Genomic DNA, 112,900 nt, shown 5'->3' on the forward strand with positions numbered 1-112,900 from the left:
GCACGAAGAAATGGTTTTCGATGCGCGCGAAGGCGAGCGCGTAATGCGCATCGGAATGATGGGTGGAGATCGCTTCGTTCGGCAGCAGGGTAATGGTCTCGCCTTCCCAGATGGTCCAGGCCTTGGCTGCCTCCAACTGCGCGACCGTATCTTCCCCGGTCAGTCGGCGACGATAGGCGGCGATGAGGTCTTCGCGCTCCGCCTCCGGAATGGGGGCGAGGAAGCGCTCCCATTTGTCGGGGAACATCTCGGAAACGCCGAACTGGTAGTACCAGGCCAGCTCCGCCTTCGTCACCGTATAGACCCCCCGCAGGATGAGTTCGCTCACGCGCTCGGGATGCGTCTCGCTATAGGCGAGAGCGAGGGTCGAACCCCATGATCCGCCGAAGACCAGCCATCTCTCGACACCGATCTTCGTGCGCAGCCGCTCGATGTCGGCGACCAGATCCCACGTCGTGTTGGCCGTGAGGTCGGCATAGGGCCGAGAACGGCCGGAGCCGCGCTGGTCGAACAGCAGGACATCGTAGCGGGCGGGGTCGAACAGGGAGCGGTGCGAAACCGAGCAGCCCGCGCCGGGCCCGCCATGCAGGAACACGGCTGGCTTGGCGCTCGGCGTACCGCAGCGCTCGTAATAGATGTGATGGCCGTCGCCGACATCGAGCCAACCGGATTCGTAAGGCTCGATGTCGGGATACAGGGTACGCAGCTCGGACATGAAAGGGGCTCGATGAGGGTTGGACTCAATGGAACGGACGGAGGAGCAAAGCAGAGCACCCCACCTTCCCGCCTGCAACGCCCGTGCCCGTTCGCACATCGGGGCAGGCTGGCCCGAACGACACACCCCGGGACAGAAGCGTCGCGGCGGCAAGGTTCTGATAACGTTCGCGTCATAACGGATGGACAGGACGCGCGCGATCACCCCCATTCCTGTGCGGCCGGAATCAAGTCATGGAGGCATACAGTTGATCGGGCGACGGACTTTCGTTTTAGGGGCTCCCTTCGTGCTGGCGGGCTGCGCGACCTCGGAGCGCTCCAGCCTCTTCGGCACCGACACCGGCTTCTCCACGCCTTACAGCGTCATGTACGGGGCCATCACCACCGAGCCCTTCCCGGTGCCGGCCGTGGATATCTCGCAGATCGACCCGCGCTTTCTGCGCCGGGAGGTCGATTATTCCAGTCCCTATCCGGCAGGAACGGTCGTGGTCGATATCGCTGATCGCCATGCCTATGTGATCCGCGGCGGCGGTCGGGCGATCCGTTACGGGGTCGGCGTCGGGCGTGAGGAGGCATTCAATTTCCAGGGCACGGCGACCATCGGGCGCAAGGCGCAATGGCCGCGCTGGACGCCCACCCCCGACATGATCCGCCGCGAGCCGGAGCGCTACGGACCCTATGCCGGCGGCATGGCTGGGGGCGCGAACAATCCGCTCGGCCCCCGCGCACTCTATCTCTATCGCGACGGACGCGACACCTTCTATCGCCTGCACGGCACCACCGAGCCGGAGACCATCGGAACCATGGTGTCGTCCGGCTGCGTCCGCTTCATCAACCAGGACATCATCGACCTCTATGGCCGCGTCCCGGTGGGTTCGAAGGTCGTGGTGCTCTCCTGACCCGGCCAAGCCCCTGCAAGGTTGCCCGTGACCGCATGGTTCCCTCCGGGTAACCAGCGCAGACCAATGTGCCGTCTTTCGGCGTGGCGATACGGTCTCTATTGTAGACCAGCATCACCGCAGAGACGAAAGAAGGAGAACATTCATGGCGAGCGAACCGAGGATCCTCGTGACGGGCGCGACCGGCCAGCTTGGCCGGCTCGTCGTCGCAAACTTGGCTCGGACGGTCGATCCGGCGCGCATCGTCGCCGGCCTGCGTCGTCCCGAAGCGGCGGGCGATCTCGGCGCGCAGGGCATCGAAGCCCGGGCGGTGGACTATGAGAAGCCGGAGACGCTGGCCGCCGCCTTTGACGGCATCGACCGCCTGCTGCTCATCTCGTCCAACGCCATTGGCGAACGGGCGACCCAGCACGCCAACGTCATCAATGCGGCGAAGGCGGCCGGCGTTGGCCTTGTCGCCTATACCAGCCTGCTCCATGCCGACACCTCGCCGCTGCCCTTGAGGGCCGAGCATGTCGAGACCGAGCGCATGCTCGCCGCCTCCGGTCTTCCGCACGTCCTGTTGCGCAATGGCTGGTATGCTGAGAACTATAACGGGTTCATCCCCTCCGCGCTGGAGCATGGGGCGATCGCCGGGGCCGCGGGCGAGGGACGTATCGCCGCCGCCGCCCGCGCCGACTATGCCGCTGCCGCCGCGACGGTGCTGGCAGGCGAGGGGCATGCTGGCAAGGTCTATGAACTTGCGGCGGACGAGGCCTTCACCATGGCCGGATGGGCGGCGGCATTGACGCAGGCATCCGGCAAGGCCGTGGCGTATCGCGACATGGACGAGGCGGATTACCGCGCCTTCCTTATCGGCGTCGGCCTGCCTGCATCCGTCGCTGAACTGCTCGCCACCTCGGATGCCGGCGCGGCGAAGGGTGGCCTGTTCGACGAGAGCCATACCCTGAGCCACCTCATCGGCCGGCCCACCACGCCGCTCGCCGACGTGCTGGCGGCGGCGCTGAAGGGCTGACCGCCTGAAACATCGGCAGTGCTGCGCAAAGGTCGTGCTGGCAGCGCCGGCGCGAAGCAGGTAAGCAGGCGCCATCGAGATGCCTGCCGAACCCGCCATCCCCGCCGCGGGTTTCCGGTGACTTGCGGAGCCTGGCCATGACGTCCGTCACCTCCGACAGCTATGACCTCGCCGTCGTCGGCGCCGGTGTCGTCGGCCTTGGTCATGCGCTGGCAGCCGTCCGGCGCGGGTTGAAAGTGGTCGTCATCGACCGCGACGCCCGCGCCAATGGCGCCTCGATCCGCAATTTCGGCTTCGTCACCGTTACCGGCCAGCAACGCGGCGAATGCTGGCGCCGGGCGATGCGCTCGCGCGACATCTGGGCCGAGATCGCACCCAAGGCCGGTATCGAGGTGGTCCATCGCGGCCTCTTGGTCGCGGTGCGCCGTCCCGAGGCCGTCCCGGTGCTGGATGCCTTCATGGCAACCGAAATGGGGGAGGGCTGCGCGCTTCTCACCCCGGACGAGGCCCGGACCCGGCTTCCCGCGCTCAATGGCGATCTGTCCGGTGCTCTGTGGAGCCCGCACGACTTGCGGGTCGAATCGCGCGACGCCATTCCCAAGCTGGCTGCGTGGCTCGCCGGGCAGGGGGTAGCGTTCCGTCGTCTCACAGCGGTCAACGGCGTCGAGCCCGGGAAGGTCGAGACCTCCGCCGGCCCGATCCGTGCGACGCGCATCGCGGTCTGCCCGGGCGATGATTTCCACAGTCTGCTGGAAGGGCGCTTCGAGCCCTACAGGCTGACGCGTTGCAAGCTGCACATGCTGCGCGTGACGGATCCGGGCATCGGTACGCTGCCGGGCTCGGTGATGACCGATCTCTCGCTCGGCCGCTATCTCGGTTATGCGGAACTGCCCGAAGCCGCCGCCCTCAAGGCGCGCCTTGCCGCGGAGCAGGCGGAGCATCTCGCCAATGGCGTTCATCTTATCGTCGTGCAGTCGGCCGATGGTTCGCTCGTGGTGGGCGACAGCCACCACTATGACGCGACGCCCGATCCCTTCGCGCCCGAGCACGTCGATGACCTCATCCTCGACGAATATCGGGCGCTGTTCGGTCGAACGCCTCGCGTCGTCGAGCGCTGGATCGGGACCTACGCCTCCGCCGACGATCGGCTCGCCTTCATCGACCGGCCCGACCCCGCGATCCGCCTCGTGGTCGTGACGAGCGGAACCGGCGCCTCCACCGGCTTCGCCATTGCCGAGGAGGCCGTGGCCGAATTGTTCGACTGATACCGTTCCACCTGCTGACCCCCGCCTCGCAAGGGAGCCGACTGCCATGGCCTTGAAAGCGCTGATCCTGGATTGGGCCGGTACCGCCGTCGATTTCGGCTCTCGTGCCCCGATGGGCGCCTTTGTCGAAGCGTTCTCGCGCGTCGGGGTGACGATCTCCATCGACGAGGCGAGGGGCCCCATGGGCCTGCCCAAGCGCGACCATGTGGCGGCTCTGCTCTATGCGCCGGCCATTTCCGCCCGCTGGCAGGACGCGCACGGCTCAGCGCCGACGGAGGCCGATGTCGACAAGGTTCTCGCCATCTTCGAGCCTCTGAACGTCGAGGTCATCGCCGAGCATGCCGACCTCGTTCCCGGCCTGCTCGACGTGGTCGGTGCCGCCCGCGCGCGGGGCATGAAGATCGGCTCCACCACCGGCTATACCCGCCCGATCATGGAACGGCTGATGCCGCTGGCCGCGGCCGCCGGCTATAGCCCGGACAATGTGGTGTGTGCGGGCGATCTCGCGGCGGGCCGACCCAGCCCGTTGATGATGTACCGCACCTTCGCCGATATCGGCGTGTGGCCGCCCGAGCATTGCGTGAAGCTGGACGATACCGAGCCGGGCATCGCCGAGGGGCTTGCCGCGGGGACGTGGACCGTCGGCCTCGCGCTCTCGGGCAACGCTGCCGGGCTTTCCAAGGCCGAACTCGACCGCCTGCCCGCCGATGAGCGCGCCGCCTTGCGTGCGCGGGCGAGCGACCGCCTGATGCGGGCGGGGGCGCATTTCGTCATCGACACCATTGCCGATCTCTCCCCGGTGCTGGAGGCGATCGAGGCGCGCCTTGCGGCCGGGATGAAGCCCTGAGCGGCGCAACGGAGCTTTCAACGGCCGGCTTCGGGCCGCCCATGGCGCCCGAAGCCATTGCCGCACCGTCGCCCATCCTCTAAACCGCGCGCAACGACTGACATTGCAGGAACGGCGCGCATCATGGCCAAGGACAAGATCAACCGACTGAAGGCCCGGCTGCCGCGCGGGCTCGCCGATCGCGGCGAGACGGAACTCGCCGCCACCCGCGAGATGCTGGAAACCATCCGCCGGGTCTATGAGCTCTATGGTTTCGAAGCGCTGGAAACGCCCTTCATCGAATACACCGACGCGCTCGGCAAGTTTCTTCCCGATCAGGACCGCCCGAATGAGGGCGTCTTCTCCTTTCAGGACGATGATGAGCAGTGGCTGTCGCTGCGCTATGACCTGACGGCTCCGCTCGCCCGCCATGTCGCGGAACATTTCGACGCGCTGGCCAAGCCTTTCCGTTCCTACCGGGCGGGATGGGTGTTCCGCAATGAGAAGCCGGGTCCGGGCCGCTTCCGCCAGTTCATGCAGTTCGACGCCGACACGGTGGGTGCCCCCACCGTCGCCGCCGATGCCGAGATCTGCATGATGATGGCCGACACGCTCGACGCGCTGGGCCTCAACGGCCAGTACGTCATCAAGGTGAACAACCGCAAGGTGCTGGACGGCGTGCTGGAGGCGATCGGCCTCGGCGGCGAGGAGAATGCTGGCCGTCGCCTCACCGTGCTGCGCGCCATCGACAAGTTCGACAAGGTCGGCATCGAGGGCGTGCGGGATCTGCTTGGCGAGGGTCGCTGGGAGAACCCGGCGGCCAAGAGCGGCGATTTCACCAAGGGTGCGGGACTGGACGGCGCGCAGAGCGAGATGGTGCTTGCCATGCTGCAACCCGGCGGGGCGAGCGGCATCGACAACGCCGCCTTCGCCGCGGGCAGCGCGGAGCTCGCCGAGATCGGTAGCCTCGTTGCCGCTGCCGGCTACGCCGACCGGGTAAAGATCGATCCGTCCGTCGTCCGCGGCCTCGAATATTACACCGGCCCGGTCTTCGAGGCCGAGCTCACCTTCGAGGTGAAGGACGAGAAGGGCCGCCCCGTGCGGTTCGGATCGGTGGGCGGCGGTGGGCGCTATGACGGGCTCGTGGGGCGGTTCCGCTCCGAGCCGGTGCCGGCGACCGGTTTTTCCATCGGCGTCTCGCGCCTTGCCGCGGCACTCACCACGCTGGGCAAGCTGGGCAGCAAAGCCATCGCCGGCCCGGTGGTCGTGCTAGTGATGGATCGCGACCGCGTCGCCGACTACATGACGATGGTAAGCCGGCTCCGCAGTGCCGGAATCCGTGCCGAGATGTATCTCGGCAACCCGAAGAACATCGGCAACCAGATGAAATATGCCGACAAGCGGGGCGCACCCTGCGTCGTCATCCAGGGCTCGAACGAGCGCGAGGCGGGGGAGGTCCAGATCAAGGACCTGATCGAAGGTGCGAAGGCGGCCGAGGCGATCACCGACAATGCGGAATGGCGCGAGGCCCGGCCGGCGCAGTTCTCCTGCCGGGAGAGCGAACTGGTCGAGAAGGTGCGCGAGGTTCTTGCCCGGCACGATTTCGGCTGAAGACATGCGGCGCGCCGGCAGGCCCGGCCTGCCGCAGGCCGTGTTATCCGCGCTTTATGGACCCGCACCGCCGGCTTCTGCTAGAAGGCGCCGTCCGCCCGACGCCCGGCTGATCGCGTGCCGGGCGGCAAAGAGAATAAGGAATTGAGCGTGACCGCCCCCCTCTCTTCCCCGGCCGCCGGCCTTTCGCGGCTCGACGAGTTGATGGCCCTTTATGCCCGCGCCGGCTTCGCGCGGGTGGAGCCTCCGGTGCTGCAACCGGCCGATGCCTTTCTCGACCTGTCGGGCGAGGAACTGCGCAGGCTCATGTTCCTCACCTCCGACGCCGAGGGCCATGAGCTGTGCCTGCGGCCGGACATCACGCTTCCGGTCTGCCGGCACTATCTGGAGAGTGGCGCGGCGGTGCCGGCGGATTTTGCCTATCTCGGTCCGGTATTCCGGTCCAACGCGCCGGGAGGGGAGTTTCTGCAGGGCGGGCTCGAATCCTTCGGTCGCACTGATCGCGAGGCGGCGGACGCTGAGGTGATGGCGCTCGGGCTTGAGACGGCGGCGCTGTGGGGCGTGGTGGATCCGGTCATCCGCCTCGGCGATGTCGGCCTTTTCGCCGCTCTGATGGAAGCTCTCGCTTTGCCGCCGGGCTGGCGCCGCCGCCTGACCAAGGATTTCGCGCGAGCCGGCGATCTCGGTGCGGACCTCGCAGCGCTGCGGCACAAGCCGGATGCGAACGGCGTCTCCGGCCATGCCGGCGTGCTCTCCGCACTGGCCGGCTCGGACCCGGAGGCGGCGCATGCCCTCGTGACCGACCTGCTCTCCATCGCTGGCATCTCGACCGTCGCCGGCCGCACCGTCTCCGAGATTGCCGAGCGCTTTCTGGAGCAGGCGGCCTCCGGGGCCGCCGAGGGCCTGCCGTCCGAGACCGTCGCGGTGCTGGAAGGCTGGCTTGCCATCGAGGGCGAACCCGATGGTGCCGCGGCCCGGCTGCGCGCGCTGGCCCGGGAGGCGGGGCTCGATCTCGGAGCGGCGCTCGACAGCTTCGAACAGCGCACCCATTTCCTCGCCGCGCAGGGCGTCGATGTCGGTCGCGTGCGCTTCGCCGCCGCCTTCGGCCGGCCGCTCGACTATTACACCGGCATGGTGTTCGAGCTGCACCCGATGAGCGGCACGAGCGCCGATGTCGAGCCGCCACTGGTCGCCGGCGGCCGCTATGACGGGTTGCTGGCCCGCCTCGGCGCCGCTTCCGCCATTCCCGCCGTTGGCTTCGCCGTGTGGCCCGCGCGGCTTGCGGCGCTGGAGGCCGCCCGATGAGTTCGTCTGCTTTGATCGTCGCTGTTCCCTCCAAGGGCCGGCTTCAGGAGAACGCCTCCGCCTTCTTTGCGCGCGCGGGCATGTCGCTCTCGCAGTCGCGTGGGGCGCGGGATTATCGGGGCACCATGTCCGGCGTCGCCGGCGTGGAGGTGGCCTATCTGTCCGCCTCCGAAATCGCGACCCAGCTTGCGGTGGGGCAGGTGCATCTCGGCGTCACCGGCGAGGATCTGGTGCGCGAGGGCATCCCCGACGCGGATTCCAAGGTGCTGCTGGTTGAAGGGCTGGGATTCGGCCACGCCAATGTCGTGGTCGCGGTGCCGCAAGCCTGGATCGACGTGCGCACCATGCGCGACCTCGACGATGTCGCCACCCATTTCCACGCCAGCCGCGGCCGGCGGATGCGGGTCGCGACCAAATATCTGAACCTCACCCAGCGCTTCTTCGCCCGCCACGGCATCACCGACTACCGGATCGTCGAGAGCCTGGGCGCCACGGAAGGCACGCCGGCGGCCGGCACCGCCGAGCTGATCGTCGACATCACCACCACCGGCTCGACGCTGGCGGCCAATGCCCTGAAGGTGGTGGAGGACGGTGTGATGCTGCGCTCCGAGGCAAATCTCGTCGCTTCGCTGAACGCGGACTGGAACCCCGATGCGCGTGCCGCGGTCCGGGCGCTGCTGGACCGGGTGACGGCCGCCAAGCGCGCCGCCACCATGCGGGAGGTGAAGACGCGGTTTTCGGCCTGCGATTCCGATGTGGTGGCGGAGGCCGCGAGCCGTTTCCGAGCGGTGGCGCCGTTCGGCGCGCCGACCTCGTCCGGCATGGTCACGCTGCATTGCCCGCCCGACACGCTCCATGAACTCGCCGTGTTTCTGCGCGGGAAGGGTGCTGCGACGGTTTCGGTCGGTCCGCTGGATTATGTGTTCGCCGCCGAGAACCCGCTCTATGAGCGCCTCGAGGCGCGACTGGCTGCGATCGGCTGAACGTTTCGGCTCGCAGGCCGGGCAGGCTCAGGCCGTCGCGGTCCGGTCCGCCAGCGTGACGCAGGCGAGGGCCTCGTCGGTGAGGGCGTCTTCGAGCGCCTGTTCGCGGGCGTCGGCTTCCCCCAGCGCATGGCCGAACAGGATGAGGCAGGGGCCCTCCGCCCCGGCCTTTACGGCGTCTTCCAGCGCCGGCGCGAGCGTGCCGACCGTCGCGAAGACCTGCCGCTCCTCCGGCCGGGTCGCGGAGAAGATCGCGATGGCCGGCGTGACGGGATCCAACCCCGCCGACATCGCCTTGTCCGCCAGCTCGGCCCAGGTGCGTTGGGGCATGTAGACCACCGTGGTCGCGGCGGGATCCGCCAGCGCCGCCCAGTGCAGGTCGCGCGGCAGCTTGCCGTCGCGGGCATGGGCGGTGATGAATTGCAGCCGGCGCGCATGATCGCGATGGGTCAGCGACACCGCCATCCGGCTGGCCGCGCCCTGTCCGGCCGAGATTCCGGGCACCACCTCGACGGCGAGGCTGGCGGCGCGGGCGGCGGCGATTTCCTCGCCGGCACGTCCGAAGATCATGGGATCGCCGCCCTTCAGCCGCACCACGCGCTTGCCCTGCCGGGCCAGCGAGATCATCAGCGCATTGATGTCGTCCTGCTTGCAGGAGGGGCGGTAGCCGGTCTTGCCGACCAGCATCTTCTTCGCCTCGCGACGGGCGACATCGAGAATGGCGGGGGCGATGAGATCGTCATAGAGCACGACATCGGCCGCCTGCAGCACGCGCACGGCCTTCAGCGTCAGCAGTTCGGGATCGCCGGGACCGGCACCGACCAGCGTGACGGAGCCTTTCTCGATGCCGGTGCGCTCGCTTTCCGCGCCGGCGAGCAGTGACTCGCGCAGCGCGAGCGCGGGCTCGATGTCGGGCGCGGCCAGCGCACGCGCGGTGAAGCGCTCCCAGAAGCGGCGGCGGCCGTGATAGGAGAGGCCGAGCGCGGCGACCGACGGGCGCCAGCTTCGCGCGGCGTCGGCCCAGGCGCGAAAGCCACGGGGAATCACCGCCTCGATCTTTGCGCGCACCGCCTGCCCGAAGACCGGAGCAGCGCCGTCGGTCGAGATGCCGATGACCAGCGGCGAGCGGTTGACGATGGCGCCGAACGCGAAGTCGCAGAAATCCGGCTTGTCGATCACATTCACCGGTACTCCGGCGGCGCGGGCGGCGGCGGCGAATCGGGCGGCATCGTCGTCATCGGGAAAGTCGCCAATGGCGAGCGCGGCACCACGCAGGTCATCCGGCGTCCAGTCGCGGGATATGTGGCGAATGGGGCCGCCCGGCGGGGTGGCGATCAGGGCCAGAAGGTCCGGGCAGGGATCGGCGGCATAAAGCGCCACCTCGGCGCCGGAGGCGGAGAGAAGCTCCGCCTTCCACGCAGCCGCATCCGATCCTCCGGCGAGCACGACGCGACGACCGGCCAGCGCAAAGAACACAGGAAGCCGCGCGAGCGGCTCCATGCGGGCGCCGTTCCGCTCGGAAGGATTCCGCTCCGCCGCATCCGTGCCGCGGGTCTGCTCGCTCGTCGTCATGTGGTGTCCGTGCGCGGCCGGCGGGGTTCACGGCCTGTCCTGCTCATCGACTAGACTACCATGAAATCTCGTGCAATGCGAAAATCCACGAGAAAATCCGTTCAATGTCCCTGCCCGCTCATTTTGTTATTGGCGTCGTCATTCGTCTCCTTCGGCGTGTCATGCCCCTTGTCGGCGATCCGGTCGGTCCAGGCGAGCACGATGCCGGAGACGACGAAGACGATGTGGATGACGACGAGCCAGAACAACTGCTTCTCGTCGACGCCCTTGTCGAGGTTCATGAACGCCTTGAGCAGCGCGATGGCCGAGATCGCGACGATCGAGGCGAGGAGCTTCTGCTTGAGCCCGGCGAAATCGACCTTCGTCATCCATTCCGGCCACTCGGAATGGCCGGCGGTGTCAATGCGCGAGACGAAATTCTCGTAGCCGGAGAAGATGACGATGATGACGAGGCTGCCGGTAAAGGTGAGATCGATCAGCGCCAGGATGCCGAGGATGATGTCCGTTTCCGACGACCCCATCGCGTGGGTGACGAAGTGGAACAGCTCCACGCCGAACTTGAACACCAGCACCACAAGGGCGATGACGAGACCCACATAGAAGGGGGCCATCAACCATCGGCTGATGAAGATGAAGCGCTCGATGAGCTTTTCCAAAGGCATGGCTCCCACTGATCGTCAGGGACCATGGGTGCCATGCTGCGCCGCACCGTTCAAGAGGCGCGACGTAGCGTAAGGCGAGGCAAGAGCTCACCATGCGGCCGCTCAGGCCGATACGCCGACCCCGCCGGGGCACGAGACTCCGGTGCCGCCAAGCCCGCAATAGCCGCTCGGGTTCTTCTGCAGATATTGCTGGTGGTAATCCTCGGCGAAATAGAAGGTCGGGGCCTCCACGATCTCGGTGGTGATCGGGGGGAAGCCCTCCGCCTTCAGGGCCGCTTCATAGGTGGCGCGGCTCGCCTCGGCCTCGGCACGCTGTCCGGGCGTAGTGACATAGATACCGGAGCGGTATTGCGTGCCGACATCATTGCCCTGTTGCATGCCCTGCGTCGGGTCGTGGTTCTCCCAGAACACCTTCAGCAATTCGGCAAAGCTGATCCTGGCCGGATCGAAAACCACCAGCACCGCTTCGGTATGGCCGGTGCGGCCGGTGCAGACCTCCTGGTAGGTCGGATTCGGGGTCGGCCCGTTGATGTAGCCGACCGCGGTAACCCACACGCCCGGCACCTTCCAGAACTTGCGCTCCGCACCCCAGAAGCAGCCGAGTGCAAAGATCGCGGTCTCGTAGCCGTCGGGGTAGGGCCCCTTGAGCGGATTGCCGTTCACGAAATGCCGCTCGGCCGTGGGCAGGGGCGTGGAGCGGCCGGGCAGCGCCTCGGCCGGGCTCGGGATGTCGAGGGACTTCTTGAAGAAGAACATTCGCAGCTCCTCGCGTTTCTGGCCGGTAATGTGGGCATCGCGCCGCTTTCGCGCCAGAGCCGGGGAGCCGGCGGCGTGATCCGGTCAGCGCAGGACCGTCACTTTTTCGCGCGGCGTGCGGCCGAGCAACAGAAGCAGGATGCCGAGCACGGCGAGGGAGGCAGCGAGCGGCGTCATCAGTACCGGCACGCCGACATAGTCCCAGATGCGCGGCGACAACCCGGTCTCGACCGCGTGCTGGATACGGGTAAGCGAAGAGGCGTTGAGGGCGAACCACGCTTCCCCAAGCCCGGTCATCACCAGTTCGGATGAGGCAATCGAGCGCGTGCCATCAACCACCAGCGCGACAAAGCCGCCGGCAAGCAGCCAGAGGCCGATGAAGCGCAGCAGGAATCGGATCATTCGGCGTCCCTTCAGCAGGATTGGCCTTCAGCAGATCGGCCCTCGGCAGGATTGGCAACGCATCCGTCCATGCCATCTAGGCCGGCCCGGCGGCCGGCGCAACCGCGGGGCGGCCGGAGCACCCGGCGGGTTTGACAGGCGGCGCGTTCGATTTTATGTGAGTGATCGTTCACTCATTTGAATTCGGGCGAGAAGACCCGGATGATGGAGGAAGCGCCATGTTCACCCGGCTTATGGTCGCGCGCCGTTTCGCACCTTTGTTCTGGTGCCAGTTCTTCAGCGCCTTCAACGACAATTTCGTGAAGAACGCGCTTGCCCTGCTGATCCTCTACAGGATCGGCCAGGAGAATGGCGGTGCGCTCGTCACCTTCGCCGGCGCGCTCTTCATCCTGCCCTTCTTCCTCTTCTCCAGCCTCGGCGGCCAGCTTTCCGACCGCTACGACAAGGCGCTGATCGCGCGGCGGCTGAAATTCGTCGAGATCTGGGTGGTGCTTCTCGCCTCGGTCGGCTTCGTGCTGCATTCCCTGCCGATGCTGTTCGCCGGCCTGTTCCTGATGGGCACGCTGAGCGCCCTGTTCGGGCCGCTGAAATACGGCATCCTGCCGGATCATCTGGCGCGCGAGGAGCTCGTGACCGGCAATGCGCTGATCGAGACCGCGACCTTCCTCGCCATCCTCGCCGGCACCGTGGCCGGCGGCGTGGCGGTGGCGGAGGGCAGCCGCTGGACGGTGGCGGCGATCACCTTCCTCTTCGGCGTGGTGAGTTGGCTCTCTGCCCGCCTCATTCCCCGCACCGGGGAGCGGGCCCCGGACCTCGTCATCGACCGCAACATCTTTCGCGGCACGGCCGAGCTGCTGCGCGACCTCAAGGCCAACCGTGCCGCCTGGATCGGCTCGCTCACGGTGAGCTGGTTCTGGCTGGTGGGGGGGGTCATCCTCTCGCTGCTGCCGACCCTGGTGAAAGAGGATATCGGCGGGGCGGAGAGCATCGTCACCCTGTTCCTGTTCCTCTTCACCGTCGGCGTCGCGCTGGGTTCCGGCCTTGCCGCCAAGCTGTCGGGCGATCGCATATTGCTTGCCATCGTGCCGGTGGCCGGCGTGCTGATCGGCGTTTTCGCCGTCTATACCGGCTGGGTGATGAGCACGGCGCAACCCGGCCCGGAGCCCATCGGCTGGTATGCCTTCCTCACCAGCCGGCTCGGAATCCATGCGCTGATCGGCCTTGTCGGCCTTGCCGCGGCGGGCGGCCTGTTCGTGGTGCCGACCTTCGCCTATGTGCAGGCCGAGGCGGACGAGGCGAGCCGCGCCCGGGTGATCGCCGGCAACAACGTGCTGAACGCCGCCTTCATGGTGGTAGGGGCCGTCATCATCGCGCTGTTCCAGCTCGCCGGGCTCGGCGCGCCGCTCCTGCTAGGCGCCATCGGCGTGGCGACGCTCGTCGTCGCGGTGCTGGTGGCGCGGGCCTTTGGCGGCCATGTGCTGCGTGACCTGGTGAAGCTGGTCTTCCGTCTCGCCTATCGCGTCGAGGTGACAGGCTCCGAGCATCTCAAGGGTGCCAGCGGGCGCACCGTCATAGCCATCAACCATGTGAGTTTCCTCGATGCGCCGCTCGTGATGGCGCTGCTCGACAACGATCCGATCTTCGCCATCGATTCCGCCATCGCCACCCGCTGGTGGGTGAAGCCGTTCCTGAAGCTGGTGCGCGCCTTCCCGCTCGACCCGACCCGGCCGCTGGCGACCCGCGACCTCATCAAGCTGGTGAAGGAGGGCGATCCGCTGGTGATCTTCCCCGAGGGGCGCATCACCGTCACCGGCTCCATCATGAAGATCTATGACGGCTCGGCGATGATCGCGGAGAAGGCCGGCGCGGAGGTGGTGCCGGTGCGCATCGAGGGGCTGGAGCAGACCCCGTTCTCGCGCCTCACGCCGGACCAGACGCGCAAGCGGATGTTTCCGAAGGTGCGCGTCACCATCCTTCCGCCGGTGAAGATCGAGGTCGATCCCGATCTCTTCGGCCGCAGGCGCCGGCAGGCGGCTGGCGCGGCGCTCTACGACATCATGTCGGACCTCGTCTTTCGCACCAGCCACACGAACCAGACGGTCTATGAGGCGGTGGAGGAGGTAGCGGAGCGGCTGGGCCGCGGGCGCGTGGTGGTGGAAGACCCGCTCGGCACCGTGCTCACCTATCGCAAGCTGCTGATGGGGGCCAAGGTACTCGGCGGCAAGCTGGCGGCGCAGACCGAGCGGGGCGAAACGGTCGGTGTGCTGCTGCCCAATGCGGCGGGCGTCGCGGTCATGATCCTCGGCCTGCACCGCGAGGGCCGCATCCCGGCGATGCTCAATTACACCGCCGGCCCCGCCAACCTCGTCCATGCCTGCCAGATGGCGAAAATCCGAACGGTCATCTCCTCGCGCGCCTTCGTCGAGAAGGGCAAGCTGGAAAAGGAACGGGCGGCGCTGGAGGCCCATGTCCGTATCCTCTGGGTGGAGGACATCCGCGCCAGCGTGAAGACGGCCGACAAGCTGAAGGCACTGCTGCCCTCGAAGGCGCATCCCGCGGGCGCGGACGATCCCGCGGTGGTGCTGTTCACCTCGGGCTCGGAGGGCGCGCCCAAAGGCGTGGTGCTGAGCCATCGCAACATCCTCACCAATGTCGCGCAGGTCTCGGCGAGGATCGACTTCTCCCCCGCCGACATCATGTTCAACGTGCTGCCGGTGTTCCACTCCTTCGGCCTGACGGGCGGGCTGGTGCTGCCGCTGGTGTCCGGCCTCAAGACCTATCTCTATCCCTCGCCGCTGCACTACCGGATCATCCCGGAACTGGTCTACGCCACCAATGCGACGGCCATCGTCGGAACCGACACGTTCCTCGCCGGCTATGCCCGGACGGCGAATCCGTATGATTTCCGCTCGCTGCGCTTTGTCGTCGCCGGCGCGGAGCCGGTGAAGGCCGAGACCCGCAAGGTGTGGATGGAGAAATTCGGGCACCGCATCCTGGAGGGCTACGGCGTCACCGAATGTTCGCCCGTGATCGCGGTGAACACCCCGATGTTCAACCGCGCCGGCACGGTCGGCCGGCTGCTGCCGGGGGTCGATCACCGGCTCGACCCGGTGCCGGGCATCGATGAGGGCGGCCGGCTCGTCGTGCACGGGCCGAACGTGATGCAGGGCTACATCTTCGTCGACAACCCTGGCCAGCTTCAGCCGCCCGAGGATGGCTGGCACGACACCGGCGACATCGTGGCGATCGACCGCGACGGTTTCGTCGCCATTCGCGGCCGGGCCAAGCGGTTCGCCAAGGTGGCGGGCGAGATGGTGTCGCTGGCGGCCATCGACGCGATGGTGTCGACCCTGCGCCCGGACGCCCAGCATGTCGCGGTGGCGGTACCCGATGCCCGCAAGGGCGAGCGCATCGTGCTGATGACGACGGCGGACGATCTTACTCGGGCCGAGCTGCAGGCCCATGGCCGCGACGTCGGCATGACGGAACTGATGATCCCCGCCGAGGTGCAGGTGCTGGACACCCTGCCCATGCTCGGCACGGGCAAGGTGGACTTCACCACCGCCCGCCGCCACGCCTTGGAGGCGATCGCCGCGCGCACCCGGCCCCAGGCGGAGGCGGGCACATGAGCCCGGCGAAGGAGGCCCGCCGATCGGTGGCGGATCGTCCGACGACCGCCCGCCTTGCGGGTCGGGGCCGCGACGGCGCCGCCACCCGCGCCCGGATAGAGGCCGAGGCGCTGCGTCTTTTCGCCGAGAAGGGTGTCGACCGCACCTCGGTGCGCGACATCGCGCAGGCCGTGGGGGTGGCAGAAGGCGCGCTCTACCGCCACTTCCCCTCGAAGGAGGCACTGGCGCGCAGCCTGTTCCTCTCTCGTTATGGCGAGCTTGCGGCCAGGATCGGGGAGATACGCGCGGCCTTTCCTGATCTGCGCAGCCGGCTTGCGGCGATCGTCACCCACGCCTGCCGGTTGTTCGACGAGCAGCCGGCGCTCTTCGCCTATCTGCTGCTGAATCAGCACGACCATCTTGGCGCTGTGCCGGAGGCGACCTCGGGCAATCTGGTGGAGGCGCTGGCTGTGCTGCTGGGCGATGCGGTGGAGCGGGGCGAGATCCCGCCGCAGAATGTCACCCTTGCGAGCGCTCTGGCGCTGGGCTGCCTGGTACAGCCGGCGGCGTTCGTGCTCTATGGCCGTCTTGCCGGGCCGCTGTCGCTCCATGCCGAAGCGATAGCGGCCGGCATCCGCCGGGTTCTGCGGGGCGAAGAGCCGGATTGAAGGCGATCAGTTCGGCCAGCAGCGCTGAAGGCCGCGACCGAGATGATAGCCGGGCGGGCATTCCAGCACGGGCGGCATCGGCTCGATCCGGGGCCCCGGCGGCACGAAGCCACGCGGCACCTCCTCGACCGGCGCCCAGCCATTCGGCCAGCAGCGCTGGCCGCCGCGTCCGAGATGATAGCCGGGTGGACAGGGGCCATACACCTTGACCACGGCGCTGCCGGCGAATGCCGGGCCGGACGCCAGCGGCGCCGTCGCGATGCCCGCCGAGGCGGAGATGGGCAGCAGCGCCGCCATGGCCGGCAGCGTCAGGGCAAGCGCACGTGTCAGGCTTCGCATCTGGTTCCTCCCGGGGCCACGCCGGCTCCGCGGCCAGCGGAGCGGGATGGTGCCGGAGTTCCCGAGGTTCCGGAAGGAAAAAACGTGAAAACGATCAGAAAGGCAGCTTCATTCCGGGCGGGATCGGAAGACCGGCGGTGAGAGCCTGCGTTTTTTCCTGCACCAGCCGGTCCGCCTTGGTGCGCGCATCGGCATGAGCGGCGACCACGAGGTCTTCCAGCATCTCGGCTTCCTGAGGATTGAGCAGGCTGGGGTCGATGCGGATGGCCTTCAGCGTGCCCTTTGCGGTGAGGGTGATGCCGACCATGCCGCCACCGGCGGCTCCCTCGACCTCGATCATCTCCAGTTCCTGCTGGAGCTGCTCCATCTTGGCCTGCATCTCCTTCACTTTGGACATCATGCCGAGCAGATCTTTCACAGGCGACTCCTTATCGTTTCAAAACTCGATTTCATCGTCCGGACCCGGCCCTTCCGCGAGCGCGGCGACCAAGCCTTCATATTCCTCGTTCGACAGCGCCGGAGCGGCGTCTTCCGGTTCGCGCGAGCGAATGTCGACGATCGAGGCGCCGGGAAACCTGGCCAGCACCGCAGCCACCAGCGGATCGGCCCGGATGCCGGTCTCGAAGGCGTTGCGCTCGGCCAGCACCGTTTCGGCAATCGTGGCTTCGCCGGTCTCGCCGGACACTGCGACCAGCCAGCGCCGGCCCGTCCAATCGGTGAGCCGGTTCTGAAGCTCCTGCACGAGGGCCGCCGAGGCACCGGGCATCAGTGCGATCTCGATGCGCCCTTCCTCGAACGACACCGGCCGGAGCTGGTTCTCGATGGCGAATTTCAGCCGCAGGTCGCGCCGCTCGGCTGCAAGGGTGGCGACATCGGCGAGGCTCGACAGACGCGGGCCGGAAACGGATTCCGGCTGCACAATCGGGGTTGGTCGTGGCGCCGGGTTGCGGCTCGCCATGGACAGGTGTCCGCCGCCGCCTATTGCGGCAGCACGCGGGCCCTCGGGCGGGCCGCCGGGGGAAGATGCCGGACCGCCGCCCGACGTTCCGCCGGATGCGGGTTCGTCGCGCAACTTGCGCAGCGCCTCGTCTGGCGTCGGCAGGTCGCTGGCATAGGCGAGGCGCACCAGCACCATCTCCGCTGCCTGCATGGGCTTTGCCGCCTGCTGGACCTCGGAAAGCCCGCGCGTCAGCATCTGCCAGGCACGCGAGAGCACGCGCATGGAAAGCCCCTGCGCGAAGGTCGCCCCGCGCACCCGCTCGGCCTCGATCAGCGAGGCGTCCTCGGCTGTGGCGGGCAGGATCTTGAGACGGGTCACGAAATGCGTGAACTCGGCGAGCTCGGCGATCACCACCGCCGGATCGGCCCCTGAATCATATTGCTCGCGCATCAGGGAAAGCGCGTCGGCGATCCGGCCGCGCATCAGCGCCTCGAACAGGTCGATCACGCGCGCCTTGTCGGCAAGGCCGAGCAGGCCGCGGACTTCGTCCGCCCGCACCCCGCCGCCCGCGATCCCTCCGGCGCCGGAATGGGCGATGGCCTGGTCGAGCAGCGACAGCGCATCGCGCACCGAGCCTTCCGCCGCGCGGGCGACGAGGCCGAGCGCCTCCGGCTCCACGCTCACGCCTTCGGCGTCGCAGATGGCGGAGAGGTGGGAGGCGAGGACCCCGCCCTCGACCCGGCGCAGGTCGAAGCGCTGGCAGCGCGACAGCACCGTGACCGGCACTTTGCGGATCTCGGTGGTGGCGAAGATGAACTTCACATGCTCCGGCGGCTCCTCAAGCGTCTTCAGCAGCCCGTTGAAGGCTGCCGTCGAGAGCATGTGCACCTCGTCGATGATGAAGACCTTGTAGCGCGCCAGCACGGGCTTGTAGCGCGCCGCCTCGATGATCTCGCGAATGTCGCCGATACCGGTGTTCGACGCCGCATCCATCTCCTGCACATCGACGTGGCGGCTCTCGATGATGTCGCGGCAATGCCTGCCCAGTGCCGGCATGTCGAGCGTCGGGCCGGTCGCAGGCGCGCCGTCGGCGGGCTCGTAGTTGAGCGCGCGGGCGAGGATGCGGGCGGTGGTGGTCTTTCCCACCCCGCGCACCCCGGTGAGGATATAGGCCTGCGCGATGCGGCCGGAGGCGAAGGCATTGCGCAACGTGCGCACCATCGCTTCCTGGCCGATCAGGTCGGCGAAGGTCTGCGGACGGTATTTGCGGGCGAGAACGCGATAGGGCGTGGCGGAGGCGGCGGGGGAAGTGTCGGGCAGGAGGCCACCGGGCGGAAGTCCGTCCTTGCCCGTCAGCGACGGGGCGACGTCATCGGGTGCGGCGCCCTCGTTCATCCGTCGTCCATGCTTGTGAAATGCACAGGTGGGAGGCTGGACAGAGACCCGAGACCGGGCTCGTTGGGGCTGCTTCCTTCCGGACCTGACCCGGTTGGCGAGTGGCTCGTCCACCGCCAACCTCCCGCGCCCTATATCGGACGGATGGCGGCCGGATGCAAGGGGCAGCGGCCGGCTGCGGCGCCGGTGCAGGCACCGCATCCTGTGGACAGTCGGCCGCTTCTTCTTCCGTAGCTGAGTGTCCAAATACCAATTGGAATGATAAGTTATTCTTGGTCGATCGTTCAGATATTCTGGTAATTGTTTGCGAAATTTCAAGGTAAGTCTGATTTTCAATCGCCTGATCACGGTTTCGGGAACTTTCCCTTCCTTGCGCACTTGTAACGGCACCCAACCCGATCATTCCCGTCTCTGTCGAAGGAGGCAGACATGCGCAATATCACTGCTGCGGCTGTATGCGCAGCTCTTATCGCCACCACGCCGCTGCTGGTGCCTGTGGTGCCTGCCCATGCCCAGGGCTTCAACATCGAGGTCGGTCCCAACGGCGTCCGCCCGGTGCCGCCGCCGGATTACGGCTATGACGACGACCGCGGTCCGCCGCCCGGTGCCCGCATGCGCGGGGGCTGCTCGGAGCGCCAGGCCCGTGCCGCGGCCCGCGATGAAGGATTGCGGAACGCCGAGGTGGTCAGCGTAACGCCGCGTTCCATCGTGGTGGAAGGCGACACCCGCCGCGGCCCCGAGCGCATCCGCTTCGCCAACCGGCCCGGCTGCCCGACCCTCGGCTGACGGCGTCGCCCGATTAAAAGCCCGTCATGACCATGGCGGGCTTTTTTACGTGCTGGGCTTCCTGCCGCATCGTCGAAGGTCGGATGCACAATGCGGTCCGCTCGATTAGGGTGGCGCCGCCCGCCGGCCTTTCGGCGCTTCTTCCGTGCAGGATACCCGCTTATGACCAGCCTTTCCTCCGAAGCGACCGGCTCTCTCGGCCTGTGGCCGCATCTCGGCTATGCCGGCTTCCGGCTCGACCGGGTAAGCGAGCGCCGCAGCGAAGCGCCGGCCTTCCTCGCGCGGTCCGACATGGCGGCCTGCCTCATCGCCGGGGAGACGGTGATCCTCGCCCGAAGCGGCGACAGGCTTGGCGCGCTGTTCGACCGGGTGCAGGCGGAGCGTCTTGGCGGGCGTCTCGACGAGGCCTGCCTGCTCGGCCTCGAGGGGGAGGCGCCGCGCTTTGCCCTGCCAGTCGCACCCGAGCGCGCAGCGGCGTTGGCGGACGACCCGGAGCTGCGGCTCAGCGACCTGCGCACCCTCATGGTGGAGAAGCTGCTGCCGCCCGACCAGCTTGGCCTTCTCGCCTGCGCCAAGGCGATGCTGAGCTGGCACGCCCGCCGCACCTTCTGTTCCAATTGCGCCGGCCGGCTGGTGATGGCCGAGGGCGGCTGGCGGCGCGACTGCCCCACCTGCGGCGCCCAGCATTTCCCGCGCACCGACCCGGTGGTCATCATGTCCATCGTCGATGGCGAGCGCTGCCTGCTCGGCCGCTCGCCCCGCTTCGCACCGACCATGTGGTCTTGCCTCGCCGGCTTCGTCGAGCCGGGCGAGACCTTCGAGGCGGCGGTGCGCCGCGAGGTGCGGGAGGAGGCGAATATTCGGGTCGGCGCGGTGCGCTACCTCGCGTCCCAGCCCTGGCCGTTCCCGATGTCGGTGATGATCGGGCTGGAAGGCGTCGCCGAGAGCTTCGACATCACCATCGACCCGGTGGAGCTGGAAGGCGCCCGCTGGTTCAGCCGGGCCGAGCTGCGCTCCATGTTCGAGCACAGCCATCCCGAGGGGCTCACCGTGCCGACGCCGGGCTCGATCGCCCACCACCTGCTGCGCGGCTTCGTCGAGAACCGGGACTTGCCTCCCCGCTGAAAAAGGCGGTCACCGCCAGGGCAGGAAGTGCTTGGAGAGCTTCAGCCCCTGCGCCTGGTAGTTCGAGCCGAGCCCTTCGCCGTAGAGCACCCTGGGCCGTTCCATCATCCGTTCATAGACGAGACGCCCCACGATCTGCCCGTCCTCCAGGATGAACGGCACCTCGCGCGAGCGCACCTCCAGCACCGCGCGGGCGCCGAGCCCGCCGGCGGCGGCGTGGCCGAAGCCGGGGTCGAAGAAGCCGGCGTAATGCACCCGGAACTCACCCACCAGCGGATCGAAGGGCACCATCTCCGCCGCATAGTCCGGCGGCACGTGCACGGCCTCCTTTGAGGCGAGGATATAGAAGGCGTCGGGATCGAGGATCAGTTCGCGCCGGCCGCGCGTCGCCAGCGGCTCCCAATAGTCCTCGACATCCAGCGCCGCCCGGCGATCCACGTCGATGACGCCCGTATGGCGCTTGGCGCGGAATCCGAGCAGGCCACCGAAACCCTCGCCCGACAGGTCGACGCTCACCGCGATGCCGCCCCCGGCCACGTCGGCGTCGGCGCCGTCGACGAGCCGCTCGGCGCGGTTCAGCGCGGCGATCTCCTCCTCGCCGAGCCGGGCATCCCCGGCGCGGAAACGGATCTGCGAGAGGCGCGAGCCCTCGCGCACGAGGATGGGGAAGGTGCGCGGCGAGATTTCGAGATAGAGCGGGCCGCTATAGCCGGCCGGAACGATGTCGAAGGCCCGCGCCCGATCCGTGATGACGCGGGTAAAAACGTCGAGCCGGCCGGTGGAGCTCTTCGGATTGGTGGACGCCGCCAGTTCCGGGGGCAGAGACAGGCTCTCCTGCAGTTCCACCAGATAGACGCAGCCGGTTTCCAGCACCTCGCCGCCGGTGAGGTCGAGCCGATGCAGCGCGAGCCGCTCCAGCCGCTCGGCGACGGTTGCGCCGGGGCCTGGCAGGAAACTCGCCCTTATCCGCCAGGCGGTGGGACCGAGGCGCAGGTCGAGGCTCGCCGGCTGGATCTGGTCGGGATCGGCCGGCCGCGCGAGGCCGATCGCCGCGCCTCCGACCAGCGCGTGGATGGCATGGGCCGGCACGATGCCGACCGCGCCATCCTGCCGTCCCTGCAGCCCGAGATTGGCCACCCGCGCCTCCTGCGACCCTTTGAAAAGCTCTGCTGCGGTGTAGCGGAGCCGCTCTCGGCCGCCAAGCCGTAAAGACGTCAGGCTGCAAAGCTGCTGGCCCATGCGCGGACGATGCCTTGACCCAGAATCGAGAGGGAGCGGCGAGCGTTCGTTTTTCCGAACGGTGCGGTTGACGCCATAGGTTGGCGGGAGTAAGCCGCTCGCATCCGTGGTCAATTTGAGCCCGACCGGCTTGCCGCCACGCTAAACAACGTCGCTAAAAGGTCGGGGCCGCGGCGCATCCTTGTGCGATGGGCGACCCCGTCCGTATCGGAGCCGCCAGATGACCTCGTCCACGCCGAAGCTCTCCCCCGCCGACATCGCCGCGCTGAAGGCCGACACCCGGCTCGTCCATGGCGGTATCCTGCGCTCGCCCTATGGCGAGACCGCCGAGGCGATGTATCTCACCCAGGGCTATGTCTACGACACTGCGGAGCAGGCCGAGGCACGCTTCAAGGGCGACGATCCGGGCTTCATCTACACCCGCTATTCCAACCCCACCGTCGCGATGTTCGAGACCCGCCTCGCCCTGCTGGAAGGCGCGGAGGTTGCGCGCGCCACCGCGTCCGGCATGGCGGCGGTCACTGCGGCGCTGCTCTGCCAGGTCAAGGCGGGCGACCATGTGGTGGCGGCGCGCGCGCTGTTCGGTTCCTGCCGCTATGTGATCGAGGAACTGCTGCCGCGCTTCGGGGTCAGCTCGACGCTGGTGGACGGCACCGATCTTGCGGCCTGGAAGGCGGCGGTGCGGCCCGAGACCAAGGTGTTCTTCCTCGAAAGCCCCACCAATCCGACGCTGGAGATCGTCGACATCGCCGGCGTCGCCGCCATCGCGAAGCAGGCGGGCGCGCTGCTGGTGGTGGACAATGTCTTCGCCACGCCGATGCTGCAGAGCCCGCTCGCGCTCGGTGCCGACATCGTCGTCTATTCCGCCACCAAGCACATAGACGGTCAGGGCCGCTGCCTGTGCGGGGTGGTGCTGTGCTCGGAGAAGTTCCTCGCCGATCACCTGCAGACCTTCCTTCGCCAGACCGGCCCCTCGGCCTCGCCCTTCAATGCCTGGGTGATGCTCAAGGGCCTCGAGACCCTGCCGCTGCGCATCGAGCGGATGCAGGCGAGCGCAGTGCGGATCGCCGACGAACTGGCCAGCATGGCGGGCGTAACCAAGGTGATCTACCCCTTCCGCGAAGACCACCCGCAGGCGGCGCTGGCGCGTCGGCAGATGAGCGGCGGCGGCACGCTCGTCACCTTCGAGGTCGAGGGCGGCAAGGCGGGCGCGTTCCGCTTCCTCAACGGGCTGCGCATCGCGCGGATCTCCAACAATCTGGGCGACGCCAAGAGCCTCGTCACCCACCCGGCGACCACCACTCACCAGCGCTTCACCCCGGAAGCCAGGACCGAGATGGGCATCAGCGACGGCATGGTGCGGCTGTCGGTCGGGCTGGAGCATGTGGACGACCTGCTGGCCGACCTTTCGGGCGCGCTGAAGGGTCTCTGATCGTCCCGTGTGGCGGCGGATGGTGCGCCGTCCGCCGCCACATGATCCACAGCCCCGCCGCACGCGGCCGGGCGCCGCCTTGCCGTCGACGGGCAAAAGCCGTTCACTCAAGGTGACCGCATGCGAAGGAGGCGTCGATGTACCGGGCGACGACACGAGGCGTTCAGGTGACCGTGACGCCGCATTTCTCGGCCGAGCGTTCCGACCCCGAACGCGGGCAGTTCTTCTGGGCCTACACCATCGAGATCCTCAATCTCGGCGCCGAAACCGTGCAGCTCAAGACCCGGCACTGGATCATCACCGACGGTCTCGGCCGGGTGCAGGAGGTGCGCGGGGCGGGCGTCGTCGGCGAGCAGCCGGTGCTGCCGCCGGGGGCCCATTTCGAATATACCAGCGGCGTGCCGCTGCCGACGCCGACCGGCATCATGGAAGGCAGCTACGAGCTGGTTACGCCTGCGGGCGACAGCTTCGCCGCCGAGGTGCCGGCCTTCTCGCTCGACCTGCCGGACGCGACCCGCGTGCTGAACTGAGCGCCGTCGGCTTCAGCCGGCAGCGCCTGCCCGCTTTCGGCGGCACGCCATTGCCGCTATCCTGCCCCCGTCAACCCCGCCGTGCGGTGTCGTAGCTCGTGATCGACCTTCGCCCGATCGCCGCCGTGCTCGGCGTTCTCCTCGCCATTCTCGGCACCACGATGATGATTCCGGCCCTCGTCGATCTCATTGCGGGGCGGGGAGATTACCTCGTCTATGTCGGGGCGGCGGCGGTGACGGTGTTCGTCGGCCTGTCGCTCTGGCTCGCCGGCCGCTCGGGCGAGGTGGAGAAGCTCGACCGCCGGCAGGCCTTCCTGCTGACCGCGGCGACCTGGGTGGTGGCGTCGGCCTTCGCCGCCATCCCGTTCATGTGGTCGGAGGCGCATCTCTCCTTCACCGACGCCTATTTCGAGGCGATGTCCGGCCTCACTACCACCGGCGCGACGGTGCTGGACCATCTCGACACCCGCCCGCCGGGCCTGCTCATCTGGCGCGCCTTCCTGCACTGGTATGGCGGCATCGGGATCATCGTGCTGGCCATTGCCTTCCTGCCCATGCTGCAGATCGGCGGGATGCAGCTCTTCCGGGCGGAGTCCTCCGACAAGTCGGAGAAGCTGCTGCCCCGCGCGGCGCAGATGGCGAAGGGCATTCTCGGCAGCTACCTCATCCTGACGCTCGCCTGCACCGTTGCCTACAAGCTCGCCGGCATGAGCGCCTTCGATGCGGTGGCGCACGCGATGTCCACCATCTCGACGGGCGGCTTTTCCACCCATGACGCCTCCATCGGCTATTTCCACAGTGCGGCCGTTGACTACGTCGCCATCGTCTTCATGATCGCCGGCTCGCTGCCCTTCGTGCTGTATGTGCGCGTGCTGGCGGGCGATTTCAGCCGGCTCGTGGCCAATGCCGAGGTGCGGATCTTCCTCGGCATCGTCGTGGTCTTCACCTTGCTGAGCATGGTCGAGCTGGTGCGCGCCGACATCGCCGGCGGCGAGACCGCGCTGCGCTATGCCTTGTTCAACGTGGTGTCGATCCTGTCCACCTGCGGCTTCGTTACGGTCGATTTCACCCGTTGGGGTCCGCCTACCGACACGCTCTATTTCCTGCTCCTCTTCATCGGCGGCTGCACCGGCTCCACCACCGGCGGCCTGAAGGTGTTCCGCCTCGCCATCGCCGGCTCCGCGCTGGTGCAGCACCTCAAGCGCATCGTTTATCCGCGTGGCGTCTTCCCGGTGCGCTATGGCGGGGCGCCGATACCGGACGAGGTGGTGTCCTCGGTCCTGTCCTTCATCTTCCTGTATCTCGCCTGCTTCGGCGCGATTGCCATCGCCATCAACATGGCCGGCTTCGATCTCACAACCGCGCTGTCGGCGTCGATCACCGCGGTGGCGAATGTCGGACCCGGCATCGGTGAGGTGGTGGGTCCGGCGGTGAACTTTGCCGCGCTGCCGGACGGCGTGGTGTGGCTGCTGTCCGGCGGCATGCTGCTCGGCCGCCTCGAGCTCTTCACCGTGCTGGTGCTGCTGTTGCCGCGCTTCTGGATAAAGTGATCGGCGTTGGACGCGTGTGCGCCGCACACTTATGCTCTGCGCGAGATTCTGAGGAGCGCTCATGCTGGCCGGCCGCACCACCACCGAGGAACTTCTGGCCCATCTGGTCGGGTTCGACACCACCAGCCGGAATTCGAATCTCGGGCTCATCGACTTCGTGAAGACCTACCTTGCCGCCTACGGCATCGAGAGCGTGCTGGTACCGGAGGAAACCGGGCAGAAGGCCAGCCTGTTCGCCACGATCGGCCCGGCCGGCGTCGGCGGCGTGTGCCTCTCCGGCCATTCCGACGTGGTGCCGGTGGATGGCCAGCCCTGGTCGACCGATCCCTTCGTGCTCACCGAGACCGACGGTCGGCTCTATGGCCGCGGTAGCTGCGACATGAAGGGCTTCCTCGCCACCTGCCTGGCGCTGGTGCCGGAGATGACGGCGCGCCCGCTCGCCATCCCGATCCACCTGCTCGTCTCCTATGACGAGGAGGTCGGCTGCACCGGCGTGGTGCCGGCGGTGCGCCGGCTGGGCGTTGACCTGCCGCTGCCGCGCGCCTGCATCGTCGGCGAACCCACCAACATGAAGGTGGTGGATGCCCACAAGTCCGGCGTCGCCTATGTCACCACCGTGACCGGGCGCGAGGCCCATTCCTCCATGCCGCAGCTCGGCGCCAACGCCATTTTCGCGGCGGCCGAACTGGTGGGCGAGCTCGACCGCGCCCGGGTGGAACTGATCGCGGCGGGCGATGCCAGCGGGCGGTTCGATCCGCCGAACACAACCGTCCAGGTCACGGTGATCGAGGGCGGCACCGCCGGCAACATCGTGCCGCGCACCTGCGCGTTGCGCTGGAACGTGCGCGGCCTGCCGGATTTCGACGAGGCGGCATTGCTCGCCCGCTTCGAGGGCTTCGTCAACGACACCGTGCTGCCCCGGCTGCGCGAGACCGCGCCCGAGGCAGCCGTCGACACCCGCTTCATTTACCGCGTGCCTCCGCTCGCCCCGCAGCCCGGCTCCTATGCCGAGACGCTGGCGCTGCGCCTTGCCGGCCAGAACGACACCCACACCGTCGCCTATGGCACGGAGGGCGGCCATTTCCAGGCGATGGGCATTCCGACCGTGGTGTGCGGGCCCGGGTCGATCGATCAGGCGCACAAGCCGGACGAGTTCATCGAGATTTCGGAGCTGCGGGCCTGCGAGCGCTTTCTGCGTGGGCTGGTGGAGGAATGCGCGGCCTGATCTCCTCATTTCGCGCGAAGGTCATTCAGGAAATCCGCCTCTCGTCAAAGTCTCCCGGATCTGCTCCCCTTCGAGCAACTACAAAAATGTAGAGGGAGAACGCCAATGGGGCCCAAGCCTTTTGCCCGCGGAGGCCCTGTCGCCCGCGGAGGCCCTGCCGCCGATGCAGGACGGGTGTCAGCCTGTCCCGAGGACGAAAATCTCGGCATCGCGGCCAACCTGCTCTATGGCCTGCAGCATGTGCTGACCATGTATGGCGGCATCGTCGCCGTGCCGCTCATCATCGGACAGGGTGCCGGCCTCTCGGCCGATGAAATCGGCATCCTGATCACCGCCTCGCTGTTCGCCGGAGGCCTCGCCACCATCCTGCAGACCATGGGCGTGCCCTTCTTCGGTTGCCGGCTTCCGCTCGTCCAGGGCGTGTCCTTCGCCGGCGTCGCCACCATGCTGGCCATCATCGGCAGCAATGGACGGGCTGGGCTGCCCGCGGTGATGGGCGGCGTGATGGGCGCCTCGCTGCTGGGACTCCTGATCACGCCGGTCTTCTCGCGGGTGATCCGCTTCTTTCCGCCGCTGGTGACCGGGATCGTCATCACCACGATCGGCTTCTCGCTGATCCCGGTGGCGGCGCGCTGGGCCATGGGCGGCAATCCCGCGGCGCCCGATTTCGGCAGCCTGTCCAATATCGGCCTTGCAGCCCTCACGCTCGCCATCGTGCTGCTGCTGAGCAAGCTGGGCAGTGCGGCGGTGTCGCGCCTGTCCATCCTGCTCGCGATGGTCATCGGCACGGCGGTCGCGTTCGCGCTCGGCATGGCCGATTTTTCCAAGGCCACGGCGGCGCCCGCCTTCGCACTGCCCAGCCTGTTTCATTTCGGCTGGCCGGTCTTCGACATCGCCGCCGTCCTGTCGATGTTCATCGTCATCCTCGTGACGCTGGTGGAAACCTCGGCGGACATCCTTGCCGTCGGCGAGATCATCGGCACGCGGATCGACGAGCGCCGTCTGGGGAACGGGCTGCGGGCGGACATGCTGTCCAGCATCGTCGCCCCGGTCTTCGGCTCGTTCACCCAGAGCGCCTTCGCCCAGAATGTCGGCCTGATCGCGGTGACGGGCATCAAGAGCCGCTATGTGGTGGCGATGGCGGGGGTCATTCTCGTGGCGCTGGGCCTGCTGCCGGTCATAGGCCGGGTGGTCGCCGCAGTGCCGCCGCCGGTGCTGGGCGGGGCCGGCCTCGTGCTGTTCGGGACGGTGGCGGCCAGCGGCATCCGCTCGCTCGCCAAGGTCGATTATGTGAACAACATGAATCTTGTGATCATGGCGACCTCATTGAGTGTCGGCATGATCCCGATCGTCGCGCCGCACTTCTACGAGCATTTCCCGAGCTGGTTCGTCACCATCTTCCATTCGGGCATCAGCTCGGCGGCGCTGACGGCGGTGAGCCTGAACCTGCTGTTCAACCATTTCACCGCCGGCAATTCCGACCAGCAATCGGTGTTCGTGGCGGGCACCGAGCGGATCCTGCGCTATCAGGATGTCTCGATGCTGCATGATGGCGATTATTTCCTCGGCGGCCGGCTGTACGACGCCGCCGGCAACGAGGTAAAGATCGCCGCCGACCACCATTGAGGAGCGTCGCGCGCGGGCGCCCCTGTTACGAGGCGTTCGCGACCTCGGACGCCTCGAAGGCGTAGCTGCGCCCGCAGAACTCGCAGGTCACCTTCACCTTGCCGTCTTCCACCAGGCCGGCGCGCTCGTCCGGGCCGAAGCTCATCAGCACGTTCATCACCCGCTCGCGCGAGCAGGAGCAGCGCGCCACGATCGTTTCGGCGTCGAACACCCGTACCCCGCGCTCGTGGAAGAGGCGGAACAGCAGGCGCTCGCTGGAGAGGTCGGCGTCGACGAGCTCGATGTCCTCCACCGTGCCGACCAGCGACTGCGCCTCGACCCAGGCGTCGTCCTCGTCGACGACCGGAACCGGCGTGCCTTCCGGCGCATCGCCGGGATCGAGGTCGGGGGTGGCGATGCGCCCGCCTTCGGTCGGCAGGAACTGCACCATCAGACCGCCGGCGCGCCAGGACGAGGCCTCTCCGCCGGGGCGCACATCCTCGGCGACGGTGAGGCGGATGCGGGTCGGGATCTGCTCGGACTGACGGAAATACTGGTGCGCCGCGTCTTCCAGCCCACCGCCTTCCAGCGCCACCACGCCCTGATAGGGACGCACGGTCAGGCCCTGGTCGATGGTGAGCGCGAGGTGGCCGTGACCCAGCAGCGCGCCGCTTCGGGCGGGGCCGCTCGTCGTCGCCTCCGCGAGGCCCGCCTCGTCGTAGCGGGCATAGGCGCGCACGCTGTCGGGCGCCATGAAATCGACGACCAGCAGGTCCACCGGCCCGTCGGTGCGGGTCTGGAGGATGAAGCGGCCTTCGATCTTCAGCGTCGAGCCGAGCAGTACCGTCAGCGCCACGGCCTCGCCGAGCAGGCGCTTCACCGGGGCCGGATATTGATGATGGGCCAGAACGGCGTCGAGGCTCGGGCCCAGCCGCACGATGCGGCCGCGCACGTCCAGCCCGTCGACATGGAAGGGGGTCACCCGGTCGTCGATCGCCTCGGCGCTGGGTGTGCGGGTGGGGGATGCGGGATGGGATGATGTCATGTGAACTCCGACCGCGCATATAGGAAGGCCGCGGCCCTCCCGCGAGAGGGTCGGGGCAATTGTCGTCCGGCTTGCGTCACCCGCCCCGGGGGCGGGACGCAGGCTTGGGCGCCGGCACTCAGGCGCCCGCATTCTCCAGGCACCAGGCCAGGATGCCCTTCTGGGCATGGAGGCGGTTCTCCGCCTCGTCGAACACGACGGATTGCGGGCCGTCCATCACCTCGTCGGTGACCTCCTCGCCGCGATGGGCCGGCAGGCAGTGCATGAACAGCGCGCCCGGATTGGCGCGCTTCATCAGCGCGCCGTTCACCTGGAAGGGGCGCAGCAGGTTGTGCCGGCGCTCGGCCTCGGCGTCGCCCATCGACACCCAGGTGTCGGTCACGATGCAGTCCGCGCCTTCCGCCGCCGCCTCGGCACTGTTGCCGAAGGTGACCCTGGCCCCGTTCTCGCGCACCCAGTCCAGCAGCGAAGGGCGCGGCGCCAGTTCCGGCGGGGTGGCGACGTTGAGCGCGAAGTCGAAGCGCTGCGCCGCATGCACCCAGGAGGCGAGCACATTGTTGGAATCGCCGGTCCAGGCCACGGTACGCCCTCCGATCGGCCCCTTGTGCTCCTCGAAGGTCATCACATCCGCCATGATCTGGCAGGGGTGGGACTCGCGGGTCAGTCCGTTGATCACCGGCACGTCGGCATGCTCGGCCAGCTCGGTCAGCGCGCGATGGTCGAGGATGCGGATCATAATGGCGTCGACATAGCGCGAAAGCACCCGCGCGGTGTCGGCGATGGTCTCGCCGCGGCCGAGCTGCATCTCGGTGCCGGTCAGCATGATGGTTTCGCCGCCGAGCTGGCGCATGGCGACGTCGAAGGAGATGCGGGTACGGGTCGAGGGCTGGTCGAACACCATGGCCAGCACCTTGCCGGCGAAGGGCTTGGCGCTCGCCACCGCTTTGCGGCGGCTCTTCAGGTCCTTGGACAGCTCGATCAGCTTGCGCAGCTCGCTCGCCGGCAGCCGGTCGAGGTCGAGGAAATGCTTCACCGGCGCATTCATGCGGCGGCTCCTTCGCTGGTCGCGGCCTTCAGCCGGGCCTCGATCTTCGTGCAGGCCGCGTCGATGCCCGCGAAGGCGGCGTCGATCTCCGCTTCGCCGATGATGAGCGGGGGCAGCAGGCGCACCACATTGTCCGACGCGCCGACCGAAAGCACGTGCTCCTCGCGCATCGCGGCGATGAGGTCGGTATTGGGAACGACCGTGCGCAGGCCGAGCAGCAGGCCCTCGCCGCGCACCTCGGCGATGACCGAGGGGTGGCGGTCCTGCAGTTCCGCGAGGCGCTGGCGCAGCCGGCCGGAGACCTGCTGCACGCGCGCGATGAAGCCCTCTTCGGTCACCACGTCCAGCACCGCATTGGCGACTGCCATGGCGAGCGGATTGCCGCCATAGGTCGAGCCGTGGGTGCCGACCGTCATGCCCTTCGCCGCCGCTTCGGTGGCGAGGCAGGCGCCGACCGGGAAGCCGCCGCCGATGCCCTTGGCGACCGCCATGATGTCCGGCGTGATGCCTGCCCATTCATGGGCGAACAGCTTGCCGGTGCGCCCGACGCCGCACTGCACCTCGTCGAGGATCAGCAGCAGCCCGTTCTCGTCGCACAGCGCGCGCAGTTCGCGCAGGAAGGCCGGGGAGGCCCCGCGCACGCCGCCTTCGCCCTGCACCGGCTCGATGAGGATGGCGCCGGTCTCCGGCCCGATGGCGGCCTTCACCGCGGCGATGTCGCCGAACGGCACATGGTCGAAGCCGGGCATGGAGGGGCCGAAGCCTTCCATGTATTTCGGGTTGCCGGCGGCGGCGATGGTCGCCAGCGTGCGGCCGTGGAAGGCGCCGTTGAAGGCGATGATGCGGGTGCGCTCCGGCGTGCCGGTCACGTAGTGGTAGCGGCGCGCCATCTTGATGGAGCATTCCAGCGCCTCGGCGCCGGAATTGGTGAAGAACACGGTGTCCGCGAAGGTGGCCGCGATCAGCCGCTCGGCGAGACGCTCGCCGCCCTCGATGCGAAAGACGTTGGACAGGTGCCACAGCTTGCCGGCCTGCTCGGTGAGAGCGGCGACGAGATGGGGATGGGCATGGCCGAGCACATTCACCGCGATGCCGGCGGTGAAGTCGAGATATCGGTCCCCGTCCTTCGTGATCAGCCATGCGCCTTCGCCGCGCTCGAAGACGAGATTCACGCGGTTGTAGGTCGGGAGGATGGGATCGATCACGCGCCCCTCCATTCTTTCTCGCAGGGTCTGCGGCATCTGCCCGGCCGGGGCCGGGGCGGGGGTCCAAAACAAAACATGCCGCCCTGCGGGGGCGGCAACGGATGGCGCGGATTTTAGCGAACCACGCCCGCGGGTCAACCATCCGCGAAGGCGCGCCGGTTTCCAAGGAACGGCGCGCGAGGACAAAAGGATCGCGCGCGCAAGATCATCAGGTGGTATTACCGTCCCCGGTGTTGCCGCACGGACTCTCAACTGGGGAAAACGATCGTTTCGGCTCCGGGAGCACTTCGCGGGAGTCGATGCATATTGTAGCCTCCCCGTCGTCAGATACGACATCTCGTGCGGCGGTAATATCCCCTAGTGGCGGCGTCAACCCGGCCAGCTTCTTGCTTTGGCCGGTCGGCGGGGGATTCTGTCGCTGCCGGTGACCGCGAAGGAGGCACAGCGATGAACTGGACGGACGAGCGGGTCGAGCTGCTGAAACGCCTTTGGGCCGAAGGCCTGTCCGCGAGCCAGATCGCGGCGGAGCTGGGCGGGGTCACCCGCAATGCCGTGATCGGCAAGGTTCATCGCCTTGGATTGTCCGGCCGCGCCAAGACCGTGGCCGCCCCGGCGCCGCGCCCGCGCAAGGCCCGGCCCACCGTATCCGCGCCGCTGCGGCCGCGTCCGATGGTGCAGGGCAATGTTGCCCTCGCAGTCGCGCCCGAGATGGACGAGGCCGAGCCCGAGGTGGCCGAGGAGCCGGTCGCCAATGTCGTGCCGATGGGGCAGGGCTGCACCATCCTCGACCTCACCGAATTTTCCTGCCGCTGGCCGGTGGGCGACCCCGGCAAGGCGGATTTCCATTATTGCGGCTCGCGCACCATGACCGGGCTGCCTTATTGCTCCTATCACGCCCGCATCGCCTACCAGCCGGTGCAGGATCGCCGCCGCGACCGTCGCGCGGTGCGCATCTGACGCGCCGTCCGTGCCGCATCGGACCGGTCGCGCGCGGCGCATTCCGGTGGCATGATCGGGCGCTCATGGGAGGGTGCCCGCCGCATGCTGTTCCGACCCGGCCGTCCTGCCGCGCGACCGAACCCTTCGCCTGACGTGCTGGCGCCCGTCGTCCTCAGCATTGGCGGGCGCGACGTGACCGTGACGCTGCGGCGCAATCCGCGGGCGCTGCGCTATACGCTGCGGGTGCGCGCGGTCGAGCGCGACGTGGTGCTGACCGTTCCCCCGCGCGGCTCGGTGATCGAGGCCCACGCCTTCGCCCATCGCTACCGGGACTGGATCGCGACACGGCTCGCCCGCCTGCCGGATCGCGTGCTGCTTCAGCCGGGCGCCCGCATCCCCCTGCGCGGGGTCGAGCATCACATCGTCCATCGCCCCCATCTGCGCGGCACGGTCTGGATCGAGGCCGGGGAGGATGGACCGCTGCTTTGCGTTGCGGGGGAGGCGCCGCATGTGGCGCGACGCGTAGGGGATTTCCTCAAGCGCGAGGCCAAGGCCGACCTCACCATAGCCTCGCGTCGCCACGCCGCGGCACTGGAGGTTGCGATCGGCCGCATCACTCTGCGCGACACCGCCAGCCGCTGGGGCTCCTGTTCGTCGAGCGGGGCGCTGTCCTATTCCTGGCGGCTGATCCTTGCCCCGCCGCATGTGCTGGACTACCTCGCCGCCCATGAGGTCGCTCATCGCCGCGAGATGAACCACGGTCCGCGCTTCTGGGCCACGGTGAAGAGGCTTTGTCCCGGCTATGAGCGGGCGGAGGCGTGGCTGCGCAGCCATGGCGCCAGTCTGCACCGTTATGGCGAACGTGCCGCGCGCTGAAGGTCGCACGCTCAGGATTTGCCGAACAGCTTGTCCATCAGCCAGTCGTCGAGGCCGGGGGAGGGCGCCGCCGCGGGTGTGCTGCGTCCCGCTCCCACCGTGCCGGGCGGCAGCGGGTAGCTTCCTTGTGCCGGCGCCGGGCCGCCGGTGAAGGCCGGCTCGTCGGGCGCCTCGCCCGGCGCGCGTTCGGCCACGGCGGTGCCATAGGCGGAGGTGCCGGGCAGCACCACGGGCGGCAGGCCTTCATGAGCGGTCTTCATCACCCGGCTCCAGATATCGACCGGCAGTGTCCCCCCGCTCGCCTTCTTCGTCGGTGAGGCGTCGTCATTGCCGAGCCAGACGCCGGCGATGTAGCGCCCGCTATAGCCGACAAACCAGGCGTCGCGCCAATCCTGGCTGGTGCCGGTCTTGCCGGCGATCGGCCAGCCCGGCAGGTCCGCCCGCTTGGCGGTGCCGCTGATGACGGTTTCCTGCAACATGTGGTTCATCATCGCCAGATGGGGCGGCGCGACCACCTGCTGGCTGCCGGCGGGGGCGGCATAGGCATAGAGCACCTTGCCTTTGCTATCCTTCACCTGCTGGATGACGTGGGGCGTGACCGAGGTGCCTCCATCGGCGAAAGGTGCGTAGGCCCCCACGAGCTCCAGCAGAGAAACCTCGGACGTGCCGAGCGCAATGGAAGGGTTGGGGTCGAGCTTGGAAGCGATGCCCAGCCGCTGCGCGGTCTTCACCACCTCCGCCGGCCCGACCTCCAGCGCCAGCCGCACCGCTACCGTGTTCAGCGAGAGCGAAAGCGCGGTGGTCAGCGAGACCGGCCCGCGATATTCGCGGGAATAATTCTCCGGCTTCCACCCCTTGAGGTTGACCGGGGCGTCCTCACGGATGCTGTCGGGCGTCAGGCCACGTTCCAGCGCGGCGAGATAGACGAACGCCTTGAAGGCAGAGCCGGGCTGGCGCTTCGCGGTGATCGCGCGGTTGAACTGGCTCTCCTCATAGGAGCGTCCGCCCACCAGCGCCCGCACCCCGCCTGTCATGTCCATCACCACCACGGCGCCCTGTTCGACGCCGTATTTGCCGCCGCTCTTCGCCAGCACGTCGGCAAGGCCTTTCTCGGCACTCGCCTGCACGGCGCGGTCGAGCGTGGTCTGCACCACGGCGTCGTGCTCGACCGGGCCGAGCAGCCGGCCGAGTTCGTCCATCACCCAGTCGGCGGCATAGCCGGCGAAGGTGGAGCTGGCGGTCTTGGCGACCGTGGCGGGCCTGGCGAGCGCGGTCTTCTGGGCCTCGGCGGTGATGAAGCCGGCCTCGCGCATCGCGGCCAGCACGATCTCGGCACGGTCCTGCGCGCCCTTGAGGTTGCGCGTCGGGGCAAGGGTGGAGGGCGACTTCACGAGGCCGGCCAGCATGGCGGCTTCCGCGAGCGTCACCTGTTTCGCCGGCTTGCCGAAATAGCGCTGCGCCGCAGCCTCGACGCCATAGGCGCCGGCGCCGAAATAGACCCGGTTGATGTAGAGTTCGAGAATCTCGTTCTTGCTGTATTTCCGTTCCAGCCAGATCGCGAGGATCGCCTCCTGGATCTTGCGGGAGAGGGTGCGTTCCTGCGTGAGGAACAGGTTCTTGGCAAGCTGCTGGGTCAGCGTCGAGCCGCCTTCGCGCAAGCGGCCGGAGGTGAGATTGGTCACCATCGCGCGGGCGAGGCCAAGCGGATCGACGCCGAAATGGCCGTAGAAGCGCCGGTCCTCGATGGCGACGAAGGCCTGCGGCAGATAGGCCGGCAACGCCTTGATCGGCACCGCCGCGCCGCGCATGTCGCCGCGCGTCGCGATGGTCGAGCCGTCGGCGGCGAGGATCGTGACGGTGGGCGGGCGCTCGGGAATGGCGAGGTTCTGGATCGGAGGAAGCTGCGTCACCTCATAGGCGACGAGCCCGGCGGCGCCGATGCCACCCCAGATCGCTAGCACGACGAGCCAGTAGAACAGCCGGCCGACGCCGAACCTGCGGCGCGCACGGGACGCACCGCGCCCCTGGCGTCGGTTCGGGCTTTTGCGGCGCGCGGGAATAAGGTCGTCCTCCGCCTCGTCGAAATGGTCGGAAAAGGCCTCCCCGCCGGCGTTCCGGGAGAAGCGCGATCCGCCTGAGGGCCCGGCAGCGCGGTCCTCCGGCGAGAGGCGGAGGCCGGACATCGGCGTCGTGTCGAGCACCGGCTCGCGCCGTTCTCTCCCCTGCCGTCTGCCTGCCATTCCACCATCCCATTCCACGCCGCGCGGGTAAACGAACCCTAAACCGCGCCGTTTAAAGCGCGGTTAAACGTGGGGAATGCGGCACCGCCGCGACGTCATCGGGTAAATCCCGCGGCATGGCGGACAGGGGAAGGTTCAGCCCGCCTTTGCGCTCTCCGCCTCGTCCTCGGCGTCGAGCACATGCAGCAGCGCCCGGCGGATCGCCGAATGGCGCGCGGCCCCGACGATCTTCGCCCCCATCAGGTCGGTGACGTAGAACACGTCGACCGCCCGCTCGCCGAAGGTCGCGACATGGGCGGAGGCAATGTTGAGGTTGAGGCGCGAGAGCGTCTGCGTGAGGCCGTAGAGCAGGCCGGGCCGGTCGAGGCCGGACACCTCGATCACCGTATGGCGGTTCGACCAGGCGTTGTTGAGCGTCACCTCCGGTTCCACCGTGAAGGCGCGCGGCCGCTTCGGCAGGCGGCGGGCGACCACCTCGGGCAGCTTGATCTCGCCGGAGAGCGATTTCTCGATCGAGGCGGAGATGCGCTCGGCACGCCGGATCTCGTCGGCGTCCTGATCGAAGGAGCGGGTCAGCGAGATGGTGTCGAGCGCGCGCCCGTCGGTGGTGGTGGTGATCTGGGCGTCCACGATGTTCGCCCCGGCCGCCGCACAGGCGCCGGCGATGACGGCGAGCAGCTTGGGATGATCGGGCGCGAGGACGGTCAATTCGGTCACACCACGCGCCTGATCGGTCTGACTGGTCGTCGCGAGGGCACGCCCTTCGGCCTCCGCTTCGAGGATGAAACGGGCGTGATCGAGCTTATGGTCGAGGTCGACGCGCAGCCAGTAGGACGGGTAGTGCAAGGCCATGTAGCGCTCGAGCGGCGCCTCGTCCCAACCGCTGATCGCGCCGCGGAATTCGCGTTGCGCCCGTGCCACCCGCTGGTTGCGGTTGCTCTCGGAGAACCCGCCGGTGATGACCGGTTCGGTCTCGTGGTAAAGCGTGCGCAGGAGCTGGGACTTCCAGTTGTTCCACACGCCCGGCCCGACGGCGCGGATATCCGCCGTTGTCAGGATCAGCAGAAGCTTCATCCGCTCCAGATTCTGCACCACGGCGGCGAAATTCTCGATGGTCTTGCGGTCGGACAAATCGCGCGACTGTGCGATGGTCGACATGGTGAGATGCTGCTCGATGAGCCACGCAACCGTGTCGGTATCGGCATGGGAAAGCCCGAAACGCGGGCACAGCCGCCGCGCCACCTTCGCGCCGGCGATGGAGTGATCCTCCGGCCGGCCTTTGGCGATGTCGTGCAGAAACACCGCGACATAGAGCAATTGCCGGTTCTTGATCTGCCCCATCAATTCAATGGCGAGCCCAAGCTCGGGCCGGTCGCCACGCTCGATCTCGGTGAGGGTGCCGATGGAGCGGATGAGATGCTCGTCCACCGTGTAGGAGTGATACATGTTGAACTGCATCATCGCGACGACCTTGCCGAACTCGGGCACGAAGCGCCCGAGCACGCCGGTCTCGTTCATCCGCCGCAGCACGATCTCCGGCGTCTTGCGCGAGCACAGGACCTCGAGGAAGAGCTTGTTGGCCTCGGCATCCTCCCGCACCTTCTGATCGATCAGCTTCAGCGAGCGTGTCGCTAGCCGGATCGCGTCGGGGTGGAAGGCGAGCTCGTGCCGGTCCGCCAGGTGGAACAAGCGGATGAGGTTGACCGGGTCGCGGTTATAGGCCTCGGGATCGGCGATGTTGATGCGGTCATGGTCGACGATGAAGTCGCGGCTCTCCTTCAGCGTGCGGCGCGGCGAAGAGCGCAGCCGCGCGATCATCCGGTTGAGCCGCGGCACCGGCTTGTCGTGCCGTTCTTCCAGCGCCGCTGAGACGATGGCGGTGAGATCGCCGACATCCTTCGCGACGAGGAAATAGTGCTTCATGAAGCGCTCGACGTCGCGCAGGCCGGGATGCGCGGTATAGCCGAGCCGCTCCGCCATGTCGCGCTGGACGTCGAAGGACAGGCGTTCCTCGGCCTTGCCGGCGAGAAAATGGAGATGACAGCGCACCGACCAGAGAAAATCCTCGCAGCGCCGGAAAATGACCGACTCTTCGGCGGTGAACACGCCCTTTGCCACGAGTTCGCGGGTCTCGCGCACGCGATAGACATATTTTGCAATCCAGAACAGCGTGTGCAGGTCGCGAAGGCCGCCCTTTCCATCCTTCACATTCGGCTCGACGACATAGCGCGACTGGCCGCCCCGCTTGAGCCGCTCCTCGCGCTCGGCGAGCTTGGCGGCGACGAATTCGACCGCCGTGCCCTCAACCACTTCCTTGTCGAAGCGGCGGGTCAGTTCATCGTAGAGCGAGCCCGTGCCGACCACACGGCGGGCCTCAAGCAGCGAGGTGCGGATCGTCATGTCCGCCCGGGCCTGGCGGATGCACTCATCCACGGAGCGCGTGGCGTGGCCGACCTTGAGACCCATGTCCCAGAGCACATAGAGCATGGCCTCGGCGACGCTCTCGCCCCACGCCGTCTGCTTGTAGGGCAGGAGGAACAGGATGTCGGTGTCGGAGCCGGGCGCCATGAGGCCGCGGCCATAGCCGCCGATGGCGATGATCTCCATGCGCTCGGCGGTGGAGGGATTATCGACCGGATAGAGCACGCTCACGACCATCTCATGGACAAGCGCGATGATCTCGTCATGAAGCCGGGACAGGCGCTCGGCGCAGCGGCGGCCGGAGCCGTCTTCCATGAGCCAGCGTTCCGCAACCTTCTGGCCATCCTGGTAGATGCCCTTCAAGTACTTTGCCGCCCGGGTGCGCAGGCTGATGCCGCCGCCCACCGGGTGAGCCAGATAGTCCTCGCCCATGATCCGCAACTGGGCCCTGACGGCGTCTATGTCGAACAGTTCGCGAAAGGGATGGTCGGAACGGCGGCGGCGGCGAATGTCGGTCATGAGCGGGTCCGGTCGCGGCAATCCTCCCGATGTATCCGATCCTGTCGCTTCCGTCATGTGGCGCCTCGATTCTTCCGCGGACACATGCCATGCAAAAATGCCCGGCCAAAGAGGCCGGGCATTTCTTCTTGGTGGTCGTCGGTGGCGTCTACTGGGTCTTGGTTTCGCCGCTCGCCGCGCGTGCCTGCGCGAGGTTCTTGAATTCCGGCGCCTGATTCAGCTCTTCCTTGGTGAGGGAGACCACAATCTTTTGGCCGCCATCGGTAGGGGCCATGGTCAGGGAATCGAAGGAGACGGCAACGGGTTTTGCACCAATGCCGAGGAACCCACCGACATCGATCACCGCAGCCACCGCCCGACCGTCTTTCTCCATCACGAGATCACTGATCGAGCCAAGCTTCTCGTCATTGGACGTGACGACGGCGGTGCCGATCAGTTCGCTGCCCAGCCATTGGTCCGGAGCCTGCTGGCTTACGAACCTGGCCGTGGTGGGAGCGACCGTGGCGCTGGTGCCCGGCGCAGGGGCCGTCGGCATGGCTTCGGGCGGAGCGGTGGTCGACGGGTTTTCGGGCGCCACCACGGTCGGCGGCGTGGCCGGGGCCGGAGCGGCACTATGGGCCAAGGCGACGGCCGGGCTGAGGGCCAGAGCCGCTACGGCGGTCATGGTCACGAGCTTATTGGTCATCAGTCATCTCCCAGTTTCATTGATCCGTTTCGTCGGCATGGCAGCCGATCATGAAAGACCAACGCCTCGGAGATGATGATGTTCCCTAACGTTATTTCATCGACATGCGTCAGAGAGAGGCAACACAGACGGTCAGTTCCTCCGTCGCACTGTTGGTACGCAGCGCACCGATGGAGGACAGGCAGCCGCGCGGTAGCGCATTGGTCCGCTCCCGCATTGGAGCGCTTCCCGTTGCTTTCTGGGCGACGACACTCTTCGACACGATGGATGTCTGGGCGCTGGCGATCTCCGAGACGAGGGAGGCCGAGGTGCCGGGGACATGCGGCAGCGCAAGACGATCCGTCTTTCCGGCGTGGTTCACTTCATTGATGGCCGGGCGCGTGACGACGATGCGTGGCATCTCCGCCGAACTGGTGGTCGCTGCAACCGCGCCGAGACCCGAAGCGACGAGGAGGAGGGGAACGGCTACGACAGCCATGCGCGCCGTACCCGAATGGCGGCGCAGAACGGCAGAACGGGGGGAAACGCGCAGCATGGAAGTCTCTCCCTTTCGGACCGCCGCACGTCACGTGGCTTCGCACGCGGCGCATTCATGATGCGCCGCCGGATAGCGGACGTTGGACCGGTTGAGATGTGGTGGGGCGCACGAGCTTCAGCGACCCGATCGCACCTTTAACCTTCAAGGAAAGGTTAAGTTCCACCGTCGAAAACGCAGCAATTTCCGGTACGATGAGAGGTGTGCCGTAAGCAGGTGTCAGCGCGACGGGGTGAGGTGCTGTTGCGGCACGACGACGTGGCAGGCGACGCCGTCGAGGGCGAAGTCAAGCGTTACCTCGCCGTCGAGAGCCCGCGAAAGATTCCGCTCGATGACAAGGGAGCCGAAGCCGCGACCTTCGGGAGCGCGAACGGGCGGCCCGCCCTTTTCGACCCAGCTGAGGTCGATGCCGCCTCCATCTGCGAGCGGCCGGTGCTCCCACCGGATCTCGACATGGCCGCCGGGGACGGACAGTGCTCCATATTTCGCGGCGTTTGTGGACAGTTCGTGCAGGGCAAGGCCAAGATTTTGAGCGGCTTCCGGCTTCAGCATGAGGTCCGGCCCCTCGATCGTCACCTGGCTGCCGTCCTTGTTGAGGTGATGGCCGAGCTGCGAGCGTACCATCTCGGTGAGTGAGGCACCGTGCCAGCTCTCCTGCACAAGCAGGTCGTGCGAGCGCGCCAGCGCCTGAAGTCGTGCGCTGAACTGCTCGACGAAATCATCCGTGGTGCCGGCGTGGCGTGCGGTCTGCCGGGCCATGGCCTGGATGACCGCGAGCAGGTTCTTCGAGCGATGGGTCAGCTCGCGCATCAGCAGGCGTAGATGCCGTTCATTTTCCTTGCGGTCGGTCACATCAACCGCAGCACCAGTGAGGCCGACCGTGGCACCGTTGAGATCGCGCAGGGGCTCGATATGGACGTCGTACCAGCGCTTGCCGTCGGCCTCGTCGACCTCCACCTCGCCTTTGCGGGTCTCGTTGGTGGTGAGAGCTTCGCGCTTGAGCTCGTCGAGCGGTTTTGCATAGGCGGCATCGAGGACGTCGATGTCGGTTGACCCCAAGACCTTTTCGATGGGAAGGCCGAAGATCGGTTTGCTCACCGAGGTGTAGTGCAGGTCCTTGTCCTGCGTGAAGATTGCGACATTGGAGCCTCGCAACGCCATCTCGTAACGTTGCAGAGCGCTCGCAAGTTCGAGGGTCAATCGCCGTTGTTCGCTCGCGACGGTGTCCGGCAGAGGCAGCTTTACGAGAGATTCGAAATGCGTCCACAGCACGATTGCGATGGACACCATGAGAACGGAGCCCACCAGCCGCACAGTGCTCTGCAGTCCCGCCACCACGCCGCTGTCGCCGAGCGATACCAGCACGGACAGGATTCCGAGGGTGAGGGCGAGGGCGGCAAACAACAGGGCCAGCCAGCGGGCGCGGGCCGGCAGGTTTCGGCGGATCCGGGTGAAGCGGAGAAGCCCGATGGAAATGGCAAGCGACGCGGCAGCGGTTATGAGCCGCGCCGCGTCATCTAGGTGGTTCAGTAGCCAGCCCATGCCCGGGACGCTCACGCGGTCGCGCGCTGCTCCCGGGGGCGTGCCTTGCGTTCGAAGAACAGCGCCTGGCTGATCACCGCCGCGACGGTGGAGGGCTGGAACGGCTTGGCAATGAGGAAGGCCGGCTCGGGGCGCACGCCTGTAAGGAAGCGCTCGGGATAGGCCGTGATGAAGATGACCGGCACTTCCACGCTCTCGATGAGTTCATTCACCGCATCCAGACCGGACGAGCCGTCGGCGAGCTGGATATCCGCCAGCACCAGGCCGGGCGTGCGCCGGCGGGCCAGAGCGACCGCTTCCGAATGTGTGCGGGCGATCCCGGTGACGCGATGGCCGAGGCTTTCCACCAGGCCTTCGAGGTCCAGTGCGATGAAAGGCTCGTCTTCGATGATGAGCACATCGGTCGCGATCTCGGCGGCAAGTTCGCGTCCGGCATCCTCGACCAGACCCCGCAGCCGCGGAACGTCGATATCCAGCACGGTGGCGGCGTCCTGCTCGTCGAAACCCTCGAGAGACACCAGAAGGAACGCCTGGCGCACCAGCGGCGTTATGTGACCGAGCCGCTGCTCACCCCTCACGGCGGGCGCGGCCGGATCGACTTCGTTATTGATGGCGACAGAATTCCAGAGCCGGGTCAGCAGTCGATACAGGGAAACCCGCGTATCGACATTGCGGTCGAGGGAGTCCGGTTCGGCAATAAGGGCTTCGAGCAGCGCAGTGACATAGGCGTCGCCGGCCGATTGGCTGCCGCATAAGGCACGGGCATAGCGACGAAGAAAAGGCAGGTATTGCGCGACCAGCTGCGATGTGCTCACAGACGTCTCCCCGATAGGTCGAAGGCTTAACGGGGAGCATAACGCCGCCTCGGGCGCTGTGTTCCATGGCATCGTGAAAAATCGTTCAAAAATGTTGCCGGCGCGGGAACCCGAAGGCGTGGAAGGGGTTGGAGTGGGACCTGGCGGCGGACATCCGGATCTCCGGGCGCTTGGGAGGCCTAATGTCGGGACGGAAGAGAATGGAAGACGAGCAGGCGGACGCCGGGGCCCTCGGGACCGGGGGGGCAACCATTTCCCAGTTGCGCAGAGGTGTCACGCCCGCGCCCGGAACTACACTCGGCCGCGATGTGCAGTCGAAAATCGGGCAGCATTTGCGGGCTATGTACGACGATGTCGTGAGGCAGGGGGTGCCCGACCGGTTCCTTGACCTTCTCGCACAGCTCGACGAGCCGGCGAACAGTGAAGGCAAGGATGGTAAGGCGTCGGGCGAGGGGAAGCAGCGGTGAGCACCTTCGATCCCGGCCTTCGAAAGGAAATCATCGAGGCTATTCCCAATCTGCGCGCCTTTGCCATTTCCTTGAGCGGCAGCGTCGACCGGGCGGATGACCTCGTGCAGGAAACGCTACTGCGGGCTTTCGCCAATATTTCGAGTTTCCGCCCGGGCACTAACCTCTCGGCGTGGCTCTTCACCATCCTGCGAAACCTCTTCCGCTCGGAATACCGCAAGCGGCGGCGCGAGGTTCCGGACAGCGACGGTGTGTTTGCCGCGACGCTCACCACCAATCCTGACCAGACCACGCATCTGGACTTCGAGGACTTCCGTTCCGCACTCGACCGCCTGCCGCCGGACCAGCGCGAGGCGCTTGTTCTGGTGGGAGCCTCCGGCTTTTCCTACGAAGAGGCTGCGGACATCTGCCAATGCGCGGTCGGTACCATCAAGAGCCGGGTGAACCGCGCGCGTCGTCGGCTTGGTGAGATGCTGTCGATCGATACCATCGAGGATTTCGGGCCGGATCAGCCGACCCGTGCAGCGGTTGCTGCCATTCATCGTCCCTGACGCCATTCATCACAATCTGACGCAGACTCATCCCGGAGCGCGTTGGCGTTCCGGGATGATCTTGCATGTCGGTTCCGGTAAATGAGGACTAAAAAAACCCCGGAGGTTGCTCCGGGGTTTTTCCATTTGCGTCCTTTTAAATTCCGCTCGACCGGCCTCGGACCATGCCGAAGACCGCCGAAATAAGGAAAAGGACAATTGCGACGAAGAAGATGATCTTCGCGATGCCGATCGCCGTTCCCGCAATGCCGCCGAAGCCGAGCACTGCGGCGATCAGCGCGATGACGAGGAAAGTAACAGCCCAACCCAGCATGGAAAAACCTCCGGTCTGTCTGCGGACCTTGCCGCTTCGATCAAGTAACGAACGAAACGTGCGGTAAGTTCCGCATCCGCAGCAGGAAGCCTCACGCCTGGTTGCGCGCCCGCAGGATGGGGCCGACGAGCCGGGCTTCGGCGACAAGCGCGGCGGTGATGGGCGTCATCGGGTCACGATCGAGCACGACCAGCCCGATCTCGTGCAGCACTTCCGGGTCGACGATGGGAATGGAGCGGACCTTGGTGCGGAACGCGAACACATCCGCCAGCGAGGTCGGCACCACGCTTGCCCATTGGCCGGTGCTCACATGGGCGAGGAGGGCGATGGTGGAATTGGACTCCAGCATCGGCGTGCCGGCATGGCCCGCCTGCTTGAGCTGGCGTTCCACGATGCGCCGGTTCTGCATGTCGGGGGTAAGCAGGCAGAGCGGCACCTGCCCGATTTCCTCCCACGTCACGCGCTCGCGATCGCCAAGCGAAGAATCGGCGGCGGTAAGGAAACGGTAGCCCTCCTGATAGAGTGGAACCGTTTTGACCCGGCCCAGCGGGTCGTTGTCCAGATAGGTGATGCCGGCGTCGGCTTCCAGATTCTCGATGAGCCGCAGCACTTCGTTGGAGGTAGCGGACATCAGGGTGAAACGCACATCCGCATGCTTCTGGTGGAAAGGGGTGGTGAGCTCGGAGAGCATCGGCATTGCGGTCGGGATCGCGGCAATGCGCAGATGGCCGGAGAGGCCGCGCCGAAGTGAGGCGATCTCCTGTCGCATGGCACGGGCATCGCCCACGATGCGCCGCGCCCATTCCAGGGCGCGCTCGCCCTCGGTGGTGAAGCCGATGAAGCGCGACCCCCGTTCGACGAGGCGTACGCCGAGAGCTTCCTCCAACTGCTTCAGGCCGGCGGAGAGGGTAGGCTGGGTTACGCCGCAGGCCTCCGCGGCCCGGCCGAAATGGCGCTCCTTGGCCAGCGCCAGCAGAAGTTCGAAACGATCGAGCACGCAAACGCTTCCCGGTGGATAAGCGCGCCTTTTAACAGATGCACGGCCAGTTGCGAATTGGACAGATGTCAGGTTCGGCGCCGCCCTGATTTTAGAGGCGTCAGGTCGTGCGGCGTGCCGTCGCGAGACCGGCGAGCGTGGCAAGATCATCCTCGACACCATTGACCGGCGGCGAGCGCTCGAATTCGAGCTGGTCGATGCGTGCGCCCCGTCGGGCGATCTTGTCGGCGGAGATCAGGGCCTGGGCGACATCGTCCCCGACCTGGCCGAAATGACGCTGCAGATTGCCGACTCGCTCGCGCAGCCGCACCACATCCGCCACCAGAGCTCCGCATTCCGCCCGGATGAGGTCGGCCTGCTCGCGCATACGGGCATCCTTGACGATGGCCTGGACCACCTGGATCGCCAGCATCAGCAGGGAGGGGGAGACGAGGATGACCCGCGCCCGGAAAGCACGCTGGATAACGTCGTCGAAATGTTCGTGCAGCTCGGCATAGACCGACTCGGACGGCAGGAACATCAGCGCGACGTCCTGCGTCTGGCCGCTCACCAGATAGCGTTCGGCAATATCGGTGATGTGCTTGCCGACATCCTGCTTCAGCCGGCTTTCCGCGTGTCGCCGCGTCTCAGCGCCGCTGGCCTCGCGAAAGGCTGTCACCGCTTCGAGCGGGAATTTGGAATCGATGAGCAGCGGGCGATGGTCGCCGGGCAGGAACACGGCGCAGTCCGCACGCCTTCCTCCCGGGAGGGTGAATTGGAAGGCGAAGCTGTCGCGCGGCAGTCCGTCCGCGACGATCGCCTGCAGCCGTCCCTCGCCGAAGGCCCCGCGCGCCTGCTTGTTGGAAAGTGTCTCGCGCAGGCTCATCACCTGCCCGGAGAGTTCGCCCAGACTCTGGCGGGCCTGGTCGACCAGCGCGAGGCGTTCGTTCAGACGGGCGAGATTCTCATGCGTTGCCTCGCTGGCGCGGGCGAGGCTTTCGCCCATGCGATGGCTCGTCGCGTCGAGCCGTTCCGCCACGGCGCGCGACAATTCGCTCTGGCGATGGGTGAGAAGCTCGGCCATCGACTGCACGCGGCCGACCGTCTCGGACTGGATACGCGCGAGGTCGGCGAGCCGATCCTCGAGATCGAGCGCGCGCTGGTGTTGCTCGTCCGCTTCCGCCGCCCGCAGGCCTGCCTGCCGCCGGGTCGACAGCAGGAGCGTAAGGAGCAAAAGCAGGGCGCCGCCCGCGAGTGCCAGCAGAAGCTGGCTCGTGCGGACCAGATGCGTGCCGATCGAGAACAGGGGCTCGTCCATGGGCCTGCTCTAGCGCGTTTTCCGGCGTCTGGCGAACAAAAAGCGAACAATATCGCGCCTGTGCCCTCATCTTCCTCGTTGACCCTCACCGGGCTCTCGCTTATCTGCCTGTCATGCCGCAACGCCCGCTCGTCATTCTTCCCGATAGCCGTCTTCGTCTCACCTCGGACCCGGTCGTCCGCGTGGACGCAAAGGTGCGTTCGCTGGTCGAGGACATGTTCGAAACCATGTATGAGGCGCCGGGCATCGGCCTCGCCGCCATTCAGGTCGGCGTGCCGGAACGCGTCATTACCATCGACGTGTCGCGCGAGGGCGAGGACAAGAAGCCGCTCCTCCTGATCAACCCCGAAGTGGTTGCCGAGTCGGACGAACGGTCCGTCTACCAGGAAGGCTGCCTGTCGATCCCCGAATATTACGAGGATGTCGAACGACCGGCGCGGGTCACGGTCCGCTACATGGATATCGACGGGGAGACCCGCGAGATCGAGGCCGACGGATTGCTCGCGACCTGCGTGCAGCACGAGATAGACCATCTCAATGGCGTGCTCTTCATCGATCATATTTCCAAACTGAAGCGCGATCGCGTGGTGAAGAAGTTCACCAAGCTGGCGCGCGAGCGCGAGCGGGACGAGCGCTAAGCGGTTTCCCCGTTCACCCGAGTCCTGAACAAAGCCACAGGGGTAGCATGCGCGTCGTCTTCATGGGAACGCCGGGTTTCTCGGTTCCGACACTGGCGGAGATCGTCGGCCGCGGGCATGAGGTCGTGGCCGTCTATACCCGCGCACCGGCGCCGGGAGGGCGGCGGGGCCTCGATCGGGTGCCCTCTCCCGTTCAGGCCGCGGCCGAGCGCTTCGGACTCCCGGTCTTCCATCCCGCTTCGCTGCGAACGCCCGAGGCTGCTGCTGCGTTTGCCGCTCATGAGGCAGACGTCGCCGTCGTCGTCGCCTATGGCCTCATCCTCCCGCCGGCCATCCTTGCCGCGCCGCGGCTCGGCTGCCTCAATCTCCACGCGTCCTTGCTGCCGCGCTGGCGCGGCGCGGCCCCGATCCAGCGTGCCATCATGGCGGGCGACCGGGAGACCGGCGTCGCGGTGATGCAGATGGAAGCCGGTCTCGACACGGGCCCGGTCGGTCTCATCGAACGGGTGGGGATCGAGCCCGACATGACGGCCGGCGAGCTGCACGACCGGCTGATGATCATCGGCGCGGACCTCATGGCGCGGGCGCTGTCGGCGCTCGATCGCGGGGGCCTCGTCTTCACGCCCCAGCCCGAGGTCGGCGTTGCCTATGCCGCCAAGCTCGACAAGGCCGAAACGCGGATCGACTGGAGCCGTCCGGCACAGGAAGTGCACGATCACATTCGCGGCCTGTCGCCCTTTCCCGGCGCGTGGTTCGACCTCGACGGGGCGCGCGTGAAGGTGTTGCGATCGGCGCAGGCGCAGGCGCACGGCGAGCCCGGCATGTTGATCGATGACGGATTGACGGTCGCCTGCGGCGCGGGTGCCGTGCGTCTCGTCGAGGTGCAGAAGGCCGGAGCGCGTGCCATGCCGGCAGGGGAGTTCCTGCGCGGAACGGCGCTTCTCAAGGGGATGCGACTGGGATGACCATGGCTGCGAATCAGAGTGTTACGGTGCGCCTTCTCGCCGCGCAGGATCGCGCCGCATGGGAGCCACTCTGGATCGGCTACCAGCGGTTCTACAAGGTCGCGCTGCCCCAGGCGACGACCGACACGACCTTCGCCCGGCTGCTCGATCCCGCTGAGCCGATGTGGTGCGGCCTCGGACTGGTGGATGGACGCCCCCTCGGCATCGTCCACTATATCCGCCATCGCACGACGTGGAATCCCGGCGACTACTGTTATCTCAACGATCTCTTCGTGAGCGAGGAGGCGCGGGGCCATGGGCTGGGGCGGGCGCTCATCGAGCATGTCTATGCCGAGGCGCAGGCCATGGGTTGCTCGCGGGTCTACTGGCTCACCCATGAGACCAACGAGACGGCGCAGCGGCTTTATGATGCCGTTGCGGATCGTCCCGGCTTCATCCAGTTCCGCAAGAACCTGATGTGAAGGCGAAGACGGGGCCGGTGGTGCCGGCGCCCGTCTCCTCGCATGTCGGACCGGTCAGTTGCCCGGCTGGGGAACGACGCGCAGATACGGCTTCAGCGTTTTCCAGCCATCCGGATACTTCGCCTTCGCCGCTTCGTCACTGACGGCGGGAACGATGATGACGTCACCGCCCTGCTGCCAGTTGGCCGGCGTCGCGACCTGATGTTCGGCGGTCAGCTGCAGGGAATCGATGACCCGCAGGATCTCGTCGAAGTTGCGCCCGGTGCTGGCCGGGTAGGTGAGGGTGAGCTTCAGCTTCTTGTCCGGCCCGATGATGAAGACGGAACGGACGGTCACGGTATCCGACGCATTCGGGTGGATCATGTCGTAGAGACCGGACACAGTTTTCTCGGTATCGGCGATCAGCGGGAAGTTCGGGGCATAGCCCTGCGTCTCGGCGATGTCGGCGGCCCATGTCTCATGGGCGTCCAACGGATCCACGGAAAGCCCGATCACCTTCACGTTGCGACGGTCGAATTCCGGCTTCAGCCGCGCGACCTGGCCGAGTTCCGTGGTGCAAACGGGCGTGAAGTTCCGCGGATGCGAGAACAGCACGCCCCAGGACGAGCCCAGCCAGTCGTGAAACCGGATCGGCCCCTCGGTCGTCTGCGCGTCGAAATCGGGAACGACATCGCCCAGTCGGATCGTCATCGTGCACTCCTTGTGCGTGTCCAAATAGTCTATTCAGATTGTATTATAATCGGGTATCAGGTCTTTGGAAGAGCCTTTCAAACTCACCACCTGGAACTCCGTACCGTGCTCGGCGTTAATGGCCGAGCGGCCCGAAAGCGGGCGCCGCGATTCTGTCAGTCGGAGAGCACCCATGTTGAGGATCATTGCCGTTTCCGCCCTTGCGCTCAGCGCTGCGGCCTGCACCACCACTGAGCAGCGCACCGCGGGCGGGGCGCTCATTGGCGGCGGCACCGGCGCTGTAATCGGCGGCATCGCGGGCGGCGGCACGGGCGCGGCGATCGGTGCGGGCGTGGGCGCCGCTACCGGCGCTGTCATCGGCAATGCCACGTCTCCGCGTGAGTGCTATGCCCGCGACTCGTATGGCCGCACGGTGATGGTCCGCTGCTGAACGTCGCCCATGCGAGTATGAACGGCCCCTCCGGGGGCCGTTTTCGTATGTACCGGAGATCACTGGCTGGCCCACAGGATGCGGGCCAGCCAGGCGATTTCGTTGAGCTGCAGTAACCGGTCGGGGTGATCGGGATTGAGCGAGCGCAATTCGACGGTGCGCGCGGTACGTCGCTTCAGTTCCTTTGCCATCACCTCGCCGCCCCGGGTCTTCACGACGACCCGATCGCCGCGCCGCACGGCGGCGGTGGGCGAAACGACGACGATGTCACCATCCCGGTAGAGCGGCATCATCGAGTCGCCGGAAATCTCCAACGCATAGCTGTTCTCGTCGCCCATTCCGGGAAAGGCGATCTCGTCCCAGGAACCGCCGGCGGGAAAGCCGGAATCATCGAAGAAGCCACCAGCCCCCGCCTGCGCCAAGCCGAGCAGAGGGATCGAGCGGCCGGCCGGCTTGCGCTCGCTGATGGTGTTCATGAAATCGTCAAGACTTTCCCCCGTCGCGGCGAGAATCTTGGCGATGCTCTCGGTCGAGGGCCAGCGTGCCCGCCCGTCCGGGGTGATGCGCTTGGAGCGATTGAACGTGGTGGCATCCAGCCCGGCTTTCTTGGCCAGCGCGGACGGGCTCAGTCCGTTCCGTTCGGCCAACTGGTCCACCGCTTTCCAGATCTGCGAATGGGTGAGCATGGCTTGAGGTTCCGCCAGAGGGGTGGAATATTATCTATGCATAGGAATTATGCCCTATTCGAATTCTTGTCCAGTCCCGCTTGCGCGCGGGGGCGGCTGGCTCTAGTGCTCGCGTCATGACGAGCGTTTGTCCGAAGGCCGATATCATCTACAAGATCGCCCCTGCGCCTCTGTGGTGCCGGGCCGAGGAGGCGCGGCAGTTCGATGGAGCGCCGGTCGATCTGGCGGATGGCTACATCCATTTCTCCACGGCCGCGCAGGTGCGCGAGACCGCCGAGCGCCATTTCAAGGGCAAGCCCGACCTGCTGCTGATCGCGATCCGCACCGCGACGCTCGACCCTTCCGCGCTGCGCTGGGAGCGTTCGCGCGGCGGCGATCTGTTTCCGCATCTCTATGGGCCGCTGCTCTTCGACGCCGTGCTGTGGGTGAAGCCCCTGCCGCTGGGACCGGATGGCCACCCCGTTTTCCCGGATCTCGCATGAGCGCGCTGCTCGACCTTGCCCTGCTCTTCGCGCGGCTTGTCGACCCGGAGCGCGCCCATGGGATGGCCCTGAAGGCGCTGGCCTGCCTGCCGGCTCGTCCGCCCACAGCCGATGACGCCCGCCTCGGCGTGACGGCCTTCGGGTTGCGTTTTCCCAATCCGGTCGGCATTGCCGCCGGATTCGACAAGGAAGCCGAGGTTCCGGACGCATTGCTGGCGCTCGGCTTCGGCTTCTCGGAAGTCGGGACCATCACCCCGCGTCCGCAGCCCGGCAATGCGCGGCCGCGCAATTTCCGCCTGACCGAGGACCGTGCGGTGATCAACCGCTATGGCTTCAACAGTGGCGGCCACGGGCCGGCGCTGGCGCGGCTGAAGGCGCGGGCGGGGCGTCCCGGGATCGTCGGCGTCAATGTCGGAGCGAACAAGGATTCGATTGATCGGGCAGGGGATTACGTCGCCGGCATCCGGGCCTTCGCCGGGGTCGCAAGCTATTTCACCGCCAATGTCTCCTCGCCCAACACGCCGGGCCTGCGCGATCTGCAGGAGGAGAAGGCGCTCGACGACCTGCTCGCCCGCGTGATCGAGGCGCGCGATGCCACCGCACCGGGCATCCCGCTGCTCTTGAAGATCGCGCCCGATCTTGCCCTGCCGCATCTCGACGCGGTCGTCCTGGTCGCGCGCCGGCGCCGGGTCGACGGCATGATCGTGTCCAACACGACCCTTGCCCGCCCGGCAAGCCTGCGCTCGGTCCATCGCGGCGAGACGGGCGGGCTCTCGGGCCGGCCGCTCTTTCCGCTCTCCACCCGCATGCTGGCCGAAACCTATCTGCGCGTGGAGCGCCAGTTCCCACTCGTCGGCGTCGGCGGCATCGACAGCCCCCAGACCGCATTGGCCAAGATCACGGCGGGGGCAAGCCTCATCCAGCTCTATTCCGGCCTCGTCTATGAGGGCATGGGCCTTGTCTCGCGGATCAAGGCAGGGCTGCTCGCGCGGCTGTCCGACGGCACGCCGCTCGACGCCCTGGTGGGCTCTGAGGCGGCCCGTCTCGTGGCGTCACCGTTCCCGACCGCCTGACGCCAGGACCTTCGGCACGGCACGGTCTTCAGCCGAAGGTCCGGCGCTCCAGCGTCGGCATCCGCAGCGCCTGGTAGAGGCCGCGTGCTGCAAGGAAACCGAGATAGGCGATCCACAGCCCGACATTGCCGAGCGGCAAGGTGAGCCACCAGATCAACGCGAAGGTCAGCACCGCCGGAAGCATCAGGTTGCGCATGTCGCGCGACCAGGTCGCGCCGCCATAGATGCCGTCATAGGCGAAGGCCGCGGCTCCGGCGAGCGGCGTGAGCGCAGCGAGCGGCAGATAGTCCCGCGCCAGCACCCGCACCTCCGCATTGGAGGTGAGCAGGTCCACCACCGCCCCGCCACCCAGCATGAGCAGCAGTGTTCCAGGCAGGGCGAAGCCGAAGCCCCAGCCGAGCACCATGCGCACCGCCCGCGTGAAGCCCGTCCGGTCGCGTGAGCCGACGCTCTGGCCGCAGACCTGCTCGGCGGCGGTCGAAAAGCCGTCGAGAAAGAAAGCGGTGACCATCGCGACATTGAGCAGCACCGCATTGGCCGCCAGCACCGCGTCGCTCTGCCGTGCGCCCTGTGAGGTGAAGAACAGCAGCACGCTCATCAGCAGGCCGGTCCGCACGATCATGTTGGAATTGATGGCGACCGTCTCGATCATGCGCCGCCGGTCGAGCAGGAGGCGCCACGGCGTACGCCAGCCGCCGGTCACGCGCACCATCAGCCGGCGCGCCGCGATGAGGCCCGCCAGCGTGCCGCAGGCCTCGGCAAGAACGCTCGCACTCGCGGCACCGGCGATGCCGAGGTCGAAATGTAGGACCAGCAGTGCGGTCGCGACGGCATTCACGCCGGCGATGAGGATCTGCAGAGCAAGTCCGATATCGGTGCGCGCCAATCCGATGAGCCAGCCCAACAGCGCGAAATTGGCGATGGCGAAGGGTGTCGAGAGAATGCGGATGCCGAAATAGAGCGTGGCCGCTTCGGTCACCGCCGGGCTCGGGCCCATGGAGCGGAAGGCGAGAGTGGCAATAGGCACGTGCACGAGGATGATCGCCGTGCCGATCGTGGCCGCCACCAGCAGGGCGCGAGCCAGCACTGCACGCATCTCGACCTGATCGGTCCTGCCGAGGGCCTGCGCGGTAAGGCCGGCAGTGCTGAGGCGGACCGCGCCGAACACCCAGAACACGAAGTCGAAAAGCAGCGCCCCGATCGCGACCGCGCCGAGCAGCACCGCATCGCCGAGCCGGCCGATGGATCCGGTCGCGATGAGGCCGAGGATCGGCGTCGTCATCTCGGCAAGCGTCGCCGGCAGCGCTATGGAGAGAAAGCGCCTGTGTGTGACGACAGCGTAGCCCGCCGTCGCGGTGGTAGACATGGAAAGCGTCCCGGCAACAGGTCAGGGAGAAAGGATGAAGGATCAGCGGAAGCCGCGGGCGAAGCGGAGCAGGATCCAGATCGGAATGACCACCACCGCACCGAGCAGGAAATAGCGCCAGAGCTTCTCGATGGTGCCGAAGCTGAAATCAAGCAGGTGATAGGCGAGCCGCCGGAGGCTGTTGAGGATGTCGAACGGATCAAGCCCGAGCGCGCTGAGAATGACGCCGGCCACCACGGAAAGCGCCACAAGCTGCAGCAGCACCCAGACGGGCGAGCCGCCCATGAAACGACCGATCGACTTGTCCGTCATGCTACGGCTCCGGCTGCGGCGAGGATGCTGAGTTAGCACTTCTCGCCTCGGGAGGGGAGGGCGCCTCCGCCTTCAACAGGCGCTCCAGCGTCTCCAGCCGGTCGGCTTCGGCGGGAGGCTTGTCCCAGCGCAGCCTTGCGATGCGGGGAAAGCGCATCGCAAGGCCGGAGCGGTGCCGGGTCGAGCGCGCAAGGCCCTCGAACGCGACCTCCAGCACCAGCCCTTCGCTCAGCGTGTGCACCACCTCGCGCACCGGGCCGAAGCGGTTCACCGTGTTCCGCCGCACGAAGCGATCGATCTCGGCGAGTTCGGCATCGGTGAAGCCGAAATAGGCCTTGCCGACCGGCACCAGTTCGCCTTCGGAGGTCCAGACCCCGAAGGTGTAGTCGGAATAGAAGGAGGAGCGCTTGCCGTGGCCGCGCTGGGCGTACATCAGCACGGCGTCGATGCTGTGCGGGTCATGCTTCCATTTCCACCACGGGCCTTTCGGACGTCCGGGCAGGTACGCGCTGTCGGCCCGTTTCAGCATGACGCCTTCCACGGCCTCGGCATCCCCGCCCGCCCCATGCGCTGCAGGGTCGGCGCGCGCCTCTGCCAGCTTCTCCCAGCTTGAGAAGGCGATCATCGGCGAGAGGTCGAGCCGCCCACCGTCATGGCGCGAGACGAGCTGTTCGAGCCGGGAGCGGCGTGTGTCGAAAGGCTGGTCGCGCAGATCCTCTCCCGCCTCCACGAGCAGGTCATAAGCCCGGATATGGGCCGGGAATTCGGCGATCAGCTTCGGCGTCACGCTTTTCCGGTTCAGGCGCTGCTGCAGCACGTTGAAGGACTGCACCCGTCCCTCGCGCAGCACCAGCAACTCGCCATCCACCACCCCGTCGAAGGCCAGCGCGTCGGCAAGATCCGGGAAGGCTCCGGAGATGTCCTCGCCGGTGCGGCTGTAAAGCCGCGTGACGACGTGGCCGGCAGGGTCATGGCCGCGTACCGCCTGAACCCTGATCCCGTCCCATTTCCACTCGGCGCGGTAGGAGGCGGGGTTGAGCGCGGCGAAATCGGCGTCCTCGATGCCATGGGCGAGCATCACCGGGCGGAACGGTGCGGGATCCGCCGTTTCCGGTTTCGCGCCGCGCCCTTCCACCCAGGCGAAGAGGGCTTCATAGGGCGGGCTGAGGCCGGGCCAGACCAGTTCCACCGCATCCGGCGTAACCTCCTGCGGGGTGCCTTCGCTCAGCGCCGCCACTGCCGTCTTGGCCAGCCGGGCTGAGACGCCGATGCGCAGGCTGCCGGTGATGAGCTTGAGCAGAGCCCAGCGGCCGGTCTCGTCGAGCCGGTCCATCAAACCGGCGAGCAGGGCCGGCAATTCGCCGCGGCCGAGCGTCGCGAAGGCGTCGATGACGGCGGAGAGCGTCGGCGGCTCCTCGTTCCGGCCATGCGGCGGGGTGGACCACATCAGCGCAGCGGTCTCGGACAGGTCGCCCACATAGTCATAGGACAGCGCGAACAGCACCGGGTCGGTCCGCTCGGCGATGAGCTGGCGGATCAGGCCGGGCTTGGCATTGCGGAAGCTCAGCGCGCCGGTGAGTGCCGCAAGCGCCCAGCCGCGTTCGGGATCGGGCACATGGCGGAAATAATCGGCGATCAGCCGGATCTTGCCGTTGCGGCGCGGCTCATAGACGAGGCGGTCGAGCAGGGCGGCGAAGCGGTTCATGCCTCGACCCCGCTTCCGGTCGCCCCGCTTCCCGTCGCCCCGCTTCCCGGCGCCTCGCCTTCCGTTGCCGTGGCTGCTTCAGCTTCTTCCTCGCCATAGCCCACGAGATGCAGCGGACGAGCCCGCATGCCAGCCAGCAGCGCCCAATGCACCAGCGCGTCTTCCTGACCGTGGGTGACCCACAGCTCCTGGCATCCGGTCGCGAGGATGGCGTGCTGCAGGTCGTCCCAGTCGGCATGGTCGGAAATGATGAGCGGCAATTCGACCCCGTTCTGCCGGGCACGGGCGCGGATGCGCATCCAGCCCGAAGCGAAGGCGGTGACCGGATCGGGGAAGCGGCGCGACCAGATGTCGGTCATCGCGCCGGGCGGGCAGATGATGACGTTGCCAGCCAGCTCGGCGGGTTTGGCGTCGCGGGTCAGCCGCACCTCGCCGAGTGCGATGCCTTCACGCGCATAATAGGCTGTCAGCTTCTCCATCGCGCCGTGCAGGTAGATCGGCCGATCATGGCCGGCGGCGCGTAGCAGCGCCATCACCCGCTGTGCCTTGCCGAGCGGATAGGCGCCGACGAGATGCGCCCGCTCCGGGAAAAGCTCCAGCGACGACAGCAGCTTGGCCGTTTCCTGCGCCGGATCGGGATGGCGGAACACCGGCAGGCCGAAGGTGGCTTCCGAAATGAAGACGTCGCACCGCATCGGCTCGAACGGCACGCAGGTCGGGTCGGCGCCCGGCTTGTAGTCGCCCGAGGCGACGATGCGCATGCCCTTCCAGTCGATCGCCACCTGCGCCGAGCCGAGGATATGTCCGGCCGGATGCAGCGTGATGCCGACGCCGTTTACCTCCACCCGCTCTCCGAACGCGGCCGGCTGGCGCTGCCGGGTGAAGTCGGCGCCATAGCGGATCGCCATGATGTCGAGCGTCTCGCGGCTCGCGAGCACGGCACCATGGCCGGCGCGGGCATGATCGGAATGGCCATGGGTGATGACGGCGCGCGGCACCGGGCGGGTCGGATCGACATGAAAGTCGCCGGCCGGCGAATAAAGCCCCTGCGGGGTGGAGATGAGAAGGTCTTCCGGGCGCATGCGGGAGCATATATAGGGCGCGCGCGGGGCTTTGCCCGCTTCGGACCGCTTCCCATGTCAGCCGCCGCTGTCCCGCTTTTCCTCACCTCCGGCGACGCTGCGGTGGATCGCCGGCTCGACTGGGCCCGTGCCCTGCTGAACGAGGGCAATGCCGCAGACGCCGCCGCGCTTCTTGCCGAGGCTGGCGAGCGGGCGCCGGAGTTCCTGCCGCTGTGGTTCCTGCTGGGGGAAGCCCGTGCGGCAACCGGCGACGTGGCAGGCGCGACCGAAGCCTTCCGCCGCGCGCTGGCGCTCGACCCCGAGGACCGGCTTGGCGCGGGCGCGCAGCTCGCCCGGCTGGCACCCGCTCAGAAAGGCGGCGCCGGCCTCAGCGCCGGCTATGTCCGAACCCTGTTCGACCAGTACGCCACCCGGTTCGATGCCGCGCTGGCCCGGCTGGATTATCGCGGGCCGGAACTCATCGCCGCCGCGCTGGAGCAGGCCTGTGCCCGGCTCGGGCGGGAGGTCGTCTTTGCCCATGGCGTTGATCTCGGCTGCGGAACGGGGCTCGTCGGTGTGCGGCTCGCTCCCCAGGTCGGCCGGCTGTCCGGGGTCGACCTGTCGCCGAACATGATCGCGCTGGCGAAAGAGCGCGGCCTCTATGACGAGCTCGCCGTCGGCGACATGGTGGCGTTTCTCGTCGGTCGGCCGGCGGGCGACGCCGATCTCGTCTTTGCCGGCGATGCCTTCTGCTATCTGGACGACCTCGCCCCGGTTCTGGCGGAAAGCCGCCGCGTGCTGGAGCCGGGCGGGCTCCTTGCCTTCACGGTCGAGACGCATGCGGGCCCAGGTGTCTTGTTGCGCGACACCCTGCGTTACGCCCATGCGCAGGCCTATGTCCGCTCTGTCCTCGCCGATGAAGGCTTCGAGCTGCTTCTGTGCGAAGCCGCCTCGACCCGCACGGAGAAGGGCGAGCCGGTGCCGGGTCTGGTGCTGGCGGCGCGACGGGGCGCCTGAGCCGACATCCCGCGCATGCCGGCGCCCCTGCGTATAAAGACATGGAACCTATGGTGAACCTCCGCTAGCGTCCGCGCGTGACGCCCGCATCCGACCACCCCGAACCCGACGCCGTCGGAGAGCTGCCCGCGCGCTTCCTCCGCTGGTTCGAGGCGCGGGGATGGGCGCCGCGCGCCCATCAGCTCGAACTTCTCGCCAAGGCGCGCGCCGGTCGCTCCACCCTGCTTATCGCCCCGACAGGGGCCGGCAAGACGCTGGCGGGCTTCCTGCCGAGCCTCGTGGAACTGTCGGAGGGGCGCAACGGCCCTTCGCGCCTGCACACGCTCTACATCTCGCCGCTCAAGGCTCTGGCGGTGGATGTCGCCCGCAATCTGGAACGGCCGGCGGCGGAGATGGGGTTGCCGATCCGCATCGAGACCCGCACCGGCGACACGCCGGCCTCGCGACGCCAGCGCCAGAGGCGCGATCCGCCGGACATCCTGCTGACCACGCCGGAGCAGATCGCGCTCCTGCTCGCCTCCGCCGACGCGCCCCATCTGTTCGGCGGCCTCACCCGCATCGTGCTCGACGAACTCCATGCGCTGGCGGGCTCCAAGCGGGGCGACCTGCTGGCGCTTGGCCTCGCTCGTCTGCGGGCGCTGGCGCCTCACGTGCAGACCGTCGGGCTTTCGGCCACGGTCGCCGACCCGGACACGCTGCGCCGCTGGCTGGTGCCGCAGCCGTCCGGCGAGCACGCGATGGGTGATCTCGTCGTCGCGCCAGCGGGGGCGGCGGCCGATCTTTCCATGCTCGACACCGCCCGGCACCTGCCCTGGGCCGGGCACAGCGCGCTCCATGCGCTGGGCGAGATGTATCGCCTGATCACGCAGCAGACCACTACGCTGGTTTTCGTCAATACCCGGATGCAGGCTGAGCTTCTGTTTCAGGAGCTTTGGAAAATCAATGAGTTGAACCTGCCCATCGCCCTGCACCACGGCTCGCTCGATGTCTCCCAGCGCCGCCGGGTCGAGGCTGCGATGGCGGAAGGGCGGCTCAAGGCGGTGGTCTGCACCTCCTCGCTCGATCTCGGCATCGACTGGGGCAATGTCGATCTCGTCATCAATGTCGGCGCGCCGAAGGGGTCCTCCCGGCTGATGCAGCGCATCGGCCGCGCCAATCACCGTCTCGACGAGCCGTCGCGTGCGGTCATGGTGCCGGCCAACCGCTTCGAGGTGCTGGAGTGCCGCGCCGCGCTGGAGGCCGTCGCGGCGGGCGCCCAGGACGCGAAGGTCGAGCGTTCCGGCGCGCTCGACGTGCTGGCCCAGCACGTACTCGGCATGGCCTGCGCGGGGCCGTTCCACCTCGACGAACTGCACCGCGAAGTCACCACCGCCGAGCCCTATGCCCTTCTGTCCTATGAGGATTTCGAGGCGGTGGTCGATTTCGTCGCCACCGGCGGCTATGCCCTGCGTGCCTATGAGCGCTTCGCCCGCATCCGCCGCATGAAGGACGGACGCTGGCGCGTCGCCAATCCGGCCGTGGCTCAGCAATATCGGCTCAATGTCGGCACCATCGTCGAGGCCTCGATGCTCAAGGTCCGGCTGGTGAAGGCCGGGCGGGGCGGCCGGGCGCGGATGGGGGGCCGGGTGCTCGGCGAGGTCGAGGAATATTTCGTCGAGACCATGAGCCCCGGCGACACCTTCGTCTTCGCCGGGGAAGTGCTGGAATATCAAGCGATTGTCGAGGAAGAGGTGCAGGTGGTGCGCTCCTCCTCGACCGACCCGAAGGTGCCCTCCTATGCGGGCGGCAAGTTCCCGCTCTCCACCTATCTTGCCGCCGGGGTCCGCTCGATGCTGGCGAGCCCGGACCGCTGGCCAACGCTGCCCGAACAGGTCGCGGACTGGCTCGGCATGCAGCGCCTGCGCTCGCGCCTGCCGGGGCGGGAGGACCTGCTGGTCGAGACCTTTCCGCGTGGCGGGCGGCATTATCTCGTCGCCTATCCCTTCGAGGGCCGGCTCGCCCACCAGACGCTGGGCATGCTGCTGACGCGGCGGCTTGAGCGGGCGCGGCTGCGCCCGCTCGGCTTCGTCGCCAACGACTATGCCCTTGCGGTATATGGAATTTCCGATATTTCTCTGGCCGTCGCCCAGGGCCGGCTCGACCTTGCCGAGCTGTTCGACGCCGACATGCTGGGCGACGATCTGGAGGCCTGGCTCGCCGAATCCGCGCTGATGAAGCGCACCTTCCGGCAATGCGCGATCATCGCCGGGCTCATCGAGCGGCGCTTTCCCGGCAAGGAGAAGAACGCCCGGCAGGTGACGATGTCGAGCGATCTCGTCTATGACGTGCTGCGCTCGCACGAGCCGGGTCACGTGCTGTTGCGGGCCGCCCGGCAGGACGCCGCCACCGGGCTTCTGGACATTCGCCGGCTCTCCGACATGCTGAACCGCATCGCCGGACGAATCGACCATGTGCCGCTCGACCGGGTGTCGCCGCTCGCCGTGCCGGTGATGCTGGAGATCGGCCGCGAGGCGGTGTTCGGGGAGGCGGCGGAAGCGCTGCTGGCGGAGACCGAGGCGGAGCTGATCGAGGAGGCGATGGGTGCTGGCCGATGAGTGCAGTGTGGTGGATGATGAGTCCAGAGGGCGTGAGGCGGAGGATCGCATCGCGCTCGCCGGGGCCGAACTGGTGCTCGACCCTTTCGGCGCGGTCTACCTCCCGGCCGAGCGGGCGCTGATCGTCGCCGACCTGCATCTGGAAAAGGGCTCCGCCTTCGCCGCGCGCGGAGTGCCGTTGCCGCCCTATGACAGCCGCGCCACGCTTGCCCTGCTCGCCCGTCTCGTCGAGCGCTGGCGGCCGCGCGTTCTGGTGCTGCTCGGCGATACCCTCCATGACCGCCGCGCGGGCGCCCGGCTCGGCGAGGTGGAGCGGGCCGCGCTCGCGGCGCTGTCGCGCGGGCGGGAGCTTGTCTTCATTGCCGGCAATCACGATCCCGACCCGGTACCCGAGCTCGGCGGCATCCATCTCGCGGCACTGAACCTCGGTTCGCTGGTGCTGCGGCATGAGCCGGGGGCTGTCGGGGACGGGGAGGGGGAGCTTTCCGGCCATTACCACCCCGTCGCCCGGCTGGTACGGCGGGGGCGGGCGATCCGGCGGCGCTGCTTTGCCGGCGATGCGCGGCGGCTGGTGCTCCCGGCGCTCGGCGCCTATGCCGGCGGGCTCAATATCCGCGATCCCGCGCTCGCCGCGCTGTTCGCGGGCCCCTACACGGCCTATCTCACCGGGCCGGTGCGCACCTACCGCATCGCGCACCATGCCTGCGTGCCGGACGGACGGCAGCTTGCCGGGTAGAGCCACTCATCGTTTCACGGAATCGCTGAATGGCTCGAACGTGTTGACTGGTCGCATTCTCTTCGCGCGAACCGGTATCCACTTCGCTGGAAAATGCTCTGGCGGCGACGGGTAACCGCCTCAGGACCTCGACAGCGCACCGTTCGGATCGGCGCGGTCCCAGGCCGGGTCGCGGGCGGCGACGTTCGCCGGGTGGCTCGCCTGCACCGGCTGGAAGCGGGCCGCTTCGAGGCGGGCCTGCGCGAGCTGGGCCGGGTCCAGCCGGGCGGCGATCTCGTCGCGGCGGCGGGCGGCTTCCGGGTCGCCCTGTGCGGCGGCGATGGCGAACCAGCGCCAGGCGGCGGCGAGGTCGCGCTCCACGCCGATGCCGCGGGCATGGAGCACGCCGAGATTGTACTGGCTGTCGCGCACGCCGCGCTCGGCGGCGCGGCGATACCATTGCGCGGCGCCGCGCGGGTCGGCATCCGGGCCGTCCTCGCCGAGCATCACCGCATAATTGTGCATCGCCTTCACATTGCCGGCCCCGGCGGCGGCGGCATAGAGCGCGCGGGCGCGGGGCACGTCGCGTGGCAGGCCCTCGGCGCCGTGGTCGAGCAGCACAGCGAGCCGGTAGGTTGCCGGAACCGAGCCATGGGCGGCGGCGCGGGCGAACCAGCGGGCGGCTCGCGGGGCGTCGGGTGCGACATCGGTGCCCTCGGCATAGCGCAGGCCGATTTCATAGGCTGCCGCCGGATCTCCGGCGAGCGCCGCCTGCCGCAGCCCGGCATTGCCGATGTCGGGGGTGAAGTCGGCCGTGGCGGGGGACGCAATCGTGCTCGGCGCCGCGCGGGTTGCGTCGGTGTCGGCCGGCGTGGCGGGAAGCGCGGATGTCGCCGAAGCGACCAGCGGCGCGGCGCGGGCGGCTTCCGGCGTGCGCGCGAGCAAGGCGGCGGGCAAGGCGTCGCTGTCGGTCGCGGTCGCGGCGATGGCGTCGGAGGCGGCGACGACCATCCCGGCGGGGTCTGTCGCGCCATCCTGCGGGGTGGCGGCCATGGCCGTTGCGATGTCGCCGGCGGCGGCATCGGTGGTCGCGGCAAGCGGGGCTTCGGTGCGGATGGCGGGCGCTGCGGCGGTTTCCTGCGCGCTGTCGCCCAGCCAGATCAGCCGGATGTCGGCCAGCGCCCTGAGCGCCGGCTCGCCGACCGCACCATAGGTGAGGACGCCGCCGGCGCTGAGCAGCACGGCGATGAGCCCTGCGCGTCGCAGCAGGCGCACCAATGCGGAGGGCCGGCGCGGCATCTCGACGGCCTCGCCATCCGCTTCGTCGAACACCTCGACCACGGTGTGGGCCTGCACCGCACGGCGGGCGGCGGCGATGAAATCGCTGCGCGTCGGGGGCGGCGGACCCATCTCCTCCGGCGACGCGGCACGCCGGGCCGGGTGGCCGGCATCGCGCGAGGGCGGCGTTGCGACGGCGGACATCGCGCTCGCCGCGGACGCCGGCATCCTCGCCGTCGCCTCACTCGTTCCCGCGCTGCCGGGGCGGCCGGGCCGGGGAGCGCCCGAGCCGGGTTCGAGGGGCAGATCGTCGATGGCTCCGGCTTCGTCTTCACCTTCCTGCCCGCCTTCCCGAGCCGGGCGGGCGGAGTTGTGGGGCATTGGTGCGGCCGTCGGCTGGCCGGCCGCGGACATGCCGGTGATGAGGTCGGGCGGGTTCGTGGCGGGAGAGCGTTCCGGGCGGGTCTCGATCTCGTCGGCCGTGGCGCCGGCTTCCGGCCCGGCCGCAGCCTCCATGGCTTCCAGCGCCTCGATCAGCGCGGCGCGGGCGGGGCGGCCGCTGGCGAGGCCGTCATCGACATCCGGGAAGGGCGGTTGCAGCGAGGCGATGCGGTCCACCACCCGTTCCAGCGTCTCATGCACGGCTTCCAGCGTGTCATGGGTGCGGCGGGCATTGCTGTCCTGTCGGGCCTCGAGGTCGGCCAGCTCGCGGCGCACATCGGCAAGGCCGTTCGCCGGCAAGCCGGGCGGCATCGTGGCGGCGAGCGCCAGGGCCGCGGCGCGGGCCTTCTCCTCGGCGGCGGACAGCGCGGCGGCGCGGGTTTCCTCCATCTGGATGAACAGGTCGTCGAGCGCGCGCTCGATGCCGCCCAGCGCGGCGAAGCGGGCATCGGTGGCGGCCATCTTCTCGGCGATGACGCCGAGCTGCTGGCCGAGCGCGTCCAGCGCGGCTTCCCCGGCCGAACCGTCATGGGCTTGCGGGCGCGCGAGGTCTTCCATCCGCTCCATCAGGCCGTCGAACATCTTCGCCATGCCGTCCGGGGCAAGCCGGCCGAGATCGGCGAGAGCGGACTGGGCGAGCGCGGACTGGATGTCGTCGAGCCGGGCGGTGAGGTCGTCCGGCAGCACCGCGACCGGGGTGGCCGTCTGCTCCCGCACCGCGGCGATCTCGGCGCCGAGCGCGGCGAGGCGGGGCTCGATGCCCTCGACGACACCCTCGACGACCCCGTGCAGCACGCCGTCCATCACCCCCTCGACGACGCCGTCCACGATCCGGCTCTCGGCTGGCGCGATCTCGTCCAGCTTCAGCACCAGCAGCGCCACCTGCTCGGCGAGCCGGCGCACCGCATCATTGGAAAGGGCCCGGCCCACGAGGTCGCGCAGTTCGGCGACCTCGGCCTGAAGACGGGCGATGGCGAAGCCGTCCACGGTCTTGGCGTTGAGGAGGTCGACCTTGCGGACGATCTGCTCCAGCGCGCGGGAGAGGCTCTGGCCGTGCGCGGGGCGCGCCTGCTCCAGCGTGCGGCGCAGCGCCTCCAGCGTGTCGACCAGCGCGTCGCGGCCGCGGGTTTCGGCGTCGGTGCGCTCCAGCCGGTCGGCCAGCTCGAAGGTCGCATGCTCCAGCGCCTCGACCACCGGGCGCGGGGCGAGGCCGTCCAGCGTGCCGCGCAGATCGTCGATCTCGCCGCGCAGGCTGTCGAGCTCGGCATCCGGGGCCTGGCGCCGCATCTGGCTCATCTCGTCGGCCAGCTCGGCGATGCGGGCCTGAAGGCCGGCTATGTCGGAACGGGGCGAGTCCGCCGGGCGGGACGGACGGCGCGCGGTTTTCTTCTCCGGCGCGGGCGCGGCTTGCGGCTGCGGCGCAGCGCGGGCCGGGGCGGAAGGCGGCGCGGGAGGCGCGGGCGCGGCGATCCGGCTGCGGCTTTCACGCAGGCGCGCCTCATAGCTCATCGGCTCGGCGGCATAGGTGCGCCCGGTGGTGCCGGTGCCCGCGACCGCGCGGGCCTCGGCAAGGCGCTGGCGGGCCATCTCCTCCAGACGCTCGTTCAGGCGACGCACCGTCTCGTCGAGATGGGACGCAGCGGCGGCGCTGCCTTTTTCCGGGTCTTCCAGCAGCCGCTCGATCCGGGCGTTCAGAGCCTCCAGCGCCGCGCCCAGCCCGTCGCGATGGCCTTCGGCCTGCGGGCGGGTGCGGGGCGCGGGCGGACGGGGGGCGGGGGAGGCGGCCTCGCCGCGGGGCGCTGCCGGCTCGCTGCCGCCGCGCTGCTGTGCCAGACGCTCGATCTCGGTGGCCAGCTCGCGCACGCGGCGCTGCAATTCGGCCGGCGGCTGGCCGGCGGGGGAGCTCTCGCGCGCGGGAGAAGGGGGTGTCGCGCGGCGCACCAGCGCGTGCAGCTCGCCGGAAGCGAGCTTGTCGCGCAGCCAGTCGGCCAGCGGAACATCGGCCCGGCGGGCCGCGTCGCGCAGGGCCATCCAGGCCTCGGCATCCATCTGGTCGCTGTGCGATGGCGCGCCCTGCTTCACCTGTGGTCTCCAGATCCCCCGCCGTGCCGGCGGCTGCGCCGGGCACGCGAATCGCCGCCGTTCTCACGCGGATTCGTGGAACCCACTTTTCGCCGGCTTGGTAAACGCGGCGTTAAGGCGGTCGCGACAATTGGAAGGGGCGCTGTCCTCCCCTAACGGCAGGTGGCCGCGGAGGTGCGGGGTTACGCCGAACGGGCGATTTGACAGATTGCCCCTGCCGCAAGGTTAAGTCAGGGCAGCTAACCTATGGTTCGGGGCCGCGTTGGCCCAAATTGAATGCCTAATGGTAACAGAGGCTTAGGTGCCCGTTTAACAGTAACTTTCCCTAACGTCTGGTGCGACTTTCTCCCCTAGCGGCAACCGGTCTGCAAGCATGGCTCCACATTCCGACACGCCCTTCACGCCGCCTCGACCGAGCTGGCGCAACGAACCGGAGCCGATCCGATGGATTTCAATGCCTACGATGCCGACCGCGCCCTCGACGCCCGCACCGGCAGCGAGCCGCAGTACTTCACCATCGGCGATCTCGCCCGCGAGTTCGGCGTCACGCTGCGCGCCCTGCGCTTCTATGAGGACAAGGGCCTGCTCGAGCCGCGTCGCGAGGGCCTGACCCGCCTTTATAGCGGCGCCGAGCGCTCCCGTCTCAGCATCATTCTCAAGGGCAAGAAGCTCGGCTTCACCCTTGCCGAGATCAAGAGCATGGTGGCGCTGCGCGAAGGCGGCCCGGTTCCGCAGGGCGGGCTCGCCCTGACCCGCGAGAAGTGCGTCGAGCAGGTGAGCCTGCTGGAGCGCCAGAAGGCCGAGATCGACGAGGCGATCGGCGAGCTTCGCCAGATGGTCGCCGCCTTCCCGGCCCGCGCGGCCTGAGGCTGCGCACGGCCGTCTTACCTCATCTCCAGCGTTTCCCTGTCGCGGCACCGCCGGCTTACCGGCCGGTGCCGCTTTTTTTTCGTCTTGGAAGCGTCGCTGCGCGGGCTTAACTAGGTTTTCCGGCCCTCTCCGGCTGCGAGGCGATGTTCGATGTTCCGCACGCTCGACTACTATTTCTCCATCCACAGCCCCTTCGCCTTCCTCGGCAACGAGGCGCTCGCCGAGATCGCGCGCCGCCACGAGGTGCAGGTGGTCTATCGCCCGGTCCTGCTCGGCCCGCTGTTCGACGAGACCGGTGGACTGCCGCTCGGCAAGCGCCATCCCGCGCGCCAGCGCTACCGGCTGGTAGAGATGCAGCGCTGGCAGGAGCGGCGCGGCGTCGCCTTCAACCTGATGCCGCTGCACTGGCCTTTCGACCCCGCGCTGGCCGACCGGCTGGTGATCGCGGCGGTGGAGGCGGGGTTCGATCCCGGCGCTCTGGTGGGCCGGCTGTTCGCCGCGGTGTGGCAGCGGCAGGAAAATCTCGCCGAAACGGCGACCCTGCTCGCGGTGCTGCAGGAACTCGGCCTGCCGAGCGACATATTGGTGGAGGCCAGCGGTCAGAAGATCGCCGGGCTTTATGAGGAAAACCGCCGCCGCGCGGTGGAATCCGACGTGTTCGGCTCGCCCTCCTATGTCCTCGACGGCGAGGTGTTCTGGGGACAGGACCGGATCGAACTGCTCGAACAGGCGTTGTCCTCGCGCCGGCGGCCCTATCGGCCGGGTTGAGGCAGGCGTTGCCTCGTTCCGCCGGCGGTTGCTCTGGCGGTTTCTCAAGGAGGTTTCGATGCGTTGGTCCCTCGTCCCGACCCTTCTGGTCCCCGCTCTTCTCGTTTTCGCCGGGCCTGTGGCATCGGGCGCCCATGCCCAGTCCGCCGAGGATGCGCCCGGCTATGGCGACAGCAACGCGAGCCCGCCCGCGGCGGGCCGCGGGGAGCACGATCAGCAGGACGGACGTGGTCGGCAGGACTGGTACGGCCGGCGGGACTGGTCGCAGGACTGGCGCGGGCAGTTGGACGGCCATCCGCTCGGCCGTGCCGGCATGCAGGCTGGGCGCTTCACCCTCCAGCCGGTGGAAGGCGGGTTGATGCGGCTCGACGCCCGCACCGGCGCCATGACCTTCTGCGCCGCGCGCGGGCCCTCCGCGGGACCCGCCGGAGGCTGGAGCTGCGCCCTGGTGCCGGAGGAGCGCAGCGCCTATGAGGCCGAGATCGCCCGCCTCAATGCCCGTATCGCCGCCCTGCAGCGCGACGCCGTCCCGCAGGTGATGGCGCCGCCGCGCGAGCGCGAGGATGCCGCGCCCGACGACGACACGCCCGACGATGCCGGCCCGGACGGCAGGGCGACCCCGCATGCGGATGGCCGCCCAGACGATGGGACGGGGAAGGGCGGGCGAGGGCAGGAACCCTCCGCCGGCCAGTCCACTTCGCCGGACGAGGCACGAGCCCAGGCCGCCTTCGACAAGGCGATGAAGCTCGCCGAGGACGCCTTCCGCCGCTTCAGCGACATGGTGCAGCGGCTGCGCGAGGATGCCGACACCCCGGCCGCGAAGGCGCCGGACCGGCCGGAGGGCGAAGAGAAGCTCTGAGGCGGAAGCTCTGAAGGTTCAGCAGGCCGACAGGAAGGCGCCGACCCGCGCCATCGCCTGGTCGGCCAGCGTGCCGGGGAAGCCGACGAAGACGTGGCAGCCGCCGGGATAGACCGCCAGTTCCGCCCCATTGCCGGCAGCGAGCCAGCGCGGGGCCATGAACAGGGTGTCGTCGAGCAGCGAATCGCGGGTGCCGATGGTGAAGAGCGCCGGCGGCAGGCCCCGCACGTCGGCATAGAGCGGCGAGATGTCGGTGTCGGCGAGGTCGCCGCCCGCGCGCAGATAGTGGCCGACGAAGACATTGATGTCGCGCGTGGTCAGAACCAGCGGCTCGGTGCCCCAGTTGCGGGCGCTCGGGGTGAGGCCGAGATCGTAGCACCCGGCATTGAGGCTCGCGGCGCGGAACGGGGTGAGCCCGTGGCGGTCGCGCAGCCGCAGCAGCGTGGCGACGGACAGGTTCGCGCCCGCCGATTCGCCGCCGATGGCGAACCGCTTGGTGCCGAAGCGGGCAGGGCCCTCCTTCACCAGCCACAGTGCGGCGGCCTCGCAATCGTCCGGGCCGGCGGGCCAGGGCTCCTCGGGCGCCAGTGCATAATCCACCGAGACCACGGCGAAGCCGCTGCGCTCGACGATGCGCTGGTTGAGCGCATCGTTCTCCCGCGCCGAGCCGAGGCACCAGCCGCCGCCATGGATGTGGAGGTAGACGCCCTTCGGCGTCGCCCCGACGGGCGTGAGGATGCGCAGCGCGAGCGGGCCGCGCGGGCCGGGAATGTCGATCACCTGCGCCAGCGGGCTCTCCGGCGGCAGCGGGAAGCGGCCCTTCCCCTCCAGCCGGATCTTGCGGATCATCGCCATTGGATAGATCCACGGATCGGCCACGCCCTCCATCGCCTTCACGATGGCCGCGTTCACCGCCCGCGTGTCGGGCGCGATCGCCTCCGGGCGGAACAGGGCGGGGTCGACGAGCAGGGGGGAGGTCGGCTGGAGCGGAGAGCTGTCGGACATTCGCACGGGCCTTGCCGGTTCGGCGGCGGAAGAGGGGCGATGCCGTTCGGCCGGGCCGGCCGCCGGAATCGGCTGATGTTCCGTCAGCATGGCGGTATCGGGGGCGGTTCGGGAAGTGGTCTCGTCCATGGGCAGCTCCGTTTCAGGGGGCGTTGGGGCCGGGAATGGGCGGCGGGGAGGGTCGGCGGGGAAGACCGGACAGGTGCGCGGTACGGGGCGCACGGGCCCGAACGCTGGCGCGAGGCGGCGGTTTCCGCCAGATTTCACGCGGCGGGAGAGGCCGGAGGGCTCATCGCCGGCTAAGGATGTCCGCCAGACTGGCAATGGAGGATGACGAGAGCATGGCCGGATCCGAACGGCTCATCACCCGCGGCGCCCCCCGCCGGACCCCGGTGACCCGCCGCGTGACCACGACGCTCGCGGTGCGCACCCGCCCGCGCGGCTTCATCGACATCACCCGCGAGGTGGCCGCCTTCCTCGCCGAGATCGGCGCCGGGGACGGCGAGGTGAGCTTGTTCTGCCGGCACACCTCGGCCTCGCTGACCATTCAGGAAAACGCCGACCCGGACGTGCGCAGCGACCTTCTCGACGCGCTGGACCGGCTGGCGCCCACCGATGCCGGCTGGGTGCATGACCTCGAAGGGCCGGACGACATGCCCGCCCACATCAAGGCCATGCTCACCGGGCTCAACCTCGCCGTGCCGGTGATCGCCGGGCGGATGGCGCTCGGCACCTGGCAGGGGCTTTATCTCATCGAACATCGCGCACGGCCGCATCTGCGTGAATTGGTTGTGGCCTTCGTCGGCGATGGCGACTAAACCTGCACTTTAGTCGAGGTTCTCAACCGGGGATGGGTCGTCCGCGCGCCGACACCGGCTTGCCGCCCGTTTTCGAGGGAATCAGGATCGGTGGGGCGGTTCCTCGCGCGCGCAGGTGCAGGGACGCGGCAAGGCAAGAGGGTCGGTAGCCAGTGGACGCGACGACGAGTTTCCGGCTGGTGATCGCGGACGATCATCCCATGTTCCGCGGCGCGCTGCGCGAGGCGGTGGTCCGTTCGTTCCCGGACGCCGCGCTGTTCGAGGCCGGCGCCTTCGACGAACTGCAGGGCCTGCTGGAACGCGAGGACGACATGGATCTCGTCCTGCTGGATCTCACCATGCCCGGCGTGCGCGGCTTTTCCGGCCTCATGTATCTGCGCGCGCAATATCCCGGCGTGCCGGTGATCGTGGTCTCGGCGAATGAAGACCCCGGCGTCATCCGGCACTGCATGGAGTTCGGCGCCTCCGGCTTCATCCCCAAGACCAGCTCGGTGGACACCATGCGCGCCGCCATCGCCGCGGTGCTGGAAGGCCGGCTGTGGACGCCGCCCGACATCGACCTTTCGGCCGGCGCCGACAAGGAAACCCGTGCCCTCGTCTCCCGCCTCGCCACCCTCACGCCGCAGCAGGTGCGGGTGCTGATGATGCTGTCCGAAGGCCTGCTCAACAAGCAGATCGCCTATGAGCTGAGCGTCTCCGAGGCGACGGTGAAGGCCCATGTCTCCGCCATCCTCCAGAAGCTCGGTGTGGAAAGCCGCACCCAGGCGGTGATCGCGGCCTCCAAGATGGAAGCCGGCAACTGGTCGTCCTCGGTCGCGGGGTGAGCACCGGGTCGTCGAACGCGGCTGCGCCCACCACCGACGGATGGGCGGAATCGGCTCACGCCTGGATCGTCGAGCAGGGTGAGGCCGGGGACTACGGACGGCGCTTCGTGCTGGACCGGCCGATGACGGCGCGCATCGCCGGTCGCGATTTCCGCACCGCGCTCGATGTCGGCTGCGGAGAGGGCCGCTTCTGCAGGATCATGCAGGCCCTGGGCCTCGCCACCACCGGCATCGACCCGACAGAGGCCCTGCTTGCCCGTGCCCGCACGCTCGATCCCGCCGGCGACTACCGCAGCGGACGGGCGGAAACACTCATTGAGGCGCTCGAGTCCCTCGGCACAGCCCCGCCGGCCTTCGATCTCGTGGTGAGCTATCTCAGCCTGATCGACATTCCCGACCTGCCGCGCGCGCTGGAACAGATGGTGGCCTGCATGTGCCCCGGAGGTACGCTGCTGATCGCCAATCTCAACGGCTACAGCACCGCCGGCCAGCCGCAGGGCTGGACCCGCGATCCCGATGGCCGGCTGCGTTATGCGATCGACGACTATCTGGAGGAGCGGGCGATCGCCGTGGGCTGGCGCGGCATCAATATCCTCAACTGGCACCGCCCGTTGGAAACCTATATGCGCCTGCTGCTCGGCCTCGGGCTGCACCTGCGCCATTTCGCCGAGCCGGCGCCCGAGGGCGGCGACCCGGAAAAGGCGGCGCGCTATCGCCGGGTTCCCTATTTCCACATCATGGAATGGCAGAAGCCGGGCTGAACGTTCTGCGTTTCCGCCTCACTCCGCCGCGTTGCGCATCACCTGCCATTGCGCCAGCAGCGCGCGCAGCGCGGCGGGGCGAAGCGGCTTGTTCAGCACATCCATCTCGGTCTCGCGCGCGAGCTCGCGCACCTTCTTCGAGCGGTCGGCGGTGATCAGCACCGCGCGCAGATCGCCGAACTTCCAGCGCAACTGCTTGGTGGTCTCGATGCCGTCGAACTCGTCGAGATGGTAGTCGATCAGCAGGATGTCGGGGATCGCCTTCTGGTCGCGCAGCGCGGTCAGCGCGCCGGCCCCGTCGGGCGCCTTCACCACCCGGCAGCCCCAGCCGCCGAGCAATGTCTCCATGCCGTCGAGGATGGCCGGCTCGTTGTCGATGCACAGCACGGTCAGCCCGTCGAGCCCGGCGGCGGGGGCCGGCGGGGGCGGTTCGGGCCGCGCGGATTCGGGGATCGGCGGGGCGCCGGCCAGCTCCACGGAGAACTGCGTGCCGCGCCCGACGGTGGAGGCCAGCTTGATCGGGTGGTCCAGCACGCGGGCCAGCCGTTCCACGATCGACAGGCCGAGCCCGAGCCCGCGGGCCTGCCGCGCGCCCTGGTCGAGCCGCTGGAACTCCTTGAAGATCAGCTTCTGCTTGCCCTGCGGAATGCCCGGCCCGGTATCGTAGACATGCACCCGCACCCTGCCGCGCCGCCGCCGCACGCCGATCAGCACCCGACCGGAGGGGGTGTATTTGATGGCGTTGGAAATGAGGTTCTGCAGCAGCCGGCGCAGCAGCCTCCGGTCGGAGCGCACGGCGAGCGAACTCGGCACGAAGGTCAGCGCCAGTCCGCGTTCCTTGGCGAGCGGGGCGAACTCGACCTCGAGCTGCAGGAAGATGTCCTCGATGCGGAAGGGCGCGAAGTCCGGCTTCATCGCGCCGGCGTCGAGCCGGGAAATGTCGAGCAGCGCGCCGAGGATCTCCTCCACCGCCTCCAGCGAGGCGTCGACATTCTTGGCGAGCCGCGCCTCCTCGCCCTCCGGCGCGCGTTCGACGAGGCTGGTGGCGTAGAGCCGGGCGGCGTTCAGCGGCTGCAGGATGTCGTGGCTGGCGGCGGCGAGGAAGCGGGTCTTGGAGAGGTTCGCTTCCTCCGCCCCGGCCTTGGCGGTGGCGAGTTCGGCGTTCAGGTGCTCCAGCGCCTTGGTGCGCTCCTTCACCCGGCGCTCCAGCGTCTCGTTGGCACGCTCCAGCGCTTCGGCAGCCTCGACGCTCGGGGTGATGTCGGTGAAGGTCACTACCGCCCCGCCATCGGGCATGGCGTTGACGCGCACCTCCATCACCATGCCGCGCGGGGACAGCCGCTCCAGGAAGGTGGCGTTGCGCCGCGCGTAGCGGCCGAGCCGCTCGCGCACGATCTCCTCCACCGGGCCGGGGCCGTAGAGCCCGGCGCTGGCCGAGACGCGCAGCATCTGGTCGATGCCGACGCCGATCCGCACCACTTCGGCCGGCAGGTCCAGCATGTCGCCGAACTGCCGGTTCCAGCACACGAGGCGCAAATCACGGTCGAACACGGCGATGCCCTGCCGCACATGGTCGAGCGCGGTTTGCAGGATCTCGCGATTGTACTGGATGGCGGCGGAGGCGTCGTCGAGCAGCTTCAGCGCCGCCTTGGTGGAGACGGTGCGCTTCTTCAGGAGCAGCGACAGCACGAGCCGCGAGGAGGAGGTGCCGATCGCCGAGGCCAGCAGGTGTTCGGCATAGCGGATGAGCTGGAAGTCGGCCTCGCGCCCCGGCTCCAGCGACACTCCGCGCATCGCCGACACGCTGTCGAACGAGGCGCGGGTGCGCTCCTCGCCGAGATAGCGCGCCACCGTGCCGATCAGCTCCTCCACCGTGACCGGCGAGCGCCACAGCCGGAAGCTCGGCACGGCGGCGGAGCGCTCGGCATCGACGAAGAGGCTGGCCTGAAGCCGCTCGATCGGCTTCGGCCGGGTCATCAGCGAGACCGCGACCAGCAGCAGCAGGTTCACCGACAGGCTCCACAGCACCCCGTGGGTAAGCGGCGCCGCGCTGAGCCCGAACAGGCCCTGCGGGCGCAGGAAGGCGAGGCCGAACGGGCCGTTGCTGACGATCTCATGGGCGAACAGCCCGGTGTCGATCAGGCTCGGCAGCAGCAGGGTGTAGGCCCACAGCGCGGTGCCCGCGGCGATGCCGGCGATGGCGCCCCTGGCGGTGGCGCCGCGCCAGGCGAGGCCGAGCAGGAAGGCCGGCCCGAACTGTGCCACCGCGGCGAAGGAGAGCAGGCCGATCTGCGCGAGCTGGGCCTCGCCGCTGAAGCGGTAATAGGCATAGGCCAGCAGCAGGATGACGAAGATGGCGAGCCGCCGCACCGTGAGCAGCGTACCGCCCATATCGGCGCCCATGTCCGTTCCGCTGCCGGCGCGCCCGCGCACCATCAGGGGCATGACGATGTGGTTCGACACCATGACCGCCAGCGCCACCGTCTCGACGATGACCATGGCGGTCGCCGCCGAGAGCCCGCCGACGAAGGCGAGGAGCGCCAGCGCCTTGGCGCCCGACGCCAGCGGCAGCGCCAGCACATAGAGGTCGCCGTCGATGAAGCCGGGCGGAAAGGTGACCATGCCGGCGATGGCGATCGGCACCACGAACAGGTTGATGAGCACCAGATAGAGCGGGAACAGCCAGGAGGCGGTGCGCACCTCCTGCTCCGAGGTGTTCTCGACCACCGCGACATGGAACTGGCGCGGCAGCATCAGCACCGCAAAGGCGGAGAGCACGGTCATCGTCACCCAGCCCGAGAGCGAGGTGCCGGAGACGACAGCTGGCAGCACGCTCTTGACGCTCGCCTGTTCCACCAGGTCCATCGGACCGTGGAACATGATGAAGGTGACGTAGAGCCCGACCCCGAGGAAGGCGACCAGCTTGACGATCGATTCGGTCGCGATCGCCAGCATCAGCCCTTCCTGATGCTCGGTGGCGTCGATGTGACGGGTGCCGAACAGCACCGCGAACACCGCCATGGCACAGGCGATGATGAGGGCGAGGTCGCCTGCCGCCGGCTGGTTGAGCCCCAGCCCCTCGAAATCTCCCAGCATGGCGAGCAGCGAGCCCGACACGGCCTTCAATTGCAGGGCGATATAGGGCAGCGCCCCGCCCATCGCGACCACCGCCACCAGCGCCGCCACCCCCTGACTCTTGCCGTAGCGGGCGGCGATGAAATCGGCGATGGAGGTGATGTTCTGCGCCTTGGCGAGCCGGATAACGCGGATGAGGAGCGGCGTCGCCAGCGCCAGCACCAGCACCGGGCCGATATAGATGGTGAGGAAGTCGAGCCCCTGCGTGGTCGCGAGCCCCACCGAGCCGAAGAAGGTCCAGGAGGTGCAGTAGACCGCCAGCGATAGCGCATAAATATAGGGCCGCCCGCGGCCGCTGGCCCGCGGCCTCCGGCGGTCGCCGAAGGAGGCCACCGCGAACAATATGCCGACATAGGCGAGCGCGGCGGCGATGATGACCCAGCCCTGAAGCATCAGGTCTCCGGCGGGATAGGAAATGGTGCGGCACTCCGGTCAGGCGCGACACACGATGGTGTAGGACGTTTCCTCCGCGCCGTCACGCCGCTCCGGCAAAGCCTTTCCGAGCGACGTGGATACCGGTTCGCGTGAAGAAGATGCGCCCCGTCAATACGTCAGAACACGTCATCGATTCCGTGAAACGATGAATGGCTCTAGCCGGCACCGAACGCGGCATGGAAGGCGACCGCGCCGGTCGGCGCCGGCCCGCGGAAGATCACGCGCTGAAAATAGCCGGGCGGCACGCCGGGGAAGGTGAGCAGGGGATCGCAGGTGAAACCGAAGCGGCCGTAATAGGCTGGCTCGCCCAGCACGACGCAGCCCTGGGCACCCGCCGCCCGCAGAAGGGCGAGCCCGCGCGCGACGAGGGCCGTGCCGATGCCGGAACGCTGCCGGTCGGGCCGTACCGACAGCGGGCCGAGCCCATACCAGCCGGCCCCGCCGCTTTCCGGCGCGACCGGCGAAAAGGCCACGTGCCCGACGAGCGCGTCGCTCTCCCGCGCCACCAGAGACAGGGTCAGTGCATCCGCAGCGCGCAGCGCGTCGACGATGGCGGCCTCGGTTCCCGAACGGTGTGGGGCGGTGGCGAAGGCGTCACGGGTCAGCCTGTGGATGGCGGGGCCGTCGTCGGGCGCTTCGGGGGCGATGGTGAGCGGCAGGGCGGCGATGGCGGGCATGACTGGCGGCAACCTTCGCAGATCTGAGGGATCGCAGGGGAAAGGACGCCATAGCACGGATGCGCGCAGGATAAGGGCGCGGGCGGAAAAACGATGCGGTTGGGCGTGGACACGTGCGGGGGAAGGTCGCGCATTATGACCCGTCATCCATGCCAGGCGAGGTAATGGGGTGCAGCGGGTGAGCCGGCATGGCCGCCGCGGGGCCGGGCAGGACAACATGCGCCGGCGGATGACGGGCACGGCATGGCAAGGTGGGCAAAGGGGTGTGCGGCGCAGCGCTTCATCCGATCGCGCCCTTGATCCCGGTGCGCTCTCGAAGCACAGTCCCGCGAGGTGCCATGCGACATTGTGTCGGGCACAGGATGCGCGCGGCGCCCGGGCGATTCGGGTGGCCGCTGCGATGGGAGGCGGGACGCGATGCTGAAGGAATTTCGGGAATTCGCCGTTAAGGGGAACGTGGTCGATCTCGCCATCGGCGTGATCATCGGCGCCGCGTTCGGCGCCATCGTCACCTCGATCGTGTCGGACATCTTCATGCCGATCGTCGGCGCGATCTTTGGTGGCCTCGATTTCTCCAACTACTTCCTGGCGCTTTCCAAGAACGTCACCGCCGGCTCGCTGACCGCGGCCCGCGAGCAGGGCGCGGTGCTGGCCTATGGCCATTTCATCACCGTCGTCATCAACTTCCTCATCATCGCCTGGATCCTCTTCATGGTGGTGAAGGGCATCAACCGCCTGCGCCGCGCGCCTGCCGCCGAGCCGGCCGCCCCTCCGCCGCCCACCAAGGAAGAGGTGCTGCTGACGGAAATCCGCGACCTGCTCGCCCGCAGGGTGTGAGCGCGTCGGGGCGGCGCAGGCAGCGCGCCGCCCCGCGGCCCGACGACGTGCGGCACCGATCAGCGCCCGCGATATCGGGCATGAACGCTTTTCATGACCGCCCGGCGCTGCGAAGGGTTATCCTGCCCGCGCCGCCATGGCCCGCTCTTCCGGGGCCGGCGCCCTGAAACGCCTGCGGGAACCCCACATGCCGTCATCCGCCGCCGTGCCGTCCTCGCCCTTCGTGCAGCAGTCCCCGCTGCTCGACCACGTGCGGCCCGCCGCGCTCGCCCTGCCGGAAAGCGGCATCGTCGAGGTGATGAACTACGGGCGCGAACGGCCCGGCATGATCCCGCTCTGGGCAGGTGAGGGCGACCTGCCGACGCCGTCCTTCATCGCCGAGGCGGCGACCCGCTCGCTCGCCGCTGGCGAGACCTTCTACACCTGGCAGCGCGGCATCCCGGAGCTGCGCGCGGCGATCGCCCGCTACATGGCGGGGCTCTACGGCCTGCCGGACGACCCGGAGCGCTATTTCGTCACCGGTTCGGGCATGCAATCCATCCAGATCGCGCTGCAGCTCACGGTTTCCGCCGGCGACGAGGTCATCATCCCCGCCCCCGCCTGGCCAAATGCGGCGGCGGCGGCGGAGGTGGCGGGCGCGCGTCCGGTCTTCGTGCCCTTCGCCTTCGACGAGACGGCCGGCTTCTCGCTCGATCTCGGCCGGCTGGAGGATGCCGTCACCCCGCGCACGCGGGCGATCTTCATCAACACGCCGGCCAACCCGACCGGCTTCGTCGCCGACCGGGCGACGCTGGAAGGCGTGCTCGACATCGCCCGCCGGCACGGCCTGTGGATCATCGCCGACGAGATCTATGGCCGCTTCTTCTACGCGGCGGGCGAGGGCGGGCGGGCGCCATCGTTCCACGACGTGATGGAGCCCGAGGACCGCATCCTGTTCGTGCAGACCTTCTCCAAGAACTGGGCGATGACCGGCTGGCGCATGGGCTGGCTGGAGGCGCATCCCTCGCTCGGCCCGGTGATCGAGAACCTCATCCAGTACGCCACCTCCGGCGTCGCCGCCTTCATGCAGCGCGCCGGCGTTGCCGCCCTGGAGCGCGGCGAGGGCTTCGTCGCCCACCAGATCGAACGGGCCCGACGCGGGCGCGACATCGTGGCCGACGCCGTTCTCGCCACCGGGCGGGTGCGTGCGGTGAAGCCGCCGGGTGCGTTCTACCTGTTCTTCGGTGTGGAGGGCGAGACCGACATGCGCTCGCTCGCTTTGCGCCTGATCGACGAGGCCAATATCGGCCTCGCCCCCGGCACGGCCTTCGGCCTCTACGGCGAACGCTTCATCCGCATGTGCTTCGCCCGCGGCGAGGTGCAGCTCACCGAAGCGACCGAGCGGCTGGTGACGTGGCTGGTGAGGTGAGGGCGAGACTCAGGCGGAGCGCTCGCTCGCAGGATTGGCGATGATGTCGTAGGTGAAATGGGCCTCAAGCTCCGCCGCCCGGCCACCGAGGAAAGAGCAGGCGCCCGGCAGCGCCATGTCCGGGAAGCGCCGGGCCAGATGCCTCAGCCCGCGCCAGTAGCGCTCCGTGACCTTGCCGTGCGAGTAATGCTGGAATGCGAGAGGAAGAACGAAGACCGGCAGGCCGCAGCTTTCCTGCGCGCTCATCGACAGCGCCTCGGCGTAGAGGTCGAAGGTCAGTTCCTCGTCGAAGCGCAGGCCCGGATGGTTCCTCAGCACGCTAGTGTGGAGGAGAATGCTCTGGCAGTCGAGCGTATCGACCCAGACCGGGGCGGAAATCGGCAGTCCGACCTGTATCCCCCCGGTGCCGTCCTTCCGGCTGCAGCAGTGCTCGCCATGGCCGATCGGCAGATGCCCCTGCATCTTCACGCCGAACGTGCCGTAGATCGCCTCCCGCCGGAGTCCCGCGGTCTTGAAGACGGGCCCCTGCACCTCGAAATCCTCATGGACGAAGAACAGCCAAGCATCCTCGTCGAGATGGCGGCGGATGATCTCGTTGTAGAGCGTCGACAGGCCGGCCTTGCGGACGCGGTTGTCGATCAGTTCGACCTGATAGCCGTGCCAGCGTTCGTTTCGCGTGAAGAAACGGGTGGCCATCTCCTCGTTCACGAAGGGCACGAAGACGCGCAGCCCGTCGCCGTCGCGTTCGCCGGCGTCCGCCGTTGCCATGTCGATGGGAACCTTGCTCATTTGGCTTTCCGGCGCTGGTAGCGGCGTAGCGCGAGCCAGTGGCCGATCTTCAGCGGATGAGCGCGCATCTCGTTCCGCCAGTCCAGTTTGTCGAGGTCTGGCCGCACCGCCAGCCGTCGCAGATGGGAGGGCGCGATGGCCTCATAGGCCCGTACCATCACGGTGGCGCGCAAGGTCGTCTGGCTGCTTTCGCCACCCGTCAGGGTGAGTTGGCCGCCTCGCCGCAAGGCGAGCGCCTCGACCGGAACCGAGCGGCTCCAGAAAGAGCCGATCGTGGCCCATTGGCTGTGGCCGACGCCCGGCGCATGGGGAATGTCGGCGAGCGCGGCGAATTCCCGCAGGGTCGGTGCGGCGGCGAGCTGGGAGAGGCTGTCGCGCAGCATGGTGCGCAGTTCATCGGCGCGCGGCAGCATCGCCCGGTCGCGGATGTCGCGCAGGAAGTCCAGCGCCCCGGCCTCGACCGTGGCGACGGCAAGGCCGCGCATGGTGTCGCCAGCGGAATTTTCCTCCTGCGCAGGGGCGATGGTTCCGTCAATCCGGCGCAGCCCGGTGAAAGCGGGGCGGGTATCGGAAAAGACGAGTTCGAGAATCTCCAGCGCGCTGGTCAGGATCTGCTCGACCGACGCGGGCTCGCCGCGGTCGAACAGGTAACCGCTCAGCCCCTTGCGGTGGTAGCCGCCGGACTGGATGCCGACGAAATAGGCCTTGAAATCCGGGGAGACGAGCCGGTCCAGCGCACGGAAGCTGGTGAGCCCCCAGCCGACATCGACGATGGCCGTCTTCGCCGGATCCGGGCCGACCCACCCATCGAGATAGTCGGTCAGCAGCGTGCGCTCGGCGGCGGCGGCTGTCGCGAGGGGCTCATGGAAATGCGCCTTGAAAGCGGTCATCGACATGGGGCTGTCGAGGAGCGGATGACCGGCAATGGCGGCAGCGTCGAGCCCCAGCCAAGTCCAGAAGGCACGCGGGGTCGCCTCGCCGGGCAGGCCATCGAAGATGACGCGGTCAACCAGCGCCGGGTCGTCCTTGAGCAGAGGGAAGACCACGAGCCGGCGGGAAAACGGCATGACCGCATAGGGCGGCACGTCGAGCTCGAGAATATCGAGCGCCTTCGCGACGATATAGCCGTCGCGCGCCAGCAGGGTCAGTCGCTCGACACCATCGCGTGCCGCCATCTCGGCAATGTAGCGACAGAAACCGAGCAGCAGCGGCCCGGCCGCCGCATAGCCGAACAGATAGAGGTCCGGCACGCCCGGCGCGAGATGAGGCATGCGGGCGGCGATCTGACCATCCACCAGCGAATCGGCGAGCGACCCCTCGCGCCTGTTGAGATCGCAGAACGGGGCGCCCGCCTCGCGGACGCATTCCGTGCGCGAGCGCACATGCACCGCGGTGACGCCGCATTCGAGCGCGTGGCGCACGTCGGAGACCGGGTTATCGCCGAAATGCAGGATGTCGCCGGGGGCGACATTCTCCTCGCGGGCGACGAAGGGATAGATGCGGCGATTGAATTTTCCGAGCGCCGGGTCGCGATGGTCGGCGGAGGCATAGATGCGGTCCACCGCGATTCCGTTGGCGGCGAGCAGCGCGCCGATCTCGACCCCGGTCAGATACATGTCGCTGATCGCGATGATCCGCTTGCCGCGGGCGCGCGCATGCTCCACCAGCGCGACGACCGCCGGGTCGCGGTAGAGAAAGAGGCGCTCGGCGGCGAGCTCGTCCTGCGGGCCGACCGGTAGGCCGGGCAGCAGCTCGCGCAGCACGTCGTAGATCTCGACGAGCAGCACCTCCGGCGAATCGGCGGTGCCGAAGCGCCGGCGCGCCAGCCATTCCGCCTTCTCCCGTGACGCGGCGAAATCGGCGATGCCATGCGCCTGCTCGATATGGCGGAACACGTCGACCGGCCGCGACAGGCGGCGGGCCAAAAGGGTGTCGAACACATCGAAGGAAATGACCGCGTGCCGATCGATCAGCGCCTCGACGGACGCGGTCATGCGACCCGTCCGGTGGGCCAGATCGTTCGACGCTCGATCGTTCAGCGCAGGCGTCATCGAATGTTCAACCTTCTGGAACCGTCACGGCTATAGGCTCTTCGCCATGGCAAGGGCTAGCGTCGGCGGGGCTTACTACCGGTTTCGGAGCGGAATATGTCGAGCCAGCGCGCCATCGTCCATCCTGCCGCCGCCAACCGATGCAGCCACCTTCCGCAGCGGGGCCGGCGCCCGGTCGAGGTTGCGTTGTGGACGTGCGGCGAGGAGTTGCTAATTATTCCGGAATTCCCTTCATATCCCGACAAACGCATAGCTATATGAGCCGGATATGGCGAAGTGCTCCCACATCCGGGAGATGCGTGCCGGAGCGTTGGATGTCGGCGTATCGGATGATGGAAGGACAGCATCCCGAACAAGCCGGGCCGCGCGCCGCCGCGCGGGCGCGGCGCTAGCTGCTCATGGGCAAGGTCTTCACGCTTCCCCCCAGGCGCCGCGCCGGCCGCGGGCTGGTGGCCCGGCTGGCCGCCATCGCGCTCTATCCGCGTTCCTCCGCTTTGCGCCGCTCCTTCCGCAACAGCGCCTTCGCCGCACAGATCGACGCCGGGTGCGGCAAGGCGCTGTCGGATTTCCTTTTCCTGCACGCCGGCGCAGCCCTGATCGAGCGCATGGCCGGGCAGGACTGGCTGGGCGTATCCGCCCGGCACCGACTGGCGGGACTGGCGGAGCAGCGGCACGCGCGTTTCGTCGCACGTTATGGCGAACGACCCTTCGTCGCCCGACGCCGGCTCTACAGCGAGCAGGTGCGCCACCTGCCGATCGGCCCGGCCGCGGCGGCGGCGCCCGAGGGCGCGGGGCGGCTCTGCGTCGTGCTGCATGCCTATTACCTTGATACCGCCGAGGCGATTCTCGGTAAGCTGCGCCATCTCGGCCGGCCCTTCGACCTTCTCGTCGCGACCCCGGCCCAACAGGTGGATGCGGTGGCGGAACTGTGCCGCCGCCTGCTGCCCGGCGTGCCGGTGCAGATCGTGCCCGCGCGCAACCGTGGCCGCAATTTCGGGCCTATGCTGGTGGAGATGGCGCAGGAGATCCTCGGCCACGACCTGTTGCTGCATCTCCACACCAAGCAGTCGCTGCGCACCGGGCGGGTGCAGGCGGCGTGGTGCAACCACATCCTCGACCATCTGGTCGGCTCGCCGGAGGTGGTTGCCACGATCCTCGGGGCCTTCGCACGCGAGCCGCGGCTGGGGCTGGTCGGCCCCTTCAGCTTTTCCGACATTCCCTATTGGTGCCATCACTGGATGTCGAACGCCGAGGCCGCGGAGCGGCTGTTCGCGCGTCTCGGCGTCGCCGATTATCCGCGCGACGGGCTGCTGGACTTTCCCGCCGGCGGCATGTTCTGGGCTCGGGTGGAGGCGCTGCGCCCGCTTCTCGCGGCCGGCTGGGACTACGAGGATTTCGAGCCCGAGCCGCTGCCTGCCGACGGCACGCTGGCCCACGCGATCGAGCGTGGGGTGACGGTGGTCGCCAATGCGGGCGGCTATCTTTATGGCGAGACCGATCTCGAGACCCGCACCCTGCGGATCGGGGATTCGGAAAAGAACGTCACGGCCCATTTCGCCGCGACCGGGGACCAGATCCGCACGCTGTTCGAGCGTGCCGACAGCGTGTCTCTCGCCTTTGCCGGCGCGCTGTTCACGCCTCTGGCCGTGCATCCTCAGGATGTGCGCGCCGCATCGGCGTGGCTGGGAACGCGCGCGGCTGCCGGATCGCACGGCGAGGCGCTGGAACATGATCTCGCGGCAGGAGTGCTCAAGCCGCGAGAGGCGGTGCTGGCGCTGGTGCGTGGCCTTGCCGCGCAGGGCAAGCACCTGCTCATCGTGAATGACAGCGGTCGCGACGATGCCTTCGTCCGCGCGATGCTGGAGCGCCAAGGGTTGGACGGCGTGTTTGCGCAAACGCTGCTGCCCACACCCGATGGCCTCGTCCGGCCGGACGGCACGCTCTGGCAGCCGGTTGGAGAGGGGGTGAAGGGGCGCTACCGCCATGTTCATGTCGGCGCTGATCCGCGCACCGATCTGCAGTATGCTGCGAACCTCGGCTTCCAGCCCATGCCGGCGGTCGATGTGGCGACGCTGGCCGATCTGCGCGGCGCATTGCTGCCGGCGGCCTGGCGCAGCCGCTCCCACGACTGGGTGGACGGCGTATTGCTGGGGCCGTTGGTTGCCCGTATCGGCAATGATCCGTTCGGGCCGTCGCCGGCGTCGGCCTTCCGGTTCACGAATGCGCGGGAATTCGGCTATTGCACGCTCGGGCCGGCGCTGGCCGTTCTGGTGACGGCGCCGGGCACCTTCGCCGATCTTCCCGGCATGCGGCGTCTGCGTCACCGCGTCGAGGAGAGCGATCCCGCCGTCCCGCCCGTCGAGGGCGAGGCGGTGGCGGAGATCGGGGGCTCGCTCGACCGGCTGCTGCGCCTCGTGCTCGACCCGAAGGATGAAGACGGCGTGCTCGCCGCGCTGCGCGAAGGCGCGCAAGACTATGTGCTGGACCTCGTTGCTGCCTATGGCGCGCCGATCCTCGCCGCTCCGTTCGACCGCAACCTCGCCTTCGCTACCGGCCGTCATTGGCTCACCGGCCGATGGGAGATACCGGGCGAGATAAGGGATCTGCTGGAGCCGGAGCGCATGCCTCCATAGGCGAGGGGCCATGCGGCACGCCATGCCCAGTCGACCGGAATGAGGTCGGCCGCCTTGACCTCACTCCTGCTTCGGGCCATGGACCGCGCATCCGAGGTGCCCATGGCCAGTCTGCCGAAGCCGCCCTTTCATCGCCTTTCCCGAGAAACCCTCTCCCGCCTGTTCGTGACCCTCGCCATTGCCGCAGCGGGCGGAACGCTGTTCGCGTGGATCGGCATGCCGGCGGGCTGGCTTTCCGGGGCGCTGGTCGCCACAGCCGTCGCCGCGCTGGGTGGACTGCCGGTCGGCATTCCGTCGCTGGTGCGGCAGGCGACCTTCATCGTGCTCGGCACCTCGATGGGCTCGGCGATCTCGCCCGACACGCTGCGCGGCATCACCTCATGGCCGGTGACGATGCTGGTGCTGCTGGCCTCCGTGCCGGTGATGATGGCGGCGGTGGTGTTCTATCTGGTGCGGATCGCGGGGTGGGACCGGCGCAGCGCCTTCTTCGCCGCCGCGCCCGGCGCGCTGTCCGCGGTGCTGGTGATGGCCGAGACCAGCGGAGCCGACACGCGGCGGGTGGTGTTCGGCCAGTCGTTGCGGCTGTTCGTCCTCGTGGCGCTGCTGCCGGCGGCCCTCGGCGGCCTCGGTCACCAGCCGGCGGGCACGCTGCCGATCACCGAGGTGGTGCCGGACCTCGTGAGCCTTCTCGCCTCGCTCGGCGTCGGTATCGCGGGAGCACTCATCGCCGAGCGGGCGCGCTTTCCCGGCGGAGCGATGGTGGGAGCGATGCTGGCGAGCGGTCTGGTGCATGGCGCGGGGCTGCTCTCCGGCCGGCTGCCCGATGCGTTCCTCATCGTCGGCTTCGTGATTCTCGGCGCCAATACCGGCAGCCGCTTCGCCGGCACCCGCATGGAGACGCTGCGGCGTTTTCTGGTCGACGCGCTGGCGGCGCTCGCCATCGCGACCGCGATCTCGGTCGGCTTCGCCGTGCTGGGCGCCTTCCTCGCCGAGGAGCCGCTGGTGAAGGTGCTGGTGGCCTATGTGCCGGGCGCGCTGGAGGCGATGACGATCATGGCCTTCGTGCTGGGCATCGACCCGGCCTTCGTCGCCGCCCACCATCTCGCCCGCTTCGTCGGCCTGTCGCTCGCCATCCCGCTGGTTGTGCGGCTGTTCTTCGGCCCTGCGGTGGTGCCCTCGGAGAATGTCGATCCCGATCCGGGCGAGGCGAAGGATTGACGGACGCGTGCGTCGCCATCCGCAAGAGAGCGCAGGCCGGGTTGGTGGGAAGGGATGTCGTCCGGGCGGCGCGCGATCCCGGATCGGCCTTGGGCCGTCCGGGATGACGAGAGGGAACGAGGCGCGCCCTATTCCGCCGCCTCGGCGCGGGTGACGAAGGCGAGGCCGAGCCGGGTCCACACATCCACCAGCGCGTCGGCGAGCCGGGCCACCAGCGCGTCGTCGTGGAACGGGCCGGGCGTGATGCGCAGGCGCTCGGTGCCGCGCGGCACGGTGGGATAGTTGATCGGTTGGATGTAGATGCCGTGCTCGTTCAGCAGCAGGTCGCTTGCCGCCTTGCAGAGCGTCGCATCGCCCACCATGACCGGCACGATATGGGTGTCGGTCACCATCTGCGGCAGGCCGGCGGCGTCCAGCGCGGCCTTCACCTTGGCGACCTGCGCATGCTGGCGGGTGCGCTCGCCGGCGGAGGCCTTCAGATGGCGCACCGAAGCGGCCGCGGCGGCGGCCACCGCCGGAGGCAGCGCGGTGGTGAAGATGAAGCCCGGCGCATAGGAGCGTACCGCGTCCATCACCGCCGCCTTGCCGGTGATGTAGCCGCCGACCACGCCGAACGCCTTGCCCAGCGTGCCCTCGATCACGTCAACCCGGTGCATCACCCCGTCGCGCTCGGCGATGCCGCCGCCGCGCGGGCCATACATGCCGACTGCGTGGACCTCGTCGAGATAGGTCATGGCGTCGTATTTTTTCGCAAGGTCGCAGATCGCGCCGATCGGCGCGACATCGCCGTCCATCGAATAGACGCTCTCGAACACGATCAGCTTCGGCCTGTCGCCGGCGGCCTTCAGCAGCTCTTCCAGATGGGCGAGGTCGTTGTGGCGGAACACCTGCTTGTCGCGGCCGGCCTGCCTCACGCCCTCGATCATCGAATTGTGGTTGAGCGCGTCCGACAGCACGAGGCAATCGGGAATCAGCCGCGCCAGCGTCGAGATGCCGGTCTGGTTGGACACGTAGCCGGAGGTGAAGACGAGGCCGGCCTCCTTGCCGTGCAGGTCGGCGAGCTCGCGCTCCAGCTCGACCACGGCGTGGGAGTTGCCGGAAATGTTGCGGGTGCCGCCCGCCCCGGCGCCGGCCTTGCGCGCGGTCGCGCACATCGCCTCGACGACGGCCTCGTGGCAGCCCATGCCGAGATAGTCGTTCGAGCACCAGATGACGATGTCGCGCGGGCCGTCCGGTGTGTGCCACACGGCGTGGGGAAAGCGGTCGGCGGCGCGTTCGATCTCGGCGAAGGTGCGGTAGCGGCGTTCACGACGCAGCGTGTCGACGGCGTCCTCGAAAAAGCGTTGATAGCTCATGGCGCATCCTGGTCGCCCGCGGGCGAAGGCTGGCGGGAGGCGTGAAAGGGTTGTTTTCGGGCCACCTTGAACTTTGGAGACGTTCCGATCAAGGCGCGGAGCCGCAGCCCGGACCTGCGGGGCGCGATGATGCTGGGCATGGGCAGGCTGCGCCAATTCGTTAGCGCGCAAGGGGTTGCGCGTTCAATTGGTCATCTCGTCCATGGGTGGCCCGGCGCGCGGCGCGGCGATCGGGCGCGCCGGGGGCATTGCCGTGCCGGCTCACGAATGCGCGAGCAGACGGACCTCTGCGAGGCTCAGCGGGCGGGGCGCGCGGCCGTCGAAATAGACGAAGCGCAGGGTGCGGCGGCGCGACACCATTGCCGCCGGCAGCGGGTCGTAGCGGAACGAGCCGCCGCCGAGATGGGGCATGACCGCGCCCATGTCGGTCGCCTCCTGCGTCTCGACGCGCAGCAGCGCGAGCCTGGCTCCGTCGGTCGCCACCGCCTCGAAGGGAATGTTGGCGAGCCGCAGGAAGGAGGTCGGGTCGCTGGCCGAGCCGAAGCCCTCGACGAAGGCCTTCTCGACCAGATCGAGATCCGGCTCCTCGTGGACGTGCTCCTCCGCCGGCGGCTGGGCCGGCAGATGCGGGGTCTGCCACTGCGCGGCCCGCCGCGGCCCGTGGCCGTGATTGTGGCCGGGGCCGTGGGAAGGGTCGTGGGAGTGGGAATGGGCGTGGGAATGCCCGCCGTCGCCATGGTCGTGCTGGTGATGATCGTGGCCGCGATGCATGGCGGTGTCCTCGATGAAACGTCGTCCCGGCCGTAGCACCGGGATCGCGCGGCTGTCAGGGAGCGGGCGGGCGATGCCGGCTCGGCCCGCGGCCGTGCGGGCGGTGCCGGCCCTCAGAAGCTCACCGGCTTGTCGATGATGTGCTTGTGCGCGCCGAGCTTGCCATGCGCCACCATAGAGCCGAGGGCTTCCACCACCACGCGCAGGCCGAACAAAGCGGTGATGTCGGAGGTGTCGTAGGGCGGGGAAACCTCCACCACCTCCAGTCCGCACAGCCCTTCGGCGGCGACGAGGCCGAGGATCTTCAGCGCCTCGCGCGGCAGGAAGCCGCCCGGTTCCGGCCAGCCGGTGCCCGGCACGAAGCCGCAATCGATGCTGTCCACGTCGAAGGAGATGTAGACCGCGTCGGCGTCCTTCCAGGCGAGTTCGAGCGCGATCTCGGCGGTCTTCTCCAGCCCGATCTTCTCGATATCGTCGATGGTCAGCACATTGGTGCCGCGCTTCCTCGCTTCCTGCACGCCGTAGCGCGGCACCTGCCAGCCACCGATGCCGAGCTGCACGAGGTTCTTGGGCGAGACGTTCGGCAGGTTGGTCGCCCAATACCAGGGCGTGGTGTGCATCCGCTCGTCGAGATCCTTCTCCTGGATGTCGATGTGGCGGTCGAAATGGATGATGCCGATGCGCTTGGAGGTGCACTCGGCGATGCCGCGCACGCAGGGAAAGCCGATGGAATGGTCGCCGCCCAGCATGATCGGCAGCGCGCCGGAGGAGAAGACGTGGCTGACGCCGCGCGAGATCTGGTCGAAGCTCTTTTCGAGATTGGCGGGGATGGTGAACACGTCGCCGACGTCGCACAGCGTCATCTGCTCGCGCAGATCGACGCCCAGCTCGTAATTATAGGGCGTGTACAGCGCCGAGATGCGGCGGATGCCCTGCGGCCCGAAGCGGGTGCCGGGGCGATAGGTGGTGCCCGAGTCGAACGGGATGCCCAGAACCGCCGCGTCATATTTGCCGACATCGCGGACATTCTCGACATAGGGCGCCTTGAGGAAGGTGTTGATGCCGGCGAAATGGGGCAGCTCGCCGCGCGCGAAGGTCGGGATCGACCGGTCGGTGATCGAATCCGCGCCGGGCAGGCCCATGTCGAGCGCCCATTGCTGCTCCTTGCGCCAGCCGGATTCGGACAGGCCTTCTTCGGCCTCCAGCGCCTTCCAGCCCTGCATCCCCTTGATCTCGAAATTGGGATGGTGGCGGCGGCTGGGCTCGGGCCGGCGGGCGAGGCCGGCGATGCGGTTTTTGCGGGTACGGTTGAGCGGAGCGCAGTCCATGCGGGTTCTCCTCGCCAGATGCATCGGAACAGATGCCTGCGCTGCGGAGAGGCGAAGGAGGGCGACGAGGCCGCCATTCCGCCGCCGCGACCCGCCTCGCGACGCCTGCTGGGCTTGCCTCCCGGGCTTTTGTCCCGCCGTGGACCCGACGCGCCAAGGACCGTGTGGCCTGTGCTGCCGGGCTGTCCCTCTCGGACCAGCCGCGGGACGCTGCCCGCCGGAACCCTAGGAACGACGCGAGCCTAGCAGCGGCCGGCGGATGAGCGGAAGCCCCGATTTGCGGCAGAAGGCGAGGCAGGACGCTGAAAGTTTCGGCGCGCTGAAAGGCTCGGTGCCCGGAAGGATGAGGGCCCCGGGATGGACCGGGGCTCCTGCCGCTGCTCGGAGCGGACGGGCGGTCAGAGCACGCCGGTCAGCAGGCCGACGCCCGCCACGGCGACGAACGCGCCGACGATGCGGGTGAGGTGCGGTGCGCGGTTCTCGCCGATCCGGCCGATGGCGATGCCGATACCGATGCCCGCCAGATGCAGCAGGGCCGTCGCCAGCATGAAGCCGGCCGCATAGCCGGCGCCGGACGCATCCGGCGGCATCTCGGCTCCGTGGGCATGGCCGTGGAAAATCGCGAAGAAGCCGACCATCGCCATGGCAAGGCCGAGGGGCCATTCCTTCCAGTCGAGCGCGACGGCGGCACCGAGCGCGATCACCGAGGCCGCGATGCCGATCTCGACAAACGGAACCTCGATCCCGGACATGCCCAGCGCGCCACCGACCGCCATCAGGGTGACGAAGGCGGCGGGTACGGCCCACAGCGCCCGCCCGCCCAGATTGGCGGCGAAGATGCCGACGGCCACCATCGCCAGAATATGGTCGATGCCGCCGATCGGGTGCAGGAAGCCATGGACGAAGCCATGCGTGTCGCCGACGCCGGTGTGAGCGAAGGCGAGCGAGGGGCTGAGCGCGAAGAGGCCCGCGAGCGGGCCGCGCAGGCGGCGGGCGAGGGAGGACGGGCCGACAGAGGAAGACTGGCCGACAAAGGACATGGACAACCCCGTGGGTGGGCAGGCCGCCTTCGGGAGACCCCGGTGCGTACGTCTGCGGACAAGCGACTGGCGCGGGTCAGCATAGGAACGAGCCGGGGGTCGTCAATGCCGTCGCGCGAGGATGGAGGGCCGGCCCCGAACCCGGAGCCCGGCATGGATGTGAAGGCAAGCGCCGTGCCGGACAGCGGATGCCGGGGGAGCGGGGCTCTATTTGGTCCCGAAGATGCGGTCGCCGGCGTCGCCGATGCCGGGCACGATATAGCCGTGGTCGTTCAGGTGGCTGTCCACCGCCGCGGTATAGACCGGCACGTCGGGGTGCGCCTCGTGGAAGGTCTTCAGCCCTTCCGGCGCGGCGATGAGGCAGACGAACTTGATCGACTGGCAGCCCGACGCCTTCACCTCGGACACCGCGGCGGCGGCGGAGTTTCCGGTCGCCAGCATGGGATCGAGCACGATGGCGGTGCGCTCGGAAATGTCGCGCGGCAGCTTGAGATAATACTCCACCGCCGCCAGCGAGACCGGGTCGCGATAAAGTCCGACATGACCGACACGCGCCGCCGGCAGGATGTCGAGCATGCCCTCCAGAATGCCACCGCCTGCGCGCAGCACCGAGACGAGGCAAAGCTTCTTGCCGGCCAGCACCGGCGCCTTCATCGCCGTCAACGGCGTTTCGATGTCGATCATCTCCAGCGGCATGTCGCGCGTGACCTCATAGGCCAGCAGCATGCTGATCTCGCGCAGCAGCAGCCGGAACTCGTTGGCCGGCGTGCGCGAGCGGCGCATCAGCGTCAGCTTGTGCTGGATCAACGGGTGGTCGACGACGAGGGTGGTGCCGGAGGCGGTCGCGTCTGTCATGTGGGCGTCGGCTCGCTGTGATCGGGTCGGGGACGGCGACGGGCCGGGGATGTGGCCGCGGATTCGTCTGGCGCAGCATGTTCCGGCGGCAAGGCTCTTTCAACGTTTGCCGAGCATGCTTCGCGCGACAGCGTAAACGCAAGGCGACGCCGGCAGGCGGACGCAGATGAGTTGGGCCCGCGCGGGCGCGGTCCCTTTCGCGAAAGGACTGATGCGGCGCAGCAGCGTGCCCCGGTGTTTCGCCCTCTTGCGCGGTTGCGCAAATCGGGCTCTGCTACGTCGCTTCCCTGATCCGGTGGCGGTGCCCGCGCCGCGCCGGAGAGAAGCGAGTGAGCCCATGTCGGCACGTGTCGAGCCTCTTGAGACGCCTGAGTCCGTGGCTTTCCCGGCAGTCCTGCCGGCCGGCGCCCCGGCACCCGCGACGGCGGACCTCCCGCACCCCCTTTCCGAACGTGCCCTTGCGGACTCCGGCGCCGTGCCAGACGCGACGGCGGGTGACGCCGCCACGCCCGGCGTCATCGCGGCCACACCCTCTGCCGCCGGCGCCCCGCTCGCCGGCGCGAAGCCGCCGCGCCACATCGTGCTCACCTCGCACGGGGCGGCGACCGGCGTTTCCGCCGCGGCGCCGGCGCTGCACTGGGGGGCGCCGGATGCCGCGACCCGCGGCCCGGTGGTGGCGACCCTCACCGATCCGAGACACCGCAACGCCATCGGCACCCATGCCGGCGGCTATTCGGTCTATCGCGCGCTCGCCATCGCCGCCGGCTCGCTCACCGCCGATTTCCGCGCCGACCTCACCAACACCGCCCCGTCCGACGCCATCGGACCGCATCCGCAATGGGGCGACGCCGGCAAGATCGTCTCGCTCGACCCATGGGGCCATATGGTGGGCGAGGCCTTCGCCCGCGAGCTCGCCGCGGGCATCGACGTGCGCCCGACCATCGCCATCACGCGTGCCCATATCGACATGCCGGAAATTCGCGACGCGATCCGCGCCGGGCGGCTGAAGATCGACGGGGACATCATCGGCCCCAAGGGCGACGTGCGCGTCACCAAGGCGGCGATCGACCCGGTGTGGTACCTGCCCGGCATTGCCGAGCGCTTCGGCGTCTCGGAAGGGCGGCTCCGGCGCGATTTGTTCGAATATACCGGCGGCATGTTCCCCGAGCTCGTCACTCGCGGCGACCTCAAGGTGTTCCTCCCCCCGATCGGCGGCATGACGCTGTATATGTTCGGCGACGTGTCGAAGATCGGCGACAACGTCACCCCGCTCGCCTGCCGGGTGCATGACGAGTGCAACGGCTCGGACGTGTTCTCCTCCGACATCTGCACCTGCCGGCCCTATCTCGCCCACGGCATCGAGCTGTGCGTGGAGATGGCGCAGAAGGGCGGCACCGGGCTCGTGGTCTACAACCGTAAGGAAGGCCGGGCGCTCGGCGAGGTGACGAAGTTCCTCGTCTACAACGCCCGCAAGCGGCAGGAGGGCGGCGACCTGCCCGACACCTATTTCAAGCGCACCGAATGCGTCGCCGGCGTGCAGGACATGCGCTTCCAGGAACTGATGCCCGACGTGTTCCACTGGCTCGGCATCCGCCGCATCGACCGCTTCGCCTCGATGAGCGACATGAAGTTCAACGCGCTGGCCCGCGCCGGCATCGATGTCGTGGAGCGCGTGCCGATTCCGGACGACCTCATCCCCCCGGATGCACGGGTGGAGATGGAAGCCAAGGTCTCGGCGGGTTATTACGGCGCCGGCTTCCAGAGCCAGTATGACAGGACGCAGGGGCGGGGGCTCAAGGAGTGAGCCCGTTCATCTCCGCACGCGATGCGGGGCGCCCCTTCATGAGAGCAGTAACGAGATGGCCGGCGACAACGACGATTATGTGTATGACGAGGCAACCGGCGAGTGGCGCCCGGCCTCCGAGGTGAAGGCCGAGGCGGCCGCCGCCGCTGCGGTACGCGATGCCTCCGGCAACGTGCTTGCGGATGGGGATTCCGTGGTGCTGGTCAAGGACCTGAAGGTGAAGGGCGCAGGCCAGACGCTGAAGCAGGGCACGGTGATCCGCTCGATCCGCCTCACCGACAATCCGGAAGAGATCGACTGCCGCCACGAGAGCATCAAGGGTCTGGTGCTGCGCACGGAATTCGTGCGCAAGCGGTGAGGGACGACCTCGCGAGGGGACGATGCGGCGAGAGGACGATGCGGCGAGAGGACGATGGGGCTTTCGTTCCCCTCACCCCGCTCTCTCTTCCACGGGGAGAGGGGGGCAGTCCGCGCCGCGCTCGGGGCCGGCCGGGTTGCGCCGGTGCTCCCTGAAAGCTTCTCTCCGGCGGGGCGCGAAGGCTGTGCCCCTGAACGCCCTCTCCCCACCGGGTGAGGGTGGGGAGAGGGGGAAGGCCGGTTCCCGGAGATCCCGACCCGACCCTTCCCTCCCGGCCCTTTGTCTCCCGAACCCCCATCGGGTTTTCGCCTCATAGGAACCCGCCCCGCATGACCCCACCCGAGCTTGCCGCACTCCGTTCGCCCGCCGCCGTCCGCGCTCGCTCGCACCGCGTGCTTGATCACGTGCGCGCCGGGCGCTCGCCGCATTTCACGCTGGACGAGGCGGCGCTGGGCACCGTGGCGGATTATGTGGTCGCGGTGTGCCGGCAGGATTATCCCACCCTCGATATCCCCTATCACAGCCGCTGGCGGCACTTTTCCGCCGGCGGGATCGACCGCTTCGCCGTTCTGGCCGAAGGTCCGCTCGCCGGACAGGACGCACGCGCGCGGGCGCGCACCATGGTCGATCTCGCGGTGGTCAGTGTGCTGCTCGACGCCGGGGCGGGGGATGCGTGGCGCTATCACGAGCCGCACGGCCTTAGCATCGGCCGCTCGGAAGGCCTCGCGGTGGCGAGCCTCGCCATGTTCGCGGCGGGCGGTTTCTCCTCCGACCCGGCCGAACCGCTGCGCGTCGATGCGGCCGGGCTGATCGGCATCGACGCGGCGACGCTGGCGCGCTTCTTTCAGGTGAGTGCGGACAATCCGCTGGTCGGGCTGGAAGGGCGCGTCGCGCTGCTCAATCGGCTCGGCCATGCCCTCGGCGCCCGGCCGGACCTGTTCGGCGACGGCGTCGCCCAGCCCGGCGGGCTGGTCGATGCGCTGGCGGCGCACGCGCCGCTCGGCAAGCTGCCCGCCGCCGGCATCCTCGCCGCGCTGCTCGACGGGTTGGCCCCGATCTGGCCGGCTGGGCTGGTGGCGGAGGGCGTGGAACTCGGCGATGTCGGTCGCCACCCGGCGATCCTCACCGGCGACCTTTCGGAAGGGCTGGTGCCGTTCCACAAGCTCTCGCAGTGGCTCACCTATTCGCTGCTGGAACCCTTCGAGGCCGCGGGCTTCGCGGTGACCGGACTCGACGACCTCACCGGCCTGCCGGAATACCGCAATGGCGGGCTGTTCATCGACCTCGGCCTGCTGGTGCCGCGCGCGCCGCTCGATCCGGGGCGGAAGCACCCGGTAACATCCGAGATCGTCGTGGAGTGGCGCGCGCTCACCGTCGCGCTGCTCGACGTACTGGCCGATGCGGTGCGCGAAAGGCTGGGTCTGTCGGCGAAGGCGTTCCCGCTCGCCAAGCTGCTGCAGGGCGGCACCTGGACCGCCGGCCGCCGCATCGCCGCCGAACGCCGCCCTCCGGCGGGGCCGCCACCGCTGGCGATCCTGGCGGACGGCACGGTGTTCTGAAGGAGCGTTTCTTCAGCCTTCATTCCTCATGGCCGAAGCAGGCCGGCCATCCACGCCTTCGAGCGGGCCGGCGTCCCCAGTCCGACGCATGGAGCCCCGGGCTAAGTCCGCGGTTGCGGACGGCCGGAGCCGATTCGGGATCGCGTGCGGCGGGCGGCTCCTTCATCGGTTGGGCAGGGCTGCATCGGAAGCCGATCCTGGCTCTCCGCTGCGCTGCCGCCGGCGCGACGGCGGATAGAGGGCCTCCGCAGCCGGTTCACGGCATCTCCATCCCACACGCCGTCATGGCCGTCATAGCCCGGCCATGCACGTCGTGCGGGATGGCGACAGGGGGAGGGGATAGGCCGGCCTTTCCTGCCCTATGCAGGCCTTAGTCGAGCTGCGCGCCGGAGGCCCTCACGATGGGTGCCCATTTCGCCAGCTCGGCCTTTACATGAGCGTCGAGCTCGGCGGGGGTGGAGCCGACGACGGTGGCGCTGAAGTCGGCGAGCTTGGCCTGCACGGCCGGATCGGCGAGCGCGGCATTCGCGGCCTTGTTCAGCTTCTCGATGGCGGCCGCGGGGGTGCCGGCGGGAGCGAACAGGGCGTTCCAGGTGTAGGTCTCGTAGCCCGGAATGGTCTCGGCGATGGCCGGCACGTCGGGGAAGGAAGTTGCCCTCTTGGCAGTGGTCACGCCGAGCGCGCGCAGCTTGCCGCTCTTGATGTGGCCGGCCGACGAAGGAAGGTTGTCGAACATGATCGGCACCTGCCCGGCCAGCACGTCGTTCAGCGCCGGGCCGGCGCCCTGATAGGGAATGTGCTGCATCTGGACGCCCGCCATGCTCTTGAACAACTCGCCGGAGAGATGCAGCGGCGTTCCGTTGCCGGACGAGGCATAGCTGTACTTGTCGGGATCCTTCTTCAGGAGGTCGATCAGCTCGGCGACCGTGTTGGCCGGAAACTCGGGATTGACCACCAGCACGTTCGGCACGATCGCGAGCAGCGAGATCGAGGCGAAGCTCTTCACCGGGTCATAGGGCATCTTCTTGTAGAGCGCCGGGTTCAGCGCGTGGGTCGCGACGGTGCCCATCAGGATGGTGTAGCCGTCGGGGGTCGCCTTGGCGACGGCCGCGGCCCCGAGATTGCCGCCGGCCCCGCCGCGATTCTCCACCACCACGGTCTGGCCGAGCTCCTGTGTCATGCGCTGCGCTATGAGCCGGCCGACCAGATCGGTCGAGCCGCCCGCGGCGAAGGGCACCACCAGCGTGATCGGGCGCGTGGGGAAGTCCTGGGCGAACGCGGGCGCGCCCGGCAGCAGGCCGAGCGTGGCGCCGAGCGCGACGCCGGCAAGCGTGCCGGCAAGGCCGGCAAAGACCGAACGAAGCATTGATGTTTCTCCCTGATGTGCTGTCATCTTGTCGGGTGACTATGCGTCAGGGTGCGGCATCCGGCGCGCGTGCTCAACCCAAAGCGGCGCGTCTGCGACCAATGGCCGAGAGGCCCCGCAGAATTGCGTACAATCGAAATCAGGATTGGGTGCAATGTGGCGCTTTGGAGTGCCGCGCCTGCCCAATTCTTGTGCGAAGCGCCGGGCGGCTCGCGCCGTGCGCGTCGAGCGGCTCTCGCGCCGTCGCGCCCGCCTCCGCCTTTCCCGCTTGGCACATGGCTTGCGTTCACATGACCTGCGTTTGACGCGCGAGAGGAGCCGAAGCCGGATGAGCAAAGGCGCGGATATCGAGCTGGTGAGCGTCACCAAGCGCTATGGCGCGGCGCTGGCGGTGGACAACATCTCGCTGAAGATTCCGGCGGGCACCTATTGCTGCCTGCTCGGCCCCTCCGGCTGCGGCAAGACCACGACGCTGCGCATGATCGCCGGCCATGAGAGCGTGTCGAGCGGCGACATTCGCCTCGGTCCCTCCGTGGTGACGGACCTGCCGCCGGCCAAGCGCGGCACCGCGATGATGTTCCAGAGCTACGCGCTGTTTCCCCATCTCGACATCGTCGACAATGTCGCCTTCTCGCTGAAGATGAAGGGCGAGGACAAGGCGAGCCGCCGCGCCCGCGCGCTCGACATGCTGAAACTGGTGCAGATGGATCATCTCGCCGAGCGCCGTCCCGCCCAGCTTTCCGGCGGCCAGCAGCAGCGCGTCGCGCTCGCCCGCGCGCTGATCACCGACCCCCAGGTGCTGCTGCTCGACGAGCCGCTCTCCGCGCTCGATCCCTTCCTCAAGATCAAGGTGCGCCAGGAGCTGAAGCGGCTCCAGCTCCGGCTCGGCATCTCCTTCATCCACGTCACCCACAGCCAGGAGGAGGCGATGGCTCTTTCCGACCTCGTGGTGGTGATGAATGGCGGCAGGATCGAGCAGGCGGCGAGCCCGCGCGAGGTCTTCAACCGTCCCGCCACCGCCTTCGTCGCCCGCTTCATGGGCGACCATAACGTGCTGGAGGGCCGGGTCACCGCGGTGAACCCGCAGGAGATCGCCTTCGAGGTCCCGGGCGGCGCCCGCTTCGCCGTGCCCGCCCGCGAGCTCGACGAGCCGATCGCACCCGGCGCGCCCCTCGCGATCGCCGTGCGCACCGACCGGGTGCGCCTCGCGGACGACGCTCCCGCTGGCTGCGGGCTGACCGGGCTGGTGCAGAACATCGAATATCACGGCCAGAAGGTGCAACTGGCCCTGTCGGCGCCCGGCGTCGACGAGTTCTCGGTGCAACTGCCCGAAAGCCAGTTCTTCGCCAAGCCGATGAACATCGGCGACGCCGTGCCGCTCGCCTGGACGGCGCAGGACGTCCACATCCTCCGGCCCCCGGCGGCCTGACGCCGGCCGGCCCCCAGACAGACTGCCCTCAATGCTGCCAACGCCAAAAGACGGAACCTTCGGGAGAGGCTGACATGACCAAGACGATCGACACGACCGGCGCCGGAAAGGGCGCCAAGGGCGCTGCGAAGGCGGCGACGGGCCTGAGCCGCCGGCAGCTCCTGAAGGGCGCTGCGGGTGCGGCCGGCCTTGCCGCGGGCTCCGGTGTGGTCACCGGCTTCCCCACCATCTGGGCGCAGAACCCGATCACGCTCCGCCAGTTCGGCACCGGGGTGTCGAACCTCAACGCCATCGCCGAGAAGTGCAAGGCTGACCTCGGCATCACCCTGCAGATGACCGCCCTCGATTCCGATGCGGTGTCGCAGCGGGTTGTGACGCAGGCCAACAGCTTCGACATCGCCGACATCGAATACTGGATCTGCAAGAAGGTGTTCCCGGCCGGCACGCTTCAGCCGATGGACGTGAAGAAGATCAAGTATTACGACCAGATCGTTCCGATCTTCACCACCGGCAAGCTCACCCCGGACAGCAAGATCGCGCAGGGCACGGCGCCGAACACCGTGGGCTTCGTTGAAGGCCCGGACTCCAAGACCTTCGCCAAGGCGCCCACCCAGTGGATGACGCTGATCCCCACCATCTACAATGCCGACACCCTTGGCATCCGCCCGGACCTTGTCGGCCGCCCGATCAAGAACTGGAAGGACATCCTCGACCCGGCCTTCAAGGGCAAGACCTCGATCCTGAACATCCCGTCCATCGGCATCATGGACGCGGCGATGATCTGCGAGAGCGCCGGTCTCATCAAATATGCCGACAAGGGCAACATGACGAAGAAGGAGATCGACTTCACCATCGATTTCCTGATCAAGACCAAGAAGGACGGCCAGTTCCGCGCCTTCTGGAAAACCTTCGACGAGAGCGTGAACCTGATGGCCTCGGGCGAGGTCGTCATCCAGTCCATGTGGTCGCCGGCGGTGGCGGCGGTGCGCTCCAAGGGCATTCCCTGCGTCTACCAGCCGCTCGAGGAAGGCTATCGCGCCTGGGGCGGCGGCCTCGGCATCGCCCGGCACCTCAAGGGTGCCGAGCTCGACGCCGCCTATGAATACATCAACTGGTACCTCTCCGGCTGGGTCGGCGCCTATCTGAATCGCCAGGGCTATTATTCCGCCGTGCTTTCCACCGCCGAGAAGAACATGAGCCCGGACGAATGGGCGTTCTGGATGAAGGGCCAGCCGGCCAAGACCGACATCCTCTCGCCCGAGGGCAAGGTGATGTACACCGCCGGTGCGGTGCGCGACGGCGGCTCCTTCGAGGAGCGCATGGGCGCGGTGGCGTGCTGGAACTCGGTGATGGACGAGGACCGCTACATGGTCCGCCGCTGGAACGAGTTCATCGCGGCGTGAGGCGACGGGCCATGCCGCATTGCGAGGAGGCGTCTTGGCCGCGCATGGCCCGGCCATCCACGTTTCTTCGCGGCGCCATGGCTGAAGACGCGGATCCCCGGGTCATGCCCGGGGATGACGCCCGCCCCAGGATCACGCTTGCCGGACGCCCCGCATGACGCTCTCACGCCTCGTACCGCGCCTTGCGCCCTATCTTCAGGCGAGCCCGCTGGCGCTGATCCTTGCGGCCTTTCTGGTGCTGCCCATCGCCACCATCGTCATGGTGAGCTTCTGGGACTATGATTCCATCCAGATCTTCCCGGCCTTCGTCTTCACCAATTACGAGGAGACGATCGCCTCGCCGGTGACCTGGAGCACCTATCTCAACACGCTGAAATACACCGTCATCGTCTGGGCGCTGACGCTCTTCATCGGCTTCTGGGTGGCCTATTACCTCGCCTTCCACATCCGCTCCGCCACCATGCAGATGGTGCTCTTCCTCGTCTGCACCGTGCCGTTCCTGACCTCGAACATCATCCGCATGATCTCGTGGATCCCTTTCCTCGGTCGCAACGGGCTCATCAACCAGTCGCTGATGCAGCTCGGCATCATCGACAGGCCGCTGGAATTCCTTCTGTTCTCGGACTTCGCCGTGGTGCTGGCGATGGTCCATCTCTACACCCTGTTCATGGTGACGCCGATCTTCAACACGCTGATGCGCATCGACCGCGCGCTGATCGAGGCGGCACGCGATGCGGGGGCGAACGCGTTCCAGATCCTCACCAACGTCATCATCCCGCTGGCCAAGCCCGGCATCGCCATCGGCTCGATCTTCGTGGTCACGCTGGTGATGGGCGACTTCATCACCGTCCGCTTCATGTCGGGCGGGCAGTCGGCCTCGGTGGGGCTGATGATGGCGAACCAGATCGCGTTGCTGCAATACCCGGCCGCCGCCGCCAATGCGGTGATCCTGCTCATCATCGTGCTGCTGCTGGTCGCGGGCATCCTGCGCATCGTCAACATCCGCAAGGAGCTGTGAACGCCATGAACTCCGAGCGTCGCGGTCCCGGCTTCTACGTGCTCACGGCTTTCTTCGTGCTGTTCGTGCTGTTCCTCTATGGTCCGCTGTCCACCATCTTCATCCTGTCCTTCCAGGGACCGAATGGCGGGCTCACCTTCCCGATGAACGGCACGTCGATGCACTGGTTCAACAACCTGTTGTTCGAGAAGCAGCAGGTCGGCGATTTCGGCGGGGCATTCTCCCGCTCGCTGATCCTCGGCCTGATGACGATGGCGGCGACCGTGGTGGTGTCGCTGCTGGCAGGCCTCGCCTTCCGGCGCCGCTTCCTCGGCTCCGGGCCCCTGTTCTATCTCGCCATCGCCAGCCTGATCGTGCCGTCCATCCTCATCTCGCTCGGCATCGGCCTGGCGTTCCAGGTGCTCGGCTTCGAGCCGTACTGGTATTCCTCGGCCTTCGGCGCCCATCTCACCTGGACGCTGCCCTTCGGCCTGCTCATCATGTTCGCGGTCTTCAACCGCTTCAATCCGGCCTATGAGGAAGCCGCCCGCGACCTCGGAGCCTCGTCTTGGCAGACCTTCGCTCATGTCGTGCTGCCGATCATCCTGCCGAGCCTGATCGGCGTCGGGCTGTTCGGCTTCACGCTGTCTTATGACGAGTTCGCCCGCACGCTGATGACCTCAGGCAGCTTCAACACCCTGCCGCTCGAAATCTACGGCATGACCACCAATGTCACGACGCCGGTGCTCTATGCGCTCGGCACGCTGACCACGGTGTTCTCGCTGGCGATCATCCTCGTCGCGCTCCTCACCATCGTGGTGCTGCGGCTGCGCCGGGCGCGCCGGCTGGCGGGCTGAACTGCTCAGGTCAGCTTCATACGCTTCGCCTCGGTGCGGGCGAAGGCGAGCGCCTCGGCGAGGATGGACCATACCGGATCCGGGCCGCCATGGCGGGTCACGAGCGGGCCGGCGCTCACCTCGCGGCGGCCCCACACATCAGCGGCGATCGTGAACACAAGCTCGTGCCCTTGCCGGTGGCGCACCCGCAATTGCGTCCGGCTGAAATTGACGAGCTCGAAATCACGCATCACTGCTACCTGCGGCACGCTCCGCCTCCCCTTGGTTGCGTCCGTCCTCCGATACGGGCGGCGGCTGCCGCCCAGAGAGCGGACAACGGAACGGACGCTGGAGCGTTCCCGTACGGAACAGGATTCTTCGGCATTGGCCGGGGCCGGCGGTGCGGATGTCCTCCCCGCCGGGAAAAAGGGTGCGTCGGTGCGGTCGGCAGGACGATGCGCCGCGCCTTGCTCCTCACATGGCGGTGATACGGAACGCGCAGGCACGGTCCGCGCTGGCGGTCACCGCGATCTGCCGCAATCCTTGTGCCATGGATCGCCGCCTCTTCCTCGCCGCCGCGGGCGCGCTCATCGCCCGCCCGTCCGTTGCTCGCGCGTCCCGTCACCAGCGCTTCCCGGACGACCTCGACATACGCCGCGAGGGGCGGCTCGACGATGCCTCCGCTCTGGAGCCGCTGCGCACGGTGATCGTGGCGCGCGAGGGCGCCATCCTCGCCGAGCGGGCCTATCGCGGCGCCAGCACCGCGCGACCCACCAACATCAAGTCCGCCTCCAAGGTCATCGTCACCGCGCTGGCCGGCATCGCGATCGAGCGCGGCCTGCTGACGGGAGTCGACCAGCCGATCGCCCCGCTGCTCGCCGCCGACCTGCCGCCGCCGGACCGTCGCGACCCCCGGCTCGCGCGCATCGCTCTGGGCGACCTGCTCTCCATGCAAGCCGGGCTGGACCGGCTGTCGGGGCCGAATTACGGACGTTGGGTGTCGAGCCGCAACTGGGTGCGCAGCGCATTGGCGCAACCCTTCGCGGCGGAGCCGGGTGGCGACATGCTGTATTCGACCGCCTCGACACACCTCGTCTCGGCCATCCTTACCCGCGTCTCCGGCCGTTCGACACTGGAGCTGGCGCGCGCATGGCTGGGGCCGGTGCCGGGCTTCTCAATCGCCTCGTGGTCGCGCGATCCGCAGGGCATCTATCTCGGCGGCAACGAGATGGCGATGACGCCGCGTTCGCTGCTCGCCTTCGGCGAACTGTTCCGCGCCTGCGGGCGCACGCCTGACGGGCGGCAGGTGGTGCCGGAAAGCTGGGTCGAAGCCTGCTGGACCCCGCGTACCGCCTCCCGCTTCACCGGAGACGCCTATGGCTATGGCTGGTTCCTGCGCACGCTGGCCGGGCGCGAGGTGCGCTATGGCTGGGGCTATGGCGGGCAGATGCTCTATGTGGTGCCGGAGGCGAAGATGACCATCGTCATGACCTCCGCCACCGACCAGCCCTCCGCCCGCACCGGGTATCGCGATGAACTCCATGCGCTGGCCGCCGATCTCATCGAAGGGTGACGCGGTTCAGGCCACCCCGTCGCGGGCCAGCGCCGGCTCGCGGGGCGTACGCGGGCCGTCGCGTTCCTTCCAGTTCGGTACCGGCATCATCTGCGGCATGTCGGCGGCGGGCGCGATGTGGGCGCGCAGGCGCGGCATGGCCCCAGGATGGTTCTTCTGGAGGAAGGCGATCACCTTCTCGCGCACCTCGCAGCGCAGGTCGAAGGTGCGGCCGGAACTCGTGGCGCTCACAAGGATGCGCACCTCCATCACGTTCTCCCGGAAGTGCGTCACCTGCACCGCTACCACTCTGCCGTCCCACAGCGTGGAGGCCTTGGCGATGGCCTCGACCTCCCGCCGCAGCACGTCTACCGGCACGGAATAATCGAGATAGATCATCACCGTGCCGATCAGTGCGGCGCTTTCGCGGGTCCAGTTCTGGAACGGTTGCTCGATGAAATAGCTCAGCGGTAGCACCAGCCGCCGCCAGTCCCAGATGCGGATGACCACATAGGTGGAGGTGATCTCTTCCACATTGCCCCATTCCCCTTCGACGAGCAGCGCATCGTCGATGCGGATGGGCTGGGTGATGGCGAGCTGGATGCCGGCGAACAGATTCTTGAGCACCGGCTGCAGGGCGAGGCCGAGAACGATGCCCGCGACGCCGGCGGACGCCAGCAGCGAGACACCGTATTGGCGCACGCCTTCGAAGGTCATCAGGCAGGCGGCGAAGGCGATGGTGTAGATCAGCATGTTTGCCACGCGCCGCATGATGCGGGTCTGCGTCACATGCTTGCGGGCCATCAGGTTGTCGTCCGCATCCAGCTTGAAGCGGCGCAGATAGACCGTGACCCAGATGTGCAGCGCGGTGTGGGCGAACCAGGCGAGGGTTGCAATGAGGCAGATCGAGAGGATTTCCTGCACCAGCGCGGTCTGGCCGGTGGTGAGGGGCGCCAGCGGGGCCACCAGCACCATCGCCAGGGTGACCGCGGCCATGCGCGTCGGTCCCTCGGTGCGGGACACCAGCGAGCGCCAGAACAGGTCCCAGTCCTTCACCACCTGCTTGACGATGCGGAACGCAATGGTGTGAAGCACACGGGCCAGACAGATGGCGATTGCGAATAAAACGAGGCTGATTGCCCAGCTTGGAACCCAGTAAAGCGCATCCTCGATCGAATGCAGCCGGGTTTCGATCATTTCCATGCAAAACCCCCAATCGTTGAGCCGACCGGTTAAGGCAGACTAACGATGGGGGTCGAGATGCGTTCCCGCGATGCGGGAGAAAAATGCTGCGACGCGATGCAGGCTTCAGTAATAACGCTTGGCCGGAACGGTAGCAGAGGGTGTACGCCACAGCCAGATCATCAGCAGGGCGCTTGGTATGTAGGCCGCGGCGGCTATGTAAACCAGCGTCATCATGGCATTTCTCCCGATGGCTATGTTTCTTTTGGTTTAAGTCTGAATAGCGTACCCCGTTCCTGCTTGTCCAAGGTCAAAAAGGTTAATCTTGTGGCAGCGGTTCTGACCAAAAGGCTTAATCCCAAGGCAGTAATGCTGTCTTATCCGGTGTCACAACTCCGTGACGCTGATGGATGCCGTTCGGCGGCGGCCTAGCTGTCCCCTCTGCCGGCGATGTCGCCGTGATGCAGACGTGCCAGAAGGAGGCGTCTCATGAACAAGGACAAGCAGATGGGCGGGCAGCAGGGCTCGTCCGGCAAGAAGCAGGCTGAGCAGGAAGCGGGCCGGCAGGGCCAACACGGCTCGCAGCCCGGTGGCGGCCAGCATGGCGGCAGCGAGAAGAGCCGCCACATGGACGAGAGCGGGCAGGCCGGCTCGAAATCCGGCGGCGGACAGAAGGATCTCGGCCACACGCATGGCAAGGATACGCACCGCTGACCACCCGATGCGCGCAAGCGCCGCGCCTTCCGGCCGCGGAGCGGACCGCGAACACATGCGCCGCGCCCTCACGTCGCGGCGCCGATGACGACGGCTAGATCACCACGACCCGGTCGGGCAGCTCATTGATATCGCCCGGCTGGGCCGGGGCCGCAACGGCAAGAACGCGACCTGCCTGCCGCACGCCCTCGCACAGTCCTTCGGAGAGCCTGCCCCGCGCCGCACCCTGCAGCACGGCGGCGCACACCTCCTGCCAGGCGCCGTGGCCGACCTTCTCGTGCACAGCCCCGTCCGCGACCACCTCCACCAGACGTTCCTCCAGTGCGACGAAGATCAGCACGCCGGTCTGGCCGCGGGTCTGTCCGATATTCTGCAGGAGGAACTGGTCGATCGCCGCGCTGCGCCCGGCCGCGTCGATGACGCTACGCGGCACCACGAGGCGCGACAGCGGGGAGAAGAGCAGCAGGCTGCCCACGGCGACGAACACCACGGCCTGCACCGAAAGCAGGGCGGGAACGCCGAGCCGGCTTGCCATGGCGAGCGGCCAGGGTGCCACCAGCGCGAGGAGGGCGGTCCAGAGCAAGGCGTGGAACCAGGGCGTCACCAGCGGGCGGGTGCTGAGCACCACGCGGATCTCGCCGGAGGTGCCGGCCTCCGCCGCGCGCACCGCCTCCATAACCGCGCGGTGCTCCTGCGGGGCGAGCGGGTCGAAACGGTCGTCGCGGTCGCCTGGCATCATGGCGCGCCTCACCAGCTTCCCGACGCGCCGCCGCCGCCGGAGGAGCCGCCCCCGCCGGAAAAGCCGCCGCCTCCGCCGAAACCTCCCCCGCCCCCGAAGCCGCCTCCGCCGCGGGGCCAGTTCCAGCTCGTGATGCCGCCGGGCAGCATGACCGCGCCCGGCATCCGCCGCACCTGCCGCCCCCCGCGCGCGGCCCGGAACCAGCAGAACAGGATGAAGCCGACGACCAGCAGGAGGAAAACGAGATTTGCCGCGTCCTCGGCCTGCATGTCCGGCTGTCGCGCGGCCATCTTGGCCCGACGGCGGGCCTCCTCCTTGTCCATGGACAGGATCTCGACCAGCGCGTCCGTGCCCTTCATCACGCCGCCGGCGAAATCGCCCTGGCGGAAGGCGGGCACGATCGCGGTCTGGATGATGGTGCTCGATACCGCGTCGGTGACGATGCCCTCCAGCCCGTAGCCGACCTCGATGCGCACCCGCCGCTCATTGGGCGCGACCAGCAGCAGCACGCCGTTATTGCCCTTCTGCGAGCCAAGCTGCCAGGTGCGGAACAGGCGGTTGGCGTAGTCCTCCACCGAGGTGCCCTGCAGGCTCGGCACCGTGGCGATCACGAGCTGGTCGCCGCTCTTCTGCTCCAGCGCGGCGAGCCGCTGTTCGAGCTGCAGCCGCACATTGGGCGCGAGGATGTTGGCCCCGTCCACCACTCGCCCGGTGAGTGCGGGAAAGGTGAGCGCGGCCAGCGCCGGAAGCGCGATCAGCAGGCTCGCGACCAGCGCAAGGCCGGCGAGGACGAGGCGATGCGCCGGCAGGCGACTCGGGGCGGCAGCACTGGGCATGCGAGGGAACATCGGCGTCATCGCCCCGGATGAGGGTCGTGGGATGCGAAGGCCGTGGATGAAGGGGTATCCACCGCCGGAGGGCGCCCGCGGGTCAGTTGAACTTCACCTCGGGCACCTTCATCTGCTGCTCGGAGATGGTGAAGGTTTCCATCGGCTTGTTGGCGCGATAGAGCGTCGAGGCCCAGATCACGCCGGGAAAGGTGCGCAGCTCGGTGTTATAGACCCGCACCGCCTCGATATAGTCGCGCCGGGCCACGGAGATGCGGTTCTCGGTGCCCTCGATCTGCGATTGCAGGGCGAGGAAGTTCTGGTTCGACTTGAGGTCGGGATAGGCCTCGGACACCGCGATCAGCCGGCCGAGCGCGCCGGAGAGCTGGGCTTGGGCGTCCTGGAATTTCTTGAACTGCTCGGGATCGGTGACGGTGGAGGCGTCGACCTTGATCGAGGTGGCGTTGGCACGGGCCTCGGTCACCTGGGTCAACACGTCCTTTTCCTGCTGGGCGTAGCCCTTCACCGTCTCGACGAGGTTCGGGATCAGCTCGGCGCGCCGCTGGTACTGGTTCAGCACCTCGCTCCACGCGGCCTTGGCGCGCTCCTCCTCGGTCGGAATGGTGTTCACGCCGCAGCCGGCGAGGCCGGCGGCCAGCAGCACGAGCAGGACGGCGGCGCGAAGCCGGTGGACGAGGGGAACGGGCGCGGAAAGGGAGAAAGACGGCATCGCGAACCTCCAGCTGCCGCTGTCGGCGAGCGGCCATTCACTCTTTATAGGGCCCCCGGCGGTGTCCGGCCACGGCCCCAAGCACGCGAACATGCGCGCGAACATGCGCGCGCCACGGGCCAGGCCGGGAACCGGACGGCGTTCCGCGACTTGAGGCTCGTTGCCGGCACCCGCGCTCGTGCGGCAAGTCCGAATCACGGCCGCGGGAGCGTTGCTCGTCAAGTCTTGTCCGTCGCGATGGAACGGCCCATCTGGCGGGGAGCGGGCGCCTCGCAAGGGCTGCCGGTATCGTGAATGACAACAGGTGACGCAGCCGCCCCGGCGGGCTGCGGAGTACATGCGTGACGGACATGAACAGGATACATGCCCCCCTCGCCCAGCCGGCCTTTCCCGAGGCCGCGACCCCGCGAGGGGCACTGGATGTGGACCTTCTCGAAACCTGCCTCGACACGGCGCTCGCGACCATTGCCGCCCGTCGGCCGGAGGTTCTCTCCGCCGCCGGGGAGGGCGAGCTGAAGATCAGCCTCGCCCATGCAGTGCTGGAAGGTGCGCGCCTTTTCCCCGGTGACGAGGCGCAGATCGTCGCCTTCGCGCTGCGCACGCTGCCGGCCTTCCGGTGATGGCTTTCGCATAAAAAAACCGCGCTCCGGCGAGGGGTGCCGGAGCGCGGGCGATCCGTTAGGAGAACCCCTTCGCTGAACGGACCGCCGGCGCGGGCGCGCGACGCCCGTGCCGGGAACTGTGGAACCGAAGACGTCAGGCCGCGGCGCTGTCCCGGTCCAGCACGCCGCCCTCGCGCGCATCACGAGCCTTGGCCTCCTGACGGCGGGCATGCAGCACGAATTCGGTGTAGCCGTTGGGCTGCTCGCGGCCGAGGAAGATGAGGTCGCGCGCCGCCGCGAAGGCCGGGCCCTCGAAGGCGGGCGCCATCGGCCGGTAGCCGGGCTCTCCCGCATTCTGCCCGTCCACCACCGCCGCCATCCGGCGCAGCGTCTCTTCCACCTGCCCGGTGCCGGCGACCCCGTGGCGCAGCCAGTTGGCGACGTGCTGGGCGGAGATGCGCAGCGTGGCGCGGTCTTCCATCAGCCCGACATTGTGGATGTCCGGCACCTTGGAGCAGCCGATACCGAGATCGACCCAGCGCACCACATAGCCGAGGATGCCCTGGATGTTGTTGTCGAGCTCCTGCTGGATCTCCTGCGCGCTCCACGCCTGTCGCGCGTCGAGCGGTAAAGTGAGCAGATCGCGCTGCGAGGCACGGGGGCGCCCGCGCAGTTCGGCCTGCCGGGCGAGCACGTCGACCTCGTGATAGTGCAGTGCGTGCAGCGTAGCGGCGGTGGGCGAGGGCACCCAGGCAGTGTTGGCGCCGGCGAGCGGATGGGCGATCTTCTGCTTCAGCATGTCGGCCATGCGGTCGGGCATCGCCCACATGCCCTTGCCGATCTGGCCGCGGCCGTCGAGGCGTGTCTCCAGCCCGGCATCGACATTGTTGTCCTCATAGGCCTTGATCCAGGCGGTGCCGCGCATCTCGTTCTTGCGCACCACCGGCCCGGCTTCCATGTCGGTGTGGATCTCGTCGCCGGTGCGGTCGAGGAAGCCGGTATTGATGAACACCACCCGCTCGCGCGCGGCATGGATGGCGGCGCGCAGATTGGCGCTGGTGCGGCGCTCCTCGTCCATGATGCCGATCTTGAGCGTCTTCGGCGCCATGCCGAGCAGCGTCTCCACCGCGCCGAACAGCTCGACCGCGAAGGCGACCTCTTCCGGCCCGTGCATCTTCGGCTTCACGATATAGACCGAGCCGGTGCGGCTGTTGCGCAGCGGCCCGGTGCCCTTGAGGTCGTAAAGCGCGATCAGCGAGGTCAGCGCCGCGTCGAGCAAGGTCTCCGGGATCGGCGAGCCGTCGGCCAGAGTCACCGCCTGTGTCATCATGTGGTGGCCGACATTGCGGATCAGCAGCAGGCTGCGGCCGTGCAAGGTGAGGGTCGAGCCGTCGGGGCGGGAATAGACGCGGTCGGGGCTCAGCTTGCGCTCGACCGCACGTCCTTCCTTGCCGAAGCGGGCGCTGAGCGTGCCCTTCATCAGGCCGAGCCAGTTGCGGTAGACGAGGATCTTGTCCTGCGCATCCACCGCAGCGACGCTGTCCTCGGCGTCGATAATGGTGGTGACCGCCGCCTCGACCAGGATGTCGGCGACGCCCGCCTCGTCGCGCGCGCCGATGCGGTTGGTGCGGTCGATGGCGATTTCGACATGCAGGCCGTTATGGACCAGCAGCACTGTGGTCGGCGCGTCGACGCCGCCGGTGAAGCCCTTGAAGCCGGCGCGGTCCTTCAGGCCGGTGATGGTGCCGTCCTTCAGTTCCACCGCGAGGCTGTCCCCGGTGATGCTGTAGGCCACCACGTCGGCATGGCTGCCTTCGGTCAGCGGAGCGATGGCGTCGAGGAAGGCGCGGGCGCGGGCGACGACCTGCGCCGCGCGGGCGGGGTTGAAGGTCGAGCCGCGCGCGGCGCCGCCGGTCTCGGGAATGGCGTCGGTGCCGTAGAGCGCGTCATACAGGCTGCCCCAGCGCGCATTGGCGGCGTTCAGCGCGTAGCGCGCATTGGTCACCGGCACCACGAGCTGCGGGCCGGGAATGTGCGCCAGCTCGTCGTCGACATTGTCGGTGGTGACGGCGAAAGGCGCCGGCGCGGGCTGGAGATAGCCGATGTCGGCAAGGAAGCGCTCATAGGCCGCAGGGTCGAAAGCGCCGCGGTTGTCGCGGTGCCAGCCGTCGATCGCGGCCTGGAGTGTGTCGCGCTTTTCCATCAGCGCGGCGTTGCGCGGCGCGAACTCCGCCACGAGCGCACCGAACCCGGCCCAGAACGCGGCCTCGTCCACGCCCGTGCCGGGAAGGGCTTCCCGGGCCACGAAGGCATGGAGGGCGGCGTCCACCTTCAGGCCGGCAATGGTGACGGTGCTCGTGACGTTGTGGCTCATGGCGTGTCTCTCTTTGGCGATTGGCCCTGCAAGGCGATGTTTATGTGCGAGACAAAATAGCGCACCTTTATGCTGCAGGTGCGTCGACTTTCGTTGCATTGCAAGAGGAGGCATGCAGAAAAGCGGGCCCGGACCGCGCGGTGTCCGGGCCCTCAGTCCGCTCAGTGGAACTGGGCGGTTTCGGTGGATTCGCCCATCGCGGTGGTCGCGCTGGTGCCTTCCGACAATGCGGTGGCGATGGCGTCGAAATAGGAGGTGCCGACCTCGCGCTGGTGCCGCATGGCCGAGAAACCCTGCGCTTCCGCGGCGAACTCGGCTTCCTGGAGTTGCGAATAGGCGGCCATTCCCTCGTCCCGGTAGCGGCGGGCGAGGTCGAAGGTCGTGAAGCTGAGATTGTGGAAGCCGGCCAAGGTGATGAACTGGTAGCGATAGCCCATCGCGCCCAACTCGCGCTGGAAGGTGCGCATCTGGGCCCGGTCCATGTGCTTGGCCCAGTTGAAGGACGGCGAACAATTATAGGCGAGCATCTTGCCGGGGAAGTGCTTGTGCACCCCTTCGGCGAAGCGGCGGGCGTCCTCGAGGCTGGGCGTCGAGGTCTCGCACCACAGCAGGTCGGCATAGGGCGCATAGGCCACCGCGCGGGCGATGCCGGCCTCGAAGCCGCCCTTCAGACGGTAGAAGCCTTCCGCCGTGCGCTCGCCGGTGATGAAGGGACGGTCCGCCTCGTCGATGTCGGAGGTGATGAGCCGCGCGGCTTCCGCATCGGTGCGGGCCATGATGACGGTCGGCACGCCCATGACGTCGGCGGCGAGGCGCGCGGCGTTCAGCGTGCGGATGAAGGTGCGGGTCGGCACCAGAACCTTGCCGCCGAGATGGCCGCACTTCTTCTCCGAAGCGAGCTGGTCCTCGAAATGCACCGCCGCGGCGCCGGCCTCGATCATCGCCTTGGTCAGCTCGAAGGCGTTGAGCTGGCCGCCGAAGCCCGCTTCGGCATCGGCGATGATGGGGGCGAAGAAGTCGATGTCGGTGGTCGCCTTGCCCTCGGCCTTCTCCATGGTCTGGATCTGGTCGGCGCGCTGGAAGGCCTTGTTGATGCGGCGGATGACGGCGGGAACGCTGTCCACCGCATAAAGGCTCTGGTCGGGATACATGTCGCCGCCGGAATTGGCGTCTGCCGCGACCTGCCAGCCGGAGAGGTAGATCGCCTTCAGCCCGGCCTTGATCTGCTGCACCGCCTGGTTGCCGGTATAGGTACCGAGCGTGGGCAGGTAGTCCTCGCTCTGCAGCAGCTCCCACAGCTTGCGGGCGCCGTGCTGGGCGAGGGTATGGTCGATGCGCAGCGAGCCGGAGAGCTTGGCGACATCGGCCGGGGTGAAGGTGCGGCGGATGCCGTTCCAGCGATCCGGCGCCCAGCCGGGGGCAGCGAATTCGTTCGGGCCGGGGGGCGTACCGCGCGACGTGTCGAGCATGATCTGTCCTCTATCCTAGACTTGGCCGCCGTTTTCGACCGGCGTTTGAAAGGGTTTGGCTGAAAAGGGTCCGGCGTCAGCCCGGATGGCGCCGCACATAGGTGGCGGCAACCAGCGGGCGTCCGTCGAAGAGCGTGGAGCTGTCCGCGCCTTCCGCCATGGTGAAGCGGTGGCGGCCCATGCGGTGGACCACGGCGAAGTGCTGGTCCGCGAGCCCCTGGGCCTGGAAGGCCCGGCTGATCTCTTCCGGGTTCGCGCCGATGATGGTGACGAACTCTTCTTCGATGGTAGTGCTGCGGGGATCCATGGCGGTGCCTCCTGTGTGATGTAAAGATTTAACACTCGACATCAGAAGGCAAGAACGTTAGTGAAATGAGCGTGTTAAGCTGAAAACGCCTGTAAAGACCGGCGTGTGAAGTTGTAAATCGGGCAAAGTGTAAAGTCGGGAAAAGGGTGGCTGTCGTGCAGGCAGGCGATCCGCAGATCGGGGGGCGCATCCAGCGCCTGCGCCGGAACCACAAGACCTCGCAGGCCGAACTCGCGGGCGCGCTCGGCATTTCCGCGAGCTATCTCAACCTGATCGAGCACAATCGCCGCCGCATCACCGTGCCGCTGCTGATGAAGCTCTCGGCGCATTTCGGCATCGAGCCGGGCGAACTGGTGGAGAATGACGAGCCGCGCCTGGTCGGCGACCTGATGGAGCTGTTCGGCGACGAGATCTTCACCGAGAGCGGGCTGACCAACCAGGATGTGCGCGACCTCGCCACCTCGAATCCCGCCATCGGCCGGGCAGTGGTGCGCCTGTTCGACCAGTACCGCGCCCTGCGCTCCGCCAAGCTGAGCGCAGGCGGCAGCGGCGAGGCGGTGGACCCGGAGAGCGTCGGTCACCACCCCGCCACCGATGCGGTGTCCGACTTCCTGCAGCAGAACGCCAATTACTTCGCAACGCTGGAAGCCGCGGCGGAGCGGGTGCGCGGCGACATCGATTCAGGCTCGGACAGCTTCGATTCCTTCGAACACGGGCTGCGCACCTATCTGTTCAACGTGTTCGGCCTGAACTGGCGTCTGGCCCCGCTGCCGCCCGGCATCGCCCGGCGCTACGATGCCGACCGGCGCGAGATCCTCACCTCCGATGTGCTGGCGCCGGAAACCGCGGTCTTCACCGTCGCCCACCAGCTCGGCCTGATGGCGGCGGGGCGGGAGATCGAGGAGCTGCTGGCCGCCAGCGACCTGCCGGCCGATGCGCCGGTGGTGGCACGCAACGCGCTGGCGAGTTACTTTGCCGGCGCCGTTGTCATGCCCTACGAGCCCTTCCTTGATGCCTGCCGGGAAACCCGCTACGACATCGAGCGCATCCAGCGCCGCTTCCGCACCAGTTTCGAGCAGGTGTGCCACCGCATGACCACGCTGCAGCGGCCGGGACGTTCCGGCATTCCGCTGCATCTGGTGCGCACGGACATTGCCGGCAATATTTCAAAGCGCTTCTCGCTGTCGGGCATCCACATCTCGCGCCATTCGGGTGCGTGCCCGCGCTGGAACGTCTATTCCGCGTTCCTGCATCCCGAGCGCATCAATGTGCAGATCAGCCAGATGCCGGAAGGCCAGCGTTATTTCTGCATCGCCCGCGCCACCGCCAAGGGCGGCCATCGCCACAATGCGCCGCGCCGGCACATGTCGATCGGCCTCGGCTGCCACATCGGCCACGCGACGCAGATGGTCTATGCCGACGGCATGAACCTCGCCGATCCCTCCCAGACCGTGCCCATCGGCGTCGGCTGTCGCATCTGTCCGCGCCTCGATTGCGAGCAGCGCGCGCATCCGCCCGTGGATCATCGCTTCACGCTGAACGAGGCCGAGGCGGCGGAAAGCTTCTATGCCAATGGTCGGCGGGGTTATTGAGCCCTTCGTCGCCTAACGAAGCGTCACATGGTCCGGTCTGTGCTTGCGGTGGAGGGATGCGCGCCGCATCCGGCGGGTGCCCGTGTCCGAAGCACTCCCTAACCCTGCGGGCGAGGAGATGTCGTGGCCACGAACAAGAAGAAGCTCTCACCCGCGGAGCGCGCACGTCAGGACCGCAAACGTGCCGATTTCCTGCACCGGCCGCTTCAGGCGGGACACCCTTATCGCTATGTGCCGATCTGGATTCCCTATCCGCTGGCACAGCTCGTGGCCGGCATCGCCGGGGCGTGGGAGAAGAGGGGTCGTTCGCGCTGACCGATGCCGTCAGCCGCCCGCCGCCGTCAGCCGCCCGCCGCCCTGGCCGGGAACAGCGCCGTGACCTCGGCAAGGTCGTCCACCGCAAGGTCCACCCGGCCGAATCCTCCCCCTGATGGCGTGTAGCCGACGACATAGAGCCCCGCTTCATCGGCGGAGCGCGCGCCGGTGTTGCTGTCCTCCACCGCCGCCACGGCCGGCGGGGCGAGATTCAGCCGCTCGACGGCGGTGCGATAGGGCTCGGGGTCGGGCTTTCCATTGGTCACGTCGTCGAGGCTGATGGAAAAGGCCATGAACGCGGAAATGCCCAGCGCTTCCAGATTGGCATCGACGATGCGCCGGCTGGAATTGGACACGCAGACCTGCCGGACGCCCTTGCCCGCCAGCGCCTTCACCGTCTCGACCGCCCCCGGCACCGGCACCAGCTCATGGGTGTTGGCGACATAATGGTCGTAGATCGCATGCATCCATTCGTCGAAAGCCACCGCGTCCGGCCGGCGCGGACGCAATATGTCCCACACATCATTGATGTGGATGCCGCGATAGGCCTGGTCCGGCAGATCCGAGAGGTCCATCCCGAAGACTGCCGAGCCGGCGACCAGCGCGCGGTGATGCAGCGGTTCGCTATCCACCAGCGTCCCGTCGATGTCCCAGGCGACGGCTTCGAGGTCGGGAGGCGGGGTGCACGTCATTCTCGGGCGATGTCCTGTGCGATTCGGAAGGCGGAGGAGTCGCGGAAGACGATAAACGCGATCTAGTCCCGAAGGCGCCGGTAAAGATCGCGGAAGCGGTGATAGCCTTCCGCATAGCTCGCTGCCGTCGCCGGATCGGGCTGGATCTCCTCGTCCGTGGAGACGAAGCGGGAAATGCCGTCCCAATGCGCTGCGCCCACAGCGACCGCCGCCGTCCAGGCTGCGCCCAGCGAGGAGCCGGGATGCCCGCTCAGCCGCTGCACCGGCTTCTGCAGCACATCGGCGACGATCTGCATCCACACCCGCGACTGCGAGCCCCCGTCGGAGACCAGATAGCGCTCGCAGGGGTGACCCATATCGGTCAGCACCTCGACATGGTGGGCGATGGCGTAGGCATAGCCTTCCAGCAGCGCCCGCCACACATGGCCGATGTCGTGGGAGAGGGTCAGCCCATCGATCACGCCGCGCGCAGCGGGGTCGTGCAGCGGGGTCTTCTCGCCGAGAAGGTAGGGCAGGAAGAGGACGCCTTCGGCGCCGGCCGGCTTCGCGTCGGCGAGGCGATCGAGATATTGATGAAGCGTGAGGCCCGCCGCGTCTGCCGCCGCCTTCTCGCCGCCGGCGAACTGCCTGACGAACCAGTTGAGCCCCGAGCCCCCGGTCGACATGCAGCCATTGGGCATGAACAGGCCGGGAATCAGATGGTAGTCGAGATAAAGCCGCGGGTCCGGCTTCACCGTGTCCGTCGCGGTGAGAACGTCCACCGAGCCGCCGAATTTCAGCAGCACGTCGCCCGCCTTCCGCACCCCCGCTCCGAGCGCGGAGGCGATGAAGTCCGCCGCCCCGCCGGCGACCGGGGTGCCTTCCGCAAGACCCGTCGCCGCCGCTGCGGCCGCGGTCACGGTGCCGAGGATGGCGTGCGAGGCCACCTTGCGCGGGATGGCGCTGCGCGGGACATGCGCGAAGGCGACCAGGTCGTCGTCGATCACATGGCGCGTCACATCGACGAAGCCGGCCTCCAGCGCCCAGTTCTGTTCGACCGCCTTCTCGCCCGTCAGCCGCCAGTTCACATAGTCGTAGGAGCCGAACACGGTCGCGATCTTGGCGAACACCTGCGGCTCGTGCCGTTCGATCCAGCGGAGCTTGGCGGCAACGAGCTGCTGGTTGATGCCGTTCCCCGCCTTGGCGATGAAATCCGCCTCGTCGCGCTCGGCCCGCATCTCGCCGACCTCGACCCCGCAGCGCCCGTCGCTCTGCTGGATGGAAGGGCGCAGCAGCCGGTCTTCCGCGTCCAGCAGCACCACCGCCGGCAGCATGCCGGTGACGCCGACCGCTGCGATCTCGCCCGGCGCAATCCCGCTTGCCGCGATCAGCTCGCGGCAGATCGCACAGGCATTGTCCCACCATTGCGCGGGATCCTCCTCGGCCCAGCCGGCGTGGCGCGAGGTGAGCGTCACCGGCCGGGACGCGACGCCCAGCACCTCGCCCGAAAGCCGGACGAGGATGCCGATGGTCGAGGTCGTGCCGATGTCGAGGCCGAGAAACGCGGTCATGTCAGCGCCTTGCGGGAACACGCGGGGTTCAGCGGATGGCGTTGACCACATCCATGAAGCGCGACACACGCCCGGCCTCCACCGCGTTCCAGGTGTTGCCGTCCACCTTGAAATGGGTGCCGATCA

General features: G+C 68.1%; 101 protein-coding genes, 1 other RNA gene and 2 riboswitches (2 of these 104 cut by a window edge). Of the genes, 51 read left to right on the forward strand and 51 right to left on the reverse strand.

The annotated features are described in order from the left end of the window. Positions 1-715 carry the 5' portion of a prolyl aminopeptidase gene (gene pip / locus MWN34_RS03635; RefSeq protein WP_247026595.1) on the reverse strand. Its footprint begins 236 nt before the window's first position, so the window shows 715 of its 951 coding nt (coding positions 1-715); it begins with the start codon at positions 713-715; its stop codon lies off the left edge, out of view. A 286-nt stretch (positions 716-1,001) separates the two neighbouring features. Here pip and MWN34_RS03640 point away from each other — a divergent pair, with 286 nt between their 5' ends. The 7 genes from MWN34_RS03640 to hisG all read left to right on the forward strand — a co-directional run bounded on the left by MWN34_RS03640 (position 1,002) and on the right by hisG (position 8,618). Further along, positions 1,002-1,613 carry a L,D-transpeptidase gene (locus MWN34_RS03640; protein WP_247026597.1) on the forward strand — a complete coding sequence of 204 codons (612 nt, stop codon included), beginning with the start codon at positions 1,002-1,004 and terminating at the stop codon, positions 1,611-1,613. A gap of 145 nt (positions 1,614-1,758) precedes the next feature. Then, positions 1,759-2,628, forward strand: coding sequence for an SDR family oxidoreductase (locus tag MWN34_RS03645; protein WP_247026599.1), 870 nt, complete (start codon positions 1,759-1,761; stop codon positions 2,626-2,628). A 137-nt stretch (positions 2,629-2,765) separates the two neighbouring features. After that, positions 2,766-3,893, forward strand: coding sequence for a TIGR03364 family FAD-dependent oxidoreductase (locus MWN34_RS03650; RefSeq protein ID WP_247026601.1), 1,128 nt, complete (start codon positions 2,766-2,768; stop codon positions 3,891-3,893). Positions 3,894-3,939: 46 nt separating this feature from the next. Beyond that, positions 3,940-4,740: a phosphonoacetaldehyde hydrolase gene (phnX, locus tag MWN34_RS03655; RefSeq protein ID WP_247026603.1), complete on the forward strand. Its 801-nt coding sequence runs from the start codon at positions 3,940-3,942 to the stop codon at positions 4,738-4,740. Positions 4,741-4,863: 123 nt separating this feature from the next. After that, positions 4,864-6,330: a histidine--tRNA ligase gene (gene hisS, locus MWN34_RS03660; protein ID WP_247026613.1), complete on the forward strand. Its 1,467-nt coding sequence runs from the start codon at positions 4,864-4,866 to the stop codon at positions 6,328-6,330. A gap of 150 nt (positions 6,331-6,480) precedes the next feature. Then, positions 6,481-7,635: an ATP phosphoribosyltransferase regulatory subunit gene (locus MWN34_RS03665; protein WP_247026615.1), complete on the forward strand. Its 1,155-nt coding sequence runs from the start codon at positions 6,481-6,483 to the stop codon at positions 7,633-7,635. Beyond that, positions 7,632-8,618 (forward strand): ATP phosphoribosyltransferase, encoded by a 987-nt coding sequence (gene hisG, locus MWN34_RS03670; RefSeq protein ID WP_247026617.1) that lies wholly within the window; start codon positions 7,632-7,634, stop codon positions 8,616-8,618. Before MWN34_RS03665 ends, hisG begins: the two co-directional genes overlap by 4 nt. Positions 8,619-8,645: 27 nt before the next feature. Here hisG and cysG read toward each other — a convergent pair whose 3' ends face one another. The 4 genes from cysG to MWN34_RS03690 form a co-directional block, all read right to left on the reverse strand. Further along, positions 8,646-10,190, reverse strand: coding sequence for a siroheme synthase CysG (cysG, locus tag MWN34_RS03675; RefSeq protein WP_425532046.1), 1,545 nt, complete (start codon positions 10,188-10,190; stop codon positions 8,646-8,648). A gap of 101 nt (positions 10,191-10,291) precedes the next feature. Next, positions 10,292-10,852: a TIGR00645 family protein gene (locus tag MWN34_RS03680; protein ID WP_425532047.1), complete on the reverse strand. Its 561-nt coding sequence runs from the start codon at positions 10,850-10,852 to the stop codon at positions 10,292-10,294. A 102-nt stretch (positions 10,853-10,954) separates the two neighbouring features. After that, on the reverse strand, positions 10,955-11,608 hold the full coding sequence (gene msrA / locus MWN34_RS03685; protein WP_247026620.1) for a peptide-methionine (S)-S-oxide reductase MsrA: 654 nt from the start codon (positions 11,606-11,608) through the stop codon (positions 10,955-10,957). An 84-nt stretch (positions 11,609-11,692) separates the two neighbouring features. Continuing rightward, positions 11,693-12,010 (reverse strand): hypothetical protein, encoded by a 318-nt coding sequence (locus MWN34_RS03690; RefSeq protein ID WP_247026629.1) that lies wholly within the window; start codon positions 12,008-12,010, stop codon positions 11,693-11,695. Positions 12,011-12,228: 218 nt separating this feature from the next. On the opposite strand from MWN34_RS03690, the gene MWN34_RS03695 reads away from it, so the two are divergent. Together MWN34_RS03695 and MWN34_RS03700 are read left to right on the forward strand one after the other, a co-directional pair. Beyond that, on the forward strand, positions 12,229-15,639 hold the full coding sequence (locus MWN34_RS03695; RefSeq protein WP_247026631.1) for an acyl-[ACP]--phospholipid O-acyltransferase: 3,411 nt from the start codon (positions 12,229-12,231) through the stop codon (positions 15,637-15,639). Next, the gene (locus MWN34_RS03700; protein ID WP_247026633.1) at positions 15,636-16,286 is read left to right on the forward strand and encodes a TetR/AcrR family transcriptional regulator; all 651 of its coding nucleotides are present in this window, start codon (positions 15,636-15,638) and stop codon (positions 16,284-16,286) included. Before MWN34_RS03695 ends, MWN34_RS03700 begins: the two co-directional genes overlap by 4 nt. A 6-nt stretch (positions 16,287-16,292) precedes the next feature. On the opposite strand, the gene MWN34_RS03705 is transcribed toward MWN34_RS03700, so the two are convergent. The 4 genes from MWN34_RS03705 to ffs all read right to left on the reverse strand — a co-directional run bounded on the left by MWN34_RS03705 (position 16,293) and on the right by ffs (position 19,086). Next, positions 16,293-16,625 carry a hypothetical protein gene (locus MWN34_RS03705; RefSeq protein ID WP_247026635.1) on the reverse strand — a complete coding sequence of 111 codons (333 nt, stop codon included), beginning with the start codon at positions 16,623-16,625 and terminating at the stop codon, positions 16,293-16,295. Between the two features lie 94 nt (positions 16,626-16,719). After that, entirely contained in the window at positions 16,720-17,043 is a 324-nt protein-coding gene (locus MWN34_RS03710; RefSeq protein WP_247026637.1) for a YbaB/EbfC family nucleoid-associated protein, read from the reverse strand. An 18-nt stretch (positions 17,044-17,061) separates the two neighbouring features. Beyond that, positions 17,062-18,960 carry a DNA polymerase III subunit gamma/tau gene (locus MWN34_RS03715; protein WP_247026639.1) on the reverse strand — a complete coding sequence of 633 codons (1,899 nt, stop codon included), beginning with the start codon at positions 18,958-18,960 and terminating at the stop codon, positions 17,062-17,064. A 27-nt stretch (positions 18,961-18,987) separates the two neighbouring features. Beyond that, positions 18,988-19,086, reverse strand: an RNA gene (ffs, locus tag MWN34_RS03720) — signal recognition particle sRNA small type. A gap of 303 nt (positions 19,087-19,389) precedes the next feature. Here ffs and MWN34_RS03725 point away from each other — a divergent pair. Both MWN34_RS03725 and nudC read left to right on the forward strand, forming a co-directional pair. Continuing rightward, the gene (locus tag MWN34_RS03725) at positions 19,390-19,746 is read left to right on the forward strand and encodes a hypothetical protein (RefSeq protein ID WP_247026641.1); all 357 of its coding nucleotides are present in this window, start codon (positions 19,390-19,392) and stop codon (positions 19,744-19,746) included. A 162-nt stretch (positions 19,747-19,908) separates the two neighbouring features. Then, positions 19,909-20,871, forward strand: coding sequence for an NAD(+) diphosphatase (nudC, locus tag MWN34_RS03730; RefSeq protein ID WP_247026649.1), 963 nt, complete (start codon positions 19,909-19,911; stop codon positions 20,869-20,871). 9 nt (positions 20,872-20,880) lie between these two features. On the opposite strand, the gene MWN34_RS03735 is transcribed toward nudC, so the two are convergent. Further along, complete coding sequence (locus MWN34_RS03735) at positions 20,881-22,008, reverse strand: 2'-deoxycytidine 5'-triphosphate deaminase (protein ID WP_247026651.1); 1,128 nt, start codon at positions 22,006-22,008, stop codon at positions 20,881-20,883. Between the two features lie 198 nt (positions 22,009-22,206). After that, positions 22,207-22,288, forward strand: a riboswitch (SAM riboswitch). A gap of 42 nt (positions 22,289-22,330) precedes the next feature. Here MWN34_RS03735 and MWN34_RS03740 point away from each other — a divergent pair. The 5 genes from MWN34_RS03740 to MWN34_RS03760 all read left to right on the forward strand — a co-directional run bounded on the left by MWN34_RS03740 (position 22,331) and on the right by MWN34_RS03760 (position 28,473). Further along, positions 22,331-23,542: an O-succinylhomoserine sulfhydrylase gene (locus tag MWN34_RS03740; protein WP_247026653.1), complete on the forward strand. Its 1,212-nt coding sequence runs from the start codon at positions 22,331-22,333 to the stop codon at positions 23,540-23,542. A 137-nt stretch (positions 23,543-23,679) separates the two neighbouring features. Beyond that, the gene (gene apaG, locus MWN34_RS03745) at positions 23,680-24,072 is read left to right on the forward strand and encodes a Co2+/Mg2+ efflux protein ApaG (protein WP_247026655.1); all 393 of its coding nucleotides are present in this window, start codon (positions 23,680-23,682) and stop codon (positions 24,070-24,072) included. Positions 24,073-24,170: 98 nt separating this feature from the next. Next, a complete protein-coding gene (locus tag MWN34_RS03750; RefSeq protein ID WP_247026657.1) occupies positions 24,171-25,622 on the forward strand; it encodes a TrkH family potassium uptake protein in 1,452 nt (483 codons plus the stop codon). A gap of 61 nt (positions 25,623-25,683) precedes the next feature. Then, complete coding sequence (argE, locus tag MWN34_RS03755; RefSeq protein WP_247026659.1) at positions 25,684-26,847, forward strand: acetylornithine deacetylase; 1,164 nt, start codon at positions 25,684-25,686, stop codon at positions 26,845-26,847. Between the two features lie 174 nt (positions 26,848-27,021). Next, positions 27,022-28,473 carry a nucleobase:cation symporter-2 family protein gene (locus MWN34_RS03760; RefSeq protein WP_247026661.1) on the forward strand — a complete coding sequence of 484 codons (1,452 nt, stop codon included), beginning with the start codon at positions 27,022-27,024 and terminating at the stop codon, positions 28,471-28,473. A 25-nt stretch (positions 28,474-28,498) separates the two neighbouring features. Here the strand turns inward: MWN34_RS03760 and MWN34_RS03765 are convergent, their stop codons facing one another. The 3 genes from MWN34_RS03765 to MWN34_RS03775 form a co-directional block, all read right to left on the reverse strand. Then, a complete protein-coding gene (locus MWN34_RS03765; protein WP_247026662.1) occupies positions 28,499-29,497 on the reverse strand; it encodes an Hsp33 family molecular chaperone in 999 nt (332 codons plus the stop codon). Between the two features lie 118 nt (positions 29,498-29,615). Further along, on the reverse strand, positions 29,616-30,542 hold the full coding sequence (gene argF, locus MWN34_RS03770; protein ID WP_247026664.1) for an ornithine carbamoyltransferase: 927 nt from the start codon (positions 30,540-30,542) through the stop codon (positions 29,616-29,618). Further along, positions 30,539-31,747, reverse strand: a complete 1,209-nt coding sequence (locus tag MWN34_RS03775; RefSeq protein WP_247026666.1) for an aspartate aminotransferase family protein — start codon at positions 31,745-31,747, stop codon at positions 30,539-30,541. Before MWN34_RS03775 ends, argF begins: the two co-directional genes overlap by 4 nt. Positions 31,748-32,194: 447 nt before the next feature. On the opposite strand from MWN34_RS03775, the gene MWN34_RS03780 reads away from it, so the two are divergent. Continuing rightward, positions 32,195-32,704: a GcrA family cell cycle regulator gene (locus tag MWN34_RS03780; RefSeq protein ID WP_247026668.1), complete on the forward strand. Its 510-nt coding sequence runs from the start codon at positions 32,195-32,197 to the stop codon at positions 32,702-32,704. Between the two features lie 84 nt (positions 32,705-32,788). Then, positions 32,789-33,562 (forward strand): M48 family metallopeptidase, encoded by a 774-nt coding sequence (locus tag MWN34_RS03785; protein ID WP_247026669.1) that lies wholly within the window; start codon positions 32,789-32,791, stop codon positions 33,560-33,562. A gap of 11 nt (positions 33,563-33,573) precedes the next feature. On the opposite strand, the gene MWN34_RS03790 is transcribed toward MWN34_RS03785, so the two are convergent. From MWN34_RS03790 to MWN34_RS03815, 6 genes are all read right to left on the reverse strand, one after another. Beyond that, positions 33,574-35,802: a transglycosylase domain-containing protein gene (locus MWN34_RS03790; RefSeq protein WP_247026677.1), complete on the reverse strand. Its 2,229-nt coding sequence runs from the start codon at positions 35,800-35,802 to the stop codon at positions 33,574-33,576. 135 nt (positions 35,803-35,937) lie between these two features. Next, a complete protein-coding gene (locus tag MWN34_RS03795) occupies positions 35,938-38,742 on the reverse strand; it encodes a [protein-PII] uridylyltransferase (RefSeq protein ID WP_247026679.1) in 2,805 nt (934 codons plus the stop codon). A gap of 148 nt (positions 38,743-38,890) precedes the next feature. Further along, entirely contained in the window at positions 38,891-39,427 is a 537-nt protein-coding gene (locus MWN34_RS03800) for a PRC-barrel domain-containing protein (RefSeq protein ID WP_247026681.1), read from the reverse strand. Between the two features lie 109 nt (positions 39,428-39,536). Beyond that, positions 39,537-39,905 (reverse strand): hypothetical protein, encoded by a 369-nt coding sequence (locus MWN34_RS03805; protein ID WP_247026682.1) that lies wholly within the window; start codon positions 39,903-39,905, stop codon positions 39,537-39,539. A 276-nt stretch (positions 39,906-40,181) separates the two neighbouring features. Next, positions 40,182-41,519: a sensor histidine kinase gene (locus MWN34_RS03810; protein WP_247026684.1), complete on the reverse strand. Its 1,338-nt coding sequence runs from the start codon at positions 41,517-41,519 to the stop codon at positions 40,182-40,184. After that, entirely contained in the window at positions 41,516-42,319 is an 804-nt protein-coding gene (locus MWN34_RS03815) for a response regulator (protein WP_247026686.1), read from the reverse strand. Before MWN34_RS03815 ends, MWN34_RS03810 begins: the two co-directional genes overlap by 4 nt. Before the next feature lie 200 nt (positions 42,320-42,519). Here MWN34_RS03815 and MWN34_RS03820 point away from each other — a divergent pair, with 200 nt between their 5' ends. Together MWN34_RS03820 and MWN34_RS03825 are read left to right on the forward strand one after the other, a co-directional pair. Continuing rightward, positions 42,520-42,786 carry a NepR family anti-sigma factor gene (locus MWN34_RS03820; RefSeq protein ID WP_247026688.1) on the forward strand — a complete coding sequence of 89 codons (267 nt, stop codon included), beginning with the start codon at positions 42,520-42,522 and terminating at the stop codon, positions 42,784-42,786. Then, positions 42,783-43,337, forward strand: coding sequence for a sigma-70 family RNA polymerase sigma factor (locus MWN34_RS03825; RefSeq protein WP_247026690.1), 555 nt, complete (start codon positions 42,783-42,785; stop codon positions 43,335-43,337). Before MWN34_RS03820 ends, MWN34_RS03825 begins: the two co-directional genes overlap by 4 nt. 136 nt (positions 43,338-43,473) lie before the next feature. On the opposite strand, the gene MWN34_RS03830 is transcribed toward MWN34_RS03825, so the two are convergent. The 3 genes from MWN34_RS03830 to MWN34_RS03840 form a co-directional block, all read right to left on the reverse strand. Next, positions 43,474-43,650, reverse strand: coding sequence for a DUF1328 domain-containing protein (locus MWN34_RS03830; protein WP_247026692.1), 177 nt, complete (start codon positions 43,648-43,650; stop codon positions 43,474-43,476). A gap of 91 nt (positions 43,651-43,741) precedes the next feature. After that, a complete protein-coding gene (locus tag MWN34_RS03835; protein ID WP_247026694.1) occupies positions 43,742-44,647 on the reverse strand; it encodes a LysR family transcriptional regulator in 906 nt (301 codons plus the stop codon). Positions 44,648-44,747: 100 nt separating this feature from the next. Next, on the reverse strand, positions 44,748-45,944 hold the full coding sequence (locus MWN34_RS03840) for a DNA recombination protein RmuC (RefSeq protein ID WP_247026702.1): 1,197 nt from the start codon (positions 45,942-45,944) through the stop codon (positions 44,748-44,750). 113 nt (positions 45,945-46,057) lie between these two features. Between MWN34_RS03840 and def the strand changes: the two genes are divergently transcribed. Genes def through MWN34_RS03855 form a run of 3 tightly spaced genes read left to right on the forward strand, consistent with a single transcriptional unit; the run spans position 46,058 to position 48,008 of the window. Then, positions 46,058-46,582, forward strand: coding sequence for a peptide deformylase (def, locus tag MWN34_RS03845; protein WP_247026709.1), 525 nt, complete (start codon positions 46,058-46,060; stop codon positions 46,580-46,582). A 47-nt stretch (positions 46,583-46,629) separates the two neighbouring features. Continuing rightward, on the forward strand, positions 46,630-47,547 hold the full coding sequence (fmt, locus tag MWN34_RS03850; protein ID WP_247026711.1) for a methionyl-tRNA formyltransferase: 918 nt from the start codon (positions 46,630-46,632) through the stop codon (positions 47,545-47,547). Between the two features lie 2 nt (positions 47,548-47,549). After that, a complete protein-coding gene (locus tag MWN34_RS03855; RefSeq protein WP_425532048.1) occupies positions 47,550-48,008 on the forward strand; it encodes a GNAT family N-acetyltransferase in 459 nt (152 codons plus the stop codon). Between the two features lie 54 nt (positions 48,009-48,062). Here the strand turns inward: MWN34_RS03855 and MWN34_RS03860 are convergent, their stop codons facing one another. After that, positions 48,063-48,698: a peroxiredoxin gene (locus MWN34_RS03860; protein WP_247026716.1), complete on the reverse strand. Its 636-nt coding sequence runs from the start codon at positions 48,696-48,698 to the stop codon at positions 48,063-48,065. Between the two features lie 172 nt (positions 48,699-48,870). On the opposite strand from MWN34_RS03860, the gene MWN34_RS03865 reads away from it, so the two are divergent. After that, positions 48,871-49,128 (forward strand): YMGG-like glycine zipper-containing protein, encoded by a 258-nt coding sequence (locus MWN34_RS03865; RefSeq protein WP_247026718.1) that lies wholly within the window; start codon positions 48,871-48,873, stop codon positions 49,126-49,128. Positions 49,129-49,187: 59 nt separating this feature from the next. Here the strand turns inward: MWN34_RS03865 and MWN34_RS03870 are convergent, their stop codons facing one another. Beyond that, on the reverse strand, positions 49,188-49,814 hold the full coding sequence (locus MWN34_RS03870; protein ID WP_247026720.1) for a S24 family peptidase: 627 nt from the start codon (positions 49,812-49,814) through the stop codon (positions 49,188-49,190). A gap of 116 nt (positions 49,815-49,930) precedes the next feature. Between MWN34_RS03870 and MWN34_RS03875 the strand changes: the two genes are divergently transcribed. Continuing rightward, positions 49,931-50,296, forward strand: a complete 366-nt coding sequence (locus tag MWN34_RS03875; protein WP_247026721.1) for a DUF952 domain-containing protein — start codon at positions 49,931-49,933, stop codon at positions 50,294-50,296. Further along, positions 50,293-51,369: a quinone-dependent dihydroorotate dehydrogenase gene (locus tag MWN34_RS03880; protein WP_247026723.1), complete on the forward strand. Its 1,077-nt coding sequence runs from the start codon at positions 50,293-50,295 to the stop codon at positions 51,367-51,369. The genes MWN34_RS03875 and MWN34_RS03880 overlap by 4 nt, the downstream gene beginning before the upstream one ends. A 28-nt stretch (positions 51,370-51,397) precedes the next feature. Here MWN34_RS03880 and MWN34_RS03885 read toward each other — a convergent pair whose 3' ends face one another. The 4 genes from MWN34_RS03885 to MWN34_RS03900 are packed head-to-tail and all read right to left on the reverse strand — an operon-like array spanning position 51,398 to position 55,834. Beyond that, entirely contained in the window at positions 51,398-52,735 is a 1,338-nt protein-coding gene (locus tag MWN34_RS03885; RefSeq protein WP_247026725.1) for an MATE family efflux transporter, read from the reverse strand. A 42-nt stretch (positions 52,736-52,777) separates the two neighbouring features. After that, positions 52,778-53,047: a DUF6460 domain-containing protein gene (locus MWN34_RS03890; protein ID WP_247026727.1), complete on the reverse strand. Its 270-nt coding sequence runs from the start codon at positions 53,045-53,047 to the stop codon at positions 52,778-52,780. Between the two features lies 1 nt (position 53,048). Then, a complete protein-coding gene (locus MWN34_RS03895; RefSeq protein WP_247026729.1) occupies positions 53,049-54,752 on the reverse strand; it encodes a cisplatin damage response ATP-dependent DNA ligase in 1,704 nt (567 codons plus the stop codon). Continuing rightward, the gene (locus tag MWN34_RS03900) at positions 54,749-55,834 is read right to left on the reverse strand and encodes a ligase-associated DNA damage response exonuclease (protein WP_247026731.1); all 1,086 of its coding nucleotides are present in this window, start codon (positions 55,832-55,834) and stop codon (positions 54,749-54,751) included. The genes MWN34_RS03895 and MWN34_RS03900 overlap by 4 nt, the downstream gene beginning before the upstream one ends. Before the next feature lie 54 nt (positions 55,835-55,888). Here MWN34_RS03900 and MWN34_RS03905 point away from each other — a divergent pair, with 54 nt between their 5' ends. From MWN34_RS03905 to pdeM, 3 genes are all read left to right on the forward strand, one after another. Beyond that, positions 55,889-56,830, forward strand: coding sequence for a methyltransferase domain-containing protein (locus MWN34_RS03905; RefSeq protein ID WP_247026733.1), 942 nt, complete (start codon positions 55,889-55,891; stop codon positions 56,828-56,830). 77 nt (positions 56,831-56,907) lie between these two features. Then, entirely contained in the window at positions 56,908-59,424 is a 2,517-nt protein-coding gene (locus MWN34_RS03910) for a ligase-associated DNA damage response DEXH box helicase (protein ID WP_425532049.1), read from the forward strand. Then, entirely contained in the window at positions 59,414-60,160 is a 747-nt protein-coding gene (gene pdeM, locus MWN34_RS03915) for a ligase-associated DNA damage response endonuclease PdeM (RefSeq protein ID WP_247026912.1), read from the forward strand. Before MWN34_RS03910 ends, pdeM begins: the two co-directional genes overlap by 11 nt. 120 nt (positions 60,161-60,280) lie before the next feature. Here pdeM and MWN34_RS19690 read toward each other — a convergent pair whose 3' ends face one another. Beyond that, positions 60,281-63,940 (reverse strand): hypothetical protein, encoded by a 3,660-nt coding sequence (locus MWN34_RS19690; protein WP_247026735.1) that lies wholly within the window; start codon positions 63,938-63,940, stop codon positions 60,281-60,283. Between the two features lie 444 nt (positions 63,941-64,384). On the opposite strand from MWN34_RS19690, the gene MWN34_RS03925 reads away from it, so the two are divergent. The 3 genes from MWN34_RS03925 (at position 64,385) to MWN34_RS03935 (ending at position 66,437) form a co-directional block, all read left to right on the forward strand. Next, the gene (locus MWN34_RS03925) at positions 64,385-64,807 is read left to right on the forward strand and encodes a MerR family transcriptional regulator (RefSeq protein ID WP_247026737.1); all 423 of its coding nucleotides are present in this window, start codon (positions 64,385-64,387) and stop codon (positions 64,805-64,807) included. A 153-nt stretch (positions 64,808-64,960) separates the two neighbouring features. Further along, entirely contained in the window at positions 64,961-65,578 is a 618-nt protein-coding gene (locus MWN34_RS03930; RefSeq protein WP_247026739.1) for a 2-hydroxychromene-2-carboxylate isomerase, read from the forward strand. Between the two features lie 58 nt (positions 65,579-65,636). Continuing rightward, positions 65,637-66,437 carry a hypothetical protein gene (locus MWN34_RS03935; protein ID WP_247026741.1) on the forward strand — a complete coding sequence of 267 codons (801 nt, stop codon included), beginning with the start codon at positions 65,637-65,639 and terminating at the stop codon, positions 66,435-66,437. A gap of 18 nt (positions 66,438-66,455) precedes the next feature. On the opposite strand, the gene MWN34_RS03940 is transcribed toward MWN34_RS03935, so the two are convergent. Beyond that, positions 66,456-67,442: an alpha/beta hydrolase gene (locus tag MWN34_RS03940; RefSeq protein ID WP_247026914.1), complete on the reverse strand. Its 987-nt coding sequence runs from the start codon at positions 67,440-67,442 to the stop codon at positions 66,456-66,458. A gap of 341 nt (positions 67,443-67,783) precedes the next feature. On the opposite strand from MWN34_RS03940, the gene MWN34_RS03945 reads away from it, so the two are divergent. The 3 genes from MWN34_RS03945 (at position 67,784) to MWN34_RS03955 (ending at position 69,845) form a co-directional block, all read left to right on the forward strand. Continuing rightward, entirely contained in the window at positions 67,784-68,260 is a 477-nt protein-coding gene (locus MWN34_RS03945) for a secondary thiamine-phosphate synthase enzyme YjbQ (RefSeq protein WP_247026757.1), read from the forward strand. Positions 68,261-68,412: 152 nt separating this feature from the next. Continuing rightward, positions 68,413-69,084 (forward strand): response regulator transcription factor, encoded by a 672-nt coding sequence (locus MWN34_RS03950; RefSeq protein ID WP_247026759.1) that lies wholly within the window; start codon positions 68,413-68,415, stop codon positions 69,082-69,084. Continuing rightward, positions 69,081-69,845, forward strand: a complete 765-nt coding sequence (locus tag MWN34_RS03955; RefSeq protein WP_247026761.1) for a class I SAM-dependent methyltransferase — start codon at positions 69,081-69,083, stop codon at positions 69,843-69,845. The genes MWN34_RS03950 and MWN34_RS03955 overlap by 4 nt, the downstream gene beginning before the upstream one ends. A gap of 18 nt (positions 69,846-69,863) precedes the next feature. Here MWN34_RS03955 and MWN34_RS03960 read toward each other — a convergent pair whose 3' ends face one another. Then, positions 69,864-73,373 carry a hybrid sensor histidine kinase/response regulator gene (locus MWN34_RS03960; protein WP_247026774.1) on the reverse strand — a complete coding sequence of 1,170 codons (3,510 nt, stop codon included), beginning with the start codon at positions 73,371-73,373 and terminating at the stop codon, positions 69,864-69,866. Positions 73,374-73,570: 197 nt separating this feature from the next. Further along, on the reverse strand, positions 73,571-74,092 hold the full coding sequence (locus MWN34_RS03965; RefSeq protein WP_247026776.1) for a GNAT family N-acetyltransferase: 522 nt from the start codon (positions 74,090-74,092) through the stop codon (positions 73,571-73,573). A 417-nt stretch (positions 74,093-74,509) separates the two neighbouring features. Between MWN34_RS03965 and mscL the strand changes: the two genes are divergently transcribed. Further along, on the forward strand, positions 74,510-74,929 hold the full coding sequence (mscL, locus tag MWN34_RS03970; protein ID WP_247026777.1) for a large conductance mechanosensitive channel protein MscL: 420 nt from the start codon (positions 74,510-74,512) through the stop codon (positions 74,927-74,929). A gap of 187 nt (positions 74,930-75,116) precedes the next feature. Beyond that, entirely contained in the window at positions 75,117-76,337 is a 1,221-nt protein-coding gene (locus MWN34_RS03975) for a pyridoxal phosphate-dependent aminotransferase (RefSeq protein ID WP_247026779.1), read from the forward strand. A 9-nt stretch (positions 76,338-76,346) separates the two neighbouring features. Here the strand turns inward: MWN34_RS03975 and MWN34_RS03980 are convergent, their stop codons facing one another. After that, positions 76,347-77,126: a hypothetical protein gene (locus MWN34_RS03980; RefSeq protein ID WP_247026781.1), complete on the reverse strand. Its 780-nt coding sequence runs from the start codon at positions 77,124-77,126 to the stop codon at positions 76,347-76,349. Further along, entirely contained in the window at positions 77,123-79,120 is a 1,998-nt protein-coding gene (locus MWN34_RS03985) for an HAD family hydrolase (RefSeq protein ID WP_247026783.1), read from the reverse strand. The genes MWN34_RS03980 and MWN34_RS03985 overlap by 4 nt, the downstream gene beginning before the upstream one ends. Before the next feature lie 455 nt (positions 79,121-79,575). Between MWN34_RS03985 and MWN34_RS03990 the strand changes: the two genes are divergently transcribed. Both MWN34_RS03990 and MWN34_RS03995 read left to right on the forward strand, forming a co-directional pair. Further along, positions 79,576-81,810, forward strand: coding sequence for a rhamnan synthesis F family protein (locus MWN34_RS03990; protein ID WP_247026785.1), 2,235 nt, complete (start codon positions 79,576-79,578; stop codon positions 81,808-81,810). Between the two features lie 102 nt (positions 81,811-81,912). Further along, positions 81,913-83,028 (forward strand): AbrB family transcriptional regulator, encoded by a 1,116-nt coding sequence (locus tag MWN34_RS03995; protein ID WP_247026787.1) that lies wholly within the window; start codon positions 81,913-81,915, stop codon positions 83,026-83,028. Between the two features lie 128 nt (positions 83,029-83,156). Here MWN34_RS03995 and hemA read toward each other — a convergent pair whose 3' ends face one another. The 5 genes from hemA to upp all read right to left on the reverse strand — a co-directional run bounded on the left by hemA (position 83,157) and on the right by upp (position 88,377). Then, complete coding sequence (gene hemA, locus MWN34_RS04000) at positions 83,157-84,383, reverse strand: 5-aminolevulinate synthase (protein WP_247026788.1); 1,227 nt, start codon at positions 84,381-84,383, stop codon at positions 83,157-83,159. Between the two features lie 261 nt (positions 84,384-84,644). Next, positions 84,645-85,154, reverse strand: coding sequence for a hypothetical protein (locus MWN34_RS04005; RefSeq protein ID WP_247026790.1), 510 nt, complete (start codon positions 85,152-85,154; stop codon positions 84,645-84,647). A 113-nt stretch (positions 85,155-85,267) separates the two neighbouring features. Beyond that, complete coding sequence (locus MWN34_RS04010) at positions 85,268-86,482, reverse strand: agmatinase family protein (RefSeq protein ID WP_247026792.1); 1,215 nt, start codon at positions 86,480-86,482, stop codon at positions 85,268-85,270. Positions 86,483-86,598: 116 nt separating this feature from the next. Then, positions 86,599-86,722: riboswitch (guanidine-I (ykkC/yxkD leader) on the reverse strand. Between the two features lie 158 nt (positions 86,723-86,880). Beyond that, positions 86,881-87,522 carry a HupE/UreJ family protein gene (locus MWN34_RS04015; protein WP_247026794.1) on the reverse strand — a complete coding sequence of 214 codons (642 nt, stop codon included), beginning with the start codon at positions 87,520-87,522 and terminating at the stop codon, positions 86,881-86,883. 207 nt (positions 87,523-87,729) lie between these two features. Further along, positions 87,730-88,377 carry a uracil phosphoribosyltransferase gene (gene upp / locus MWN34_RS04020; RefSeq protein WP_247026796.1) on the reverse strand — a complete coding sequence of 216 codons (648 nt, stop codon included), beginning with the start codon at positions 88,375-88,377 and terminating at the stop codon, positions 87,730-87,732. A 517-nt stretch (positions 88,378-88,894) separates the two neighbouring features. Here upp and MWN34_RS04025 point away from each other — a divergent pair. From MWN34_RS04025 to MWN34_RS04035, 3 genes are all read left to right on the forward strand, one after another. Next, positions 88,895-90,181, forward strand: a complete 1,287-nt coding sequence (locus MWN34_RS04025; protein WP_343311824.1) for a GTP cyclohydrolase II — start codon at positions 88,895-88,897, stop codon at positions 90,179-90,181. A gap of 55 nt (positions 90,182-90,236) precedes the next feature. Beyond that, a complete protein-coding gene (locus MWN34_RS04030; RefSeq protein WP_247026798.1) occupies positions 90,237-90,539 on the forward strand; it encodes an alkylphosphonate utilization protein in 303 nt (100 codons plus the stop codon). Between the two features lie 329 nt (positions 90,540-90,868). Beyond that, the gene (locus tag MWN34_RS04035; protein ID WP_247026800.1) at positions 90,869-92,098 is read left to right on the forward strand and encodes a URC4/urg3 family protein; all 1,230 of its coding nucleotides are present in this window, start codon (positions 90,869-90,871) and stop codon (positions 92,096-92,098) included. 370 nt (positions 92,099-92,468) lie between these two features. Here MWN34_RS04035 and MWN34_RS04040 read toward each other — a convergent pair whose 3' ends face one another. After that, the gene (locus tag MWN34_RS04040; RefSeq protein ID WP_247026802.1) at positions 92,469-93,464 is read right to left on the reverse strand and encodes a Bug family tripartite tricarboxylate transporter substrate binding protein; all 996 of its coding nucleotides are present in this window, start codon (positions 93,462-93,464) and stop codon (positions 92,469-92,471) included. A 328-nt stretch (positions 93,465-93,792) separates the two neighbouring features. On the opposite strand from MWN34_RS04040, the gene MWN34_RS04045 reads away from it, so the two are divergent. The 4 genes from MWN34_RS04045 (at position 93,793) to MWN34_RS04060 (ending at position 98,150) form a co-directional block, all read left to right on the forward strand. After that, on the forward strand, positions 93,793-94,893 hold the full coding sequence (locus MWN34_RS04045; RefSeq protein ID WP_247026804.1) for an ABC transporter ATP-binding protein: 1,101 nt from the start codon (positions 93,793-93,795) through the stop codon (positions 94,891-94,893). 74 nt (positions 94,894-94,967) lie between these two features. Next, positions 94,968-96,296 (forward strand): ABC transporter substrate-binding protein, encoded by a 1,329-nt coding sequence (locus MWN34_RS04050; RefSeq protein WP_247026806.1) that lies wholly within the window; start codon positions 94,968-94,970, stop codon positions 96,294-96,296. A 154-nt stretch (positions 96,297-96,450) separates the two neighbouring features. Then, entirely contained in the window at positions 96,451-97,314 is an 864-nt protein-coding gene (locus tag MWN34_RS04055; protein ID WP_247026808.1) for an ABC transporter permease, read from the forward strand. Positions 97,315-97,319: 5 nt separating this feature from the next. Further along, entirely contained in the window at positions 97,320-98,150 is an 831-nt protein-coding gene (locus MWN34_RS04060) for an ABC transporter permease (protein WP_247026810.1), read from the forward strand. Between the two features lie 5 nt (positions 98,151-98,155). Here MWN34_RS04060 and MWN34_RS04065 read toward each other — a convergent pair whose 3' ends face one another. Further along, on the reverse strand, positions 98,156-98,380 hold the full coding sequence (locus tag MWN34_RS04065) for a hypothetical protein (RefSeq protein WP_247026812.1): 225 nt from the start codon (positions 98,378-98,380) through the stop codon (positions 98,156-98,158). 299 nt (positions 98,381-98,679) lie between these two features. Between MWN34_RS04065 and MWN34_RS04070 the strand changes: the two genes are divergently transcribed. Then, positions 98,680-99,702: a serine hydrolase domain-containing protein gene (locus MWN34_RS04070; RefSeq protein ID WP_247026813.1), complete on the forward strand. Its 1,023-nt coding sequence runs from the start codon at positions 98,680-98,682 to the stop codon at positions 99,700-99,702. A gap of 6 nt (positions 99,703-99,708) precedes the next feature. Here the strand turns inward: MWN34_RS04070 and MWN34_RS04075 are convergent, their stop codons facing one another. Then, positions 99,709-100,884, reverse strand: coding sequence for a mechanosensitive ion channel family protein (locus MWN34_RS04075; protein WP_247026815.1), 1,176 nt, complete (start codon positions 100,882-100,884; stop codon positions 99,709-99,711). 468 nt (positions 100,885-101,352) lie between these two features. Between MWN34_RS04075 and MWN34_RS04080 the strand changes: the two genes are divergently transcribed. Continuing rightward, the gene (locus tag MWN34_RS04080) at positions 101,353-101,577 is read left to right on the forward strand and encodes a hypothetical protein (RefSeq protein WP_247026817.1); all 225 of its coding nucleotides are present in this window, start codon (positions 101,353-101,355) and stop codon (positions 101,575-101,577) included. A gap of 94 nt (positions 101,578-101,671) precedes the next feature. Here MWN34_RS04080 and MWN34_RS04085 read toward each other — a convergent pair whose 3' ends face one another. The 3 genes from MWN34_RS04085 to MWN34_RS04095 form a co-directional block, all read right to left on the reverse strand. After that, a complete protein-coding gene (locus MWN34_RS04085; RefSeq protein ID WP_247026819.1) occupies positions 101,672-102,316 on the reverse strand; it encodes a TPM domain-containing protein in 645 nt (214 codons plus the stop codon). Positions 102,317-102,324: 8 nt separating this feature from the next. Next, positions 102,325-103,152 (reverse strand): TPM domain-containing protein, encoded by an 828-nt coding sequence (locus MWN34_RS04090; RefSeq protein ID WP_247026821.1) that lies wholly within the window; start codon positions 103,150-103,152, stop codon positions 102,325-102,327. A gap of 94 nt (positions 103,153-103,246) precedes the next feature. Beyond that, positions 103,247-103,873 (reverse strand): LemA family protein, encoded by a 627-nt coding sequence (locus MWN34_RS04095; RefSeq protein ID WP_247026823.1) that lies wholly within the window; start codon positions 103,871-103,873, stop codon positions 103,247-103,249. A gap of 350 nt (positions 103,874-104,223) precedes the next feature. Here MWN34_RS04095 and MWN34_RS04100 point away from each other — a divergent pair, with 350 nt between their 5' ends. Continuing rightward, on the forward strand, positions 104,224-104,493 hold the full coding sequence (locus MWN34_RS04100) for a hypothetical protein (RefSeq protein WP_247026825.1): 270 nt from the start codon (positions 104,224-104,226) through the stop codon (positions 104,491-104,493). A gap of 136 nt (positions 104,494-104,629) precedes the next feature. Here the strand turns inward: MWN34_RS04100 and MWN34_RS04105 are convergent, their stop codons facing one another. From MWN34_RS04105 to MWN34_RS04115, 3 genes are all read right to left on the reverse strand, one after another. Next, complete coding sequence (locus tag MWN34_RS04105; RefSeq protein WP_247026827.1) at positions 104,630-106,849, reverse strand: malate synthase G; 2,220 nt, start codon at positions 106,847-106,849, stop codon at positions 104,630-104,632. Positions 106,850-107,010: 161 nt separating this feature from the next. Then, a complete protein-coding gene (aceA, locus tag MWN34_RS04110; protein WP_247026829.1) occupies positions 107,011-108,318 on the reverse strand; it encodes an isocitrate lyase in 1,308 nt (435 codons plus the stop codon). Between the two features lie 76 nt (positions 108,319-108,394). After that, on the reverse strand, positions 108,395-108,625 hold the full coding sequence (locus MWN34_RS04115; RefSeq protein ID WP_247026831.1) for a hypothetical protein: 231 nt from the start codon (positions 108,623-108,625) through the stop codon (positions 108,395-108,397). A 146-nt stretch (positions 108,626-108,771) separates the two neighbouring features. On the opposite strand from MWN34_RS04115, the gene MWN34_RS19695 reads away from it, so the two are divergent. Both MWN34_RS19695 and MWN34_RS04125 read left to right on the forward strand, forming a co-directional pair. Continuing rightward, on the forward strand, positions 108,772-110,217 hold the full coding sequence (locus MWN34_RS19695; protein WP_247026834.1) for a helix-turn-helix domain-containing protein: 1,446 nt from the start codon (positions 108,772-108,774) through the stop codon (positions 110,215-110,217). Positions 110,218-110,340: 123 nt separating this feature from the next. Further along, positions 110,341-110,532, forward strand: coding sequence for a hypothetical protein (locus MWN34_RS04125; RefSeq protein WP_247026836.1), 192 nt, complete (start codon positions 110,341-110,343; stop codon positions 110,530-110,532). Positions 110,533-110,558: 26 nt separating this feature from the next. Here MWN34_RS04125 and MWN34_RS04130 read toward each other — a convergent pair whose 3' ends face one another. The 3 genes from MWN34_RS04130 to MWN34_RS04140 all read right to left on the reverse strand — a co-directional run. Then, on the reverse strand, positions 110,559-111,224 hold the full coding sequence (locus MWN34_RS04130) for an HAD family hydrolase (protein WP_247026838.1): 666 nt from the start codon (positions 111,222-111,224) through the stop codon (positions 110,559-110,561). 62 nt (positions 111,225-111,286) lie between these two features. Further along, positions 111,287-112,774, reverse strand: coding sequence for an FGGY-family carbohydrate kinase (locus MWN34_RS04135; protein ID WP_247026840.1), 1,488 nt, complete (start codon positions 112,772-112,774; stop codon positions 111,287-111,289). 28 nt (positions 112,775-112,802) lie between these two features. Further along, a protein-coding gene (locus tag MWN34_RS04140; protein ID WP_247026842.1) for a BtpA/SgcQ family protein crosses the window boundary here: on the reverse strand, positions 112,803-112,900 show its end. The gene runs 703 nt beyond the window's last position; 98 of the gene's 801 nt are visible here — the last part of the coding sequence; its start codon lies beyond the right edge, outside the window; its stop codon occupies positions 112,803-112,805.

The organism is Ancylobacter crimeensis, from assembly GCF_023016805.1.
Lineage (GTDB): Bacteria > Pseudomonadota > Alphaproteobacteria > Rhizobiales > Xanthobacteraceae > Ancylobacter > Ancylobacter crimeensis.

Excerpts from the sequence above, each read along its gene's own strand:
- mscL (WP_247026777.1), top strand. The coding sequence starts at position 74,510 with ATGCTGAAGGAATTTCGGGAATTCGCCGTTAAGGGGAACGTGGTCGAT.
- MWN34_RS03870 (WP_247026720.1), bottom strand. The coding sequence starts at position 49,814 with ATGCTCACCCATTCGCAGATCTGGAAAGCGGTGGACCAGTTGGCCGAA.
- MWN34_RS03705 (WP_247026635.1), bottom strand. The coding sequence starts at position 16,625 with ATGCGAAGCCTGACACGTGCGCTTGCCCTGACGCTGCCGGCCATGGCG.
- MWN34_RS03985 (WP_247026783.1), bottom strand. The coding sequence starts at position 79,120 with ATGACCGCGTCCGTCGAGGCGCTGATCGATCGGCACGCGGTCATTTCC.
- MWN34_RS03980 (WP_247026781.1), bottom strand. The coding sequence starts at position 77,126 with ATGAGCAAGGTTCCCATCGACATGGCAACGGCGGACGCCGGCGAACGC.
- MWN34_RS04090 (WP_247026821.1), bottom strand. The coding sequence starts at position 103,152 with ATGCCCAGTGCTGCCGCCCCGAGTCGCCTGCCGGCGCATCGCCTCGTC.
- MWN34_RS03880 (WP_247026723.1), top strand. The coding sequence starts at position 50,293 with ATGAGCGCGCTGCTCGACCTTGCCCTGCTCTTCGCGCGGCTTGTCGAC.
- MWN34_RS04005 (WP_247026790.1), bottom strand. The coding sequence starts at position 85,154 with ATGCATCGCGGCCACGATCATCACCAGCACGACCATGGCGACGGCGGG.
- MWN34_RS03925 (WP_247026737.1), top strand. The coding sequence starts at position 64,385 with ATGGATTTCAATGCCTACGATGCCGACCGCGCCCTCGACGCCCGCACC.
- MWN34_RS03690 (WP_247026629.1), bottom strand. The coding sequence starts at position 12,010 with ATGATCCGATTCCTGCTGCGCTTCATCGGCCTCTGGCTGCTTGCCGGC.
- MWN34_RS04060 (WP_247026810.1), top strand. The coding sequence starts at position 97,320 with ATGAACTCCGAGCGTCGCGGTCCCGGCTTCTACGTGCTCACGGCTTTC.
- MWN34_RS03740 (WP_247026653.1), top strand. The coding sequence starts at position 22,331 with ATGACCTCGTCCACGCCGAAGCTCTCCCCCGCCGACATCGCCGCGCTG.
- MWN34_RS04070 (WP_247026813.1), top strand. The coding sequence starts at position 98,680 with ATGGATCGCCGCCTCTTCCTCGCCGCCGCGGGCGCGCTCATCGCCCGC.
- MWN34_RS04010 (WP_247026792.1), bottom strand. The coding sequence starts at position 86,482 with ATGGACTGCGCTCCGCTCAACCGTACCCGCAAAAACCGCATCGCCGGC.
- aceA (WP_247026829.1), bottom strand. The coding sequence starts at position 108,318 with ATGCTCGACACGTCGCGCGGTACGCCCCCCGGCCCGAACGAATTCGCT.
- MWN34_RS03865 (WP_247026718.1), top strand. The coding sequence starts at position 48,871 with ATGTTGAGGATCATTGCCGTTTCCGCCCTTGCGCTCAGCGCTGCGGCC.
- MWN34_RS03900 (WP_247026731.1), bottom strand. The coding sequence starts at position 55,834 with ATGCGCCCGGAAGACCTTCTCATCTCCACCCCGCAGGGGCTTTATTCG.
- MWN34_RS03680 (WP_425532047.1), bottom strand. The coding sequence starts at position 10,852 with ATGCCTTTGGAAAAGCTCATCGAGCGCTTCATCTTCATCAGCCGATGG.
- MWN34_RS03790 (WP_247026677.1), bottom strand. The coding sequence starts at position 35,802 with ATGGCAGGCAGACGGCAGGGGAGAGAACGGCGCGAGCCGGTGCTCGAC.
- MWN34_RS03960 (WP_247026774.1), bottom strand. The coding sequence starts at position 73,373 with ATGCTTCAGGGCTGGGTCATCATCGCCGCCGCGCTCGCCTATGTCGGC.
- hisS (WP_247026613.1), top strand. The coding sequence starts at position 4,864 with ATGGCCAAGGACAAGATCAACCGACTGAAGGCCCGGCTGCCGCGCGGG.
- MWN34_RS03780 (WP_247026668.1), top strand. The coding sequence starts at position 32,195 with ATGAACTGGACGGACGAGCGGGTCGAGCTGCTGAAACGCCTTTGGGCC.
- MWN34_RS04115 (WP_247026831.1), bottom strand. The coding sequence starts at position 108,625 with ATGGATCCCCGCAGCACTACCATCGAAGAAGAGTTCGTCACCATCATC.
- apaG (WP_247026655.1), top strand. The coding sequence starts at position 23,680 with ATGTACCGGGCGACGACACGAGGCGTTCAGGTGACCGTGACGCCGCAT.
- MWN34_RS03890 (WP_247026727.1), bottom strand. The coding sequence starts at position 53,047 with ATGACGGACAAGTCGATCGGTCGTTTCATGGGCGGCTCGCCCGTCTGG.
- MWN34_RS04040 (WP_247026802.1), bottom strand. The coding sequence starts at position 93,464 with ATGCTTCGTTCGGTCTTTGCCGGCCTTGCCGGCACGCTTGCCGGCGTC.
- MWN34_RS03765 (WP_247026662.1), bottom strand. The coding sequence starts at position 29,497 with ATGACATCATCCCATCCCGCATCCCCCACCCGCACACCCAGCGCCGAG.
- MWN34_RS03875 (WP_247026721.1), top strand. The coding sequence starts at position 49,931 with ATGACGAGCGTTTGTCCGAAGGCCGATATCATCTACAAGATCGCCCCT.
- def (WP_247026709.1), top strand. The coding sequence starts at position 46,058 with ATGCCGCAACGCCCGCTCGTCATTCTTCCCGATAGCCGTCTTCGTCTC.
- nudC (WP_247026649.1), top strand. The coding sequence starts at position 19,909 with ATGACCAGCCTTTCCTCCGAAGCGACCGGCTCTCTCGGCCTGTGGCCG.
- MWN34_RS03855 (WP_425532048.1), top strand. The coding sequence starts at position 47,550 with ATGGCTGCGAATCAGAGTGTTACGGTGCGCCTTCTCGCCGCGCAGGAT.
- MWN34_RS04065 (WP_247026812.1), bottom strand. The coding sequence starts at position 98,380 with ATGCGTGATTTCGAGCTCGTCAATTTCAGCCGGACGCAATTGCGGGTG.
- MWN34_RS03885 (WP_247026725.1), bottom strand. The coding sequence starts at position 52,735 with ATGTCTACCACCGCGACGGCGGGCTACGCTGTCGTCACACACAGGCGC.
- MWN34_RS04095 (WP_247026823.1), bottom strand. The coding sequence starts at position 103,873 with ATGCCGTCTTTCTCCCTTTCCGCGCCCGTTCCCCTCGTCCACCGGCTT.
- MWN34_RS04085 (WP_247026819.1), bottom strand. The coding sequence starts at position 102,316 with ATGATGCCAGGCGACCGCGACGACCGTTTCGACCCGCTCGCCCCGCAG.
- hisG (WP_247026617.1), top strand. The coding sequence starts at position 7,632 with ATGAGTTCGTCTGCTTTGATCGTCGCTGTTCCCTCCAAGGGCCGGCTT.
- MWN34_RS03965 (WP_247026776.1), bottom strand. The coding sequence starts at position 74,092 with ATGCCCGCCATCGCCGCCCTGCCGCTCACCATCGCCCCCGAAGCGCCC.
- hemA (WP_247026788.1), bottom strand. The coding sequence starts at position 84,383 with ATGAGCTATCAACGCTTTTTCGAGGACGCCGTCGACACGCTGCGTCGT.
- MWN34_RS04075 (WP_247026815.1), bottom strand. The coding sequence starts at position 100,884 with ATGGAAATGATCGAAACCCGGCTGCATTCGATCGAGGATGCGCTTTAC.
- MWN34_RS04080 (WP_247026817.1), top strand. The coding sequence starts at position 101,353 with ATGAACAAGGACAAGCAGATGGGCGGGCAGCAGGGCTCGTCCGGCAAG.
- MWN34_RS03725 (WP_247026641.1), top strand. The coding sequence starts at position 19,390 with ATGCGCAATATCACTGCTGCGGCTGTATGCGCAGCTCTTATCGCCACC.
- argF (WP_247026664.1), bottom strand. The coding sequence starts at position 30,542 with ATGAATGCGCCGGTGAAGCATTTCCTCGACCTCGACCGGCTGCCGGCG.
- MWN34_RS03860 (WP_247026716.1), bottom strand. The coding sequence starts at position 48,698 with ATGACGATCCGACTGGGCGATGTCGTTCCCGATTTCGACGCGCAGACG.
- MWN34_RS03795 (WP_247026679.1), bottom strand. The coding sequence starts at position 38,742 with ATGACCGACATTCGCCGCCGCCGCCGTTCCGACCATCCCTTTCGCGAA.
- MWN34_RS03700 (WP_247026633.1), top strand. The coding sequence starts at position 15,636 with ATGAGCCCGGCGAAGGAGGCCCGCCGATCGGTGGCGGATCGTCCGACG.
- MWN34_RS03945 (WP_247026757.1), top strand. The coding sequence starts at position 67,784 with ATGGCCGGATCCGAACGGCTCATCACCCGCGGCGCCCCCCGCCGGACC.
- MWN34_RS03785 (WP_247026669.1), top strand. The coding sequence starts at position 32,789 with ATGCTGTTCCGACCCGGCCGTCCTGCCGCGCGACCGAACCCTTCGCCT.
- MWN34_RS03990 (WP_247026785.1), top strand. The coding sequence starts at position 79,576 with ATGGGCAAGGTCTTCACGCTTCCCCCCAGGCGCCGCGCCGGCCGCGGG.
- MWN34_RS03975 (WP_247026779.1), top strand. The coding sequence starts at position 75,117 with ATGCCGTCATCCGCCGCCGTGCCGTCCTCGCCCTTCGTGCAGCAGTCC.
- MWN34_RS03830 (WP_247026692.1), bottom strand. The coding sequence starts at position 43,650 with ATGCTGGGTTGGGCTGTTACTTTCCTCGTCATCGCGCTGATCGCCGCA.
- MWN34_RS04130 (WP_247026838.1), bottom strand. The coding sequence starts at position 111,224 with ATGACGTGCACCCCGCCTCCCGACCTCGAAGCCGTCGCCTGGGACATC.
- MWN34_RS03935 (WP_247026741.1), top strand. The coding sequence starts at position 65,637 with ATGCGTTGGTCCCTCGTCCCGACCCTTCTGGTCCCCGCTCTTCTCGTT.
- MWN34_RS04045 (WP_247026804.1), top strand. The coding sequence starts at position 93,793 with ATGAGCAAAGGCGCGGATATCGAGCTGGTGAGCGTCACCAAGCGCTAT.
- MWN34_RS03995 (WP_247026787.1), top strand. The coding sequence starts at position 81,913 with ATGGCCAGTCTGCCGAAGCCGCCCTTTCATCGCCTTTCCCGAGAAACC.
- MWN34_RS04050 (WP_247026806.1), top strand. The coding sequence starts at position 94,968 with ATGACCAAGACGATCGACACGACCGGCGCCGGAAAGGGCGCCAAGGGC.
- MWN34_RS03800 (WP_247026681.1), bottom strand. The coding sequence starts at position 39,427 with ATGACCAATAAGCTCGTGACCATGACCGCCGTAGCGGCTCTGGCCCTC.
- MWN34_RS03940 (WP_247026914.1), bottom strand. The coding sequence starts at position 67,442 with ATGTCCGACAGCTCTCCGCTCCAGCCGACCTCCCCCCTGCTCGTCGAC.
- cysG (WP_425532046.1), bottom strand. The coding sequence starts at position 10,190 with ATGACGACGAGCGAGCAGACCCGCGGCACGGATGCGGCGGAGCGGAAT.
- MWN34_RS03840 (WP_247026702.1), bottom strand. The coding sequence starts at position 45,944 with ATGGACGAGCCCCTGTTCTCGATCGGCACGCATCTGGTCCGCACGAGC.
- MWN34_RS04135 (WP_247026840.1), bottom strand. The coding sequence starts at position 112,774 with ATGACCGCGTTTCTCGGCCTCGACATCGGCACGACCTCGACCATCGGC.
- fmt (WP_247026711.1), top strand. The coding sequence starts at position 46,630 with ATGCGCGTCGTCTTCATGGGAACGCCGGGTTTCTCGGTTCCGACACTG.
- MWN34_RS03820 (WP_247026688.1), top strand. The coding sequence starts at position 42,520 with ATGGAAGACGAGCAGGCGGACGCCGGGGCCCTCGGGACCGGGGGGGCA.
- upp (WP_247026796.1), bottom strand. The coding sequence starts at position 88,377 with ATGACAGACGCGACCGCCTCCGGCACCACCCTCGTCGTCGACCACCCG.
- MWN34_RS04100 (WP_247026825.1), top strand. The coding sequence starts at position 104,224 with ATGAACAGGATACATGCCCCCCTCGCCCAGCCGGCCTTTCCCGAGGCC.
- MWN34_RS04035 (WP_247026800.1), top strand. The coding sequence starts at position 90,869 with ATGACCCCACCCGAGCTTGCCGCACTCCGTTCGCCCGCCGCCGTCCGC.
- MWN34_RS04105 (WP_247026827.1), bottom strand. The coding sequence starts at position 106,849 with ATGAGCCACAACGTCACGAGCACCGTCACCATTGCCGGCCTGAAGGTG.
- msrA (WP_247026620.1), bottom strand. The coding sequence starts at position 11,608 with ATGTTCTTCTTCAAGAAGTCCCTCGACATCCCGAGCCCGGCCGAGGCG.
- MWN34_RS03905 (WP_247026733.1), top strand. The coding sequence starts at position 55,889 with ATGTCAGCCGCCGCTGTCCCGCTTTTCCTCACCTCCGGCGACGCTGCG.
- MWN34_RS03650 (WP_247026601.1), top strand. The coding sequence starts at position 2,766 with ATGACGTCCGTCACCTCCGACAGCTATGACCTCGCCGTCGTCGGCGCC.
- MWN34_RS04015 (WP_247026794.1), bottom strand. The coding sequence starts at position 87,522 with ATGTCCTTTGTCGGCCAGTCTTCCTCTGTCGGCCCGTCCTCCCTCGCC.
- phnX (WP_247026603.1), top strand. The coding sequence starts at position 3,940 with ATGGCCTTGAAAGCGCTGATCCTGGATTGGGCCGGTACCGCCGTCGAT.
- MWN34_RS03930 (WP_247026739.1), top strand. The coding sequence starts at position 64,961 with ATGTTCCGCACGCTCGACTACTATTTCTCCATCCACAGCCCCTTCGCC.
- MWN34_RS03805 (WP_247026682.1), bottom strand. The coding sequence starts at position 39,905 with ATGGCTGTCGTAGCCGTTCCCCTCCTCCTCGTCGCTTCGGGTCTCGGC.
- MWN34_RS04055 (WP_247026808.1), top strand. The coding sequence starts at position 96,451 with ATGACGCTCTCACGCCTCGTACCGCGCCTTGCGCCCTATCTTCAGGCG.
- argE (WP_247026659.1), top strand. The coding sequence starts at position 25,684 with ATGCTGGCCGGCCGCACCACCACCGAGGAACTTCTGGCCCATCTGGTC.
- MWN34_RS03715 (WP_247026639.1), bottom strand. The coding sequence starts at position 18,960 with ATGAACGAGGGCGCCGCACCCGATGACGTCGCCCCGTCGCTGACGGGC.
- MWN34_RS04030 (WP_247026798.1), top strand. The coding sequence starts at position 90,237 with ATGGCCGGCGACAACGACGATTATGTGTATGACGAGGCAACCGGCGAG.
- MWN34_RS03695 (WP_247026631.1), top strand. The coding sequence starts at position 12,229 with ATGTTCACCCGGCTTATGGTCGCGCGCCGTTTCGCACCTTTGTTCTGG.
- MWN34_RS03895 (WP_247026729.1), bottom strand. The coding sequence starts at position 54,752 with ATGAACCGCTTCGCCGCCCTGCTCGACCGCCTCGTCTATGAGCCGCGC.
- MWN34_RS03645 (WP_247026599.1), top strand. The coding sequence starts at position 1,759 with ATGGCGAGCGAACCGAGGATCCTCGTGACGGGCGCGACCGGCCAGCTT.